The organism is Citrobacter sp. S39 (genome assembly GCF_009495675.1).
In the GTDB taxonomy this organism is placed as follows: domain Bacteria; phylum Pseudomonadota; class Gammaproteobacteria; order Enterobacterales; family Enterobacteriaceae; genus Citrobacter; species Citrobacter freundii.
The window spans coordinates 4,419,270-4,534,612 of the sequence record NZ_CP045555.1 but is presented as its reverse complement, the minus strand read 5'-3'; the positions used below and the strand labels follow the sequence as shown (position 1 = coordinate 4,534,612).

At 52.1% G+C, this 115,343-nt stretch carries 96 protein-coding genes, 1 tRNA gene and 1 other annotated feature (2 of these 98 cut by a window edge); of the genes, 48 read left to right on the top strand and 49 right to left on the bottom strand.

What is annotated here, in order from left to right; genetic code table 11:
- Together acrB and acrA are read right to left on the bottom strand one after the other, a co-directional pair.
- Positions 1–898 carry the 5' portion of an efflux RND transporter permease AcrB gene (gene acrB, locus GFB57_RS21665; protein ID WP_003021736.1) on the bottom strand. It extends 2,252 nt beyond the left edge of the window, so only the first 898 of its 3,150 coding nucleotides appear in the window; its start codon is at positions 896–898; its stop codon lies off the left edge, out of view.
- Positions 899–920: 22 nt separating this feature from the next.
- Positions 921–2,114, bottom strand: coding sequence for a multidrug efflux RND transporter periplasmic adaptor subunit AcrA (gene acrA, locus GFB57_RS21660; RefSeq protein WP_003835922.1), 1,194 nt, complete (start codon positions 2,112–2,114; stop codon positions 921–923).
- Positions 2,115–2,255: 141 nt separating this feature from the next.
- On the opposite strand from acrA, the gene acrR reads away from it, so the two are divergent.
- Both acrR and mscK read left to right on the top strand, forming a co-directional pair.
- A complete protein-coding gene (gene acrR / locus GFB57_RS21655) occupies positions 2,256–2,906 on the top strand; it encodes a multidrug efflux transporter transcriptional repressor AcrR (RefSeq protein WP_003021744.1) in 651 nt (216 codons plus the stop codon).
- 126 nt (positions 2,907–3,032) lie between these two features.
- Positions 3,033–6,398 (top strand): mechanosensitive channel MscK, encoded by a 3,366-nt coding sequence (mscK, locus tag GFB57_RS21650; RefSeq protein ID WP_048219469.1) that lies wholly within the window; start codon positions 3,033–3,035, stop codon positions 6,396–6,398.
- Between the two features lie 75 nt (positions 6,399–6,473).
- On the opposite strand, the gene rsmS is transcribed toward mscK, so the two are convergent.
- Positions 6,474–6,635, bottom strand: coding sequence for a pleiotropic regulatory protein RsmS (rsmS, locus tag GFB57_RS21645; RefSeq protein ID WP_003021750.1), 162 nt, complete (start codon positions 6,633–6,635; stop codon positions 6,474–6,476).
- A 14-nt stretch (positions 6,636–6,649) separates the two neighbouring features.
- A complete protein-coding gene (gene priC / locus GFB57_RS21640) occupies positions 6,650–7,177 on the bottom strand; it encodes a primosomal replication protein N'' (RefSeq protein WP_003021753.1) in 528 nt (175 codons plus the stop codon).
- Positions 7,178–7,246: 69 nt separating this feature from the next.
- Here priC and GFB57_RS21635 point away from each other — a divergent pair, with 69 nt between their 5' ends.
- From GFB57_RS21635 to hemH, 8 genes are all read left to right on the top strand, one after another.
- Positions 7,247–7,624 carry a DUF454 family protein gene (locus GFB57_RS21635; protein ID WP_003021756.1) on the top strand — a complete coding sequence of 126 codons (378 nt, stop codon included), beginning with the start codon at positions 7,247–7,249 and terminating at the stop codon, positions 7,622–7,624.
- A 193-nt stretch (positions 7,625–7,817) separates the two neighbouring features.
- A complete protein-coding gene (gene apt / locus GFB57_RS21630; protein WP_003021759.1) occupies positions 7,818–8,369 on the top strand; it encodes an adenine phosphoribosyltransferase in 552 nt (183 codons plus the stop codon).
- A gap of 118 nt (positions 8,370–8,487) precedes the next feature.
- Complete coding sequence (gene dnaX / locus GFB57_RS21625) at positions 8,488–10,419, top strand: DNA polymerase III subunit gamma/tau (RefSeq protein WP_003021761.1); 1,932 nt, start codon at positions 8,488–8,490, stop codon at positions 10,417–10,419.
- Positions 9,752–9,816, top strand: a sequence feature (DnaX frameshifting element). Its footprint overlaps the gene before it by 65 nt.
- 57 nt (positions 10,420–10,476) lie before the next feature.
- Positions 10,477–10,806, top strand: a complete 330-nt coding sequence (locus GFB57_RS21620; protein ID WP_003021764.1) for a YbaB/EbfC family nucleoid-associated protein — start codon at positions 10,477–10,479, stop codon at positions 10,804–10,806.
- A complete protein-coding gene (gene recR / locus GFB57_RS21615; protein WP_003021767.1) occupies positions 10,806–11,411 on the top strand; it encodes a recombination mediator RecR in 606 nt (201 codons plus the stop codon). The genes GFB57_RS21620 and recR overlap by 1 nt, the downstream gene beginning before the upstream one ends.
- A gap of 110 nt (positions 11,412–11,521) precedes the next feature.
- Positions 11,522–13,396 (top strand): molecular chaperone HtpG, encoded by a 1,875-nt coding sequence (htpG, locus tag GFB57_RS21610; RefSeq protein ID WP_003021770.1) that lies wholly within the window; start codon positions 11,522–11,524, stop codon positions 13,394–13,396.
- 232 nt (positions 13,397–13,628) lie between these two features.
- A complete protein-coding gene (gene adk, locus GFB57_RS21605; protein ID WP_003021773.1) occupies positions 13,629–14,273 on the top strand; it encodes an adenylate kinase in 645 nt (214 codons plus the stop codon).
- 163 nt (positions 14,274–14,436) lie between these two features.
- On the top strand, positions 14,437–15,399 hold the full coding sequence (gene hemH / locus GFB57_RS21600) for a ferrochelatase (RefSeq protein ID WP_003021775.1): 963 nt from the start codon (positions 14,437–14,439) through the stop codon (positions 15,397–15,399).
- Here hemH and aes read toward each other — a convergent pair.
- Positions 15,396–16,355 carry an acetyl esterase gene (gene aes / locus GFB57_RS21595; protein ID WP_290366905.1) on the bottom strand — a complete coding sequence of 320 codons (960 nt, stop codon included), beginning with the start codon at positions 16,353–16,355 and terminating at the stop codon, positions 15,396–15,398. The two genes, hemH and aes, sit on opposite strands and share 4 nt — an antisense overlap.
- A 152-nt stretch (positions 16,356–16,507) precedes the next feature.
- Here aes and gsk point away from each other — a divergent pair, with 152 nt between their 5' ends.
- On the top strand, positions 16,508–17,812 hold the full coding sequence (gsk, locus tag GFB57_RS21590) for an inosine/guanosine kinase (RefSeq protein ID WP_003021781.1): 1,305 nt from the start codon (positions 16,508–16,510) through the stop codon (positions 17,810–17,812).
- Positions 17,813–17,904: 92 nt separating this feature from the next.
- On the opposite strand, the gene ybaL is transcribed toward gsk, so the two are convergent.
- Together ybaL and fsr are read right to left on the bottom strand one after the other, a co-directional pair.
- Positions 17,905–19,584: a YbaL family putative K(+) efflux transporter gene (gene ybaL, locus GFB57_RS21585; RefSeq protein ID WP_003021783.1), complete on the bottom strand. Its 1,680-nt coding sequence runs from the start codon at positions 19,582–19,584 to the stop codon at positions 17,905–17,907.
- Positions 19,585–19,809: 225 nt separating this feature from the next.
- Positions 19,810–21,030 (bottom strand): fosmidomycin MFS transporter, encoded by a 1,221-nt coding sequence (gene fsr, locus GFB57_RS21580; protein WP_003021788.1) that lies wholly within the window; start codon positions 21,028–21,030, stop codon positions 19,810–19,812.
- Positions 21,031–21,204: 174 nt separating this feature from the next.
- Between fsr and ushA the strand changes: the two genes are divergently transcribed.
- Complete coding sequence (gene ushA, locus GFB57_RS21575; protein ID WP_003021791.1) at positions 21,205–22,857, top strand: bifunctional UDP-sugar hydrolase/5'-nucleotidase UshA; 1,653 nt, start codon at positions 21,205–21,207, stop codon at positions 22,855–22,857.
- A gap of 107 nt (positions 22,858–22,964) precedes the next feature.
- Here ushA and ybaK read toward each other — a convergent pair whose 3' ends face one another.
- The 10 genes from ybaK to GFB57_RS21525 form a co-directional block, all read right to left on the bottom strand.
- Positions 22,965–23,444, bottom strand: coding sequence for a Cys-tRNA(Pro)/Cys-tRNA(Cys) deacylase YbaK (ybaK, locus tag GFB57_RS21570; RefSeq protein WP_003021794.1), 480 nt, complete (start codon positions 23,442–23,444; stop codon positions 22,965–22,967).
- Between the two features lie 201 nt (positions 23,445–23,645).
- Positions 23,646–24,440, bottom strand: coding sequence for a TraB/GumN family protein (locus GFB57_RS21565; protein ID WP_003021795.1), 795 nt, complete (start codon positions 24,438–24,440; stop codon positions 23,646–23,648).
- A 100-nt stretch (positions 24,441–24,540) separates the two neighbouring features.
- Positions 24,541–27,042, bottom strand: coding sequence for a copper-exporting P-type ATPase CopA (gene copA, locus GFB57_RS21560; RefSeq protein ID WP_003021797.1), 2,502 nt, complete (start codon positions 27,040–27,042; stop codon positions 24,541–24,543).
- Between the two features lie 147 nt (positions 27,043–27,189).
- Positions 27,190–27,960: a heme ABC transporter ATP-binding protein gene (locus GFB57_RS21555; protein WP_003021801.1), complete on the bottom strand. Its 771-nt coding sequence runs from the start codon at positions 27,958–27,960 to the stop codon at positions 27,190–27,192.
- Positions 27,957–28,949, bottom strand: a complete 993-nt coding sequence (locus tag GFB57_RS21550; protein WP_003021806.1) for an iron ABC transporter permease — start codon at positions 28,947–28,949, stop codon at positions 27,957–27,959. Before GFB57_RS21550 ends, GFB57_RS21555 begins: the two co-directional genes overlap by 4 nt.
- 51 nt (positions 28,950–29,000) lie before the next feature.
- A complete protein-coding gene (chuY, locus tag GFB57_RS21545) occupies positions 29,001–29,624 on the bottom strand; it encodes an anaerobilin reductase (protein WP_003021809.1) in 624 nt (207 codons plus the stop codon).
- Positions 29,624–30,118, bottom strand: a complete 495-nt coding sequence (gene hutX, locus GFB57_RS21540) for a heme utilization cystosolic carrier protein HutX (protein ID WP_003021812.1) — start codon at positions 30,116–30,118, stop codon at positions 29,624–29,626. The genes chuY and hutX overlap by 1 nt, the downstream gene beginning before the upstream one ends.
- 12 nt (positions 30,119–30,130) lie before the next feature.
- Positions 30,131–31,468: a heme anaerobic degradation radical SAM methyltransferase ChuW/HutW gene (hutW, locus tag GFB57_RS21535; protein WP_003021814.1), complete on the bottom strand. Its 1,338-nt coding sequence runs from the start codon at positions 31,466–31,468 to the stop codon at positions 30,131–30,133.
- An 18-nt stretch (positions 31,469–31,486) separates the two neighbouring features.
- Complete coding sequence (locus GFB57_RS21530; RefSeq protein WP_290366904.1) at positions 31,487–32,311, bottom strand: hemin ABC transporter substrate-binding protein; 825 nt, start codon at positions 32,309–32,311, stop codon at positions 31,487–31,489.
- Positions 32,312–32,313: 2 nt separating this feature from the next.
- Positions 32,314–34,458 (bottom strand): TonB-dependent receptor, encoded by a 2,145-nt coding sequence (locus GFB57_RS21525; protein ID WP_003021819.1) that lies wholly within the window; start codon positions 34,456–34,458, stop codon positions 32,314–32,316.
- Positions 34,459–34,747: 289 nt separating this feature from the next.
- Here GFB57_RS21525 and cueR point away from each other — a divergent pair, with 289 nt between their 5' ends.
- Positions 34,748–35,158: a Cu(I)-responsive transcriptional regulator gene (gene cueR, locus GFB57_RS21520; protein ID WP_003021822.1), complete on the top strand. Its 411-nt coding sequence runs from the start codon at positions 34,748–34,750 to the stop codon at positions 35,156–35,158.
- On the opposite strand, the gene GFB57_RS21515 is transcribed toward cueR, so the two are convergent.
- The 4 genes from GFB57_RS21515 to GFB57_RS21500 are packed head-to-tail and all read right to left on the bottom strand — an operon-like array spanning position 35,155 to position 39,377.
- The gene (locus GFB57_RS21515; protein WP_003021825.1) at positions 35,155–35,871 is read right to left on the bottom strand and encodes a DUF3142 domain-containing protein; all 717 of its coding nucleotides are present in this window, start codon (positions 35,869–35,871) and stop codon (positions 35,155–35,157) included. The two genes, cueR and GFB57_RS21515, sit on opposite strands and share 4 nt — an antisense overlap.
- Positions 35,841–37,985: a hypothetical protein gene (locus GFB57_RS21510; protein ID WP_003021828.1), complete on the bottom strand. Its 2,145-nt coding sequence runs from the start codon at positions 37,983–37,985 to the stop codon at positions 35,841–35,843. Before GFB57_RS21510 ends, GFB57_RS21515 begins: the two co-directional genes overlap by 31 nt.
- Before the next feature lie 19 nt (positions 37,986–38,004).
- On the bottom strand, positions 38,005–38,463 hold the full coding sequence (locus GFB57_RS21505; protein ID WP_003021832.1) for an NfeD family protein: 459 nt from the start codon (positions 38,461–38,463) through the stop codon (positions 38,005–38,007).
- Positions 38,460–39,377, bottom strand: coding sequence for an SPFH domain-containing protein (locus tag GFB57_RS21500; protein WP_003021835.1), 918 nt, complete (start codon positions 39,375–39,377; stop codon positions 38,460–38,462). The genes GFB57_RS21505 and GFB57_RS21500 overlap by 4 nt, the downstream gene beginning before the upstream one ends.
- A 134-nt stretch (positions 39,378–39,511) precedes the next feature.
- Here GFB57_RS21500 and fetA point away from each other — a divergent pair, with 134 nt between their 5' ends.
- Together fetA and fetB are read left to right on the top strand one after the other, a co-directional pair.
- Positions 39,512–40,189: an iron ABC transporter ATP-binding protein FetA gene (gene fetA / locus GFB57_RS21495; RefSeq protein WP_003021838.1), complete on the top strand. Its 678-nt coding sequence runs from the start codon at positions 39,512–39,514 to the stop codon at positions 40,187–40,189.
- Complete coding sequence (gene fetB, locus GFB57_RS21490) at positions 40,176–40,955, top strand: iron export ABC transporter permease subunit FetB (RefSeq protein ID WP_003021842.1); 780 nt, start codon at positions 40,176–40,178, stop codon at positions 40,953–40,955. The genes fetA and fetB overlap by 14 nt, the downstream gene beginning before the upstream one ends.
- 78 nt (positions 40,956–41,033) lie before the next feature.
- Here the strand turns inward: fetB and GFB57_RS21485 are convergent, their stop codons facing one another.
- Genes GFB57_RS21485 through tesA form a run of 3 tightly spaced genes read right to left on the bottom strand, consistent with a single transcriptional unit; the run spans position 41,034 to position 43,372 of the window.
- Positions 41,034–41,888, bottom strand: coding sequence for a co-chaperone YbbN (locus tag GFB57_RS21485; protein ID WP_003021844.1), 855 nt, complete (start codon positions 41,886–41,888; stop codon positions 41,034–41,036).
- Between the two features lie 58 nt (positions 41,889–41,946).
- Entirely contained in the window at positions 41,947–42,717 is a 771-nt protein-coding gene (locus tag GFB57_RS21480) for an SDR family oxidoreductase (RefSeq protein WP_003021847.1), read from the bottom strand.
- 28 nt (positions 42,718–42,745) lie between these two features.
- Positions 42,746–43,372 carry a multifunctional acyl-CoA thioesterase I/protease I/lysophospholipase L1 gene (gene tesA, locus GFB57_RS21475; protein WP_003021850.1) on the bottom strand — a complete coding sequence of 209 codons (627 nt, stop codon included), beginning with the start codon at positions 43,370–43,372 and terminating at the stop codon, positions 42,746–42,748.
- Here tesA and ybbA point away from each other — a divergent pair.
- The 6 genes from ybbA (at position 43,340) to GFB57_RS21445 (ending at position 50,597) form a co-directional block, all read left to right on the top strand.
- Complete coding sequence (gene ybbA, locus GFB57_RS21470) at positions 43,340–44,026, top strand: putative ABC transporter ATP-binding protein YbbA (protein WP_003021853.1); 687 nt, start codon at positions 43,340–43,342, stop codon at positions 44,024–44,026. The genes tesA and ybbA overlap by 33 nt on opposite strands.
- Positions 44,023–46,437, top strand: coding sequence for a putative ABC transporter permease subunit YbbP (gene ybbP, locus GFB57_RS21465; RefSeq protein ID WP_003021858.1), 2,415 nt, complete (start codon positions 44,023–44,025; stop codon positions 46,435–46,437). The genes ybbA and ybbP overlap by 4 nt, the downstream gene beginning before the upstream one ends.
- 188 nt (positions 46,438–46,625) lie before the next feature.
- Positions 46,626–47,759, top strand: a complete 1,134-nt coding sequence (locus tag GFB57_RS21460; protein WP_003021860.1) for a porin — start codon at positions 46,626–46,628, stop codon at positions 47,757–47,759.
- A gap of 275 nt (positions 47,760–48,034) precedes the next feature.
- Positions 48,035–48,865 carry a MetQ/NlpA family ABC transporter substrate-binding protein gene (locus GFB57_RS21455; RefSeq protein WP_003021862.1) on the top strand — a complete coding sequence of 277 codons (831 nt, stop codon included), beginning with the start codon at positions 48,035–48,037 and terminating at the stop codon, positions 48,863–48,865.
- 63 nt (positions 48,866–48,928) lie between these two features.
- Positions 48,929–49,945 (top strand): virulence-associated ABC transporter ATP-binding protein SfbB, encoded by a 1,017-nt coding sequence (sfbB, locus tag GFB57_RS21450; protein ID WP_003021864.1) that lies wholly within the window; start codon positions 48,929–48,931, stop codon positions 49,943–49,945.
- Entirely contained in the window at positions 49,938–50,597 is a 660-nt protein-coding gene (locus GFB57_RS21445; protein WP_003021866.1) for a methionine ABC transporter permease, read from the top strand. Before sfbB ends, GFB57_RS21445 begins: the two co-directional genes overlap by 8 nt.
- Here GFB57_RS21445 and mnmH read toward each other — a convergent pair whose 3' ends face one another.
- The 7 genes from mnmH to GFB57_RS21410 form a co-directional block, all read right to left on the bottom strand.
- Positions 50,598–51,683 (bottom strand): tRNA 2-selenouridine(34) synthase MnmH, encoded by a 1,086-nt coding sequence (mnmH, locus tag GFB57_RS21440; protein WP_003021868.1) that lies wholly within the window; start codon positions 51,681–51,683, stop codon positions 50,598–50,600. It abuts the gene before it with no gap.
- Between the two features lie 96 nt (positions 51,684–51,779).
- A complete protein-coding gene (gene purK / locus GFB57_RS21435) occupies positions 51,780–52,847 on the bottom strand; it encodes a 5-(carboxyamino)imidazole ribonucleotide synthase (RefSeq protein WP_003021869.1) in 1,068 nt (355 codons plus the stop codon).
- Positions 52,844–53,353: a 5-(carboxyamino)imidazole ribonucleotide mutase gene (purE, locus tag GFB57_RS21430; RefSeq protein WP_003021871.1), complete on the bottom strand. Its 510-nt coding sequence runs from the start codon at positions 53,351–53,353 to the stop codon at positions 52,844–52,846. The genes purK and purE overlap by 4 nt, the downstream gene beginning before the upstream one ends.
- A gap of 238 nt (positions 53,354–53,591) precedes the next feature.
- A complete protein-coding gene (gene lpxH / locus GFB57_RS21425) occupies positions 53,592–54,314 on the bottom strand; it encodes a UDP-2,3-diacylglucosamine diphosphatase (protein WP_003021873.1) in 723 nt (240 codons plus the stop codon).
- Positions 54,315–54,316: 2 nt separating this feature from the next.
- Positions 54,317–54,811 (bottom strand): peptidylprolyl isomerase B, encoded by a 495-nt coding sequence (ppiB, locus tag GFB57_RS21420; RefSeq protein WP_003021875.1) that lies wholly within the window; start codon positions 54,809–54,811, stop codon positions 54,317–54,319.
- A 264-nt stretch (positions 54,812–55,075) separates the two neighbouring features.
- Positions 55,076–56,419 carry a hypothetical protein gene (locus GFB57_RS21415; protein ID WP_003021877.1) on the bottom strand — a complete coding sequence of 448 codons (1,344 nt, stop codon included), beginning with the start codon at positions 56,417–56,419 and terminating at the stop codon, positions 55,076–55,078.
- A gap of 297 nt (positions 56,420–56,716) precedes the next feature.
- On the bottom strand, positions 56,717–56,992 hold the full coding sequence (locus GFB57_RS21410; protein WP_003021879.1) for a carboxypeptidase-like regulatory domain-containing protein: 276 nt from the start codon (positions 56,990–56,992) through the stop codon (positions 56,717–56,719).
- Between the two features lie 209 nt (positions 56,993–57,201).
- Here GFB57_RS21410 and cysS point away from each other — a divergent pair, with 209 nt between their 5' ends.
- Positions 57,202–58,587: a cysteine--tRNA ligase gene (gene cysS, locus GFB57_RS21405; RefSeq protein ID WP_003831109.1), complete on the top strand. Its 1,386-nt coding sequence runs from the start codon at positions 57,202–57,204 to the stop codon at positions 58,585–58,587.
- A 91-nt stretch (positions 58,588–58,678) separates the two neighbouring features.
- Here cysS and GFB57_RS21400 read toward each other — a convergent pair whose 3' ends face one another.
- The 3 genes from GFB57_RS21400 to folD form a co-directional block, all read right to left on the bottom strand.
- A complete protein-coding gene (locus tag GFB57_RS21400) occupies positions 58,679–59,203 on the bottom strand; it encodes a metal-dependent hydrolase (RefSeq protein ID WP_003021883.1) in 525 nt (174 codons plus the stop codon).
- Positions 59,204–59,328: 125 nt separating this feature from the next.
- Positions 59,329–59,541, bottom strand: coding sequence for a ribosome-associated protein YbcJ (gene ybcJ / locus GFB57_RS21395; protein WP_003021885.1), 213 nt, complete (start codon positions 59,539–59,541; stop codon positions 59,329–59,331).
- Between the two features lies 1 nt (position 59,542).
- Entirely contained in the window at positions 59,543–60,409 is an 867-nt protein-coding gene (gene folD / locus GFB57_RS21390) for a bifunctional methylenetetrahydrofolate dehydrogenase/methenyltetrahydrofolate cyclohydrolase FolD (RefSeq protein ID WP_003021887.1), read from the bottom strand.
- 571 nt (positions 60,410–60,980) lie between these two features.
- Here folD and fimA point away from each other — a divergent pair.
- The 6 genes from fimA (at position 60,981) to sfmF (ending at position 67,050) form a co-directional block, all read left to right on the top strand.
- Positions 60,981–61,535, top strand: a complete 555-nt coding sequence (gene fimA, locus GFB57_RS21385; RefSeq protein ID WP_003021890.1) for a type 1 fimbrial major subunit FimA — start codon at positions 60,981–60,983, stop codon at positions 61,533–61,535.
- Positions 61,536–61,612: 77 nt separating this feature from the next.
- Positions 61,613–62,146, top strand: a complete 534-nt coding sequence (gene fimI / locus GFB57_RS21380) for a type 1 fimbrial protein subunit FimI (RefSeq protein WP_003021892.1) — start codon at positions 61,613–61,615, stop codon at positions 62,144–62,146.
- A 41-nt stretch (positions 62,147–62,187) separates the two neighbouring features.
- Positions 62,188–62,880: a type 1 fimbria chaperone FimC gene (gene fimC, locus GFB57_RS21375; RefSeq protein ID WP_003021894.1), complete on the top strand. Its 693-nt coding sequence runs from the start codon at positions 62,188–62,190 to the stop codon at positions 62,878–62,880.
- Between the two features lie 7 nt (positions 62,881–62,887).
- The gene (locus GFB57_RS21370) at positions 62,888–65,509 is read left to right on the top strand and encodes a fimbrial biogenesis usher protein (RefSeq protein ID WP_003021895.1); all 2,622 of its coding nucleotides are present in this window, start codon (positions 62,888–62,890) and stop codon (positions 65,507–65,509) included.
- Positions 65,510–65,558: 49 nt separating this feature from the next.
- Positions 65,559–66,521 (top strand): type 1 fimbria D-mannose specific adhesin FimH, encoded by a 963-nt coding sequence (gene fimH, locus GFB57_RS21365; protein WP_230472375.1) that lies wholly within the window; start codon positions 65,559–65,561, stop codon positions 66,519–66,521.
- Positions 66,522–66,555: 34 nt separating this feature from the next.
- Positions 66,556–67,050: a fimbria assembly protein gene (sfmF, locus tag GFB57_RS21360; protein ID WP_086503791.1), complete on the top strand. Its 495-nt coding sequence runs from the start codon at positions 66,556–66,558 to the stop codon at positions 67,048–67,050.
- Positions 67,051–67,099: 49 nt separating this feature from the next.
- Here sfmF and fimZ read toward each other — a convergent pair whose 3' ends face one another.
- From fimZ to fimW, 3 genes are all read right to left on the bottom strand, one after another.
- Positions 67,100–67,732 (bottom strand): fimbria biosynthesis transcriptional regulator FimZ, encoded by a 633-nt coding sequence (gene fimZ, locus GFB57_RS21355; protein ID WP_290366903.1) that lies wholly within the window; start codon positions 67,730–67,732, stop codon positions 67,100–67,102.
- A gap of 587 nt (positions 67,733–68,319) precedes the next feature.
- Entirely contained in the window at positions 68,320–69,042 is a 723-nt protein-coding gene (locus tag GFB57_RS21350; protein ID WP_003021904.1) for a hypothetical protein, read from the bottom strand.
- A gap of 385 nt (positions 69,043–69,427) precedes the next feature.
- The gene (fimW, locus tag GFB57_RS21345) at positions 69,428–70,021 is read right to left on the bottom strand and encodes a fimbria biosynthesis transcriptional regulator FimW (RefSeq protein ID WP_003021906.1); all 594 of its coding nucleotides are present in this window, start codon (positions 70,019–70,021) and stop codon (positions 69,428–69,430) included.
- 34 nt (positions 70,022–70,055) lie between these two features.
- Between fimW and GFB57_RS21340 the strand changes: the two genes are divergently transcribed.
- Both GFB57_RS21340 and GFB57_RS21335 read left to right on the top strand, forming a co-directional pair.
- Complete coding sequence (locus tag GFB57_RS21340; RefSeq protein WP_008319911.1) at positions 70,056–70,202, top strand: hypothetical protein; 147 nt, start codon at positions 70,056–70,058, stop codon at positions 70,200–70,202.
- 72 nt (positions 70,203–70,274) lie between these two features.
- Positions 70,275–70,351: transfer RNA gene (locus tag GFB57_RS21335), tRNA-Arg, on the top strand.
- A gap of 37 nt (positions 70,352–70,388) precedes the next feature.
- Here the strand turns inward: GFB57_RS21335 and torS are convergent.
- Positions 70,389–73,154, bottom strand: coding sequence for a TMAO reductase system sensor histidine kinase/response regulator TorS (gene torS, locus GFB57_RS21330; protein WP_071524444.1), 2,766 nt, complete (start codon positions 73,152–73,154; stop codon positions 70,389–70,391).
- Positions 73,155–73,236: 82 nt separating this feature from the next.
- On the opposite strand from torS, the gene torT reads away from it, so the two are divergent.
- Positions 73,237–74,268 carry a TMAO reductase system periplasmic protein TorT gene (gene torT / locus GFB57_RS21325; RefSeq protein ID WP_290366902.1) on the top strand — a complete coding sequence of 344 codons (1,032 nt, stop codon included), beginning with the start codon at positions 73,237–73,239 and terminating at the stop codon, positions 74,266–74,268.
- Here the strand turns inward: torT and torR are convergent.
- Entirely contained in the window at positions 74,241–74,933 is a 693-nt protein-coding gene (torR, locus tag GFB57_RS21320; RefSeq protein ID WP_003021912.1) for a two-component system response regulator TorR, read from the bottom strand. The two genes, torT and torR, sit on opposite strands and share 28 nt — an antisense overlap.
- A gap of 131 nt (positions 74,934–75,064) precedes the next feature.
- On the opposite strand from torR, the gene torC reads away from it, so the two are divergent.
- From torC to torD, 3 genes are read left to right on the top strand one after another with little or no spacing between them, the layout of a single operon-like run.
- Positions 75,065–76,243, top strand: a complete 1,179-nt coding sequence (torC, locus tag GFB57_RS21315) for a pentaheme c-type cytochrome TorC (protein WP_003021915.1) — start codon at positions 75,065–75,067, stop codon at positions 76,241–76,243.
- On the top strand, positions 76,233–78,773 hold the full coding sequence (gene torA, locus GFB57_RS21310; RefSeq protein WP_003021919.1) for a trimethylamine-N-oxide reductase TorA: 2,541 nt from the start codon (positions 76,233–76,235) through the stop codon (positions 78,771–78,773). Before torC ends, torA begins: the two co-directional genes overlap by 11 nt.
- A complete protein-coding gene (gene torD, locus GFB57_RS21305) occupies positions 78,770–79,384 on the top strand; it encodes a molecular chaperone TorD (RefSeq protein ID WP_003021920.1) in 615 nt (204 codons plus the stop codon). Before torA ends, torD begins: the two co-directional genes overlap by 4 nt.
- Positions 79,385–79,862: 478 nt before the next feature.
- On the opposite strand, the gene uspF is transcribed toward torD, so the two are convergent.
- Positions 79,863–80,291: a universal stress protein UspF gene (gene uspF, locus GFB57_RS21300; protein WP_003021923.1), complete on the bottom strand. Its 429-nt coding sequence runs from the start codon at positions 80,289–80,291 to the stop codon at positions 79,863–79,865.
- A gap of 528 nt (positions 80,292–80,819) precedes the next feature.
- On the opposite strand from uspF, the gene GFB57_RS21295 reads away from it, so the two are divergent.
- Together GFB57_RS21295 and GFB57_RS21290 are read left to right on the top strand one after the other, a co-directional pair.
- A complete protein-coding gene (locus GFB57_RS21295) occupies positions 80,820–81,914 on the top strand; it encodes a NapC/NirT family cytochrome c (RefSeq protein ID WP_003021925.1) in 1,095 nt (364 codons plus the stop codon).
- Between the two features lie 20 nt (positions 81,915–81,934).
- The gene (locus tag GFB57_RS21290) at positions 81,935–84,379 is read left to right on the top strand and encodes a trimethylamine-N-oxide reductase 2 (RefSeq protein ID WP_003021928.1); all 2,445 of its coding nucleotides are present in this window, start codon (positions 81,935–81,937) and stop codon (positions 84,377–84,379) included.
- A 72-nt stretch (positions 84,380–84,451) separates the two neighbouring features.
- Here the strand turns inward: GFB57_RS21290 and GFB57_RS21285 are convergent, their stop codons facing one another.
- From GFB57_RS21285 to cusR, 5 genes are all read right to left on the bottom strand, one after another.
- Complete coding sequence (locus tag GFB57_RS21285) at positions 84,452–85,255, bottom strand: MBL fold metallo-hydrolase (protein ID WP_003021931.1); 804 nt, start codon at positions 85,253–85,255, stop codon at positions 84,452–84,454.
- 83 nt (positions 85,256–85,338) lie between these two features.
- Entirely contained in the window at positions 85,339–85,845 is a 507-nt protein-coding gene (locus GFB57_RS21280; RefSeq protein ID WP_008319921.1) for a hypothetical protein, read from the bottom strand.
- Positions 85,846–86,217: 372 nt separating this feature from the next.
- Positions 86,218–86,544, bottom strand: coding sequence for a hypothetical protein (locus GFB57_RS21275; protein ID WP_003021934.1), 327 nt, complete (start codon positions 86,542–86,544; stop codon positions 86,218–86,220).
- Positions 86,545–86,669: 125 nt separating this feature from the next.
- Positions 86,670–88,121 carry a Cu(+)/Ag(+) sensor histidine kinase gene (locus GFB57_RS21270; RefSeq protein ID WP_003021937.1) on the bottom strand — a complete coding sequence of 484 codons (1,452 nt, stop codon included), beginning with the start codon at positions 88,119–88,121 and terminating at the stop codon, positions 86,670–86,672.
- Complete coding sequence (gene cusR, locus GFB57_RS21265; protein WP_003021940.1) at positions 88,111–88,794, bottom strand: copper response regulator transcription factor CusR; 684 nt, start codon at positions 88,792–88,794, stop codon at positions 88,111–88,113. The genes GFB57_RS21270 and cusR overlap by 11 nt, the downstream gene beginning before the upstream one ends.
- A 194-nt stretch (positions 88,795–88,988) precedes the next feature.
- On the opposite strand from cusR, the gene GFB57_RS21260 reads away from it, so the two are divergent.
- The 4 genes from GFB57_RS21260 (at position 88,989) to GFB57_RS21245 (ending at position 95,271) form a co-directional block, all read left to right on the top strand.
- Complete coding sequence (locus GFB57_RS21260) at positions 88,989–90,368, top strand: efflux transporter outer membrane subunit (RefSeq protein ID WP_003021942.1); 1,380 nt, start codon at positions 88,989–88,991, stop codon at positions 90,366–90,368.
- Positions 90,369–90,400: 32 nt separating this feature from the next.
- Positions 90,401–90,748 (top strand): cation efflux system protein CusF, encoded by a 348-nt coding sequence (cusF, locus tag GFB57_RS21255; RefSeq protein WP_003021945.1) that lies wholly within the window; start codon positions 90,401–90,403, stop codon positions 90,746–90,748.
- A 75-nt stretch (positions 90,749–90,823) separates the two neighbouring features.
- Positions 90,824–92,116, top strand: a complete 1,293-nt coding sequence (locus GFB57_RS21250) for an efflux RND transporter periplasmic adaptor subunit (protein ID WP_003021947.1) — start codon at positions 90,824–90,826, stop codon at positions 92,114–92,116.
- An 11-nt stretch (positions 92,117–92,127) separates the two neighbouring features.
- Positions 92,128–95,271, top strand: coding sequence for a CusA/CzcA family heavy metal efflux RND transporter (locus tag GFB57_RS21245; RefSeq protein WP_290366901.1), 3,144 nt, complete (start codon positions 92,128–92,130; stop codon positions 95,269–95,271).
- A 51-nt stretch (positions 95,272–95,322) separates the two neighbouring features.
- Here the strand turns inward: GFB57_RS21245 and rclR are convergent, their stop codons facing one another.
- Positions 95,323–96,177, bottom strand: coding sequence for a reactive chlorine-specific transcriptional regulator RclR (gene rclR, locus GFB57_RS21240; protein WP_003021953.1), 855 nt, complete (start codon positions 96,175–96,177; stop codon positions 95,323–95,325).
- Between the two features lie 236 nt (positions 96,178–96,413).
- Between rclR and rclA the strand changes: the two genes are divergently transcribed.
- The 6 genes from rclA to GFB57_RS21210 all read left to right on the top strand — a co-directional run bounded on the left by rclA (position 96,414) and on the right by GFB57_RS21210 (position 101,456).
- The gene (gene rclA / locus GFB57_RS21235) at positions 96,414–97,739 is read left to right on the top strand and encodes a reactive chlorine resistance oxidoreductase RclA (RefSeq protein WP_003021955.1); all 1,326 of its coding nucleotides are present in this window, start codon (positions 96,414–96,416) and stop codon (positions 97,737–97,739) included.
- Between the two features lie 170 nt (positions 97,740–97,909).
- On the top strand, positions 97,910–98,140 hold the full coding sequence (rclB, locus tag GFB57_RS21230; protein WP_003021959.1) for a reactive chlorine resistance periplasmic protein RclB: 231 nt from the start codon (positions 97,910–97,912) through the stop codon (positions 98,138–98,140).
- Positions 98,141–98,151: 11 nt separating this feature from the next.
- Positions 98,152–98,712: a reactive chlorine resistance membrane protein RclC gene (rclC, locus tag GFB57_RS21225; protein WP_003021961.1), complete on the top strand. Its 561-nt coding sequence runs from the start codon at positions 98,152–98,154 to the stop codon at positions 98,710–98,712.
- Between the two features lie 577 nt (positions 98,713–99,289).
- Positions 99,290–99,985 carry a hypothetical protein gene (locus tag GFB57_RS21220; protein WP_003021965.1) on the top strand — a complete coding sequence of 232 codons (696 nt, stop codon included), beginning with the start codon at positions 99,290–99,292 and terminating at the stop codon, positions 99,983–99,985.
- Positions 99,986–100,006: 21 nt separating this feature from the next.
- Positions 100,007–100,588 (top strand): helix-turn-helix transcriptional regulator, encoded by a 582-nt coding sequence (locus GFB57_RS21215; RefSeq protein ID WP_008319941.1) that lies wholly within the window; start codon positions 100,007–100,009, stop codon positions 100,586–100,588.
- Positions 100,589–100,688: 100 nt separating this feature from the next.
- The gene (locus GFB57_RS21210; protein WP_003021969.1) at positions 100,689–101,456 is read left to right on the top strand and encodes an EAL domain-containing protein; all 768 of its coding nucleotides are present in this window, start codon (positions 100,689–100,691) and stop codon (positions 101,454–101,456) included.
- Between the two features lie 152 nt (positions 101,457–101,608).
- Here the strand turns inward: GFB57_RS21210 and GFB57_RS21205 are convergent, their stop codons facing one another.
- The 3 genes from GFB57_RS21205 to GFB57_RS21195 form a co-directional block, all read right to left on the bottom strand.
- Complete coding sequence (locus GFB57_RS21205; protein ID WP_008319945.1) at positions 101,609–110,947, bottom strand: autotransporter outer membrane beta-barrel domain-containing protein; 9,339 nt, start codon at positions 110,945–110,947, stop codon at positions 101,609–101,611.
- Between the two features lie 196 nt (positions 110,948–111,143).
- Positions 111,144–111,722: a LuxR C-terminal-related transcriptional regulator gene (locus GFB57_RS21200; RefSeq protein WP_003021971.1), complete on the bottom strand. Its 579-nt coding sequence runs from the start codon at positions 111,720–111,722 to the stop codon at positions 111,144–111,146.
- A gap of 616 nt (positions 111,723–112,338) precedes the next feature.
- On the bottom strand, positions 112,339–113,514 hold the full coding sequence (locus GFB57_RS21195; protein WP_003021972.1) for a DnaJ family molecular chaperone: 1,176 nt from the start codon (positions 113,512–113,514) through the stop codon (positions 112,339–112,341).
- 299 nt (positions 113,515–113,813) lie between these two features.
- Between GFB57_RS21195 and GFB57_RS21190 the strand changes: the two genes are divergently transcribed.
- Positions 113,814–114,899 (top strand): YncE family protein, encoded by a 1,086-nt coding sequence (locus tag GFB57_RS21190; RefSeq protein ID WP_003021976.1) that lies wholly within the window; start codon positions 113,814–113,816, stop codon positions 114,897–114,899.
- A 146-nt stretch (positions 114,900–115,045) separates the two neighbouring features.
- Positions 115,046–115,343 carry the 5' portion of a phenylalanine transporter gene (gene pheP / locus GFB57_RS21185; RefSeq protein WP_003021979.1) on the top strand. The gene runs 1,097 nt beyond the window's last position, so the window shows 298 of its 1,395 coding nt (coding positions 1–298); its start codon is at positions 115,046–115,048; its stop codon lies beyond the right edge, outside the window.

Below are 115,343 nucleotides of genomic sequence, written 5' to 3'. Positions count from 1 at the left end.
GGGCGTTAGCACCTGTTGCCAGCTTGATACCCAGACCGGATGCCGGTTTACCGTTGAACTTCGCAATGATGTCGTAGTTCTCACCGCCCAGTTCCACTTTCGCTACGTCACGCAGACGAACCTGGGAACCATCCTGATTCACTTTCAGCAGAATTTTGCCGAACTCATCAGCGGAGGTCAGACGGGTTTGCGCGATGATCGATGCGTTAAGCTGCTGACCTTTCACCGGCGGCGTACCACCTAACTGACCGGCTGCAACCTGGGCGTTCTGCGCTTTGATGGCGCTGATTACATCAACCGGTGTCAGCTGGAAGTTGTTCAGTTTGTTCGGATCCATCCAGATACGCATCGCGTACTGAGAACCAAACAGCTGAACGTCGCCCACGCCTGAAGTACGGCTAATGGCATCCTTCATGTTGGCGCCAACGTAGTCGGAAATATCCTCCTGCGTCATGGTACCGTTGGTGTTGATAACACCGACAACCATCAGGAAGCTGCTGGATGACTTCTCAACGCTAACCCCTTGCTGCTGTACTTCCTGAGGCAGCAACGGCATGGCCAGCTGCAGTTTGTTCTGCACCTGTACCTGTGCGATATCCGCATCAGTACCAGACTGGAAGGTCAGGGTGATCTGCACGGTACCCGTGGAGTCACTGTTAGAGGACATGTACATCAGGTTATCGATACCGTTCATATTCTGTTCGATAACCTGCGTAACAGTATCCTGTACTGTTTTGGCATCAGCGCCAGGGTAGGTCGCGGAGATCGTCACTGCTGGCGGTGCAATAGTCGGATATTGCGCTACCGGCAATTTGAGGATCGCGAGCCCCCCTGCCAACATGATGATAATGGCGATCACCCACGCAAATATTGGGCGATCGATAAAGAAATTAGGCATGTCTTAACGGCTCCTGTTTAAGTTAAGACTTGGACTGTTCAGGCTGGCTACCGCTTTGGCCTTGCTGGTTGTTATCAGCGGTGATTTCCTGCGCTTTTACCTGCGCGCCAGGACGTACTTTCTGCAGCCCAGTAACAATCACGCGGTCGCCCGGCTTAAGTCCATCAGTGACTAACCATTTGTCGCCAATCGCTTGTGCGGCGACAATTTGACGAGTTTCAACTTTGTTGTCTGCACCGATAACCAATGCACTGGCATCGCCACGCGGTGTGCGGGTAACGCCTTGCTGTGGAACCAGTAATGCAGTTGGGTTAATCCCTTCTTCCAGACGTGCGCGGACGAACATACCCGGCAGTAAGGTATGATCCGGGTTCGGGAAAATTGCGCGTAACGTAATCGACCCAGTGGTTTGATCTACCGTCACATCAGAAAATTCCAGCGTACCGGACTGCGGGTATTTAATGCCGTCATTGGTCACCAGTTCGACTTTCGCTTTACCGTTCTCTTGCTTCAGCGTGCCGTTGGCCAGCTCTTGTTTCAGGCGCAGGAAGTCGTTGCTTGACTGCGTCACGTCTACATAGATGGGATCCAACTGCTGAACGGTCGCCAGTGCGGTCGCCTGACCGTTTTGCACCAGAGCGCCTTCCGTAACGGATGATTTACCAATGCGACCGCTGATCGGTGACGTCACTTTGGTGTAAGCCAGATTGATGCGTGCAGTTTCTACCGCAGCTTTCGCGGCAACGACGGCGGCGTTTGCCTGCTGTGCGTCAGCCAACGCGCTATCGTAGTCCTGTTGGCTGATGTACTTAGTACCTAACAGTTTCTGATAACGTTTCACCGTCAGTTGAGCAATGTTTGCTGCGGCTTGTGCTTTAGCCAGATCGCCTTTTGCACTTTCATAAGCGGCCTGGTAAGTAGCAGGATCAATCTGATAGAGAGATACACCCGCTTCGATGTCACCACCTTCCGTGAAATTACGTTTCAGGATAATCCCGCTAACCTGAGGACGAACTTCAGCAATACGAAACGCACTGGTGCGACCCGGAAGTTCGGTTGTGATCTGTAGAGGTTCAGTTTTGAGCGTAACAACTCCAACCTCTGGCATTTGCTGGCCCCCTTGTTGGGCCTGTTTGTCGTCACATCCTGTTAGCGCTAAGCTGCCTGAGAGCATCAGAACGACTGCCAGAGGCGTTAACCCTCTGTTTTTGTTCATATGTAAACCTCGAGTGTCCGATTTCAAATTGATCAATGGCTTAAAGCCCATAAACCCATTGCTGCGTTTATATTATCGTCGTGCTATGGTACATACATTCACAAATGTATGTAAATCTAACGCCTGTAAATTCACTGACCTATGGCACGAAAAACCAAACAACAAGCACAGGAAACACGACAACACATTCTTGATGTCGCTCTGCGTATGTTTTCGCAACAAGGGGTCTCATCCACCTCGCTGGCTGAGATCGCAAAAGCCGCTGGTGTGACGCGCGGTGCAATCTATTGGCATTTCAAAAACAAATCGGATTTATTCAGTGAAATCTGGGAGCTAGCAAAACCTAACATTGATGAGTTAGAGACTGAGTATCAGGCAAAATTCCCTGACGATCCACTATCAGTATTAAGAGAAATTTTAATTTACGTTCTTGAAACTACCGTGACAGAAGAACGCCGACGTTTATTGATGGAGATTATATTCCACAAATGCGAATTTGTCGGGGAAATAGCATCAGTTCAGTTAGTCGAACGTAGCCTGTGTCTGGAAAACTATGACCGTATAGAAAAAACGTTACGCCACTGTATGGATGTCAACATGTTGCCGGAAAACCTGAACACACGTCGTGTAGCGGTGTTAATGCGTAGCTATATTTCCGGGATCATGGAGAACTGGTTATTTGCTCCCGAATCGTTTGATCTGAAGAATGAGGCTCGCCAGTACGTGGCGGTGCTGCTGGAGATGTGTCTGCTTTGTCCAAGCTTGCGCCTGCAGGCAGGAGAGACAAGCTAGTTTGCCATTCTGCACCAGGAATTCTCCTGGTCGTTTTGCCTGCTGCTATTCTGCTGGTCACAGCCGTGATATTCTTGCCGCTTGACTATTTCCGGTCACTTTCCCGGTTCAGAAACATTCATTCTCATGACTATGTTGCAGCTCTATAAACGTTCACAGCATGTAATTGCTATTAGCATACTTTTCTTCATTCTATTGTTATCCTGCCAGTCATCTGCATTTGCGCGGGCGCAACAGAGTGGTGAACTGCCGACGAAAGCAGATATTCAGAGCCAACTGGACGCACTGAGTAAACAAAAAGATCTCTCCGCGCAGGATAAGCTGGTCCAACAGGATCTCATCGATACTATCGCCACGCTGGATAAAATCGATCGCGTGAAAGATGAGACCGTACAGCTTCGCCAGAAAGTGGCCCAGGCGCCGGAGAAAATGCGTCAGGCGACGGATGCGCTAAATTCGCTCAGCGATGTCGACAATGACGACGAAACGCGAAAAACGCTGAGCACGCTTTCCTTACGACAGCTTGAGTCACGCGTCGCGCAGGTGCTTGATGACCTGCAAAGCTCGCAAAACGATCTTGCTGCCTACAACAGCCAACTGGTGTCGCTCCAGACCCAGCCAGAGCGCGTACAAAATGCGATGTACACTGCGTCGCAGCAGATGCAGCAAATCCGCAACCGACTTGATGGCACTAATGTAGGCGAAGGTGCTTTACGCCCCAGCCAGCAGGTACTGTTACAGGCGCAGCAGGCGCTGCTGAATGCGCAGATCGACCAACAGCGAAAGAGCCTCGAAGGTAATACGATTTTGCAGGATACCTTGCAAAAACAACGTGATTACGTGACGGCGAACAGTAACCGCCTTGAGCATCAGCTCCAGCTCCTGCAGGAAGCGGTGAACAGCAAGCGACTGACGTTAACCGAAAAAACGGCGCAGGAAGCAGTCACGCCGGATGAAGCCGAGCGTATTCAGTCCAATCCGTTAGTGAAGCAGGAGCTTGATGTTAACCATCAGCTCAGCCAGCGTCTGATTGCAGCTACCGAAAACGGCAACAGCCTGATGCAGCAAAATATCAAAGTCAAAAACTGGCTTGACCGCGCGCTGCAATCCGAACGCAACATTAAAGAACAGATCGCCGTTCTGAAAGGCAGTCTGCTGCTGTCGCGTATTCTGTATCAGCAACAACAAACGCTGCCGTCGGCGGATGAACTTGCCGATATGACCAACCGGATCGCCGACTTGCGTCTGGAGCAGTTCGAGGTCAACCAGCAGCGCGACGCGCTGTTCCAGAATGATGCGTTTGTCGCCAAACTGGAAGAAGGGCACAGCAACGAAGTTAACGGCGAAGTCCATGATGCCTTACTGCAGGTTGTGGATATGCGTCGTGAACTGTTGGATCAGCTCAATAAGCAACTGGGCAACCAGCTGATGATGGCGATTAATCTGCAAATTAACCAGCAGCAGTTAATGAGCGTGTCGAAAAACCTGAAAGGGATCCTCACGCAGCAGATTTTCTGGGTTAACAGTAACCGTCCGATGGACTGGGACTGGATCAAAGCTTTCCCGCAAACGCTTAAAGACCAGTTTAAGTCGATGAAAATCACGGTGAACTGGGAAAAAGCGTGGCCTGCAGTATTTATTGCGTTCCTGGCGGGATTGCCGCTGCTGCTCATTGCCGGGTTAATCCGCTGGCGTCTGAAATGGTTGAAAGAGTATCAGGCGAAATTAGCCGCTGCGGTGGGTAACCTGCGTAATGACAGTCAGCTCAACACGCCAAAAGCGATTCTGATCGATCTCATCAGAGCCTTGCCGGCGTGCCTGATTATCCTCGCGGTAGGTCTGATTCTGCTTACCATGCAGTTGAATATCAGCGACCTGCTGTGGGCGTTCAGTAAGAAGATGACAGTCTTCTGGCTGGTGTTTGGTCTGTGCTGGAAGGTGCTGGAAAAAGATGGCGTGGCAATTCGTCATTTTGGTATGCCAGCAAAACAAACTAGCCATTGGCGCCGCCAAATCGTGCGTATTAGCCTGGCGCTGTTGCCGCTTAATTTTTGGTCGGTCATTGCTGAACTGTCACCGCTCAATCTGATGGACGATGTGCTGGGTCAGGTGGTGATTTTCCTCAACCTGCTGCTGATCGCCTTCCTGGTATGGCCAATGTGCCGCGAAAGCTGGCGTGATAAAGAGTCGCATGGTCTGCGTCTGGTGACGATTACCGTGCTGTCTATTATCCCGATAGCATTAATGGTGCTGACGGCGACCGGCTATTTCTACACCACGCTGCGCCTGGCGGGACGCTGGATTGAAACGGTTTATCTGGTCATTCTCTGGAACCTGCTGTACCAGACCGTGCTGCGTGGGTTGAGCGTCGCGGCACGTCGTATCGCCTGGCGTCGCGCGCTGGCACGTCGTCAGAACTTGGTGAAAGAAGGAGCGGAAGGTGCCGAACCGCAGGAAGAACCGACCATCGCGCTTGAGCAGGTTAACCAGCAAACGCTGCGTATAACTATGCTGGTGATGGTTGCCCTGTTTGGTGTCTTGTTCTGGGCCATTTGGTCTGATTTGATCACCGTGTTCAGCTATCTCGACAGCATTACGCTCTGGCATTACAACGGTACCGAAGCGGGTGCGGCAGTGGTGAAAGACGTCACCATGGGTAGCCTGCTGTTTGCGATTATTGCCTCAATGGTCGCGTGGGCGCTGATCCGTAACTTACCCGGCCTGTTGGAAGTGCTGGTGCTCTCGCGACTGAAGATGCGTCAGGGCGCTTCGTATGCGATCACCACGATCCTTAACTACGCGATCATCGCCATCGGCGCGATGACGGTCTTCGGATCGCTCGGTGTTTCGTGGGATAAGCTACAGTGGCTGGCAGCAGCCCTGTCGGTTGGTCTTGGTTTTGGTTTGCAGGAAATCTTCGGTAACTTTGTTTCGGGCCTGATTATTCTGTTTGAACGCCCGGTCCGCATCGGCGATACCGTGACTATCGGTACGTTTTCAGGAACAGTCAGCAAGATCCGTATCCGTGCCACCACCATTACCGACTTCGATCGCAAAGAGGTGATCATCCCGAACAAAGCCTTTGTGACGGAGCGTTTGATCAACTGGTCGCTTTCCGATACCACCACGCGTCTGGTGATCCGCATCGGCGTGGCCTACGGTTCGGATCTGGACAAAGTGAAGAAAGTGCTGTTGCAGGCGGCGATGGAACACCCGAAAGTGATGCACGATCCGGAGCCTGCGGTGTTCTTTACCGCCTTCGGCGCCAGCACGCTGGATCATGAGCTGCGTTTATACGTGCGTGAACTGCGCGATCGTAGCCACACGGTTGATGAACTGAACCGTGCGGTCGATCGTTTGTGCCGTGAAAACGACATTGATATCGCCTTTAACCAGCTCGAAGTGCACCTGCACAACGCGAAGGGCGACACCGTGACCGAGGTTAAGCGTGACATCATTAAAGGTGATGATCCGACGCCTTCGGTAGGTTAATAGAAAAGCTCATCAGGCCTGCGAGCTTCGATTCATTCGTAGGCCTGATAAGTGCAACGCTATCAGGCATTTCAGCTATAGCGCGTTTTTTGAAGAAGAGAGCTGTTTCTTTTCGTAATCCCGTTTAACAATCTCCAGCGCCTTCAGTACGGTTTCAGGTGCAACCTGATTTTCCTCAAGTAAAACAATCAAATCGACGGCCAGTTTGACCTCGTCCGGGGCGTTCTCTAATGACATAAATTCTCCGGGGATTAACGGGTTAAACGCGCCAGCACGTTTTCTATTCTTGCCAGAGCATGACGGCAGCGCGCCAGTCGCGCCTCGAATGCTTCTACTTCACGATGCAGTTTTTGCTGTTCTGCAAAGCCGGTAGCCTGAGCCAGACGCTCTTTGCGTTCACGCGTCATTTCAACCAGACGGCGTTCAAACTCCTGATGTTGGACCCGCTTACGCTGCCAGCGCGCCAGACCTGGAGATGCACTGTCCCACTCGCGTAGCGACCAACTGGCAGTTTCACGTGAAATCGCCTCTAACTGTGAGGCAAGGTGTTCCGCAAGCCAGGTGATTTGTGGTAGTTGTTGCTGCTCAACGGCGCGACGTAGGGCAGTAAGATTATCGTCAGCTTCATCCAGGCAGGCCTGCAGCAATGTGCTGCGCGTGTGAAACAGATGCCTGTCAAAGCGGGCGCTAAGCGTTGTGTGGTGCGCCAGCGGAGCACAACGCTGTCGCAGGCGGTTAAGCTGGTTTTCGAGCGTCTGTAACAGCATGGCGGTTTTCACAACAACACTCCGATGAAAATGAGAACTGTTATGCTAAAGTAGCGATTCTCTGTGTTAAGTACTGATATTATGCAACGCATTATTCTAATCATCATTGGCTGGATAGCGGTAGTGCTAGGTACGCTGGGCGTAGTATTGCCTCTGTTGCCGACGACGCCGTTTATACTGCTGGCCGCCTGGTGTTTTGCCCGCTCATCGCCGCGTTTTTACGACTGGTTGCTTTACCGTTCGTGGTTCGGCGGGTATCTGCGTCACTGGCAAAAGCACCGCGCGATGCCGCCGGGAGCAAAACCGCGCGCTATTTTGTTGATCCTGGTGACGTTTGCTATTTCCCTCTGGCTGGTCAATATGATGTGGGTACGCGGCCTGCTGCTGGTTATTCTCGCCTGTTTACTGATTTTTATGTGGCGGATCCCGGTGATTGATGAAAAACAACAAAAGCAGTAAAGCGCAATAATCGCTGTTGCAATTGTCTCTCGCAGCCAGTAAATTCGACCGTTTTCGAGCACAGGCGCAGATGGTCAAAGGTTAACCAAGTGTAACCTTGGCCCTAATATAGACACAAAATCATTCAAGATACGTCGAGGATGAAGTGTATAGTGCGCCGTGAAGTAATACTGTATTAATCAGGCACAAACTTATGACCGCGACTGCACAGCAGCTTGAGTTTCTCAAAAATAGCATCAAAAGCATCCACGACTACCCAAAACCGGGCATTCTTTTCCGTGATGTCACCAGTTTACTGGAAGATCCGAAAGCCTACGCCCTCAGCATTGAATTGCTGGTTGAGCGCTACAAAAATGCGGGGATCACTAAAGTGGTTGGCACCGAAGCGCGTGGCTTCCTGTTTGGCGCGCCGGTAGCGTTGGGGCTGGGTGTCGGCTTTGTTCCGGTACGCAAACCGCGTAAGCTTCCGCGTGAAGTTATTGCTGAGACCTATGAGCTGGAGTACGGCACCGATCAGCTGGAAATCCACGTTGATGCCATCAAACCGGGTGATAAAGTCCTGGTTGTGGACGATCTTCTGGCAACTGGCGGCACGATTGAAGCGACCGTGAAGCTGATCCGCCGTCTGGGTGGCGAAGTGACCGATGCTGCCTTTATCATTAACTTGTTTGATCTGGGCGGCGAGCAGCGTCTGGAAAAGCAGGGGCTGACCTGTTATAGCCTGGTTCCATTCCCGGGCCACTAAGTCGGGCTATCTTATCCCGGTTGAAGTAATACCGAGACACACAACCTCGCCGTTGCTGCGAGGTTGTGTTAGCATTACCCTCCTGTGAATCCACCCTCCAGCCTTTCAGAGCCTGCCAATGAGTTATCAGGTCTTAGCCCGAAAATGGCGCCCACAAACCTTTGCTGACGTCGTCGGCCAGGAACATGTGCTGACGGCACTGGCGAACGGCTTGTCGTTAGGGCGTATTCATCATGCTTATTTGTTTTCCGGCACCCGTGGCGTCGGTAAAACCTCTATCGCCCGCTTGCTGGCGAAGGGATTAAACTGTGAAACTGGCATCACCGCTACGCCGTGCGGCGTGTGCGATAACTGCCGGGAAATTGAGCAGGGGCGTTTTGTCGATTTGATTGAAATCGATGCCGCCTCACGCACTAAAGTTGAAGATACTCGCGATCTGCTGGATAACGTTCAGTATGCGCCCGCGCGCGGGCGCTTTAAGGTCTATTTGATCGACGAAGTGCACATGCTGTCGCGCCACAGTTTTAACGCCTTGCTGAAAACGCTCGAAGAGCCGCCCGCGCACGTCAAATTCCTGCTGGCGACCACCGATCCGCAGAAGCTGCCGGTGACCATCCTGTCGCGCTGTCTGCAATTCCATCTTAAAGCGCTGGATGTCGAACAGATTCGCCATCAGCTTGAGCATATTCTCAAAGAAGAGCATATCGCCCATGAACCGCGTGCGCTGCAACTGCTGGCTCGTGCCGCGGACGGCAGCCTGCGCGATGCGCTAAGCCTGACCGATCAGGCGATTGCCAGCGGCGATGGTCAGGTCTCGACCGACGCGGTCAGCACCATGCTCGGCACGCTGGACGACGACCAGGCGCTCTCGCTTGTTGAAGCGGTTGTGGCTGCGGACGGCGAACGCGTGATGACGCTGGTGAACGACGCCGCCGCGCGTGGTATCGAATGGGAAGCGCTGCTGGTTGAGATGTCGGCTTTGCTGCATCGTATTGCCATGGTTCAGCTTTCACCTGCTGCGCTCGGTAGCGATATGGCCGCCATTGAACAGCGTATGCGTGAACTGGCGCGAATTGTACCGCCTACCGATGTGCAGCTTTACTACCAGACCCTGTTAATCGGGCGCAAAGAACTGCCGTATGCGCCGGACAGGCGAATGGGCGTCGAAATGACGCTGCTGCGTGCGCTGGCTTTTCATCCGCGCATGCCACTCCCGGAACCTGAAGTCCCGCGCCAGTCGTTTGCCCCGGTCGCACCCACAGCGGTGATGACCCCGACGCAGGTGCCACAGCAGCAACCTGCGCCAGCGCAACAGCAACAGAATGTGCCGCTTTCCGATGCCACCAGTCAGGTGCTGGCGGCGCGCAGTCAACTGCAACGTGCTCAGGGAGCAACCAAAGCAAAAAAGAGTGAACCGGCAGCCGCTTCCCGCGCGCGGCCGGTGAATAATGCTGCGCTGGAAAGACTGGCTTCGGTGTCGGAACGTGTTCAGGCGCGTCCGGCAGTCTCTGCGCTGGAAAAAGCACCGGCGAAGAAAGAAGCGTATCGCTGGAAAGCGACCAATCCTGTTGCAGAAGTCAAAGAAGTCGTCGCCACGCCGAAAGCGCTGAAAAAAGCGCTTGAGCATGAAAAAACGCCAGAACTGGCGGCAAAGCTTGCGGCTGAAGCCATTGAACGCGACCCGTGGGCCGCCCAGGTGAGCCAGCTCTCGCTGCCTAAACTGGTAGAGCAGGTGGCGCTTAATGCCTGGAAAGAAGAGAATGGCAACGTGGTTTGCCTGCACCTGCGTTCCACGCAGCGACACCTTAATTCCAGCGGCGCGCAGCAAAAACTGGCCGAAGCACTGAGTTCCTTAACGGGGTCAACGGTTGAATTGACCATCGTTGAAGATGATAATCCTGCGGTGCGTACGCCGCTGGAGTGGCGTCAGGCCATTTATGAAGAGAAGCTCGCGCAGGCGCGTGAGTCGATTATTGCGGATAATAACATCCAGACGCTGCGTCGTTTTTTCGATGCGGAGCTGGACGAAGAGAGTATTCGCCCCATTTGATCGTCAGCCTAATGGTTTGACGGTCGTCATCCCTTAACGTGATTGAGAGAGAAGCCTATGTTTGGTAAAGGCGGTCTGGGTAACCTGATGAAACAGGCCCAGCAGATGCAAGAAAAAATGCAGCAGATGCAGGAAGAAGTCGCCAAGCTGGAAGTGACCGGCGAATCTGGCGCGGGTCTGGTAAAAGTGACCATCAACGGCGCGCATAACTGCCGTCGCGTGGAGATCGATCCAAGCCTGCTGGAAGACGACAAAGAGATGCTGGAAGACCTGGTTGCTGCGGCATTCAACGACGCGGCGCGTCGCATTGAAGAGACGCAGAAAGAGAAGATGGCCTCTGTTTCTTCCGGAATGCAGCTGCCGCCTGGCTTTAAGATGCCGTTCTGATGCAAACCAGCCCGCTGTTAACTCAGCTTATGGAAGCACTGCGCTGTCTGCCGGGCGTTGGCCCGAAGTCGGCGCAGCGCATGGCGTTCACGCTGCTTCAGCGCGATCGCAGCGGCGGGATGCGTCTGGCGCAGGCGTTAACGAAGGCGATGTCGGAAATCGGCCACTGTGCCGATTGCCGCACCTTCACAGAGCAAGACGTCTGCAACATCTGTTCGAACCCGCGTCGCCAGGAAAACGGTCAGATTTGCGTGGTGGAGAGTCCGGCGGACATCTACGCCATTGAGCAAACCGGGCAATTTTCCGGACGTTACTTCGTGCTGATGGGACACCTGTCGCCGCTGGACGGTATTGGTCCTGATGATATCGGGCTGGATCGTCTTGAACAGCGACTGGCGTCTGAGCAAATCAACGAACTGATTCTGGCGACCAATCCCACGGTCGAAGGAGAGGCGACCGCCAACTATATTGCTGAGCTTTGCATGCAATATGGCGTTGAAGCCAGCCGTATCGCCCATGGCGTTCCGGTAGGCGGCGAGCTGGAAATGGTCGATGGCACCACGCTGTCGCACTCTCTGGCAGGACGACACAAGATTAAATTCTGAACAAACGGAGGCCGCGACGGCGGCTTCCGCTTGAAATCCTTCCCGCTTGTCCCCATTTCACCCTCAACGTGTTTTTACCATTGAATATGGCATTGTTGAGGTAGATCTACATGAAAGGACAAGAAACTCGTGGTTTTCAGTCAGAAGTAAAACAGCTTCTGCACCTGATGATCCATTCTCTGTATTCCAATAAAGAAATCTTCCTGCGTGAGCTTATCTCTAACGCCTCGGATGCGGCAGACAAGCTGCGTTTCCGCGCACTGTCTAACCCGGACCTGTATGAAGGTGACGGTGAGCTGCGTGTGCGTGTTTCCTTCGATAAAGATAAGCGTACGTTGACTATTGCCGATAACGGCGTGGGGATGAACCGTGATGACGTTATCGATCATCTGGGGACCATTGCGAAATCCGGCACCAAATCTTTCCTCGAATCCATGGGCTCCGATCAGGCGAAAGACAGCCAGTTGATCGGTCAGTTTGGGGTTGGTTTCTACTCTGCCTTCATCGTGGCGGACAAAGTCACCGTGCGTACCCGTGCTGCGGGTGATAAACCGGAAAACGGCGTGTTCTGGGAATCTGCGGGCGAAGGCGAGTACACCGTTGCTGATATTACCAAAGAAGACCGTGGTACCGAAATCACTCTGCATCTGCGTGAAGGCGAAGACGAGTTCCTCGATGACTGGCGCGTACGTTCCATCATCAGCAAATATTCCGACCATATCGCGCTGCCGGTAGAGATCGAAAAATCCGAAGAGAAAGACGGCGAGACCGTGGTTTCCTGGGAAAAAATCAACAAGGCGCAGGCGCTGTGGACCCGTAACAAGTCGGAAATCAAAGACGACGAGTACAACGAATTCTACAAGCACATCGCCCACGACTTCACTGACCCGCTGACCTGGAGCCACAACCGTGTGGAAGGTAAGCAGGAGTACACCAGCCTGCTGTATATCCCGTCGCAGGCGCCGTGGGATATGTGGAACCGCGATCACAAGCATGGTCTGAAACTGTACGTCCAGCGTGTCTTCATCATGGACGATGCCGAGCAGTTCATGCCGAACTACCTGCGCTTTGTCCGTGGTCTGATAGATTCTAACGATCTGCCGCTGAACGTTTCTCGCGAGATCCTGCAGGACAGCACCGTCACCCGTAACCTGCGCAGCGCGCTGACCAAACGCGTACTGCAGATGCTGGAAAAACTGGCGAAAGACGACGCGGAAAAATACCAGACCTTCTGGAAGCAGTTCGGCCTGGTGCTGAAAGAAGGCCCGGCGGAAGACCACGCCAACCAGGAAACGATCGCTAAACTGATGCGCTTCGCGTCTACGCACACTGACTCCTCCGCGCAAACCGTGTCGCTGGAAGATTACGTGTCGCGAATGAAAGAAGGGCAGGAGAAAATCTACTACATCACTGCAGACAGCTATGCGGCGGCGAAGAGCAGCCCGCACCTGGAACTGCTGCGTAAGAAAGGCATCGAAGTGCTGCTGCTTTCTGACCGCATCGATGAGTGGATGATGAACTACCTGACCGAGTTCGACGGTAAGGCATTCCAGTCCGTTGCTAAAGCTGACGAGTCCATCGACAAGCTGGCGGATGAAGTTGACGAATCGGCAAAAGAAGCGGAAAAAGCGCTGACGCCGTTCGTTGAGCGTGTGAAAACCCTGCTGGGTGACCGCGTGAAAGAAGTGCGTCTGACTCACCGTCTAACCGACACGCCAGCCATCGTTACCACCGATGCGGATGAAATGAGCACCCAGATGGCGAAACTGTTTGCCGCTGCGGGCCAGGCCGTACCGGAAGTGAAATATATCTTTGAACTGAACCCGGACCACGTGCTGGTAAAACGCACGGCGGATACTCAGGACGAAGCACAGTTCAAAGAGTGGGTTGAGCTGCTGCTGGATCAGGCGCTGTTTGCTGAGCGCGGCACGCTGGAAGACCCGAACCAGTTCATTCGTCGTATGAACCAGTTGCTGGTATCCTGATACCTGTAATGTAATGCCGGATGGCGCTAACGCTTATCCGGCCTACAACATCTTTTTGATCGTAGGCCGGATAAGGTGTTTACACCGCCATCCGGCAATTTCTTTCCTTATTTTCAATTTTCCCGCCATTAACCGTTTCAGCGTAGACTACCTTCCTTGAGCCAATTGCGTGATGGTGGTATCGTTTAGCGCTTTTTAAAAAATATCGACAACCTTTAAGGGGATTTTCGTAATGCGTATCATTCTGCTTGGCGCTCCGGGCGCGGGTAAAGGAACTCAGGCTCAGTTCATCATGGAGAAGTATGGTATTCCGCAAATCTCCACCGGTGATATGCTGCGTGCCGCCGTGAAATCTGGCTCCGAGCTGGGCAAACAAGCGAAAGACATCATGGACGCCGGTAAGCTGGTGACTGATGAGCTGGTGATCGCGCTGGTAAAAGAGCGTATTGCTCAGGAAGACTGCCGTAATGGTTTCCTGCTTGATGGCTTCCCGCGCACTATTCCGCAGGCAGACGCCATGAAAGAAGCGGGCATCAACGTGGACTACGTTCTGGAGTTTGACGTACCTGACGAACTGATCGTTGACCGTATCGTGGGTCGTCGCGTACACGCTGCTTCTGGCCGCGTTTACCACATCAAATTCAACCCGCCTAAGGTTGAAGGCAAAGACGACGTGACCGGCGAAGAGCTGACCACCCGTAAAGACGATCAGGAAGAGACCGTACGCAAGCGCCTGGTGGAATACCATCAGATGACCGCTCCGCTGATCGGCTACTACTCTAAAGAAGCGCAGGCGGGTAACACCAAATACGCGAAAGTTGACGGCACTCAGGCCGTGGCTGACGTGCGCGCAGCGCTGGAAAAAATCCTCGGCTAATTTTTTCGCGTAATAAACCTCTTATCAGGTCTACCAATATCTCGTAGGCCTGATAAGCGCAGCGCCATCAGGCAAATTCTCGTCTTACCTCTCACAGCAATTAGTTCTTCTTTATCGCTTTTCCGCTACAATTATCAACAATTTGAATCGATAAGAGGCGGTAATGCGTCAGACGAAAACCGGTATCCTGCTGGCAAACCTCGGCACTCCCGATGCCCCAACCCCCGAAGCCGTTAAGCGCTACCTGCGCCAGTTTTTAAGCGATCCACGCGTAGTCGATACGTCCCCTGCGCTGTGGTGGCCGCTGCTGCGTGGTGTGATTTTGCCGCTGCGAGCGCCGCGTGTGGCAAAGCTGTACCAGTCAATCTGGATGGAAGACGGTTCCCCACTGATGGTCTACAGCAAGGCGCAACAGCAGGCGCTGGCACAACGTCTGCCTGATACCCCTGTCGCGCTGGGGATGAGCTACGGTTCGCCATCGCTCGAAAGCGCGGTCGATGAACTGTTGGCAAGCGGAGTGGAACACATGGTGGTGTTACCGCTGTACCCGCAATATTCCTGTTCGACGGTTGCAGCAGTCTGGGACGAGCTGGCGCGCATCTTAGCGCGTAAACGCGGTATTCCCGGCGTCTCTTTTATTCGTGATTACGCCGATGACAGCAGCTACATTGATGCGCTGGCCAAGAGTGCCCGGGATTCATTCGCTCAACATGGCGAACCTGATTTACTGCTGCTCTCCTACCACGGTATTCCGCAGCGCTACGCCGATGAAGGCGATGACTACCCGCAGCGCTGTCGCGATACGACGCGTGAGCTGGTTTCAGCGCTTGGTCTGCCGCCGGAAAAAGTCATGATGACCTTCCAGTCTCGCTTTGGCCGCGAACCGTGGCTGACGCCGTATACCGATGAAACGCTAAAAATGCTGGCGGAGAAAGGAACTCGGCATATCCAGGTTATGTGTCCGGGCTTCGCGGCTGATTGTCTCGAAACGCTGGAAGAGATAGCGGTGCAAAACCGGGAAATTTTCCTTGAGGCTGGCGGTAAGCAATATGAGTATATTCCGGCGTTGAATGCCACACCGGAACATATCGAAATGATGGTTAAACTGACCGCCGCCTACCGCTAAAGCTGTTGCTTAAAGAAACGCGCGCCGTCCTGCAGAGCTTCATCGGCGGTTTTCATCACCCGCGAATAGTGCAGGAAGGCGTGCAGCGTACCGGGATACATTTTGTACTGGCAGGGCTGCTGATGCGCCTGTAACGTCTGGAATAATAAGCGGCTATCGTCAATCAGTGGATCGAACTCCGCACCGGCGATAAAACACGGCGGTACGTCGCGCGTCAGATCGTTATTAAACAGGCAATAGTACGGTGACTCGCGATCGTCAGCGCTACGTAGGTACGCGTTTTCATACATCTGCAAGTCCTCGCGGGTTAACCCATCCCACGCTCCGCCCATCAGCCGTCGGCTCAGTGAATCCTGCAGCCCGTAAAGCCCATACCACAACAGCACGCCAGCCACCTTGCCGCAGGCAATGCGTTTATCCCGCAGCCACAGCGCGCTGGCAAGCGCCAGCATGGCTCCGGCGGAATCGTCCGCAAAACCAATCGTATTGATATTGAGGGAATAGTCGCCAGCATGTTGATGATAGTACTGGCAAACGGCGACGATCTCTTCGATGGCTTGTGGGTAGCGCGCTTCCGGCGACAGCGAATAGTCGATGCCAATAACTGTGCACTGGGTGTAGTGCGCCAGTAAACGCATAATCCGGTCATGGGTATCCAGATTACCGAGAATAAAACCGCCGCCGTGCAGGTAATACAGCGTGGCCTGGCTTTGGGGCTGCGGAGCGTAGATGCGTGTGGCAACGGGGCCGCACGCGGTAGAAATCACGCATTCTCGGGTATGCATCTGCGGGGCATCAGCATTCCACAGTCGCCGCTCATGAATGTAGTGTTGGCGCTGGGCCACGAAGTCATCGGCAGCGGGCCACGGCGGCAAATCGTCGCGATGAAAATTCACCACGCTTTTCATTTCATCCGAAATTTTGTCGAGTACGGGGATTTTGTTTTCCGGCTTCATAAAACGCTCCTTGTGAAGGTGAGTTATTGTAGAAATTAATCCCGGATAAACTGCGATCTCACCGTCCGATATTGAAACTCAGCGTCGCATCGCATGCGCTGCAGGGAATGTGCTACCATGCATCGCTCAGTTAACCACCCGTAAAATCGACCATGAAATTTCCCGGTAAACGTAAATCCAAACACTATTTTCCCGTCAGCGCGCGCGATCCGTTGCTGCAACAAATTCAGCCAGAAAATGAAACCAGCGCAGCCTGGGTGGTGGGCATCGACCAGACGTTGGTGGATATTGAAGCCAAAGTGGATGATGACTTTGTAAAACGTTATGGATTAAGCGCCGGGCATTCTCTGGTGATTGCCGATGATGTCGCAGAAGCGCTCTATCAGGAACTGGTGCGTGAAAATTTGATCACCCATCAGTTTGCGGGCGGTACGATCGGTAACACGATGCACAACTACTCCGTGCTGGCGGATGACCGCTCGGTGCTGCTGGGCGTGATGTGCAGCAATATCGAGATTGGCAGCTATGCGTACCGTTATTTATGCAATACCTCCAGCCGTACCGATCTGAACTACCTGCAAGGCGTTAATGGACCGATTGGTCGTTGCTTTACGCTGATTGGTGAATCCGGAGAGCGTACCTTCGCCATTAGCCCTGGGCATATGAATAAGCTACGGGCGGATAGCATCCCTGAATCGGTAATTGCCGGAGCGTCCGCGTTGGTGCTGACGTCCTATCTGGTGCGCTGCGAGCCGGGCGAGCCGATGCCGGAAGCGACCATGAAGGCGATTGAATACGCTAAAAAACACAATGTGCCGGTGGTACTGACGCTGGGCACCAAATTCGTCATTGCCGATAACCCGCAGTGGTGGCAGGCATTCCTCAAAGAGCATGTCTCTATTCTGGCGATGAATGAAGAAGAGGCTGAAGCGCTGACCGGCGAGAACGATCCGCTGCTGGCGTCTGACAAGGCGCTGGATTGGGTGGATCTGGTGCTGTGCACTGCGGGTCCGGCAGGTCTGTATATGGCGGGCTTTACGGAAGAAGAAGTCAAACGTAAAACCCAGCATCCGCTGCTGCCTGGAGCGATTGCCGAATTCAATCAGTACGAATTCAGCCGCGCCATGCGCCATAAAGACTGTACCAATCCGCTGCGCGTGTATTCGCACATTGCACCGTATATGGGCGGGCCTGAAAAGATAATGAATACCAACGGTGCTGGCGACGGCGCGCTGGCGGCATTGCTGCATGATATTACCGCCAACAGCTATCACCGCAGTAACGTGCCTAACTCCAGCAAGCACAAGTTCACCTGGCTGACCTATTCGTCGCTAGCCCAGGTGTGTAAATATGCTAACCGCGTGAGTTACCAGGTGCTGAACCAGCATTCACCGCGCCTGACGCGCGGTTTGCCGGAACGTGAAGACAGTCTCGAAGAGTCGTACTGGGATCGCTGAGTTCTTGCCCGATGGCGCTACGCTTATCGGGCCTACGCGTAACAATATGCAGGCCGGATAAGGCGTTTTACGCCGCCATCCGGCACGTAACATTAACTGGCGGTAGCAACTTCACCGGCAGGCGGTGTTTCAATTAGCTCCAGCATGGTGCGGGCGATTTCACGCTCGCCCATGACGACCTGATTGGCGCCGCGCTCGGTAATATATTCCACCTCATCGTCATAATGTGCGCGGGCGATAATCTCAATCGACGGGCACTTCTCGCGAGCGGAAGCGACAATTTCACCCGCTTCATAGCCATTCGGAATGGTTAGCAACAGCCAGCGTGCGCAATCCAGATGCGCCAGATTCATAATCTCTTCGTTAGCGGCATTTCCTAGCACCGCGCGGATCCCACGCTCGCGCAGTTCATCCACCCGGGTACGTGAGGTTTCGATAACCACCAGCGGGATCCCCGCAGCCATCAATTTCTCACCCAGCAGGCTGCCGACGCGACCAAAGCCAACCAGCAGGGCGTGATTGCAGATATCCACCGGAATTTGCTTCTCTTCTTCGATAGCCTCTTCCAGAGTCTGCTCTTCCAGCGTTTCTGTTTTGGCGAGATATTTTTCTAACACCGCGAACAGCACCGGGTTGAGCATTATGGACAGGATTGCCCCTGCCAGCACCAGATTCTGTCCGGCCTGCGGCAGCAGGTTTAACGCCATTCCCAGACCCGCCAGGATAAAGGCAAATTCACCAATCTGCGCCAGACTGGTGGCAATGGTGAGCGCCGTGCGTTGAGAGTGACCAAACAGGCGCACCAGGAAATAGGCGGCAAGGGATTTACCAAAGATGATAATCGCCAGCGTGCCCAGTACTGCCAACGGCTGCTGGATCAGGACTAACGGATCGAACAGCATTCCGACGGAAACGAAGAACAGCACGGCGAACGCATCGCGCAGCGGCAGGGTGTCATGCGCCGCACGGTGGCTCAGCTCAGATTCATTCAGCACCATACCGGCGAAGAACGCGCCCAGCGCAAAGGAGACATCGAACAGCTCTACTGCGCCGAAGGCGATACCTAAGGCGAGGGCGAGGACTGAGAGGGTAAACAGTTCGCGTGAACCGGTTGCGGCGCTGCGGGCCATAATCCACGGTACCAGGCGACGACCCACCAGCATCATAATCGCGATAAACGCCACCACCTTACCGATGGTAATGCCCATATCGACGGCCAGCGAAGCGAAGCCGACATCTTCTTTTTCCAGCATTCCGGCGACGGCTGGCAGGAGAACCAGCGTCAGCACCATCATAAGATCTTCGACAATCAGCCAGCCAATGGCAATTTGCCCGCGCTGGCTGTCAATGAGCTGTCGTTCTTCAAGCGCACGCAGTAGCACCACGGTGCTGGCGGTTGAAAGACACAGACCAAACACGATCCCCACCATCAGCGACCAGCCTAATACAGCTGAAAGCGCCATACCCAGCAGCGTTGCCACTGCTATCTGGGCAATCGCGCCGGGAATGGCGATTGACTTTACCGCCATCAAATCCTTCAGGGAAAAGTGCAGCCCGACGCCGAACATCAGCAGAATAACGCCAAGCTCGGCCAGTTCAGGCGCGAGCTTAGTATCAGCAACAAAACCAGGTGTAAATGGACCGGCCAGAACGCCCGCTAACAGATATCCCACCAGAGGAGAAATACGTAGTTTATTGGCAATCATGCCTAATATAAAAGCGAGCACAAGGCCGCCGACAATGGTGGTGATAAGCGGGGTGGCGTGATGCATTCCGTCTCCTTTGGTTGCTGTGATGATCCTAAAAACCCAAACTACGAGTAATAGTTTATGACAATTTTAATGTTTATGTTTATGAATAATTATTGAATTTTGAAGAAAACGGGATTTTAAGCGTAAAAAAGCACGGATCGGAAAAGTACGGTGATATGTGAGAGGTAAAGGCTGATGGCTACTGTAAGTAATGATGGCCAAAATTTACTTTTGGCCATCAGAAAATCAGGCTTTGTGTCGGTTATCAGGTAAGAATATGGTCAGTATCCCCAGAAGTGGCAGGAAAGCACATATTTTGTAGACCAAATCGATGCTGGTATGGTCGGCTATCAGCCCTAGCACCGCGGCTCCCAAGCCGCCCATGCCGAAGGCAAAACCGAAAAATAACCCAGAAACCATGCCGATACGCCCAGGAAGCAGCTCCTGTGCGTAAACCAGAATGGCAGAAAACGCCGATGCGAGGATAAAACCAATGATCACGGTTAAAATCCCGGTCCATTCCAGCGTTGCGTAGGGTAAAACGAGGGTAAATGGCGCAACGCCGAGGATAGACCCCCAAATAACATATTTTCTGCCAATTTTATCGCCTAATGGTCCGCCAATCACCGTCCCGGCCGCGACGGCAAACAGGAAGGCAAACAGGTGAAACTGGGCGTTTTGTACCGATAATCCGAATTTTTGCATCAGATAAAAGGTGTAATAGCTGCTGATGCTCGCCATATAGAAGTATTTGGAGAAAATCAGTACCAGCAGGATGCTTACAGCCAGCACCACTTTATTACGTGGCAACGGATTAACGATAGCGACCTTCGGCTTTCCTTTACTCATCCGATGCTGCGCGGCATACCAACGGCTGATTTGCGCCAGGACGACAATCGCTAATAGCGCAGCCAGAACAAACCAGGCCACATTACCCTTACCATATGGCGCGATGATGACAGCCGCCAGCAACGGTCCCAGTGAGCTGCCGAAGTTGCCGCCAACCTGGAAAATCGACTGGGCAAGGCCGTGGCGACCGCCGGAGGCCATACGCGCCACGCGGGACGATTCTGGGTGAAATACCGAAGAGCCGGTGCCAACCAGCGCCGCGGCGAGCAGCACCATATGGAAGCTGCCGGCCATGGCCAGCAAAACAAGCCCGCTCAGCGTGAAGCACATTCCTATGGGCAGCGACCATGGCATCGGATATTTGTCCGTCCAGTAACCCACCACCGGTTGCAGCAGCGAAGAAGCTAGCTGGAAGGTTAGGGTGATCATCCCGATCTGCATAAACGTCAGCGAGAACTCTGACTGCAATAGCGGATAAATCGCCAGGATCAGCGACTGAATCATATCGTTTAGCAAATGGGAGAGGCTGATCGCTCCTAAAATGCCAAATGAGGTGCGTGCTTTAGCAACCGACGCTGACGCGCCAGCCACAGGCTGGGTTGGTTCACTTATTGCCATAGAAAGTCACTTCTGTTTGGGTTGCGATTATGAGGGTAATCTAATTTGTTATTATTACCTGACTAACATACCTGCGGAAGGTGTTTGAAGGAAGTCTCATTTCTGAAAACATTTTCGACTATTATTTCATATCATTGTAATTTCAGTCGTTGATTTTGGCTCAGGGAGAGAAATATGAAGTTTTTAAAACGGGGCGTGGCGCTGGCGTTATTAGCCGCATTTACGCTGGCAGGTCAGCCAGCGCAAGCGTACGAAAAAGATAAAACCTACAAAATTACCATTCTGCATACCAACGATCATCACGGTCACTTCTGGCGTAGCGAATATGGGGAATACGGACTGGCGGCGCAAAAAACGCTGGTGGACGGTATTCGTAAAGAGGTGGCTGAGGAAGGGGGCAGCGTACTGCTGCTTTCTGGTGGTGATATTAATACCGGCGTACCGGAGTCCGATCTGCAGGATGCGGAACCTGATTTTCGCGGGATGAACCTGATTGGCTATGATGCGATGGCGGTCGGAAACCACGAGTTTGATAATCCGCTTAGCGTATTGCGCCAGCAGGAAAAATGGTCCAAATTTCCGTTTCTCTCGGCCAACATTTATCAGAAAAGCACCGGCGAGCGTTTATTTAAGCCGTGGGCCATCTTTAAGCGCCAGGATTTAAAAATTGCCGTACTTGGTTTAACCACTGACGATACGGCAAAAATTGGCAACCCTGAGTTCTTTACCGATATCGAATTCCGTAAACCTGCTGATGAAGCCAAACTGGTTATTCAGGAACTGCATATGGGTGAAAAGCCAGACATCATTATCGCGACCACCCATATGGGACATTATGACAACGGCAACCACGGCTCGAACGCCCCTGGCGATGTCGAAATGGCGCGCAGCCTGCCAGCAGGTTCGCTGGCGATGATTGTCGGTGGCCACTCGCAGGATCCGGTGTGTATGGCTGCGGAAAATAAGAAGCAGGTTGATTACGTACCGGGTACGCCGTGTGCGCCAGATAAGCAAAATGGGATCTGGATTGTACAGGCCCACGAGTGGGGGAAATACGTGGGCCGGGCGGACTTTGAGTTCCGTAACGGCGAAATGAAAATGGTTAACTACCAGCTCATTCCCGTTAATCTGAAGAAAAAAGTGACCTGGGACAACGGTAAAAGTGAGCGCGTACTCTACACCCCGGAGATTGTTGAAAATCAGCAAATGCTTTCGCTGCTGACGCCGTTCCAGAATAAAGGTAAAGCGCAGCTCGACGTGAAAATCGGTAGCGTCAATGCGCGCCTCGAAGGCGACCGTAGCAAAGTCCGTTTCGTGCAAACCAATATGGGGCACTTGCTGCTGGCTGCGCAAATGGCGCGAACCAGCGCTGATTTTGGCGTGATGAGCGGCGGCGGTATCCGTGACTCCATCGAAGGCGGCGATATCACCTATAAGAGCGTGCTGAAGGTACAGCCGTTTGGCAACATCGTGGTGTACGCCGATATGAGCGGGAAAGAAGTGATTGATTATCTGACCGCGGTGGCGCAAATGAAGCCGGACTCCGGAGCCTACCCGCAGTTTGCCAACGTCAGCTTTGTAGCGAAAGACGGCAAACTTAACGATTTGAAAATCAAAGGCGAACCTGTTGACCCAGCCAAAACCTATCGTATGGCAACGCTGAGCTTCAACGCCACCGGCGGTGATGGCTATCCGCGCATTGATAACAAACCAGGCTATGTGAATACCGGGTTTATTGATGCGGAAGTGCTGAAAGAGTACGTACAGAAGAACTCACCGCTGGATGCCAGTGCGTATGAGCCGAAGGGTGAGGTGAGCTGGCAGTAACAGGGAGGAGTGCCGGATGGCGGTGCTGGCACCTTATCCGGCCTACAGGTCAGTGCGATTTGTAGGCCTTAAAGCTGCGCGCCATCAGGCATTCATTCTATAACCGCTTAATCCCGGCGGGCGATATCGGCGAATTTCGCATCCAGAATTTTCGCCAGATCGCTCGCTGCCAGTTCGATATCCAGCCCACGTTTGCCGCCGGAAACATAAATGGTGTCAAACGTTTGGGCTGGCGCGTCGATAAGCGTCGGCAATCTTTTTTTCTGCCCCAGCGGGCTGATACCGCCTACCAGATAGCCGGTAGTGCGTTGCGCGACCATGGGATCGGCCATATCGACCTTTTTGGCACCCAATGCTTTGGCAACCTTTTTGAGATCCAGTTGACCTGCTACCGGTGTGACGGCGACCGCCAGATGCTTCATGTCGCCATTCACGGCAACCAGCAGCGTTTTGTAAACCTGGTCCGCGTTCAGACCTAACTTTCGCACCACTTCATCACCAAAGTTCGTCTCGGACGGATCGTGATCGTAGGTGTGGATCTGGAAAGAAATTTTGTTTTTTTCGAGTAATTTAACGGCGGGTGTCATAGCAATTTTCCTGGCCCAGACAAAATACGACTCAAGCATACGCCTGATGTCTGTCTAAAAAATAGTACCATCTTGCGCAATAGTATTGGCAGGATGATGACTTTGAGCGACAATCGAACTACACCGACGCTTTAAGCGCCGGGATCATAATAATGATGAAATTCCTCTTTGACGGGCCAATAGAGATATTGGCCATTTTTTTTACCGTAACATCTCCGGCAAATTTCCTTCTCCGTATAAATGCAGCGCGCCAACGGCCACGACGTAGTGACCAGCAGGCATCGCTCTGAGCCGATCGCGCCAGGCTGTGTTGCGTTGATGCATCAATACGTCATACAACGACTGGCTAAAGGTATTGGGAAGCGTCAGTTCGCTATTGCGCGGCGGCGTTTCAAGCCACCAGCCCATCATCTGCTGTAGCAGTCTGGCATTGGTATGCCAATGCGTCAGAGTATCGTCCAACAGGGCCAGTCCGTTATCAGGCAACTGACATAACAGCTCGATTTGACTGGATGCGCCTTCCAGTTCAATTATCGGTTTATGCGCCTGCTTAGCCGCATTCAACAGTTGATAATCAATCCCGTATTCCGCCCGCAGCCCTAGCTGCTGTGCCTGCGTTGCCTGTAATACCATGGCAATTTGCCATAACGGCTGAGTGGAGAGCAGGGAAGGAGAAATGCCCAGTTCATCGGTGACCTTATGCAGATTATCTAACTGCTCCGGGCTGATGCGCTCTTCGAGTGCGGCAAAGGTCGGCAGGTCGGCAAACGGCGTGTCGTCACCGGAAACATCCGCTTCGACAATCAGCGCATCGGCATGCTTGAGTTTTTTGAGTAATTTGGCAGGCAGAGGCGCCATATCGCGGCTGCCCATGTGAATGCTGCCAATCAGATGAAAATGGCGGTTGCCGGGCAAAGAGATGTCGATGGCAGGCCAGGTATAGTGGTTGCCGCGCAGTGCAGACCATAATGTTTTTACCCGGTATAACAAATCCATACGACCTCCCTAAGTGGAGAACCATGCTAGCGCGTGGCCGGAAAAGTCGCAATGTGTGAATTGCCGGATGGCGCAGTTGATAGCGCCATCCGGCAAAGGGTTACTCTTTAGGTTTGAAGCGCAGCAGTCGGTTCGCGTTGCTCACCACGGTAATGGAAGAAAGCGCCATCGCCGCCCCGGCGACTACCGGGTTGAGCAGCGTGCCGGTGAACGGCCACAGGATCCCAGCGGCAACCGGGATGCCGATGCTGTTGTAGATAAACGCGCCGAGCAGGTTCTGTTTCATATTGCGTAGCGTTGCCCGGGAGATAGACAGCGCATCCGCAACGCCCATCAGGCTATGACGCATCAGCGTAATCGCGGCTGTTTCAATCGCCACATCGCTGCCGCCACCCATGGCGATCCCTACATCGGCCTGAGCCAGCGCAGGTGCATCGTTGATACCGTCACCGACCATGGCGACCTGACGCCCCTGGCTCTGCAGACGCTTGATCGCCTCGGCCTTACCGTCCGGCAGAACGCCCGCAATCACCTCGTCAATACCCGCCTCTTTGGCGATGGCGTTGGCGGTCGTTGGGTTGTCGCCGGTCAGCATCACCAGACGATACCCGGCGCGGTGCAGGCGCTGGAGCGCTGCCACGCTGTCGCTACGCAGTGGATCACGAACCGCTAACAGCGCCGCCGCTTTACCATCAATCGCCAACAGGACCGGAGTTGAACCCTGGGAAGCCTGAACGGTGATTTCAGCTTCCATTTCAGTGGTATCAACCTGCTGTTCATTGAGCAGAGCCTGATTTCCCAGCAGCAACGTATGACCTTCGGTCTCGCCGCTGACGCCTAACCCGCGCAGCGTACGGAAACCGTTGACCTGCGGCAGCGAGACATCGCCTGCTTTGTCCAGAATCGCCCTGGCCAGCGGGTGGCTGGAACCCTGTTCAAGGGCTGCAGCCAGACGAATTGCCCGCGCTTCATCGGTGTTGCCAAACGTTTTGATGGCGACAACCTGCGGTTTGCCTTCGGTCAGCGTCCCGGTCTTATCAAAGACGAGAGTATCGAGCGTGCTGGCGCGCTGCAGCGCATCGGCATCACGTACCAGTACCCCAAACTCAGCGGCACGCCCCACGCCGGAAATAATCGACATCGGCGTTGCCAGACCCAGCGCACAAGGGCAGGCGATAATCAGAACGGTGGTGGCAATGACCAGCGTATAGACAATCTGCGGTGCTGGTCCAAAGAAATACCAGATAGCCGCACTGACCAGCGCAATGGCGACCACGACCGGAACGAACACCGAGGAGATACGGTCGGCCAGTTTGCCAATTTCCGGTTTGCTGCTTTGCGCTTGACGCACCATACGAATAATGCGTGACAGCGTGGTGTGGCTGCCAACGGCGCTGGCGCGGAACAGCACGCTGCCGTCCTGTACGACCGTACCGGCGTGGACGCTATCGCCTTCACCTTTTTGCTGCGGAATCGGCTCACCGGTCAGCATCGCTTCATCTAGCCAGGCTTCGCCCTGCGTAATTTCTCCATCGACTGGCACGCGGTCGCCGGTGGTCAGGCGCAACAACATTCCCGCCTGAACGTCTGCCAGCGGCACGTTCTTTTCACCTTCGTCAGTAACGACGCGTGCGGTCGGTGGCGTCAAATCAAGCAGTTTTTCCAGCGCTTTGGACGAGCGCTGGCGAGCCCGCGCTTCTAGCATGTGTCCGAGGTTAATCAGACCAATAATCATGGCGCTGGCTTCATAATAGAGGTGTCGCGCTTCCATCGGGAACCATTGCGGCCAGAGGTTGACGCTCATGGAATAGAGCCATGCCACCCCTGTACCCAGCGCGACCAACGTATCCATAGTCGCGGTGCCGTTCATCAGGCTTTTCCACGCATTGCGGTAAAAGTGACCGCCCGCGAAAACCATCACCGCAAGCGTTGCCAGACCAATCGTCAGCCACAGGCTGCGGTTGTCATCGCTCACCATCATGTTGTCGCCAATCATTCCCCATACCATGACAGGGATACCCAGCAGCAGCGCGACGGCCGCCTGCCAGCGAAAACGTTTCATGGTTGCCACGGCGGTTTCTTGCTGACGCTCGCGGCGCTTAGCATCATCTTCAATGGCTTCTGCGCCGTAACCTGCTTTTTCTACCGCCTGCACTAAATCTGCGGCGGAGGCACTGCCCATTACCAGCGCAGTGCGTTCCGCCAGGTTTACCCGTGCCTGGGTGACACCCGGTACGCTTTGCAATGCATTTTGTACACGGGTCACACAACTGGCGCAGCTCATGCCGTTTAACAGCAACTGTTGGCTGTCATCATCAGCCGTAGCTGCCGGAAGCTCGGAAGGGACCGCTGCCAGTGCTTCCGACGGGATTGATGACTCCGTCAGCGGTTTAGCCTTTGGGTGGCTTAACTCCGCGCCGTAACCGGCTTGTTTGATGGTTTCAATCAGCGCTTCTGCGCTGGCGCTCCCGGTAACATGCGCCTCTGTCACGGAGACATCCGCTTGCTCAACATCCGGACGTTGTTCCAGACTTTCTTTAACGCGTTTTACGCAGTGACCACAGGACAAACCGTCCAGGGTTAGATCGATTGTTTGAGACATAACCAACTCCTTCATTGCAGGTTTAACTGACTGTGATAAAGGTTAAACCTTCCAGCAAGGGGAAGGTCAAGGGTGTTTTTAGAAAAGATGAAAAAAGGGGCGAAGGGGGAAAAAACGGGAACGTCACCTCAGAGCGTTCCCGGTCTGTTATTGATTGAGGACGATAAGCGGCGTTCGATGCTCCGGTTCATTTATGACTGTGAGATCGGCACCGTACAGCGCGTTCAGCGCCCGTTGCTTCAGGACATCCTGCGGATACCCGTTATCAACAATCCTGCCGCGTTCCATCAATACCACGCGGTCGGCATAACGCGCTGCGAGGTTGAGATCGTGCAGGACGCAGCAGACGCTAAACTGCCGTTCACGCACCAGGCGACGCAGCAGACGAAAAAGGTGCTGCTGGTGGTGAATATCCAGGGCGGAGGTAGGTTCATCGAGAAATAACCATTTGGGCCGAGGCACGGGCTCCCAAAGCTGAACCAGCAGGCGCGCCAGCTGTACCCGCTGTTGTTCTCCTCCCGACAGATGCCGGTAATCGCGCGCGGCCAGCGCCTGGCAGTCGCACAACGTCATGATGTGTTCCGTTTCATCGCCCGTATTGCGCGTGCGATACGGATGCCTGCCCATGCGAATAACCTCCTGCACGCTAAACGGGAAGGCCATATGACTGTTCTGGCGCATCACGGCACGGGTTTTTGCCAGCTCGGTGATTGACCATTCGTTCAGCGGCTTGCCGAATAAGCTACAGCGCCCACTGTGAGGTTGCAGATAACCCGTGAGCTGGCGTAGCAGCGTTGATTTCCCGGCGCCATTCGGGCCAAGAATCGCGATAATCTCTCCTTCAGGTAGCGTCAGGGAAACATCGTCGGTCAATCGTCTGCCCTGAATGTGGTAAACCAGATTTTCAGCAACGATCATGACACCCTCCGGCTACGCAGTATTAACCACAGAAAATACGGTCCTCCGATCAGGCTGGTTAACAGACCAACGGGCATTTCGGCAGGCTGCACCAGAGTGCGGGCCAGCGTATCGGCAATCAGGAGTAGACAGGCGCCCGCCAGCGTCGAGCAGGGAATCAACCAGCGATGATCGGCGCCGGTAGTCATTCTGATCAGATGTGGGATCACCAGGCCAATAAAACCAATTACGCCGCTGACGGAAACGGCAGCACCAACCAGTAGCGAGCTGAGCAACAGTAACTGCTGGCGCTTACGTTTGACGTTCACGCCGAGGTAATGCGCCTCTTCATCACCCAATTGCAGCAAATTAAGCGTGCCCGCCATACAGACGGTGACAGCAATGGCTGGAAGAACAAAGGTACTGGCAACCAGCAGCGTTGGCCACTGGGCCTGGCCGAGATTGCCCATCATCCACAGCGTAAGTTGACGTAGCTGTTGCTCATCGCCCACATAGCTCAGTACGCCAATAGCCGAACCGCACAAAGCATTGATAGCGATACCGGCTAACAGCAGTTGCATCATTCCGCCGTGGCTATGACGCTGGCTTATCAGGAAAATAATCGTGCAGACCACCATGCTGCCCGCGACGGCAAAAATCATCTGCTCATACAGCACCAGCACCACGGGAAACGAAAAGGGGATAACTATCGCGATACCGACCATCAGCGCGGAGCCGCTACTGACACCAAGCAGGCCAGGATCGGCCATCGGATTGCGAAAAAGCCCCTGCATTATAACCCCTGCCGTTGCCAGCGCTGCGCCTACCAGAACGGCCAGCAACACACGGGGCAAACGGATGTTCAACCAGATGTCACGGTATTCGTCGTTGAACAGCGCGCTGAAGCTAATGTTCAGCGCCCCCTGGCTGGCTCCGAAGAGCATCAGAGCGACCAACAACAGAGAAAGACCCGTCAGAATGCTGACGGAAGAAAGCGAGTCCTTAAGCACGCAACGCTCCATAACGTCTTTGCGGCGCGAAGTTCCCGCGCCGCGAGGGGTTTACGCGGGTTTCAGTCCTGGCTCAACCAAACTGTAAATCTGGTTATTGAGTGACGGGGCTGTAGCCAGTTCGTGAATGTGCCTTGCAACATCTGCACGCATCACAAAACCATGGCACTCCTCGGCCTGTATCCGTTGCGCCTGACCTGTGGCTGCACCGTTCAGCAAACCGCCGGGGCGGAGAATGGCGTAGTCCAGTTGACTGGTTTGTAGCCAGCTTTCAGCCAACGATTTTTCGCGTACCGCCTGACCAAATGCGGCCCTGGCGCGTGGGGACAAAAAGGGCCAACTGTCGCCACAGCCAAGCGAAGTCACCAGAATCATGCGTTTGATCTCCGCTTTTTCTGCTTCATCAATGACGGTTCTGTGCGCCAGATAATCCTGGGCACCGCCCATGGAGGAGATCACCGTGGCATGTTGACCCGCTGCGCGACAGGCACAGGCGGTGACCTGGCTGTCGCAGGCGTCGCCAATGAAGACCTGCACACCTTTTTCCTGCAACCCGGCAGCGACCTGCGCGTTGCGAACGACGGCAATCACCGGACGTTGTTCCGCCAGTGCGAGTGCCAGTGTTTTCGCGCCGACGCCGCTACCACCTGCACCAAAAATGAGCCATGGAGCCATCAGGCATGTTCCTTTAAGGATGAAGACAGCGCGTGAAAGGCGCTGACCTGGTCGGCCAGTAGCTGACGATGCTCATCCCGACCGAGGAAAATTTTGAACATAGCGCTACCCGCCTGGTTAAAGAAGAGAATGGACGCGGTGTCCATGCCCATAAATTTGCGTTCAATCAGGGCGATATGTGTGCAGTTTTCTGCCTTGATATGACCGGTCATGCCTTTTTTGCCGCGCAGGTTGAAGTAACCGTGGCGGTGGAATCCGGAAGGTAATTCACCGGTGAATTCCAGAATGACATCAGCAGTATGGACCAGGGTGGTGACTTTGCCCCATTCGCTGACGGTTTCCCAGACGGTATCAAATTGATCGCCGGAAACCAGCGTCGGGGAGGGGAGGTTTTTCACCACCTCCAGCAGCGTGGTGTTGTACTGGGCTGCGATAGCTTCCAGCGTACCGTCCGGCTCAGTTTTCAAAAAATCCTGTAAAGAGACATGGCTCATACTTCACTCCTTTTATGGTTGCTCTACCGCAATACGCGGCGTGTTAAGTGTTTGAATCAGTTCATCAAGAGACTGCAAAATATTGCTCGCCCAAAAACGCCCTTCATTAGTCAGGCGTACACAGGTGCTGGCATCTCGCGTCAGTCCTGCGTGATGCCACTGGGTCAGTAGCGGGGCCAGTTTTTGTGCATGAGGTGTCAGTTCATCCAGCGGGACGCGGGCCGTTTCAATACCGGCCTGGAGGGTGTGTCGCCACTGGAAACCACGCTCGGCGGTGCGCATCATCATCATGAGCGGTTTTTTTCCGGCGGCGATGGATTCATGCCATGTGGTCAGATTGCGCTCGACCATCCAGGAATAGCCATTGACTGACCCTCCTGCGCCAGAGCCGAATGCCAGACAGTCTGCGCCCTGTTTAATCAGCAGGTTGTACAGATTGCGTTCCCGTGTGGTGCGCGCCCAGTGGCTGTTGCTGATGCAGCGCCAGCCCGCGCTGTCCATAAAATCGCAGCCCTGAAGATAGAGGTCGCGACGTTCGGCAGGAGAGGGAACCGTTGTGCGCCCGGTTTCAACCGCTTTGCCAAGCGGTGTATTAGGGAGCAGGTTCAGCGCATAAAGATCTACGCCGTCGAGGCCGATGTCGCGGGCAATCGCCAGATCCTCGCTCCACACCTTTGCGTCCTGTCCTGGCAGACCAAACAGCAGATCGCAGACCACGGCGGCTCGATCCCGTTTTACCAACCCCTGCATAAAGGCCATCGCGGTCGGGCCGTCCGAAGTGCGCGCCATTTTCTTGCGGATCCGGCTGTTAAATGACTGAATGCCGATCGAAAATCGATTGGCGCCAGCGTCAAGGCAGGCATCTATTCGCGCATCGTCAAAATTGAGTACCCGCCCCTCAATGGTGATTTCGCAGTCCGGCGCCAGCGGTAGCTTGTCACGTAGTGCGGTGATGATTCTGGCCAGATCCCGTGCCGACAGCGCAGACGGTGTACCGCCGCCAAAATAGACGGCGTGAATCGGGGCCGACTGATGCAATGCGCTATCGGCTTCCATCTCTATTTCGCGTAATAGCGCGTTGGTGTAGCGGGCGCAGTGATCCTCTTCAAAGCGGTTTTGATAAAAACCGCAGAAAGTACAATGTGTTGCACAGAAAGGGATATGCAAGTACACCAACCGTTTCCGCGGTGGGGTTGGCTGGCTGATGACCTCCTGCCAGGTTTGTGACAATAGCTCTTTGGCAACCGGGATCGCCCCACGCCAGGGCATCGTGGCGCGGCGATCCTTAAATGGCTGACTTCCCTCGAGCGCAAAATGCGCGGTGAGATCCAGCGAGTGTTCAGTTTTCATTGTTCTTTATAAATCCAGTTAGTGAGGCCAGAATTGCTGGTGCAGGGCTTCAACCGCATCGGCGACGCGCGGCCCCATACCCAGAATTAGCGCCTGGTCAACCGCCACAATGCGCTGGTTTTTCCAGGCCGCAGTGTGGGTAATACCGGCAATCGCGCTCAGACGAGCCAGACCGCCATCCACCATTTGCGACGTCACCACGATCACCTCTGGGTTGGCGGCGATCAGCGATTCCGCGCTGTAGCTTTTATACTGCGCATGGGTGGCGACATTTTGTGCGCCTGCAAGGGTCATAATGGCATCGGCTACGCTGCCTTTTCCGGCGACCTGTGGCGCGCTTCCGCCAGCGGAGAGAATGAACATGGCTTTGACCGGCGCGTTTTTCGCTGCCACGTTGTGCTGAACGCGATCCAGACGTTGACGTATGCGATCGATCAACGTCTCACCTTGTTCGCGAATGCGCAGGGTTTGAGCCAGTTCCCGAATGTTGGCGTACATCTGTTCGACGGTGGCCGGTACGCGCGGCAACGTCACGACGTTAACTTTTTGCGCCCGCAACTGATCCAACACGATTTGAGGGCCAGCATCCTGCCAGGTGATAAAGCTGTCCGGATGCAGCGATAAAATGCCCTCGCTGTTTAACTGCTTCCAGTAGCCGATATGCGGGAGTGCGGCAGTTTCGGGTGGATACGAGGTGGTTTCATCAACGCCGACCACCCGGTTGCCGATGCCCATGGCGTATATCAGTTCGCTAAGAGAGCCGCCCGCCACCACCAGGCGGTCGGCGGACTGGGCACTGAAAACGCAGGCGAGGCTCAGTAAGCCAATCAAGAGTTTTTTCATCGTCAGAAATTCCACGCAAAGCCAACGGCGGCATTGAAACCAGCGTCTGGAATAGATTCATGCGCGGTTCTGTAACGCTTGTCGGTCAGGTTGTTGAGCGCGAGGTTGACCTGATACTGATCCTGCGGACCGAACTCGGTGTTGAATGCAAGGTTAAGCGTGGCCCAGCCTGGGTAGTTGATTTCCGTGGTGCCGGTATTATCTTTGGCGCTGGACGCCGCGCGGATAAAGACATCGGACGTCAGGTTAGCGGCGTTCATCAACCAGGTATGTTTCAGGCCGACGCGCCCGGTCAGAGTGGGTTCGCCGGTATCCCAGGTTTTAAGGGTATTGCCTTCGTACTGACGGCGAATGAGATTACCGCTCAGGTAAGGTGAAACTGCCCAGCCGTTGTATTCTGCGGTGAGTTCCATGCCCCAGGTTTTGGCCCGATCGATGTTGTCGTAGTAGTAATAGCCGCCCCGTGAAGAGGTGGTATTACCGCTGCATACGGGTTGACCTGAACAGGCCAGGCTGGCGATATAGTCTTTGGCTTCGGAGTAATAAATGGCGCCGTCAATCAGCCACATATTCCCTTTATACCGTGCACCCAGCTCATAGTTATTCGAGTGTTCCGCCTTCAGGTTTGGATTGCCGTAGGTTACGCTGCCGCCTGCGGACGTCTGCATAAACAGCTGAGTCAGCGTGGGGAAGACATAGCCCTGGGCATATGCAGCCCGAAGTTCAAGATCTTTAAAACCGGAATAGCGTAGGCTGGTTGAGGTCACCAGTTCATCATCGTGAACGGAATTTCCTCCGGTGGATTGCCAGGTGCTGCCGCTGCTTTGCAGGGTTTGCGTATCGTTGCGCTTGAGCTTCGAAGACAGCCAGTACTGGCGTGCGCCTACGGTCCACGTCCAGTCATCGGCAAAGCGCCAGTCGTTTTGCGCGAACAATGAGGTGTTGCTTTGCTCCGCTTCGTTGTATGACAGGGTACGTGTTTGCGTATCGAAGAAGCCGGTAGCTGCGGTCTGGCGCGTACTGCCGTCCGTGTCCTGTTTTATTTTGTCATGCTGATATTGAGTGCCAATCACCAGCTCGTTGTTAGCAGGCAGGGAGAAGTTGCTCTGTAGCGTTACCCCTTGGGTATACTGTTTGTCGTTGGTATTGGTCTGATTGCTGACCGTCAGCGCTTTAATCATCGGGCTGGGGATCACCTGGGTCGTTTTGACCCGGTTTTCAAATTTGCGCTCTATTGTCTGGCTGTATGCATCAACATGGATGTTCTTCAGGTAATCCCCATCGGCCGCGTAGTCGTAGAAAAGACCGATTTTCTCGCGTTCCAGCTTAGGTATTTTGACGCTAAAGTCGTCGAACTGGCCCTCTGGATCGTCAAACCAGGTTTGAGTAGACAGTTTGTAACGATCGAGGGAGAGCCCAATTTTGTGGCGATCGAAGTTGTAACCCAGCCATACGCCCTGGCCGTTATTACGGAAGTTGGTGTTGGGCAATCTTCCGTCAGGCGTATCGCGGTCCCCCTGGTCGGAATAGCTGCCATTGATGCGGTAGTCAAAGTTTCCGATGCTACCCCAGGCCGCTGCCGACTCTTCCCATCCTGCCGTTGCGGAGTTATAAACAGCCTTAACGCTGCCGCCGAGAGGCTTATCACCGCCTTTTTTGGTAATAAAGTTTACGACGCCGCCAATCGCCTGCGAACCGTAGAGGACAGAATAAGGGCCTTTGACCACTTCAATCCGTTCCAGCGCGGATTCGTCAATCAGCAAACCGGCTCCGTAGTTTTGTCCGGCACGTTGGTAACTGACGACCTGGCCGTCGATCAAAATCAGCACCCGCGAAGACGCTTCGCCACGGATACGAATTTGTTTCCGCCCTGCGAGGGCGTTATCGGTGACTTCGACGCCGGGAATATCTTGTAAATCATCAGCAATAGAAACGCTGGTGGAGTTTTGCAGCGTCTGGCGATCGATAACCTGTATGGTTGCTGGGCTATCCCAAAGGCTACTTTCTGTGCGGTTAGCCGTGACGATAACCGTGTCTTCGTCGGACGTAGAAGCGTGTGTTGGAGAGGTAGCTGCAAAAGCGGCGCCGGACATGCATAATGTCAGGGCTGAAAGAATAAATGGCCTTTGGTTATTCCGTGGCAACATAAGAGAACCTTTATTGAATGTAAATGATCATCATTATCATTCGCGTTTATATATAAAATTGTTTCCCTTTGTTCAAGATGAAAGATGTAGAACCAATATATCTTTTGATTTGAGTCAATTTCGTGCAGTCATTAAATGCATAAATGTGATCTAAATCGGATATAACAATGTGAATTAAAAGGATTTGTGCATCGCGGTGAGGGTGGGAAATGTGCAGGGTTCTCGGGTAAATCATCAGGACAATCTGGGCTATAATGGGCTCAGTACCAACAAGATCCGCGGGGGAAATGTGAATATTAGCGATGTTGCGAAAAGAACCGGTTTGACCAGCAAAGCGATACGCTTTTATGAAGAAAAAGGCTTAGTGACGCCGCCGCTGCGTAGCGAAAATGGCTATCGCACATACAACCAACAGCATCTGAATGAACTTACGCTGCTGCGCCAGGCACGCCAGGTGGGTTTTAATCTCGAAGAGTGCGGCGAACTGGTGAATCTGTTTAACGATCCGGCGCGTCATAGCGCAGATGTGAAAAAGCGTACCTTAGAAAAGGTCGCGGACATTGAGCGGCATATCAGCGAGCTGCAGGCCATGCGCTTGCATTTGCTGGCACTGGCGGAGAGTTGCCCTGGCGATGACAGCGCCGAATGCCCGATCATTGATAACCTCTCCGGCTGCTGCCACCATAAAGCGAAGGCTTAACGGCGAGGGGGATTAAGCATAAATACCACCGTGCCGCGGTACCACGGGGATTTCTCAAGCTGCGCTTCAGCCTGCGGGTCCCGGCTACCGTTTTGCACCAGCCCCAGCTTAAACGGAATGCGCAGACGACTGAGTGCGGGCAGATACGCCTGATAATTCGTTACCGTATGACGGCCCTGATAGCTCTGGACCACCAGTTCATCGACCGCCAGCGCATTCAGCGTGGCGACGTCGCCCGTTTTTGCCCAATCCAGCAGTCCAGTCACGCCAAGTGCAAACTCGGCCGGTAACTGTTGGCGTAATTGCTGCAGAAAGCGGGCGTAATCGGCAAGCTGATGGGTCGCCGCGTCAAAATCAACCTGCAGGCCGACTACATGATTCCCGGCGGCCTGCCAGCGTTGCATCAATCTTATGATTCGAGCCGGGATCGCCTCCGGTACGTCGAGCGTGGTAAAGCGCACGGTCAGCCAGATCGAGGGAAAAGACAGGCGGCTGACCGGCAGCCCGAGACGCTGGAAAACCACGTTACCCGAACGAACCAGCACCTCACCCTGATGCAGATAGACCGTTTGTGCGTCTTTCAGCTCATCACTGGCCTTCACGCCGGACCACAGCCAGAAGGCCGGATGCTCACGGGCGGCGACGATATCCGCCGCCTGCGGCTGGCCTGTCAGCAGCGCGGTTACCAGTAGTATTTGAGTTTTTGCGCCCACGGACTTCCCGGATACTGCGTTTTCAGTTGGGTGAACCAGCCTCTACGCTGCAGTTTATCCACTTCCTCACCGCCGCACTCGTTAGAGCCTGACGGCGCATAGCACATGATGGCGCGATACAGCGCGAAGCTCTTGTCTTCAACCTCTGCTTTCGGCGAAGTGATCACCTGCTGATAGTAGCGTTGCCTGTCGAACTGACCGAACGGCTCCTTGCGCGATATTGCTGATTCAAGAACGTCGTTGCCAGCACTGTTTTTCCACAAATCGACGTGGGTTTGCGTGGTGCGGAAGAATTCGCCTAAGCAGTTCAGCGCGTGGGCATCATCCGCTTTTTTGCTCAATACCGTTACCGTTTCATTGAGGCTGCGACAGGTGTAACCGCGCTCGGCAGCGTCGCCGTTCCAGTCGAAAATACTCAGATTAACGTCATCAAACGCGTCGCCAATAACCGGCGGAGTAATGGCGCTGGCCAGTTTTCTGTCATTCAACCAGTCGCCAAAGCGGTTTTCGGTAAGATCGCGTACCAGCAGCGTATGCAGGGCGATGGTACGCTCTTCATTGTTAGGTCCATGGATGGCCTGCTGGCGCAGCAGTTCAGGCGAGGCCTGTGTTTTCAGTATCTGCGAGCGAAAACGCAGGTTGGTTACTGCGCTTTCTGGGGCAAATACCGCCGCCACGTCGCCGCTATAAACCAGCGTTGCGGCGAGCTTAGCCTGTACATACTGCTGCTGTTCGTTGTCCTGGCTGAGTTTTAGCAACTGCAGCCAGAAATCACGCGCCGCGCTCCAGTTCTTCTGGCCCATCAGCGCTTCGCCGTACAGCACTTGTTCGCTGAAGGCGAGGGTATCGTGAACGGCAAGTTTCTGCGCTGGCGTAACTGCCTGAATAATCGCCGCGTAGTTCTCCGTCGCCAGCCACAGATTCAGTTGCAGATCGCGCCATAGCGGTAGTTTTTGGCTCTGCTCAAACACCGGTTTGCTGGCATCGAGCTGCGCCTGGGTCAGCGTGGGTTTACTGTTGTTATCCAGACGCAGCGCGCGCAGTAGTTCGATATAGCTGACAAGCGGCGCATCGGGGAATGCTTCCACCACGGACTGTTCGTAGAACGCCATACCGTAAACATTATCGTATTCGATGACTATTTCTCGCAGTTGCCGAGCGTCAGCCGACTGCTGGAGCGTCTGCTCATACAACCCGGCCAGCTGCGGCCACGCCTGTAAATACCAGTTGATGCGACGCAGCATACCGCGCGCGGAGTCGGCATACAGGCCTTGCGGGAAGCGTTGCAGGTAGGCTTGTGCCTGCGTCTGAGCCTGAGTCGCGTCCTCGCGGTTAATTTTTGCAATATCAAAATCGCCGTACTCGCCTACGCTGTTCTGGCTGCTCTTGTTCAAGGCCGCACGCATCAGCATGTATTGCGCGGTCTCTGCCAGCCACGGGCGCTCACTTTTGGCAAGCTGAGTGAAATCCCGTTCGGCGCTGGCATAATCACCGGCATAGAAACTGGCAGCTGCGGCCAGATAATTTTTATAGGACTGAGCCGGTGAATCAGCCGGGAGGGTGGCAAGTGAAGACTCAATTTGCTCGCGGGTTGCCCCGGATAGCAGCCCCGTACGCGCCTGGGCTAAGGCCTGGCGCTGTTCCGCCGTTAACGTCGAGTCGGCCAGCAGTGCGGCAAAAAATGCGCTGACGCTCTCGGTGTTATTCGAAACATGACGGTTCTCAAGCTCAGCGTCGTTGACGTTTATTTCGTCTGCGCTAATGTTCAGTTCGGCCATCTGTCGGGAGAGTGGGCTGTCTGCGGCGGATGCCGGAGCAGCGGCTGGCTGCGAGGTTGCCTCATCCCATTGCGGGTGATAGGCAAAATAGAAATCCCGGGAGCGGGTGATATCCGCTGGCATTGATTGCACCGGCAGAGCAAATGATTTTTCCTGGCTCAGCAGCCGCAGCAGGTTGTCGCGACTGTCGTTTTCAGGGTTGAAGGTCGGCGTGCCTTTCAGCAGGCAGCTGTCGTCGCTCCATTTGCAGTCTTCCATATCGAAAGAGGCGAATGCCTGCGGGGCGGCGGTCAGTAATGTGCAAAGGGCAAAGGCAAGGGGTGTCTTCCTGACCATAGTCTTATTTCCTGTCTTTTTAGTGTGATACCGCTTTAATAATCAGGGTTATCCCTTCAACGGCAATGACTTCAACCTGCGTTCCGGCGCTCAAATCGTCGCTGGCGCTAACGGGCCATGAGCTATCGCCGACGCGCATGTGTCCGCGACCATTGACTAGGGCGGTTTCCAGAATAAATCGTCGGCCAACCAGCTGCTGTCCGCGCTGGTTAAGATGGCTGTCGGCGGGTTTCTGCTCCTGAACGCGCCTTGCCAGCCATTTCCACCACAGCCACGCCGCCAGCAGGGTGAGGACGGCGAACATTGCCCCCTGCCACGCCCAGTCTAGCGGAACGAGCCAGACGACCAGACCGGTAATCACCGCTGCCACGCCGCTCCACAGCAGATAGCCGTTGCCGCCCAGCATCTCGGCGGCGAGTAGCAAACCGCCGAGGCTGAGCCAGAAGATGTGCGGGTGCACCAGAATCATCGCTATCATGATTTTTTCCGCTCGCTGGCGCTGTCCTTAACCAGTTCGGCGATCCCGGCAATAGAGCCCATCAGGCTGCTGGCATCCAGCGGCATCATCACCACTTTGCTGTTATTCGACGAGCCGATATGCTGCAGCGCTTCGGTGTATTTCTGTGCCACGAAGTAGTTCACTGCCTGAATATCCCCAGCAGCAATGGCTTCAGACACCATCTGCGTTGCGCGAGCTTCGGCTTCTGCTGAACGTTCACGCGCTTCAGCCTGTAAAAACGCGGACTGGCGTTCACCTTCCGCTTTAAGGATCTTCGACTGTTTCTCACCTTCGGCCTTGACGATTTCTGCCTGACGGATCCCTTCGGCCTCAAGAATGTAGGCGCGCTTGGTACGTTCGGCTTTCATCTGCGCGTTCATCGCGTCGATAAGTTCTGCCGGAGGACGCACGTCGCGGATCTCGATACGGGTGATTTTGATGCCCCAGGGATTCGTGGCTTCATCAACAATATGCAGCAGGCGCGTGTTGATGTTGTCGCGTTGGGAGAGCATTTCATCGAGTTCCATCGAACCGAGAACGGTACGAATGTTGGTCATGGTCAGGTTGATAATCGCCAGTTCCAGGTTGCTGACTTCATAGGCGGCTTTCGGCGCGTCGATCACCTGAATAAAGCACACGGCATCAATTGCGACGTTGGCGTTATCTTTGGAGATGACTTCCTGAGAAGGGATATCAAGCACCTGTTCCATCATGTTGATCTTACGACCAATGCGGTCCATGAACGGCACAACAAGGCTTAAACCCGGTTGCAGGGTTTTGGTGTAACGGCCAAAACGCTCTACCGTCCACTGATATCCCTGCGGGACGATTTTGACGCCAGCGCCGACGATCACCAGCGCGACAAAAATAAGAATAGGAATAAAAATGAGCATTGATGAAACCTCCTGTTGTGCTGTCCTTTACTGCCTCATTAATCAAATTATACCCGATTTATCAAGGTGGGCTCCCTTATAATAAATTACAGGCATAGACTGTCTGCACGAAAGATGTAAAAAAGGAATGGGTAATGGAAGAAAGCAGTATTTTGCTTCAGTTAAAAAATGTCGCATGGCAGGCAGGGGAGACGCAGGTTCTCAATAACATCAGTTTTGATCTCCGCGCCGGAGAATTTAAGCTGATAACCGGCCAGTCCGGCTGTGGGAAAAGTACGTTACTCAAGATTGTGGCGTCATTAATGAGTCCGACTGCCGGTGAAATTCTCTTTGAAGGCAAGGAGATAAATACCCTCAAGCCGGAAACGTATCGCCAGCAGGTCTCCTATTGTGCGCAAACGCCTGCTTTATTTGGTGACACCGTTTACGACAACCTCATTTTCCCCTGGCAAATCCGTAACAAACGTCCGGAGCCGGATGCGTTTCTGAGCGATCTGGCCCATTTTGATCTCCCCGAGACGATCCTCAAAAAAAGCATCAATGAGCTGTCCGGTGGCGAGAAGCAGCGCGTCTCGCTAATTCGTAATTTGCAGTTTCTGCCAAAAATTCTGCTGCTTGATGAAATCACCAGCGCGCTGGATGAGGCTAATAAACGTAATGTGAACGAATTAATTCACCACTATGTTCGCGATAAGAATATTGCGGTGCTGTGGGTGACGCACGACAAAGATGAAATTACGCATGCGGATAATGTCATAACCCTTCAACCGCACGCCGGAGAAATGCAGGAAGCACGCAATGAACGAGCATAATATTACCAATGAGTCCCTGGCATTAGCGATGATGCTGGTGGTGGTGGCGATCCTGATTAGCCACAAAGAAAAACTGGCGCTGGAGAAAGATATTCTCTGGAGCGTTTGTCGGGCAGTGGTTCAGCTGATTATCGTTGGTTATGTGCTGAAATATATTTTTGGCGTTAACCACAGTATTCTGACCTTACTGATGGTGCTGTTTATCTGCTTTAACGCGGCTTATAACGCACAAAAGCGCAGTAAATATATTGATAAAGCTTTCCTCTCGTCGTTTATCGCTATCACGGTGGGGGCGGGGCTAACGCTTTCGGTGCTGGTTTTGTCTGGCTCTATCGAGTTCACGCCGATGCAGGTCATCCCGATCTCCGGCATGATTGCAGGCAATGCGATGGTGGCAGTGGGGCTGTGTTACAACAATCTGGGACAGCGGTTTAACAGCGAACAGCAGCAAATTCAGGAAAAACTTAGCCTCGGCGCGACGCCGAAAGTGGCCTCTGCGCCGCTGATTCGCGACAGCATTCGCGCCTCGCTGATCCCAACGATCGACTCTGCAAAAACGGTAGGGCTGGTAAGTTTACCGGGGATGATGTCCGGGTTGATCTTCGCGGGTATTGATCCAGTAAAAGCGATTAAATATCAGATTATGGTGACGTTTATGCTGCTTTCTACCGCCAGCCTGTCGACCATTATTGCCTGCTACCTGACTTATCGGAAGTTCTATAATTCGCGCCACCAATTAGTCGTAACGCATTTGAAGAAGACGTGATGTGATGCCGGAGGGATCGGTATTGGTAGAATTTGTATGCCCGATAAGCGCAAGCGCCATCGGGCAAAATCAAACGGATTAGTACAACAGTGCGTACAGTTGGCGGCGGTATTTTGAGGCCAGCGCATCGCCGGTTCCGAGTGCGGCAAGGATCTCCTGGAAGGTCTTACGTGCCTGACCGTCGGCAGCAGTGAGATCTTTCTTCAGGTGGCTGAACAGCAGTTCCAGTGATTCCTCGTTACGTCCGACCTGATGTAACTGGATGGCTAGTTGAGTTGCCAGCACCGCATCCTGCGGATTGCTGGCGACTTGCTGCTGCAGCTGTTGGATTTCCGGCGTATCCGCCGCCTGCTTCAGCAGTTCTATCTGCGCCACCAGTCCCTGATAGCGGGTGTCCTGATCCTGCAACGGAATGGTTTTCAGCACCGCTTCGGCATCGTCAGAACGATTGAGGGCGATTTGCGTTTCCGCCAGCAGCAGGCCAATTTCGCTGCTTTGGTTGGAGATCTGCCAGGCTTCTTTCAGCAGCGGCAGTGCATCCGCGTGATTACCGGCTTCGATGAATTCGATAGCCTGACGCGCTTTCAGCTCTTCTTCGCTCGGCAACACTTTTTCCAGCAGTGCGCGGATAACCTCTTCCGGCTGCGGGCCCTGGAATCCGTCTACTGGCTGACCGTTCTGGAACAGATAAACCGTAGGGATGGCGCGCAGGCCAAACTGAGAAGCGATCATCTGCTCGGCGTCGCAGTCGAGCTTGGCGAGAATAAACTGACCGTTGTACTGGGCGGCAAGGCTCTCCAGTACCGGCGTCAATTGCAGGCAGTGCTGGCTGCGCTCAGACCAAAAATAGAACAGGACCGGCGTGGTCATCGACTGTTCAAGGGTCTGCTGCAGGTTCGATTCGTTAATGTTAACAATATTCTGTGTGGACATGGAGTTACTCTCTTTTGTCGATTTCTTGTTACATGGGGGCTGACGCGCGTGCTTCAACTCAACCCTGTAAAATTTTGTCCATTATGCGGCCTGGCAAGAGGCGTTTAAGTAGCATCACTGCCCAGGTCACCAGCGTAACCGGATAACGTAGCTTTGGTTTATCGCTCTCAAATGCATGACGTACTTTGGCGACAACCGCTTCTGGTCCCAGCGTAAAACGCGCGGCAATGCCGGGGTTCTCGACGGGCTTATCGCTCTGGGTCTGGTTGACGTTTTCGGTAAAGCGGGTACGGATGGGGCCGGGCTCAATCAGGCTGACCTTAATGCCGCTGTGGCGCAGTTCCATACGCAGCGCGTCGGACCAGGCTTCCAGCGCATATTTACTGGCGGCATAGGCGCCGCGTCCCGGCGTTGAGATCAATCCCATCACCGATGAAGTCATCACGATACGCCCTTCGCCGTGAGGGAGCATAGCGGGCAACAGGCGCATGGTAAGCTGATGTGCGCCAAAGAAGTTGGCGGAAAATTGCTGTTCCATCTGTTCACGGCTGATGGTGGGCAGGGGACCATAGACACCGTATCCGGCGTTGTTAAAGATCCCATATAAACGATTATCGGTCAGGGCGATCACTTCATCGGCGGCACGATCCACGCTTTCGGGTGAATCCAGATCCAGCAATACGCCAGTGAATCCCATACTGTTCATACGCGCGACATCGTCAGGTTTGCGACAGCCTGCCAGAATTTGAAAACCCTGGCGCTTTAGTTCAAGCGCGCTTTCCAGACCGATTCCGCTGGAACATCCTGTTATTAAGACCGATTTTTGCATAACTTTACCTGTCAGGATCTCCGTTGTTTTATGAGTCGTGATTTACTAGAGGAGTGAGATGTTGCGCCATCCAGTCGGCAATAAACGGCTGAGCGTCACGGTTAGGATGAATACCATCATCCTGCATCCACTGGGGTTTCAGATAAACCTCTTCCATAAAAAATGGCAGCAGAGGAATATCAAACTCTTTGGCGAGCTTTGGATAAATCGCGCTAAAGGTTTCATTATAACGGCGGCCATAGTTTGCCGGCAGACGAATTTGCATCAGCAGCGGTTCGGCATTTGCCGCTTTGACATCCTGCAGAATCGTGCGCAGGGTTTGTTCGGTTTGCGCAGGCGCAAAGCCGCGCAGGCCATCGTTACCGCCAAGTTCGACCAGCACCCAGCGCGGCTGGTGCTGCTTGAGTAATGCAGGTAGACGGGCCAGACCTTGCTGCGAGGTGTCGCCGCTAATGCTGGCATTCACCACTGGCGTTTTGGTTTGCCATTTATCATTAAGTAGCGCAGGCCACGCGGCGCTGGCGGACATACGGTATCCGGCGCTCAGGCTGTCACCCAGAATTAATAACGTGTCCGCAGCGGCGGCGCGGAAAGTTAACAGGACCAGGAACAGGAAAGGCCAATGCCAGCGGAAAACATTGTTGAAGTTCATCATCTTAAGAAATCCGTCGGTCAGGGTGATCAAGAGCTATCCATCCTTACCGGAGTTGAACTGGTTGTCAAACGCGCCGAGACCATTGCGTTGATTGGCGAGTCGGGATCGGGGAAATCCACGCTGCTGGCGATCCTCGCCGGGCTGGACGATGGCTCCAGCGGTGAAGTCAGCCTGGTGGGGCAGGCGCTGCACACTATGGACGAAGAAGCCCGGGCGCAGCTGCGGGCGCGGCACGTGGGTTTTGTCTTCCAGTCATTCATGTTAATTCCAACCCTCAACGCGCTGGAAAACGTCGAACTACCCGCGCTGCTACGCGGCGAAAATAGCGGAAAAAGTCGTGACGGGGCAAAAACGCTGCTGGAGCAACTGGGGTTGGGAAAACGTCTTGATCATCTTCCGGCCCAGCTTTCCGGCGGGGAGCAGCAACGCGTAGCGCTGGCACGGGCGTTTAACGGACGCCCTGACGTGCTGTTTGCCGATGAACCAACGGGCAATCTGGACCGCCAGACCGGAGACAAAATCGCCGACCTGCTGTTTTCTCTGAACCGGGAACACGGTACCACCCTGATTCTGGTGACCCATGACCCGCAGCTGGCGGCGCGTTGCGATAGGCGTTTACGCCTGGTGAACGGACAGTTGCAGGAGGAGGCATGATTGCACGCTGGTTCTGGCGCGAATGGCGCTCGCCTTCATTACTGATTGTCTGGCTGGCGTTAAGCCTGGCGGTGGCCTGTGTACTGGCGCTTGGCAATATCAGCGATCGCATGGAAAAAGGGTTGAGCCAGCAAAGTCGTGAGTTTATGGCGGGCGATCGGTCGCTGCAAAGTTCGCGCGCCGTACCGAAAGCGTGGATTGACGAGGCGCGACAGCGTGGTCTGAAGGTGGGTGAACAGCTCACCTTTGCCACCATGACCTTTGCCCGGGATACGCCGCAACTGGCGAACGTCAAAGCAGTGGATGATGTGTATCCGATGTACGGCACGCTGCAAACCAATCCGCCGGGGCTGAAACCGCAGCCGGGCTCAGTGCTGTTGGCCCCGCGTCTGATGGCGCTACTCAACTTAAAAATCGGTGATTCCATCGACGTTGGCGATGCCACCCTGCGCATCGCCGGAGAAGTGGTGCAGGAACCGGATTCCGGTTTTAATCCCTTCCAGATAGCGCCGCGCCTGATGATGAACATGGCGGATGTCGAAAAAACGGCGGCGGTCCAGCCGGGAAGCCGTGTGACCTGGCGCTATAAATTTGGTGGTACGCCACAGCAACTGGAAGCCTATGAAAAATGGCTGCTTCCGCGGTTAAAGCCAGAACAGCGTTGGTATGGGCTGGAGCAGGATGAAGGGGCGTTGGGGAAATCACTGGAGCGTTCGCAACAGTTCCTGCTGCTGTCGGCACTGTTAACGCTACTGCTGGCGGTTGCTGCCGTTGCCGTGGCGATGAATCATTACTGTCGCAGTCGTTACGATTTGGTGGCGATATTAAAAACGCTCGGTGCGGGCAGGGCGCAGCTGCGCAAGCTGATTATCGGCCAGTGGCTGATGGTGCTGGCGCTGTCTGGCGTGACCGGCGGGCTGTTCGGGCTGTTATTTGAGCGGGTGCTGGTGGTATTACTGAAGCCAGTTCTGCCCGGTGAGCTACCGCCCGCCAGCCTTTGGCCGTGGCTGTGGGCACTCGGTACGATGACCGTCATTTCTCTGCTGGTGGGGCTACGCCCTTATCGCTTGCTGCTGGCGACGCAGCCGCTGCGGGTACTACGTCGCGACGTGGTGGCAAACGTCTGGCCGCTTAAGGTCTATCTGCCCGTAGCAACGATAGTTGTGGTTGCGCTGCTGGCCGGATTGATGGGCGGAAGTATGCTGCTGTGGGCGGTACTGGCCGGAGCTGTGGTGCTGGCGCTGCTGTGCGGCGTGTTGGGCTGGATGTTGCTTAACCTGCTGCGTGGTCTGACGCTGACCACGCTGCCGCTGCGTTTGGCGGTCAGCCGGCTGTTGCGCCAGCCGTGGTCAACGCTGAGCCAACTGTCGGCATTTTCGCTGTCCTTTATGCTGCTGGCGCTGTTGCTGGTGCTGCGTGGCGATCTCCTCGACCGCTGGCAGCAGCAAATGCCGCCGGAAAGTCCAAACTATTTTCTGATCAACATTGCCACCGAGCAGGTGGCTCCGCTGAAGGTTTTCCTTGCTGAGCATCAGGTGATCCCGGAGTCGTTCTACCCGATAGTGCGGGCGCGTCTGACGGCGATCAATGAGAAATCGACCGAAGGCAATCAGGATGAAGCGCTGAACCGCGAGCTTAATCTGACCTGGCAGGATACCCGCCCGGATCATAACCCGATCGTTGCCGGGAGCTGGCCGCCAAAAGCGGGCGAAGTGTCGATGGAAGAGGGGCTGGCGAAACGGCTGAACGTTAAGCTTGGCGATCGGGTGACCTTTATGGGGGATACCCAGGATTTCAGCGCCACGGTCAGCAGTCTGCGCAAAGTGGACTGGGAAAGCCTGCGACCAAACTTTTTCTTTATCTTCCCTTCCGGCGCGCTGGATGCTCAGCCACAAAGCTGGTTAACCAGCTTTCGCTGGGAGAACGGCAACGGCATGCTGACGCAGCTTAACCGCGAATTCCCGACTATCAGCCTGCTGGATATTGGTGCCATCCTCAAACAGGTGAGTCAGGTGCTGGAGCAGGTGAGCCGCGCGCTGGAGGTGATGGTAGTGCTGGTCACCGCCTGCGGTATGTTGCTGCTATTGGCGCAGGTGCAGGTCGGGATGCGTCAGCGTCATCAGGAACTGGTGGTTTGGCGCACGCTGGGAGCGGGTAAGAAGCTGCTGCGTACCACGCTGTGGTGCGAGTTCGCCATGCTCGGGATGGTCGCCGGACTGGTGGCGGCCATCGGGGCGGAAACTGCGCTGGCGGTGCTGCAAACCCGCGTGTTTGATTTCCCCTGGGAGCCAGACTGGCGGCTGTGGGTTGTGTTGCCGCTTTGTGGGGCATTGCTGCTCTCTCTCTGCGGCGGATGGCTTGGTTCACGTCTTCTTAAAGGCAAAGCGCTGTTCCGTCAGTTCAGCAGTTAATTCATATTCGTGATGATTACGCACCGGTTTTTTTAAATCGGTGCGTTTTTTTATCTATGTAGCACAAATTGATAACTCATTGATATTTAACAGCACAGAACAATAAAAACCCGACAACACGAGTGTATTAATAAACGTTAATATTTGTATGCTGAATAATTGGCAGGCTATCTATCAAGGTACAAATAATGACTATAAAAAAAACGGCGCTGGCGGTATCGATCGGCGCAGCAGTGGCATTAACGACTTTCGCCTCCCAGGCGGAAATCACGGTCCTGAAACAAGATCCGCAGGCGGGCAACCCGCTGAGCCGTCTTAACTTCACCGTCGGCGGGAGTATTCGTCCGCAGTTCCAGAATATGGCCGGTGACGATGGTAAGAATGGCTACAAACGTAATGGTTTCGACGGCGGGACGCGTTTCCGCTTCGCTGCTGACTATTATCTGTTTGATGATATCAGTTGGGTGAGCTACTACGAGCTGGGCGTTAACTTCCCGGCGATGTTCAACTGGGACAATCACTATGCTAACGGCGCCAACGATACCACGCGTCGTATGCTGTACACCGGTCTGAAGAGCGCGACCTGGGGTACGCTGACCTTCGGTCAACAGAACAGCATTTACTATGATGTGGTGGGTGCGAAAACGGATATCTGGGACTACGACATGATCGGCCAGGCGCCAGGTAATGGTATCAATGGCGACTACGACGGTTCTTATCGTACACGTAAATCACTGAAGTATAAAAATACGGTAGGCGATGTTGATCTTTACGCGTCTTATCTGTTCAGCGATGACTACAACCCGAACAACGGTTTGCGCTACAAACGTAAAGGCGGCGGCTCGCTGGGTGTGGATTATCACATCACCGATGACCTGACCTGGGGTACGGCGTGGAACTACACCCGCGCGGAAATGCGTGGCAACACCAGCAAAACCTACGATCAAAACATCGTCGGTACTGCGCTGAGCTGGAAACCGGACAACTGGACCTTCTCGCTGGGCGGCGGTTGGTATCAAAACTTCATGACCACCAAAAAAGTCTCTGTTAATGACTATTTTGCAGGTGACGCCTGGGGTCTGGAATACTTTGCGGGATACACCTTCCCGGTTGGTCAGTATGCGCTGAAATCCGTGCAGCCATACTTTATGGGCGACCGTATTGAATACGTGAATGGGCGTAACTACTTGCGTACCGACAACGGTGTGGGTATCAGCTTCCAGCTGGATTACGGTTTCCGTGTGGATTACGAACACGTCTTCACCTCCAGCACCGACAATCTGGGCGACATGAACCTGGTGCGTCTGCGTTACGACTTCTAATCGAACGCCTGCCGCCCGATGCGCTTGCGCTTATCGGGCCTACGAGAGCAGGGGGATCGCGTTATTTGTAGGCCGGATAAGGCACTTGTGCCGACATCCGGCTTTTTCATGCCTTCTCACATTTAAAAACACACTCTGCAACATCATGAAATAATTTCAAGGACAGCAGGTTGTGATCTGTGTCATGTTAACAATCAGCCTGTTAACAGGCCAACAAGAACAACGCCGCAAGAACGGCGTGAGACATGACACCACAACGTTAAAATGGAGAGATTATGGGATTGCGTCAGAGTTTACGCGTCGCGACCGGGGCGCTGTTACTGGCCTGTGGATTACAATTTGCTCATGCGAACAGTGATCCGCACACCATCGTATTTGGCGTCGCACCTGGGCCGTACGGCGATATGGTAAAACAAGCCATTGCCCCTACGCTGAAAGAGAAAGGCTATAAGGTAGTAGTACGCGAATTCAGCGACTACGTGCAGCCTAACATGGCGCTCTCCAATGGCAGCATCGATGCTAACCTGTTCCAGCATTCACTCTACTTTGACAAATTCACCGCCGATAAAGGCCTGAAACTGAGCAAGCTGATTGTGGTCCCGACGGCCGGGATGGGTTTTTACTCACATAAAATCAAAAGCCTGGATGAATTGAAAAAAGGGGATGTGATCACGCTTTCCAACGATCCCACCAACCTGGCTCGCGGTCTGCGTTTCCTGCAGTCTATTGGCCTTATCACCATCAAAGATAACATCGATCCGACTAAAGCCTCCGAGCGCGATATCGCCAGCAACCCAAAAGGGCTGGTGTTTAAACCGCTGGAAGCGGCACAGCTGCCGCGTACGCTGGACGGTGTGACCGGTGCGCTGGTCAACGGCAACTTTGCCGTAGCGGCAAAACTGGATCTCGCCAGCGCCATCAAGCAGGAACACCTGGACGAAAATCTGAAAAATATTATCGCGGTACGCAGTGAAGATGCGGATAAACCATTCGCGAAAGATATTGTCGAGGCGGTGAAATCTCCGGCGTATCGTGCGGTGATCGACGATCCGCAAAATATCTACAGCGCCTTCCAGAAACCGGAATGGATGTCGGCAGCCCAATAATCGCTGCGCACAAGGGTTAACAGGGGCAGCGACGACTGCCCTTTTCGCATTTCTGAGGTAGCTATGATTGAGATTGAGAAAGTTTGCGTGGATTTTAGCGCAGGCCGTGGAGCATCAACCCGGGCGGTTGATGACGTTAGCTTGCGCATTGGCGCAGGTGAGATATTTGGCATTGTCGGGACCAGTGGCGCGGGGAAAAGTACGCTGCTGCGCACCCTGAACGCCTTAACGCGTCCGAGCCAGGGAAGCGTGAAGGTGAACGGCGTAGAAATTTCCGCACTGGAAGGCGTGCATCTACGTAAAGCCCGTCAGCGTATCGGGATGATTTTTCAACATTTTAATCTGATGCATACCCGTACCGTGGCGCAAAACGTCGCCTTTAGCCTGAAGGCTGCCGGATGGGAACGCAGTAAAATTGGCCCGCGCGTGAGCGAAATCCTGTCGCTGGTGGGGCTGTCAGACAAGGCGAACCGTTTTCCGGTTCAGCTCAGCGGTGGGCAAAAGCAGCGTGTGGGTATTGCCCGCGCAATTGCCAATCACCCGGATGTGCTGCTGTGTGATGAACCCACTTCCGCGTTAGATCTCGAAACCTCGGCCACGATTCTGGCGTTGCTTAAGCAGATCAACCAACAGTTGGGGATCACGATCGTGCTGATCACCCATGAGATGAACGTAATCAAATCGATTTGCGATCGCGTGGCGGTGATGTCCGGTGGCAAGGTGGTGGAGTCTGGTGAGGTGTTTGATGTTTTTGCTCACCCGCAGCACGCTTTCACTCAGCAACTGGTGTCGCATACCCTCAATCTGACGCTACCCGAGCGTCTGCGCCAGCATCTGCCCGGCCAGTTGCTGAAAATTCTTTTTATCGGCGATTCGGCAGAACAGCCGGTGTTGTCAGAAGTGGCGGTTAAATTTGGCGTGGCGGTGAACATTCTGCACGGCAAAATTGAATATATCGGCGAACGTGCGCTGGGGATTCTGGTGGTGCAACTGACCGCGCCGCATAACCCTTCTGCGGTGGATGTCGCCGTGGAACATATTCGTCAACGTACTGCACAGGTGGAGGTGATTCGTGGATGATTTATTGCCTGATTTGACGCTGGCGTTTAATGAAACCTTCCAGATGCTGAGCATCTCTACGCTGTTGGCGATTATTGGCGGTCTGCCGCTCGGTTTTCTTATTTTCGTTACCGACCGGCATTTATTCTGGCAGAACCGTTTTGTGTATCTGCTCAGCTCCGTGCTGGTGAATATTATCCGCTCGGTGCCGTTTGTGATCCTGCTGGTTCTGTTGTTGCCGCTAACCCAGTTTTTGCTCGGCAATACCATTGGACCCATCGCGGCATCGGTCCCACTTTCGGTAGCAGCAATTGCTTTCTATGCCCGTCTGGTTGATAGCGCGCTACGTGAAGTCGATAAAGGCATTATCGAGGCGGCGGAAGCGTTTGGCGCCAGCCCGATGCGCATCATCTGCACCGTTCTGTTACCGGAGGCGAGCGCGGGTCTGCTGCGTGGGCTGACGATAACGCTGGTGAGTCTGATCGGTTACTCCGCAATGGCCGGTATCGTTGGCGGCGGTGGAGTCGGCGACCTGGCGATTCGCTTTGGTTATTACCGCTACGAAACCCAGGTCATGATCGTCACCGTGGTGGCGCTGATTATTCTGGTGCAGGTCGTTCAGGTGCTGGGCGACTGGTTGGCGAAACGCGCAGACAAGCGCGACAGACATTGATTACTGTACGCTAAGCCAGTCAGCCACCTCCTGCCATGAGCCGCGAAAGACGATTTTCGCGGCTTTCTTTTCCAACTGATAGCGATACATCGGGTCGTAATACTCGTTGAGCAACGGCACCAGCCAGCCCATATGCGCGTCGGTGCTGCCCGTTGCCTGCTGTTCGTGCAGAGCCACGTCGAGCAGGGTGGTCAGCTCGGCAAAACGTTGCAAACCCAGACGACGGCGGATAGCAAACAGACCGTGGTGCAGATACTCGCTGTACTCCTGCCAGCCCTGACTCTCGCCATAAGCGTGAGTGAAATCGTGGTGCATGCGCACAAAATACTCTTCGCGCAGTCGCTCCAGCCGTAGCTCAAAAGGATCGTCCACCACCGCAATAGCAGCCTGGCTCATGCGTTCGCGCAAACATTCGGGCAGATGATTAGCGCCGATCATGCGGCCTTCGTCTTCAAGTACCCACAGACGCAGATCCTGACGGCTGTCGGTTTTCAGCATTTCGACCGCCAGCAGGTTTTCAAAGCTTGCCTGGCTCAGCTGCGGCTCAACGGTGCGACCAAACGAGGAACCGCGATGGTGCGCCAGACCTTCGAGATCCACACCGTTTGGCTGCTGTTGCACTAGCTGCGTTTTACCGTTCCCGGTACAGCCGCCTATTAAGACGATCGGTTTTTGTACCAGCTCTTCAGTCAGTTGAATCGCCGCCTGACGCAATGCTTTATAACCGCCTTGTATTAGCGGGTAGTCAGTACCGGACTCGTGCAGCCATTGCTGCACAATGTGCGAACGCTGGCCGCCGCGCGCGCAGCATAAGTAGCCCGCAGGATTTTGACGACAGGCATTCAGCCAGGCCTTCATGCGTTGCTGGCGAGTCTCGCCACAGACCAGTTGATGGCCGAGCGCGAGGGCGGCCTCAGGCCCCTGACGTTTGTAACAGGTACCCACGGCAGCACGTTCGTCATCGTTCATTAAGGGAAGGTTTATTGCGCCCGGCATGGCGCCCTGCTGAAATTCGACGGGGGCGCGTACATCGATTAAAGGCGTACCAGCGAGCAGAATTGCGCGATAGTCCGTTCCATCGTTCATGTTTGATCCTGAAAATACAAAACAGCAATGGAGGGGATTTTACGCGCCAGGGGAGGGGCCGGGGAAGGATAAAATCCATTCCCCGGCATTAATGGCTTATTTCAGCTTTGACTGCGCCCAGATAATACCGCTGGCATATTCCGGCGGCAGCAGGGGGATAAGCGCTTCCAGTGTCGCGCTAAGGCGCGCGGTATCGCTGTCGCTCAGGTTCAGGTGACCCACCTTACGCCCTTCACGCACTTCTTTGTCATACCAGTGCAGGTGTACCAGCGGCAGCTTCAGCCAGTCGTAGTTCAGGTCGCTACCAATCAGGTTTACCATCACCGAAGGATGGTTCACCACCGGCGTCGGTAACGGCAGGTTGGTAATGGCACGCAGGTGCAGCTCAAACTGGCTAATGCTGGCGCCGTTTTGCGTCCAGTGCCCGCTGTTGTGCACGCGCGGAGCCAGTTCGTTGATCAGCAGACCTTCCGGGGTGATGAAACACTCCATCGCCATCACGCCGACATAGCCCAGCTCCTGCATGATGGCGGAGAGCATCGCTTCAGCCTGTGCCTGCTGTCTGGCGTTAGCCTGCGGGAACACCACGCTGGTGCGCAGAATACCGTCCTGATGCAGGTTATGGGTCAGGGGATAGAAAACGGTGCTGCCGTCATGCGCCCGAGCGCCAACCAGTGAGACTTCGCCAGAGAAGTTGATTCCCCGCTCGACGATGCACTCGCCATAGCAATCATCCGGCAGTTGTGCGGTTTCATTTGCGCGCAAACGCCACTGTCCACGACCGTCATAGCCGCCGACGCGACGCTTGACGATCGCCAGCTCGCCGAGTTTGTCGAATACCGCAGACCATTCGCTTTTATCTGCCAGCAGTTGCCACGGCGCGGTCGCCAGACCGAGCTTGTCAAAAAGCTGCTTTTGCGTCAGACGGTCGGCAATAATCGGGAAGACGTCGCGGTTAACAAACGCCGGGTGGCGCGCCAGTTCGCGAGTGAGCGCCGTTTCCGGCCAGCGCTCAATCTCTGCGGTGATCACGCTTTGCTGAAAAGGGACAGCAGCCGGTTCAGCGTCCAGCCCGACGGGCCAGACCGCAATGCCCAGCGGCTCGCCGGCCTGGCGCAGCATGCGTCCTAGCTGACCGTTACCGAGTACGCAGACCTGCTTCATGCCGCACCTCGCGGGTCCGGATTCTCCAGTACCTCATCGGTTTGTGCTTTGCGCCAGTCGTCCAGACGCTGGTGTAATGCGTTGTCGTGTGTAGCCAGAATTTGCGCTGCCAGTAGGGCCGCATTGGCCGCACCCGCTTTGCCGATCGCCAGCGTGCCGACCGGAATACCGCGCGGCATTTGAACGATGGAGTAGAGGCTATCTACGCCGCTCAACGCTGCGCTTTGCACCGGAACGCCGAGAACTGGCACCAGCGTTTTCGCCGCAATCATGCCTGGCAAATGCGCTGCGCCACCGGCTCCGGCAATAATCACCTGAAAACCGTTCTCTTCAGCGCTTTCGGCGAAGCTGAACAATTTGTCTGGGGTGCGGTGGGCGGAGACGACTTCAACATGATGCGGAACGTCCAGGATTTCGAAGATTTCGGCGGCGAACTGCATGGTAGCCCAGTCGCTTTTGGACCCCATCACGATGGCGACACGCGCCGGATTATTGCGGGAAGACATGCGTCTGAAAACTCCTGTGGTGCACTACACTCGACTTTTGAGGCCACAGAGAATAGCATAATTAACCTTCAAGGAAAACGATTGCGCGCTTTACACTTCACTCTTCAAGCTGCCTCTTTGTTGGCTGCATCTGCTCACCCCAGTCACTTACTTTTGTAAGCTCCCGGGGACTCACAGATTTGCCGCCTCGATGCAACTCGAATAGTTTTGTGTAAAGAGGAACTGGATATCTGCAGAATTAAAACGGAAACGCGATTAGCTCAACGTCGCTGGGCGTGACTTTCACCATTGAGCCTTCGGTATGCCATGCGCCTAATACCACGCGGAAAGCGGGTTGCTCATTGGCCGTGAGTTCGTGGACAGCCGGACGGTGTGTATGTCCGTGAATTAACCACTGGACCTGATGTTTTTCCATCTCGTTAATCACGGCCTGCGGATTCACATCCATGATTTCCAGCGATTTACTGCTGTTGGCGGCTTTACTGTTGGCGCGCATTTTTGCGGCAATGCGCTGGCGAACTAACAGGGGCAGGGCGAGAAACAGCTTCTGTAGCCAGGGTTGATGCACTTTGGCGCGAAACGCCTGATAGCCTGCGTCGTCGGTGCATAAGGTGTCGCCATGCATGATCAGCACCTTGCGGCCATACAGATCGAGCACTTTTTCTTCGGGAAGCAAGGTCATGCCGCTCGCACGGGCAAAACGTTTGCCGAGCAGAAAATCACGGTTGCCGTGAATAAAAAAGCAGGGGACGCCGGAATCTGCCAGCGTTTTTATCGCTGCGGCCATTTCATGATGCAGCGGATTCGGGTCGTCATCGCCAATCCAGGCTTCAAACAGGTCGCCGAGAATGTATAGCGCATCGGCCTTGCGCGCATCGCCGGCTAAAAAACGCAGAAAACCGGCGGTGATCGCCGGTTCTTCTGTGCAGAGATGAAGATCTGCAATAAACAGTGTCGCCACGATTACTCGCTGACGGTCACGTTTTCGATGATAACGTCTTCTTTTGGCACATCCTGGTGCATACCGCTGCGACCGGTGGAAACGCCTTTGATTTTATCAACCACGTCCATGCCTTCAACAACTTCAGCGAACACGCAGTAACCCCAACCCTGCATGCTTTCACCGGAGAAGTTCAGGAAGTCGTTGTCAGCAACGTTGATGAAGAACTGTGCGGTTGCGGAGTGCGGAGCCTGAGTACGCGCCATTGCCAGCGTACCACGGGTGTTTTTCAGACCGTTGTTCGCTTCGTTTTTGATCGCTTCTTTCGTGGCTTTTTGCTTCATGCCTGGCTCGAAACCGCCGCCCTGGATCATGAAACCGTTAATAACACGGTGGAAAATGGTGTTGTTGTAAAAACCTTCGCGGCAGTAGTCCAGGAAGTTTTTAACTGTTTCAGGCGCTTTATCATCAAACGTTTTGATTACGATATCGCCGTGATTAGTGTGGAAAGTAACCATTTTTGCATCCTGTTCCGATAGATTGGTGCTTCGACCCCGTCAAGGGTCAGAGTTAGGGGTGTGTTATAGCATAACCGCAAGATTCGATCACCCTGCAAAGTGCGTGTTAATGCAAAGCAGAAGTGACACCTTCACTGCGAAACCGTGGTTCAGACAATACTCTTATTTGCTCTGGTTTAGACGCCTGAGCGCACGTTTTTCCAGCATAGTATGAGGGGGCATAAGCCCAGCGGGAAAATTCCTACGGGGTTAAAGCAAGTTCCTTTAACACGTGCCATCAAGATTATTTAGGTCGTATTTATACGTTGCTAACTGGAACGGGCAGTTACCACCACGAATATCGGCTTTGGGATGACAGTGCGGTGCAGTTAAGCAAATATGTCGATGTTCGGTTTTTTTCATGTCTTCGCAGTAAGAAAACACAGGACAGGAATAATCTATTTGCTGCTTAATTACCATACAGTCATTATAGTTTTTTAGTCCCAGGAATATTGAACACTGGAATGTCATAAACTCTTTGCTTTGATTAAAAATTGAGTTGTCACCAATGACTATTTTTTGGTAGTTACCAGAAGGTTCCATGCTCTGGTCATCAACGTAAATGACGCAACCGTCGAAATCGGCGATAAAGCAAGTGAGCTGTTCTTTATAGTTTTCTTCAGTAATACGGTCCAGAAAGTCGAGTTCAAGAAAAGGATTTTCACTTCGGATTGTAATATTTTTATCGATTGATGCACTTAATGATTTAAACACGTCACCCAAGAAAGGATCTTCACGAGGAAAACCTCTATCAATCATATCTCTGGTACCTGCAATCCACCCTCTATTAATGTTGATAAAATCACGAGCTTGTATTTCACATATTTCCCTTATTCTCTCATCTGAAGTATCTGGATTATGGAATATAGAGGCCAGCAGTATAAACGCTTGGTGTGGAGAACCATGCTGCATGGACGTGAGCAGGAGTATTAAAAGTCGATAGTCACTGCATTGTGGATTGAAAAATTTCGCAATGCTTTCACCTGTCTTGTAGGGGACTGAATCCGCATCAGAAAAAATATCATGGTGATTTATTTTTGCACAAAAATACTTTTCTAGCGCATCGGCGCAACTTTCATAAAACTCCCCAATGCCAAACCTTAACTCACATGCAGAACCATTGTGTATGTATGATATGACAACAGGTTCGCGAGTGTATTTTTGTTCTGTAATTGCTTCCATGTTATTGATCTTAGTGATGGTCAGCAGTTTACGTTTTTGTGAGGTTGGGTTTTTATTTAAAGGATAGGTGTTGAGTATGCTGGCTGCACTGAGATTTGAGTTATTGCTAACCTCATCGCTGGAGTCATAGATAAAACTTCGACCATTTTGCCAAATAGATGTGATTAAATCAAAAAACTGAAATCCAGCAATTGAAGATGTATTCTGCAGCTTATGACAAAATTCATGGAACAGCGTCGCGCAATCGCGTGGGTTGAAAGACTCTATGCCCGTTCCTGCTGTCGTCATATCGCTAAAAGTTTTATTGATTTTTATTGTCAAAGTAGAGGGGTGGTACGAGCCTAACGTTAAATTTAGATAATCTATTGGTAATATTTCATTTTCCATCGCGTAGCCATCCGTATTGATTATTTAAAGTTTTTTAAATTACTCGCTGCTTTGGGGTGAGTAACCGTGCTAACAACTGACTCCAATGAGAATTCAAAGTCGCCATCATGGGGTGTGAACGGGAATTGATTTGCAAACTTGATGGCTTTCCTGATTTTGGTTCTTCCCTCCTGCTGGTGATAGCTCGCAGATCAGTGTCAGCCGGTCTTTCCCCGAATAGCCCGAGAAAACCCCGCCAAAGCGTCCACCGGTGTAAATGTTAAGTTCTTGTCCCTGATGGTCGATTGTGGTTAGCGTCTATTGACTTAAGCGATCCTGTGGTCCAATGGGAATAAACACATGCCAATCCCCCTGTGGTACGAGTAAAAAATGCCCGTTGCTGTCGGTTTTCATCGTGGCGATTTGGCGATCGAATTGAGTTAACGAAACCGTTGTCCCGATTAACGGTTCTCCCGTGCTAGTTAGCGTGCCCTCAATTTGCGGGCTGGGATAATCGTGATAAATGCAACCGCTGAGCAGAAAGGGAAGCGTAAAGATAACATAGCGTGCAATGCGGGAGGGGGTAACTGACATAGGCGCGAATCCTTTTGCTTTCTGACATATTCCTGTTGTGCAGTAGCAGTATACGCGATAGGTAAATAATCGATAGTTGGGATTCTCTGGGACAGTAACAATTCGAACAATGTTTAGCGTTAACACGCCTTACAAAGTGTGCTGCTTCGAGGCCAATTTATAGGTATTATAGGGTTTTGTTATCCACACACGTCTACACGGAATCTTCGATGTTAAAAATCTTTAATACACTGACGCGCCAAAAAGAGGAATTCAAACCTATTCATGCCGGGGAAGTCGGCATGTACGTGTGTGGTATTACCGTTTACGATCTCTGTCATATTGGCCACGGACGTACCTTTGTTTCTTTCGACGTCGTCGCGCGCTACCTGCGCTTCCTCGGCTATAAGCTGAAGTATGTACGCAACATTACCGATATTGATGACAAAATCATCAAGCGCGCGAATGAAAACGGTGAAAGCTTTGTCGCATTGGTCGACAGAATGATCGCGGAAATGCATAGCGATTTCGATGCGCTGAATATTCTGCGCCCGGATCTGGAGCCGCGCGCTACGCACCATATCGCTGAAATTATCGAAATCACTGAGCAGCTGATTGCCAAAGGTCACGCTTACGTTGCTGATAACGGCGACGTGATGTTCGACGTGCCGACTGACCCGAACTACGGTCAGCTGTCACGCCAGGATCTGGATCAGCTGCAGGCGGGTGCTCGCGTTGACGTGGTTGATGTGAAGCGTAACCCGATGGACTTCGTGCTGTGGAAAATGTCCAAAGAAGGCGAGCCGAGCTGGCCGTCTCCATGGGGCGCTGGTCGTCCGGGCTGGCACATTGAATGTTCGGCGATGAACTGCAAACAACTGGGTAACCATTTCGATATTCACGGCGGCGGTTCGGACCTGATGTTCCCGCACCATGAAAACGAAATCGCGCAGTCCACCTGTGCGCATGACGGTGAGTACGTTAATTACTGGATGCACTCCGGGATGGTGATGGTTGACCGCGAGAAAATGTCTAAATCGCTGGGCAACTTCTTTACCGTGCGCGATGTGCTGAAATACTACGACGCCGAAACCATCCGCTACTTCCTAATGTCGGGTCACTATCGTAGCCAGCTCAACTACAGCGAAGAGAACCTGAAACAGGCGCGTTCTGCGCTGGAGCGTCTGTACACTGCACTGCGCGGTACCGACAAATCCGTTGCCCCTGCGGGTGGCGAGGCCTTTGAAGCACGTTTCATTGAAGCGATGGACGATGACTTCAACACGCCGGAAGCTTACTCCGTGCTGTTTGATATGGCGCGTGAAGTTAACCGCCTGAAGGGTGAAGATATGGCGGCGGCTAACGGTATGGCTGCGCATCTGCGCAAGCTCTCCAGCGTGCTGGGACTGCTGGAACAGGATCCGGAAGCGTTCCTGCAAAGCGGGGCGCAGGCGGATGACGGTGAAGTTGCTGAAATTGAAGCGTTAATCCAACAGCGCTTAGATGCGCGTAAAGCGAAAGACTGGGCGGCAGCTGATGCCGCGCGTGACCGTCTCAATGAGATGGGCATCGTGCTGGAAGACGGCCCGCAGGGCACCACCTGGCGTCGTAAGTAACGCTCTATATTGCCGGATGGCGGCTTACGTCTTATCCGGCCTACGATGGAATGATCGGTAGGCCTGATAAGCGTAGCGCCATCAGGCACTATTAATGACGTTTGTACCACCACAGCACACCCATCATCATAACGCCCGGCAGCCATACCCACATCAACTCCGAAGTTATTACCTGATGCCCATACGGTGTGGCGTAGCGTGATAGCGCAAACGGGGCGACTTTAATTACCTGCCACGGTGCAAAGAAGCGTTCATCCGACCACGGCCACAGCCAGCCGACGCCTTTGCCGCCTGTCGTAACGGAATCCAGCAGACTGTGTGACAGCAGTGAAACCGTCAGGAATAGCCAGCAGCGAATCAATCCCGCCTTAAACCATCGTCGGCCAATCAACACGCAGAGCAGCGGTACCACGAAAGCGAACAGCAGTGAGTGGGTAAATCCCCGGTGGCCAAACACATTGCCATAGGCGACACCGAACTTAAATGACAACACATCGGCATCTGGCAGCATAGCCAGAACGACGCCAGCAAACAGTAATCGTGGGGGGATGACTTTAAGTCCGAGACCTAACCCTAAACAGAGCGGAACGGCTGCGTGGGTAACAATAGTGGGCATGATGATCACTTCGTGTGGAAAAACAACATGCTAACAGTTCACTGTGAAGCGGGGATGAAGTCATTATCTGAAAACGAGAGGGAGAAGTGGCCGGATACGGTGTTTACCTCATCCGGCACTTAGGGTCACGCCACGACGCTAATGCTGTGACCTTCAAAGCTCACGGTCTGTCCGGCAACGATTTTGCATCGTTTACGCGTTTCAACAACGCCATCGACCTTCACCAACCCTTCGCCAATAGCAATTTTTGCCTGGGCGCCGCTTTCGCTCCAGCCTTCCAGCTTCAGCAGATCGCAGAGTTCAACATGCGGGTGTTTACCCAGTGAAAATGTGGCCATCTTAAACGTCCTTTACATCATGATATTCAACACACGCCTGCAGCGTGTTTTCGATAAGTGTGGCTACGGTCATGGGGCCAACGCCGCCCGGCACTGGCGTGATATATGACGCGCGTGCGGCAGCATCTTCAAAGACCACATCGCCAACAACCTTACCATTCTCCAGACGGTTGATGCCGACATCAATCACAATCGCACCTTCTTTAATCCACTCGCCAGGAATAAAGCCCGGTTTACCGACGGCAACAATTAGCAGGTCAGCATGCTCAACGTGGCGACGCAGATCTTTGGTGAAGCGATGGGTGACGGTGGTGGTGCAGCCAGCCAGCAGCAGTTCCATGCTCATTGGGCGACCGACGATGTTTGAAGCGCCAATGACGACCGCATTAAGGCCGTAGGTGTCGATGTTGTAACGCTCAAGCAGAGTCACAATACCGCGCGGGGTACAAGGACGCAGGCGCGGCGCACGCTGACACAGGCGACCGACGTTATACGGATGAAAACCGTCAACGTCTTTATCTGGTGCAATACGCTCCAGCACTTTAACGTTGTCGATACCGGCAGGTAACGGCAGTTGTACCAGAATACCGTCGATGGTGGTATCTGCATTGAGCGTATCGATCAGCTCAAGAAGCTCCGCCTCGCTGGTGGTTTCGGGCAGGTCATAGGAGCGGGAGACGAACCCCACTTCGTCGCAGGCTTTGCGTTTACTCGCGACGTAAATTTGCGAAGCCGGATTGCTGCCTACCAGCACAACAGCCAGGCCTGGGGCGCGTAATCCAGCCGCTAAACGCGCCTGAACTTTTTGAGCAACCTCAGAGCGCACCTGCTGCGCAATCGTTTTACCGTCAATAATCTTTGCTGCCATCAGAGAGAGGATTCCGTCTGTTACGTTAAATCGAAGGGGATGCCACTATTTTGTCAGAAGCGGGACGTGCTGTCAGTTTTCGTTTGCGTTTTTATGTGCGCCAGTGCCGTCACGGGCTGCAAATGGTGTCAGCACAAAGGCTGAAGCCTTACGAATAAATAATAAGCATGCTAATTAAAATTAACGTGAATGAAACATCTCATCACCCTGGGTTCTTTATGGGTAATGCTTCATAAACCAGACTGTTACGTACTATTACGGCGGCATTTAGGTAATATTAACCAAGACTTTTCTTAGATCCCATTAAGAATTAGCCAGGGCTATTAAAAGGATTTACAGGTATTTTTCATTAATTGAAATGTTTAATTTATCGCTGTGACGAATAGTCATATTCGCGAAGGATAATTAGTAAATCAAATACTCAGGAGAGTCGGGGTAAAAGGTTAGCTAATTCTCTTGCGATATATATCTTTACAGGATGCAGAGATAATTAGCCTGACATTTAATGTCGATAATGAAAACGGATCCCGCAGGATGCTGGAGCCGGATGTGTGTAATTCAAGGGAAATCCATGAAACGTATATTAATGACCTCTTCTGTTATTGCCAGCCTGATGTTAGTCGCAGGTGCTGCGGTTGCAGCCGATCCGGTAAGTGTGAGCGGCGGTACTGTGCATTTTGAAGGTGAACTGGTCAATGCAGCCTGTGCAGTCAGTACTCAGTCATCCGATCAGGTTGTCACCTTAGGCCAGTATCGTACTGCCAGTTTTGCCGCAGTAGGTGATACAACGGCACAAATTCCGTTCTCCATCGTGCTGAACGATTGTGATCCGAAAGTTGCTGCAACCGCAGCCGTTGCTTTCTCTGGTCAGGCAGATGCCACCAACTCGGCTCTGTTGGCTGTTTCTTCAGGGAATAACACCACTACTGCTGGCGGTGTAGGTATCGAAATTCTGGACAACACGTCCACCGCGCTGAAGCCGGATGGAGCCACCTTCTCTACCGCTCAGGCGCTGGTAGAAGGAACCAACACCCTGCGTTTCTCTGCGCGTTACAAAGCCACTGCCACCAGCGCTACGCCGGGTCAGGCAAATGCCGACGCGACGTTCATCATGAAGTACGAATAAGCCGTTTTGATTTGCGCAAGGATGACGTTCGCTTCACTGGATGAGGCAATTTCCGGGGATGATGAAGGATGCGGCAGATGATAGGGAAAGGCGTGGCGCTGGCGGGAATGCTGTGCGTACTGCCTGTGTTTGCACATACGGTAATACTGGAAAGTGGCCGCCTTCACTTACGGGGGCAGCTCGTCAATGGTGCCTGCACGGTCGCTACTGACAGCCAAAATTTGCGGGTGCAAATGGGGCAGTATCGCACCAATGCTTTCTCCGGGACGGGGAGCTTTGCCTCTACCAGCGTGCCGTTTTCACTGCGCTTAACGTCATGCAGCTCCGATGTTTATGACCACGTTGGGATTGCGTTTGCAGGCGTGACGCCAGCGGAAGATCCGCAGGTTTTCCTTGCCAGTGGAGATGCGTCTGCGGCTTCGGGGATCGGCCTGGCGTTATTTGACCAGCGCCAACGGCAAATTATTCCGAATGCGCTGCCGATTCATTATGCGCCGATTATAACGCAAGAGATGACGTTTCATTTCACTGCTCGTTATCGGGCTGTCTCGGAAAATATAACGCCGGGAACGCTTCGTTCAGACGTGTGGTTTACGTTGGTTTATCCCTGATTTATTTCCCAACGATAATCACACCAAAGGTATTTGTAGCTATGTTTAATTATCTAAAATCAGGTTTTATCCTTTTACTGCTCTTATTTCCTGTTGCCAGTGTTCAGGCTGCCGGAGGCATTGCATTAGGTGCTACCCGCGTTATTTATCCAGCCGATGCCAAACAAACGTCACTGTCTATTAGCAATAGTGATACCAAAGAACGTTACCTGGTCAATTCATGGATTGAGAATAGCGCAGGCGTTAAAGAAAAATCGTTTGTGGTTACGCCTCCGTTGTTTGTCAGCGAACCTAAAAGCGAAAACACGCTGCGTATCATCTATGCAGGTGTTCCGTTGCCCAAAGACCGTGAGTCGCTGTTCTGGATGAACGTAAAAGCCATTCCGTCAGTCAATAAAAACAGCCTTGAGGGCAAAAATGTTCTGCAGCTGGCGATTCTGTCCCGCATCAAGCTTTTTGTCCGTCCGAATAATTTGCCGCAAATCCCGGAAGATGCCCCGGGGATGCTGACGTTTTCCCGTTCCGGCAACCACCTGAAAATTAACAATCCGTCAGCGTATTACGTCACGTTGGTCAATCTCAACGTGGGGAAAACGAAGGTCGATAACGTGATGGTTGCACCGAAAAGCGATGCGCAGGTTCTGTTGCCAACAGGCGTGCAGGGTAACGTTACGTTCCAGACGGTCAATGATTATGGCGCTGTGACCGCGGCCCAAACGGTTAGCGTGCGTTGAGATAACGATGAATAAGACAACGTATTTTCCTGGCCTGTTTCCGGGGGTTACGCCACCGCTGGCGGGGGTGGCGTTGTCCACGCTGGCGGCGCTCTTTCCCTCTTTAAGCCATGGTGAAAGCTATTTTAATCCAGCCTTTTTATCTGCGGATACGGCAACCGTGGCGGATTTATCACGTTTTGAAAAAGGTAATCACCAGCCTGAAGGTGTTTATCGCGTGGATATCTGGCGCAACGATGAGTTTGTGGCTACTCAGGATATTCGCTTTACGACCAGCGCGGGAAAAGCCGGGGAGAAGTCCGGTGGGCTGATGCCGTGCTTTGGGCTCGACTGGGTGAAGCGCCTTGGTGTCAATATCGCCGCGTTTCCGGCACTCAATAAGGATGCGAACGATACCTGCATCAATCTACCTGAGGCGATTCCAGGCAGCGAGATTGCGTTTGATTTTTCTACCCTGCGACTAAACGTCAGCCTGCCGCAGGCGTCGATGTTAAACAGCGCGCGTGGCTATATTCCACCGGAAGAGTGGGATGAAGGCATCCCGGCTGCGCTGGTTAACTACAGTTTCACCGGCAGTCGCGGGAGTGATACGGACAGCTATTTCTTAAGTATGCTCAGTGGCCTGAACTATGGCCCCTGGCGCTTGAGAAATAACGGCGCATGGAGCTATTCCAAAGGTGACGGATATCACTCACAAAGCTGGAAAAACATCGGCACATGGCTTCAGCGCGCGATTATCCCGCTGAAGGGCGAGCTGGTGATGGGTGACAGCAACACCGGCAACGACGTTTTTGACAGCGTCGGATTCCGCGGGGCGCGGCTCTATTCCTCAGACAGTATGTATCCCGATAGCTTACAGGGTTACGCGCCTACCGTTCGCGGTATTGCGCGAACAGCGGCAAAGCTAACCATTCGTCAGAATGGCTATGTGATTTATCAAAGCTATGTTTCACCGGGCGCTTTCTCGATAACCGATCTCAACCCGACGTCATCCAGCGGTGACCTTGAGGTGACGGTGGACGAAAAGGACGGCAGCCAACAGCGCTATACGGTGCCGTACTCCACGGTTCCCTTGTTACAACGAGAAGGGCGTTTCAAATATGACGTGGTCGCAGGGGATTTTCGCAGCGGCAATAGCCAACAATCTTCTCCATTCTTTTTCCAGGGAACATTAATTGCTGGGTTACCAGAAGGCTACACCGCTTACGGCGGTACGCAGTTGGCCTCCCGCTACACGGCGGTGGTTTTAGGCACCGGCCGAAACCTGGGGGACTGGGGGGCGGTTTCTGTCGATCTGACCCATGCCCGCAGCCAACTGGCGGATGACAGTACGCATCAGGGGCAGTCATTGCGTTTTCTATATGCGAAATCGCTGAACAATTTTGGCACCAACTTTCAGTTGTTGGGATATCGCTACTCTACGCGTGGTTTCTATACCCTCGACGATGTGGCGTATCGCAGTATGGAAGGCTATGAGTACGAATACGACAGCGAGGGCAATCGCCACGATGTGCCCGATGTGAAGAGTTACCACAACCTGAGCTACAGCAAAAAGGGCCGTTTCCAGATAAACATTTCGCAGAATCTGGGGGATTACGGATCGCTGTATGTCTCGGGTAGTCAGCAAACGTACTGGAATACCTCAGACACCAATACCTGGTATCAACTGGGCTATGCCAGCGGCTGGCAAGGTATTAGCTATTCACTCTCCTGGTCGTGGAATGAATCGGTTGGCATCTCCGACACCGACCGTATTGTCGCGTTCAATATGTCAATACCGTTCAGCCTGCTGAGCGGACGGCGCTACTCGCGAGATAGCGCCTTCGATCGCACCTACGCCACCTTTAATGCTAACCGTAATAGCAATGGACAAAACAGCTGGCAGAGCGGGATCGGCGGTACGTTGCTGGATGGACGCAACCTGAGCTACAGCGTGAATCAGGGGCACAGCAGCACCAATGGCTACAGCGGAAACGCCAGTGCCAACTGGCAGGCGGCCTATGGCACGCTGGGCGTGGGATACAACTACGATCGCGATCAGCATGACTACAACTGGCAACTCTCTGGCGGCGTGGTGGGGCATGCGGATGGCATTACGCTCAGTCAGCCTCTGGGTGATACCAACGTGCTGATTAAAGCGCCTGGCGCACAGGGTGTGCGGATAGAAAACCAGACCGGCGTTCAAACCGACTGGCGCGGATACGCGGTGATGCCGTATGCCACCGTCTATCGCTATAACCGCGTCGCGTTAGACACCAATTCCATGAACAACAATACCGATGTGGAAAATAACGTCAGCAGCGTAGTACCAACGCAAGGGGCGCTGGTGCGAGCTGCGTTTGATACACGAATCGGTGTGCGGGCGCTGATTACCGCCAAACATGCCGGTAAACCCGTGCCGTTTGGCTCTATTGTGCGGGAAAACACCAGTGGCGTGACCAGTATGGTGGGCGAAGACGGGCAAATTTATCTCAGTGGTCTGCCGCTAAAAGGCGAGTTGCTGATCCAATGGGGGGAAGGCGCAAACGCTCGCTGCGTGGCGCGCTATGCCTTGCCTGAGGAGAGTCTGAAACAGGCTGTGACGCTCACGAACGTGACGTGCGAATCTCCAACGGCACGACAGGAATAATACGATGAAAAGACAAACGGGTTTGTTACTGGGAAGCGCTTTACTGCTGATGGCCCATTCGTCATGGGCGACGGTCTGCCATAACTCGAATGGCACGCCAACGGATGTTTTTTACGATTTGTCGAATGTCTTTAACAGCAGCAACAACCAGCCGGGACAGGTGGTAACGTTACCGGAAAAATCGGGCTGGATTGGCGTGAATGCCACCTGTCCGGCCGGAACGTCGGTGAATTACACCTATCGAAGCTATGTCACTGAACTTCCTGTTCAAAGTACCGAGGGTGGTTTTCAGTATCTGAAGCTCAATGACTACCTGCTGGGTGCCATGAGCATCACCGACAGCTACGCCGGGTTGTTTTATCCTCCAAGAAATTATATCCGTATGGGCGTTGACTCGAACGTTTCGAAGCAGAAGCCTTTTGGCGTACAGGATTCAAACCTGGTGTTTAAACTCAAAGTGATCCGCTCGTTTATTAACATGGTTCCGATTCCGCGTCAGACGATGTTCAGCGTCTATGTCACGACAAGTACCGGAGATGCGCTAAGCACGCCGGTGTACACCATCAGCTACAGCGGTAAGGTGGAGGTTCCACAAAACTGTGAAGTGAACGCCGGGCAGATTGTTGAGTTTGATTTTGGCGATATTGGCGCATCGTTGTTTAGCAAGGCGGGGGCAGGAAACCGGCCCGAAGGCATTAATCCGCAGACCAAAACCGTGGCGATAAAATGCACCAACGTCGCCGCACAGGCCTACTTGACCATGCGTGTAGAGGCTGAGAAAGCCACCGGACAAATGATGGTTTCTGACAACCCGGATTTAGGTTTTATCGTCGCTGATAGCAGTGGTAACCCGCTGACGCCTAACAATTTGTCCAGCAATATCCCATTTCAATTGGATGATAACGCCGCAGCCAGGGTCGGTATTCGGGCATGGCCGGTCAGCGTGACGGGGAATAAACCTACCGAAGGGCCTTTTACGGCTCGTGGCTATCTGCGAGTGGATTATGACTAACAAGCAAACGCCATTCGCAGGGGCGCTTCTGGCGATGGTGTCCCTGCTAACATTCAGTTCGTTGGGCCATGCCGCCTCGTCGCTGGGGGAAATCAATATTGAGCTGCGTGGCAACGTGGTGGACTTTACCTGTGCGGTGATTGCCAGTGACAGCAATAAGTCGGTGGAGTTGGGGACCTGGCCGACAAAGCAGCTTCAGACCAGCGGAGATACCACTCAACCGGTCGCGTTTACGTTGAAACTTGAAGGTTGCCCGCCGGGATCCGCGTCGATAACGTTTTCCGGTACTCCGGCTCCGGGCACGACGCTGTTGGCGCTTGATGATGCGGTCATGGCGCAAAAGGTGGCGATTGAACTGCACGACAGCGATCGTACGCGATTACCGCTCGAACAGGCGAGCCAGGCCGTGGGGATTGATGAGAACGGCAATGCCACGCTGACCTTTTTCGCCAACTATATCGCGTTAGCCGATGGAGTTCAGCCTGGCGTCGCCAGGGCTGATGCCACGTTTATGATTAACTATAACTAATCAATAAGCTGACAAAACGCTCCCGAACGACATCTCGCCGGGAGTGTTATTACATTAACTCATGCATTTTTGCATAATCGATCAGCTCAACGATGGTGTGCAACCCGAGCTTGGAGTAGATATTCGCCTTGTGAGCGCTAATCGTTTTATTGCTGAGTAACAACTGTTCAGCAATTTCCTTATTGGACAGACCGTTTGCCAGATAACGCAAAACCGTAACCTCGCGGTTAGAGAGCGGCATGTCATTCAGCACACCTTTATGTGCGTTTATATTGTTAATGAAATTAAGGGTATCCGACGGGAAAAAAGAATATCCCGATAAAATCATTTTTACCGCATTGTAGATATCATTGAGATCCTTTCGTTTACTGACAAAACCATTTGCACCGGCCCGGATAGCACGCCCGGCATAAAAAGACTCCGATTTAGAAGAGAGAAACAGCACCCGAGTTTTCTCCTGCAGAGACTTTATTCTCTTGAGTAATGTAAATCCATCCGAACCAGGTAGTTCAATATCCAGGATGACAAGATCGACCGGGTATGTGCGCAGGTGTTCTATTGCCGTACGGCTGTCGTCGGTTTTCAATACTACCTGAATATTACTGTTTTTCTCGAGTAGTACTTCTATCGACATTCTGACAATAGGGTGTTCGTCCATAATGATAACGGATGCTGGTTTCATTGTTGTATGCCTCAAACTGTTTGCGTATCTTGCGAATTTGATAAAACATCAGGCGTTATAATATTGTCAAATAGCCAAGAATTGTTCTGCGGGAAAACCGAATAAATATTATTTCATCCTTGTTTATTCGGTTGTTCTTCTGCAGAACAATGAATTTGTGGAAAATCCATTTCACACCGGGAAAACTAACAATTAATCAGGGAACTGTGGGGATTATACCTGCTCTGTTCTTTCGGAAAAGACTTACAACATCCCGGTTGTTAATGTCAGTTAGGATATTCTGAAAGATCCAGATGTGTTAATGACTATTGGTAGTATTTATCTACAGTTCGAATTATGGCAGATTGAAAATTTTTTTTAAATAGTAAAAACGATACAATAAACCAATTGTTTAGGTTTTGTTAAGACTGCAATTAGGCTTTTTTATATTGAAATGCACAGAATCAGTAAGGTTAAGTGTGACAGTGGCACCAGGCATAATACCAGGAATAGTTGTAAATATTAAATATTTGTAAAAATTAGATCTTTTTTCTTATTCAAGAATAAGTAATTTCCTAAAAAATCTTATCGCACATAGGGTTATGGTGTTAAATTAAATGAAGAGAGGTAACGTTGAGGCGGTGTATCAGATGCAAAAAGCGTTGTCTGCTGGGTAACCCCAGGCGCGTAATCAATTGGTTCAGTCGATAGATGATACGGTGGTAGGGTTGTGTTTGTAACAATGCAATCTTTTTTAAGGAGTTACCTTGTAAAAGTAAGGCAATCATCTCCCAATCGAGCTGATTTATGCGTCTGGAATGAATATAGTCAGGAACCGGCGATAATAAGGCGTGACGCACCTCCGGAAGGCGTAAATTGCGTGATAGGATATAAAATGGACCGGATAGTGAAATAAAGGTAGTCAGGTCTTCATCACGACTTGAAAGCATTATGAAGATCTGGATGTCATTACGCTGCTTAATTAGCTGGCGCAAACGTTCAAGTATATCGAAATAGGGGAGTGTTAAGCTTTCTATGTCAATCACTAACTGGCTAATTACTGGTTCTTGCATGCTGGGTAAGGCCGACTCAACGCTCTGGAAGACCGCCGTACGTGTGCCTGAGAATAAATGTCGACTTAACGCGTAGGCCAGGTAGTAGTCTGTTGTAATTATCGCCTGAGATATAGTGTCGTCCGGTAATGTGTATTCGAGTTTTTGCGCCAGATACTCGAGCCGGTCAAATACTTGTGAGGTACAGTGGGGATATTGCCAGGTACAGTTAGTGTTTCGTATGCGGCGATAGCGGTCCCGGCGTTTTGCGCTGTGCATCCTTTTCCATTCCATTTCTGTTGCGGCAGGTCTGGATAAATTGCTGACTATAAACATCCCTGACCCAAATTTTTGCCAGCGTAAAGGTCAATGTCCTTGTGCCGTTGGGTTTCAGTACTTCAACAATCATCAGACTGGCAATTGCGTATCCCATCAGAATAATCTGCCGGAAGTTTTCTGATGTCTTACTCAATGCCCAAAAGATCGTTTTATCCAGTTCAACCTCTCTCTGATATTAGATAAAATATTACCGGGTGTGTCTTTCTGTTACCCCGGAAATAGTATGGCTGGATTATTCTGGCAGTCTGCGGATAGGTACAGTAGGAGTCGATACTTAATCGAGGATGAGATATTTCTCAATAAAAATTAGGCAGAGATACCCCGTCTAATTTTGTAGAAAATTCAGATGGGCGCGGATGTATCTTAAGAATTGCTGATCGTTTTTCACATGCAGCTTTTTCATTATGCCGCGGCGGGTCGCTTTGGCCTGAAGATCGCTTATTGAGAGTAGGTGAGCCGTTTCGGCTAAGGTATATCCGCTGGCGAGAAACATTAAGAACTTGCGTTCGTCGACAGAAAAGTTGCGGGTAGTGCAGTAATGGCAGATAGTTGCAGGCACGTTGTTGCGCAGCGCACGTTTTTGCAGGATGGGGACTAATTTTTTAGTCATTTCCTCAACGTCATCTTCCCGATAGATCAGCGGCAACATGTACAGGCAGGGCCGGAACATCAGCTTATCTTTATCGTTTCTGTTGCAGATGACAACCCGGTGTTGGCGGCGGGTATGGATCGGAATCTGATAGCAATCGGCGCTGAGCCAATCTTCATCCAGGGAGATAAACGCGATGTCAGCGCGATCGATATTCTCGACAGGTAAAAAGCAGATCTCCTGATGCCACTGATTTGCCAGATGGGAGATGATGATTTTCAGTCCATGTTCGAAGTGACTGTTTTCTTCCTTGATGGCGATACTTAACATTAAAGAGTTCCTGAACCACTGGAGGGGTAAGGGAATGTTAAGCAAAATCATAAATATTCTAAATACATGTATCCTTAAATCTGGCGTTTCGTGGGCTGAGTTGTTACCAGGTGATTTCCTGGATACCCTTGAACAAGCAGAAAAAATCAACATTCGTACACTTCGCCAGCAACTGAAATAAAAGGCATTGACTCAGCAGGCGCTGACCGTATAATTCACGCGTTTCATCTGCATGAAGTAATCACTTCGCAATGCGCCCTTAGCTCAGTTGGATAGAGCAACGGCCTTCTAAGCCGTAGGTCGTAGGTTCGAATCCTACAGGGCGTACCATTCAAAGTTAGTCCCTATGCTCAGCTTCAACGCACCGTTACGCGCGGGACGGTTTTTCTGCTTCCAGCCAATGTTCTACCTCATAAAGACTTTGTTGGATCTCCTCTCTGAGTGAAAAATCACCCAACGGCTGCTGTTCAAGTGCTGCACACATCGTACTGGCTGAGTGCATTCCCATGCTGGCGCAGCTGCTTTTGAGCTGATGTGCCAGACGTTTTATCTGCTCGCGCTCATTTAAATCTCGCGCCGTGTCAATTTCATCTAATAAAGGAAGGGTGTGTTGCTTAAAGAGCGCTAACCATTCGTGCACCTTTTGCCATCCCATGACCTGGATATCCCCAGCCAATTGCTGAAAATCTAACCGTTTGTTGTCATTGTCTGATGCAAGCGGGAGAGACTCGTTGGCGTGCAGATAATGCGTAATAAGTCGACTGAGTTCATCCCGGGGAACCGGTTTTTGAATAATGCCGAGAAACAGGGTACTGGTTCTTTGGTTTAGCGTTTCGTCGATGACGTGTGCGCTAAAGCCGATCAGGTTAAGTGCCGGATAGTCGTGGGCTAACTGCTGTGCCAGCGTGATCCCGTCGATATCCGGAAGATCGAAATCAACCAGAGCAGCATTAAAGCTGGCATCTTCCCGCAACAGGCTTAACGCCTCCTCGGCACAGTCGACAGCGGTGACCTGTGCGCCATTGAGAGTGAGCATTTCTGTGCTGATGCGCTGCGTAAGAGGATTATCCTCGATAAGCAATAAGCGTAAGCCCTGTAACGATATGGAGCGTTGTGCGGGTTTAATGACGGGCATCGTGGTTGCCCGCAATGGCAAACGTAGCTGGAAACAACTCCCGACGCCGGGTGTGCTGGTAACGCTTAGCTCTCCCTGCATTGCCTTGGCGAGACTGGCGCTGATGGTGAGTCCGAGCCCGGTTCCTCCACGTTTACCGCTTACCTGAACGAACGGCTGAAAAATATCGTGCTGACGGGCAGGGTCAATTCCGCATCCCGTATCCTCAACCTCAACATACCAGTCCTGATCTTCACGCCGACTACGCAGGATAATGTGTCCCCGATCGGTAAAGCGTAGTGCGTTGTTTAATAAGTTAGTAATAATTTGCCGGATACGGCGCGGATCGCCACGCAGGGAATCGGGTACGTCGTCGGCAAAATCCGCAACCAATTTGACCGGGCGACCGGCAACGCGGCTGTTCATGAGTTGAAGCGTACTTTCCAGCAAGGGTTTGGGTTCAAAAGGCTCATCGCCTATCGCCACATTTTTTCCACCGGCTTCGATGGCGGAATAGTCGAGGATATCGTTGAGGATGGTCAGCAGAGACTCGCCCGAGTCGGTGATTGCGCGTAGATTTTCCCGATGCTGTGCCAGGGCGGGATTGTCTGAGAGCAACTGCGCAGTGCCGAGGATACCATACAACGGAGTGCGTATTTCATGACTCATAGCGGCAAGAAACGCCGATTTCGCCTGGTTAGCTTTTTCAGCTTCTGCACGGGCCTGCCGGTGTTCAGATACCATAGAATGTAGCTCGGCGGTGCGAGCTTTAACCTGTGCGGCCAGATGTTTGCGATGGTTATTGAGGGCGTGAACGCTACTGCGAAAGGCATCCATCAACCGCCCGATGGTATCCAGCTCGCGAACGCCTGCGGTTTCCGGAAAGGGGGAGTCAATATCCCCCTCAAGTAGACGCTGCAACGCCTGGGTTTGCTGTGCCAGTGGGCGTGTGACTGAACGATAAACCACACGCCAAAGTATAAGAATCAGCAAACATAATGACACGCCACCTAACAGCAGCAGCAAGTTTTGCCCGCGCTGGCTGGCCTGTTTGAGATGCGCCAGTCCGCTTTGATTGCGTTGGCCGATGATTTCCACCAACTGACTGACTTCGCTACTGAAACGGGTAAATTGTTCGATATTATTCTGCGATAAGATCTGCAATTGGGTCGTGATGTCATTATCCTGGCGATACAGGGACAGCAGCTCAATATAACGGCTAATCGTATTGATGGTGTCGGCCACCTGAGTGCGCACCACTGGATCTTCAATACGTATTTGTCGGCGGTGAAGCACTCTGACGGCGGCATTCAACTGGCTTTCCAGCGCAGCCAGGTTATTCTGCGCCTGGTTATTCCCCAGATTCATCACCATTTGCTGCACGCGTAGCGCGCTCAGGCGCAGCTCATTCATCTGGTTATAATATTCCAGATCGATATCGATGAGCCTGTCCAACGCGTGTTCAGCCGCTTGCCCCTGATGACTCTCAATTAAATCATAAATGCTTGCCTGCGTGGCGCCAGCCGAAGTAGCTGCATTGCTGGCCTGGCCGCGCGCCATTTCGGCAACGTCAGCGGTGGCCTCAATAATTTTCTGGCTAAGTTGTTGCTGTTGAGCGCGTAATTTCAGGCGTTCGCCAACCATCTCCCCCTGATGGCTTAACGACTGGGCGATCTCTTTTTCCTGTTGTTCAATGGCCGAGGTATCAAAGCCCTGTTCACGAAGAGTTTTGAGTAATGTGGTTATTTTCAGACTCTGGGCGGTTAGCATTCTCCCCTGAGCCAGCCACATATTTTCATTGTCTGCGGTGGTCAGATTTTGTGCGGAAAACAGTTCCCAGGCACTGGCCTCGCTGAGCTGGCGCGCCATATCCATGGTTGGAATTAGCGCCTGGGTATTGGCCTGCTCAACCTGGCTGACAAAACGCAGGTTATACCAGCCTGTCAGCGTACTGATAAGAGTCAGTGCCGCCATCAGCGCAAAGCCTATCCACAGTCGTTTGGTCAGAGATAAATTCACTGTCTGGTCGCCACAGATTAAAAAGGTTGAGTCCAAAAGAGGAAAGCAACTAGGATAAAGCCTTATCAATGTTGAGGCTATCATGCGCGTATTGGTTTTCCTGCTTATCACACTTTTTCCCGGCTTAAGTCACGCGGCCGGGTCTGCACTGCTGCTCTGGCAGGATACCCGGCAGTCAGTCTCGGTGCCGCAGACGGACGTTACTGCAAGCAAAGTCTGGAAACTGTGCGCGTTGTATCCCAGCCTGAAGGATTCCTATTGGCTCTCCGTGAATTACGGCATGCTTGAGGCGGCAAAAAAATATGGAGTAAGCCTGAAGGTGTTTGAGGCGGGAGGGTATCGTCAGTTCACCACGCAAAAAACACAAATCGCCCAGTGCCAGCAGTGGGGCGCGGATGCCATTTTATTGGGCAGCAGCACAACGACTTTTCCGGATTTGCAGGCGCAGGTTGGTACGTTGCCGGTCATTGAGGTAGTGAATGCGATACACGATCCGACGGTGAAAGCACGGGTTGGAGTTCCATGGTTCCAGATGGGTTACCAGCCAGGCCGCTATCTGGTTAAGTGGAGCGCGGGAAAACCGTTAAAGGTTTTATTATTGCCCGGACCTGATGACGCCGGAGGCAGCCGCGAAATGGTGGCAGGATTCCGTCAGGCGATTGCCGGTAGTCAGGTGCAGATCGTGGATGTGGCGTTGGGGGATAATGATATTGAAGTTCAGCGCAACCTGTTACAAGAGATGCTTGAACGTCACCCGGATGTCGATGTGGTTGCCGGTACAGCAATTGCTGCGGAGGCAGCGATGGGAGAGAAGCGGAATCAGGGGACGCCGCTAACCGTGGTCTCTTTTTACCTGTCGCATCAGGTGTATCGCGGACTTAAACGCGAAAGAATCATTATGGCTGCCAGCGATCAAATGGTCTGGCAAGGTGAACTGGCGATTCAACAGGCTATCAGAGTATTACAAGGGCAACCGGTGCCGGAAAATATCAGTCCGCCGATCCTGGTGCTCACCCCGAAAAATGCCGACAGCCAGCATGTTCAGCGCTCACTTTCTCCTGGCGGGTTCCGTCCGGTTTATCTGTATCAGTACACGTCGGCCGCTAAAAAATAACCTTCGCCGTGCTGCGTCACCAGTAAATCAGCCCGTAGCTTATGGCGCAAACGGCGGATCAATACATCCACGGTGCGTAAGTCTGGATTGTCTACCCGTCGTGCCGAAAGCATACGCAGTAAACGTTCGCGGCTGAGAATTTCCCCCGGATTGGTGACAAAGGCGACCAGCATTTCATACTCGGCGCGGGTGAGTTTGATCGTCTCATCGCCCAGCTCCAGAGTATGCCGGGAGACATTCAGACAGTATCCGGCAAACTGATAGCAGTTATCTTTGGTCTCCGGCTGTGCCTGGCGGGCAAGATCGATACGCCAGAGCAAATTTTTAACCCGAACCACCAGTTCACGTAGCTCCAGCGGCTTGGTGACATAATCATCAGCACCCATTTCCAGGCCAACGATCCGGTCAATTTGATCGCTACGACCCGTCACCAGAATGATCCCTACCGTTGAGCGTTCGCGCAGGGCACGGGTCAGCATTAAGCCATTTTCGTCCGGGAGGTTGATATCCAACAGAATAAGATCGACAGGATGTTGTGACATGATTTCACGTAGGCCTGTAGCGCTGGCGGTGACCGAGACGTGGTAACCCTCCTGTTCAAAGTATGCCTGTAACCTCGCCTGGGTGACGGGTTCATCTTCAACAATTACAATGTGATGCGACATCCTGATGGCGTGCTCTTTCTGTTCATATCTGTTCACATTGTGCCGTAAGTCATTCATCCTGACCAGTGTTGCTGTTCACATTTGAGAAATAAGATCCTCTGTAACTAAACCATAAGATTACAGGGGCTATTATGCGGAAACTATGGAGGGCGCTGCTCAGACCGAGCGCACGTTGGTCAGTGTTGGCGCTGGTCGTTATCGGGATTGTGGTCGGTATTGCGCTGATCGTCTTGCCGCACGTTGGTATTAAATTAACCAGTTCTACCGAGTTTTGCGTGAGCTGCCACAGTATGCAGCCGGTTTACGAAGAATATAAACAGTCTGCGCATTTTCAGAATGCCTCCGGGGTACGCGCAGAATGTCATGACTGCCACATTCCATCCGATATTCCAGGCATGGTGAAACGTAAGCTGGAGGCCAGCAACGATATTTACCAAACCTTTGTTGCCCACTCTATTGATACTCCAGAGAAATTCGAAGCCAAACGCGCTGAGCTGGCGGAGCGCGAATGGGCGCGAATGAAGGAGAACAACTCCGCGACCTGTCGTTCTTGTCATGACTATGATGCGATGGACCACGCTAAACAACATCCTGAAGCTGCGCGCCAGATGAAGATTGCGGCCAAGGACAACCAATCCTGTATCGACTGCCATAAAGGTATTGCGCATCAGCTTCCCGATATGAGTAGCGGTTTCCGTAAGCAGTTTGACCAGTTACGCGCCAATGCAAACGACGATGGCGAGACGCTCTACTCTCTGGACATCAAACCTATTTATGCCGCCAAAGGTGATAAAGAACCTGCAGGATCACTGCTACCCGCTTCTGAAGTGAAAGTGTTAAAGCGTGACGGTGACTGGCTGCAAATTGAAATTGTGGGCTGGACCGAGAGTAATGGGCGTCAGCGCGTGTTGGCGCAACTGCCGGGCAAGCGCATTTTTGTGGCTTCCATTCGTGGCGACATCCAGCAGCACGTGAAGACGCTGGAGCAAACCACCGTTGCGGAAACGAATACGCCATGGAGTAAATTGCAGGCCACCGCTTGGATGCAGAAGGGCGATATGGTCAACGACATCAAACCTATCTGGGCTTATGCCGACTCGCTCTATAACGGAACCTGTAACCAATGCCACGGCGCGCCAGAGAAAGAACACTTTGATGCTAACGGTTGGATTGGCACGTTGAACGGCATGATTGGCTTTACCAGTCTGGATAAACGTGAAGAACGTACCTTACTGAAATATTTGCAGATGAATGCCTCTGACACTACGGATAAGCCGCATGGCGATAAGGGAGAAAGCAATGAAAAATAACGATCTCTTTCAGGCATCTCGCCGACGTTTTCTAATGCAGTTGGGGGGCTTGACCGTAGCTGGTATGTTAGGGCCTTCGCTGCTCACGCCGCGTAGCGCCAACGCCGCAGAAGTCCAGGGCACTGGCGTCAAAGAGGGGATTCTGACCGGTTCTCACTGGGGGGCTATCCGTGCCACCGTGGTTGATGGTCGTTTTATTGAGGCCAAACCGTTTGAGCATGATAAATACCCGTCAAAAATGATCGCTGGACTCCCGGATCACGTACACGGTGGAGCGCGTATTCGCTACCCGATGGTCCGCGTGGACTGGTTGCGTAAGCGCCATCAGAGCGATACCAATCAGCGCGGAGATAACCGCTTTGTACGCGTTTCGTGGGATGAAGCGCTGGACTTCTTCTACCAGGAGCTGGAACGCATTCAGAAGACCTATGGTCCGAGCGCGCTGCTGACTGCCAGCGGCTGGCAATCGACCGGGATGTTCCACAATGCTTCCGGGATGCTGGCACGTGCCATTGCGCTGCATGGCAACAGCGTGAGTACCGGGGGAGACTATTCCACCGGCGCCGCTCAGGTCATTCTGCCGCGCGTGGTAGGGTCAATGGAGGTATATGAGCAGCAGACCTCCTGGCCGCTGGTACTAGAAAACAGCAAAACCATTGTGCTGTGGGGTTCCGATCTCATCAAAAACCAGCAGGCGAACTGGTGGTGTCCGGATCATGATGTCTACGAATACTACGAGCAACTGAAGGATAAAGTGGCGCGGGGTGAGATTTCGGTCATCAGCGTTGACCCGGTCGTCACCTCAACGCATGACTATCTGGGCCGCGACAAGGTTAAGCACATCGCCGTGAACCCGCAGGCTGATGTGCCGCTACAGCTGGCGTTGGCACACACGCTGTATACCGAGAAGCTCTACGATAAGCATTTCCTCGATAACTACTGCGTTGGGTTTGAGCAATTTCTGCCTTATCTGCTGGGCGAAAGTGACGGACAGCCTAAAGATGCCCAGTGGGCGGAAAAAATCTGCGGAATTGATGAAGATACGATTCGTGAACTGGCGCGGCAGATGGCGGGCGGCAGAACGCAAATTATTGCCGGCTGGTGCGTGCAGCGTATGCAGCATGGGGAACAGTGGGCGTGGATGATCGTGGTGCTAGCCTCGATGCTCGGACAAATCGGTTTACCCGGCGGCGGCTTTGGCTTTGGCTGGCATTACAACGGTGCGGGCACCCCGGGGCGTAAAGGGATTATCCTGAGCGGTTTTTCTGGCTCCACCACCGTGCCTCCTGTGCATGACAGCACCGATTATAAGGGCTACAGCAGTACTATTCCGATCGCGCGTTTTATCGATGCGATTCTGGAGCCGGGCAAAAACATTAACTGGAACGGCAAAACCGTTAAGTTACCGCCGCTGAAGATGTGCGTTTTTGCCGGGACCAACCCTTTCCATCGTCACCAGCAGATTAATCGCATTATTGAGGGGTGGCGTAAGCTGGAAACCGTCATCGCCATCGATAATCAGTGGACGTCGACCTGTCGATTCGCCGACATCGTATTGCCGGCGACGACCCAGTTTGAACGTAACGATCTTGACCAATATGGCAACCACTCCAACCGCGGAATTATCGCCATGAAGCAGTTGGTGCAGCCGCAGTTTGAAGCGCGTAATGATTTCGATATTTTCCGCGATCTTTGCCGCCGCTTTAACCGTGAAGAAGCGTTCACTGAAGGGCTGGATGAGATGGGCTGGTTGAAGCGCATCTGGCAGGAAGGAAGCCAGCAAGGGAAGGGACGCGGCGTTCATCTTCCGGCCTTCGACGTTTTCTGGAATCAGCAAGAGTACGTTGAATTCGAACATCCGCAGATGTTTGTTCGTCATCAGGCCTTCCGTGAAGATCCCGACCTTGAACCGCTGGGCACGCCGAGCGGTTTGATCGAGATATATTCGAAAACCATTGCCGATATGCAATATGACGATTGCCAGGGGCATCCGATGTGGTTTGAGAAAATCGAACGCTCACACGGAGGACCCGGATCGCAGCGTTGGCCGCTACATTTGCAATCAGTGCACCCGGATTTCCGTCTGCATTCACAGCTCTGCGAGTCCGAAGCGCTGCGTAAGCATTATGCGGTAAGTGGCAAAGAGCCGGTGTTTATCAACCCGCAGGATGCCAGCGTCAGGGGGATCCGCAACGGCGATATAGTTCGTGTATTTAACGCGCGTGGACAAGTGCTGGCCGGGGCGGTTGTCTCCGATCTCTACTCGCCGGGCGTGGCGCGCATCCATGAAGGTGCCTGGTACGATCCTGATAACGGTGGAGAAATCGGAGCGCTGTGTAAATACGGCAATCCGAACGTGTTAACGATAGATATCGGCACGTCTCAGCTGGCGCAGGCGACCAGCGCCCATACTACGCTGGTGGAAATTGAGAAGTATACCGGCAAGGTGGATAACGTGACGGCGTTCAGTGGCCCGATAAAAATGGTGGCGCAGTGTGAATATGTCCCGGCTGAGCAGGTGACGTCATGACGAAACACTTTTCCCTGACAACAGAACAAATGGCCTGCGTGTACGCCTGGTTGGCGCAGTTGTTTTCCCGGGAGCGGGACGATGAAAGCCTGGCGCTTTTACAGTCCAGCGAAATGGCTGAGTGGTTCGCGGTGCTCAAAGGTGAGCCGCTGCTTGAGGCGCAGGTCCTTTTGCTGGAGGAAAAAATTGCTGCGCTGAAGGCGCGTGAAGACGCTACTCTGGAACTGGCAGCTGATTTTTGCAGCCTGTTCCTGATGTCGGATAAACACGCGGCGTTACCCTATGCGTCGGCTCATCTTGAAGGAGGGCCAAACTATGGGGTCATTAAACAACTATTATCTGATGCGGGCATGCAGGTAAGCGATACGTTTAGCGAGTCAGCCGATCATCTGGCGATTTTTATCGAACTGCTGAGCCATCTGCATTTTTCCCTGGCAGAGGCAGGACCGCGTCATCAGCAGGTTGATGCGTTGCGCAGAGAAACGCTGGCAGGGCTGTTACGCTGGTTACCGGAGTTCACCACTAAATGCCGTCGGTATGATGACTTTGGTTTCTATGGTGCACTGAGCCAGCTGTTGCTGGCATTGGTCAGGCTGGATAATCAGCGCTGAGAGCAGCACATCCGGAGGTAATGAATCTGTTGCCTCCGTCGTATTGCTACGTTCACCTTATGTTTTTCACCTCTCTGAAACGATACTGCCTGTGAACGTGTTAAGGGTACTATCGCCGTACCCTTAACAATCCCGGCTCCCGGCGGGAAAATTGTTGCTGCGCAATACCCTCCGCTTATTCCTTCAGGCTACCGGGCCGGGCGCGAGGCAACATCCCTGTAAAACGCGCCCTGAACCCGCATCCCTGCGGGTTCTCCCGGCCTTACGGAAACACGTCGGCAATTTTCAGCCGGACCAGTCCACACTTGACCTCTTGCGCTTTTATTTGAAAATCGCTGAACAGCAAAACAGATTTAACTGGAAATCAGGGCGTTGAAGCGATGACCTCGTTATGGCTGTTCCACTCTCAGTTATTTCCATGGTCATTCATCTTCGTGAACTGAATGGCATTAGCACATTCGCTCCCGTTTTAATCCTCTCACCGTACAACCAGCACCGGACATTTCGCGTGGCGTACCACGGCTGCTGCCGTTGAACCCAGCAGATAAGTGCTAAAACCGGGTTTATGTGAGGCGATGACGATAAGCTCGGCGTCCACCGCCTCTGCCAACTTGAGGATCTGATCCTTCGGCGGGCCGTAAACGACATGAGTTTGACTCCTGCCTGCAGGAATATTGAACTGCTTAATAATCTCTTCGAGTTTTTCGCTGGCCTTGGCCTGCAGACCACTTCTGTCCGGAAATTCGGTAGAGTAGGCTAGCCCTAGCGAGGCATAGAACGGAACGGTAGGAATAACGGCTAAAAAGTGAACCTTCGCGGTTTTGGCATGCGCCTGAACCTGTGGAACAACATGGCGAGTTAAATCGGTTTCAGAGATATCGATGGGCACCAGAATTGAGCGATACATATTCACTACCTCCTGTTTGTTTACCTCTACTCTGAGTGTAGCGAAAGTCGTCTTTGTATAATAAGTGACCAGATCAAGGTTACGTGCATAAATGTGCGTCAATGAAATGTGTGTGTCGCATGTCTGGCCGTATATGTATATGTGAGCAAAACTGTAAGACAGGTATCTTCATTAATACGTGTAATCAAAAAACAGAAAAGGGTTCTTTTTTATGTGTTTTCATTATATATTTAATTATATAACGATTGCCACCAAGGGATTAATTTCAGCAGCTTTTAATCTTTATCAAACTTTTATTCTGATGTTTGTGTAATTAATAGTTAATCAAGCTTTATGTTTGGTTTAATATTCTAATTTTAAACGAAATTTGATATTTACATTTCGTTCTCATTAATTATGCGAGCCCCTTCAAACTTACCCGTTGGCTGATTCTTATTTCTCTCTTCGCTTGATGAATATCAATAAGTAGCTGCTTTAGTATATTTATTGTCTACCTCTAAAAGGGTATTCGTCTGATGGAAATAAAAGATGAGAAAAATAAATAAAACTATCATATGGACGATGCTGCTGTGCATTGTTCTTGGTGCAGTTATTGTTTTGGCAGGGCAATGGACATTGCACAAAACCTCAAGCACGGAATTTTGTTTGTCGTGCCATACGATGCAGGCACCCTACGAGGAATATACCGGCTCGGTTCACTTCCAGAATCAGAAAGGCATTCGCGCAGAGTGCGCGGACTGTCATATCCCGGAGGGCGGGCTGGATTATCTGGTGGCTAAGCTGCGGGCTTCAAAAGATGTTTATCACCAGTTCATAACCAAAAAAATCGATACCCCGGAAAAATTTGAAGAACATCGTCTGGAGATGGCGCAAACCGTCTGGGCACAGCTCAAGGCGAGTGATTCTGCGACCTGCCGTAGCTGCCATAGTATGGACGCCATGGATCTTGCTGCACAAAGCGCGGATGCCCAGAAGATGCACAAAATGGGCATCGCGGAAAAGCAAACCTGTATTGATTGCCATAAAGGCGTCGCCCATTTCCCACCTGAAATAAAAATGGATGACAGTGCGCTTAAAGGGCTTGAAACGCAGTCAGCCTCTACTCCAGCCTCGGCAACTGAGCTTTATGCCGTAAGCAATACCGCGCTTGGCGATCTGGGAACCGTTTACCCGGCAACAAAAATGCAGGTTCTGAAAACAACGGACAACGTGCGACTGGTCGAGATTCGCGGTAGCCAGATGCAGGGAAGTGAACAGGTTATTTACTACGCAGCAGGGCAGCGTTTGATTCTTGCCAGCCTGAGTGAAAAAGGTCAGCAGTCGCTGAAGATCCTCTCCGACTGGAAAAAAGATGACTACGGCAATGCGTGGCGAGATGTCGTGCTGCAGGGCGAATGGAGCGGTTCCGCTCTCGCCAGCCGCGAACCCATGTGGGATTACGCACGCAAACTCGACAATGTGTACTGCGCGGGTTGTCATGCGCCAATTCCGGCGAATCATTTCACGCTCAACGCCTGGCCTTCTGTGGCAAAAGGGATGGGTGCTCGTACCAATATCAGTGAAAACGAACTGGATATCCTGAGCCGTTACTTCCAGTACAACGCGAAAGACATGAACAAATAAGCGATAAATCAGGAGAAATCATGAAACTCACAAGACGTGACTTTATCAAGACGGCTGGCGCGGCAACCGGGACAATGGCGATTTCTTCGGTGATCCCAATGCCGGCCTGGGCCGAAGGCCAGAATGGTGGGGCAATCCTGACGGCAGCACGTTGGGGTGCGGTATACGTGGAAGTCAAAGACGGCAAAGTGGTTTCCTCAAAAGGTGCGTTGCCGAAAACGGTGCCGAACTCATTACAGCAAACCGCGCCGGATCAGGTTCATACCAATATCCGCGTTAAGTATCCGATGGTGCGTAAAAGCTATCTGGAAAACCCGGGTAAAGCGGATGGTAAACGTGGTAACGATCCTTTCGTGCGCGTGAGTTGGGAACAAGCGCTGAAGCTCATTCACGAGCAGCATAGCCGGATCCGTAGCAGCTATGGCCCGTCCTCAATATTTGCCGGTTCCTATGGCTGGCGCTCTAGCGGTGTTCTGCATAAGGCGCAAACCCTACTGCAACGCTATATGAGCATGGCCGGTGGCTACGCCGGTCATACCGGAGATTATTCAACCGGGGCAGCGCAGGTGATCATGCCTTACGTTGTGGGATCGGTCGAAGTCTATGAGCAGCAAACCACCTGGCCGATGGTGCTAGAGCACAGTCAGGTCGTGGTGCTGTGGGGGATGAACCCGCTCAATACCCTCAAAATTGCCTGGAGCAGCACGGATGAACAGGGGATTGAATACTTTAATCTGCTGAAAAAATCAGGGAAAAGCGTCATCGCCATCGACCCGATGCGTTCTGAAACCATCGAGTTCTTTGGTGATAATGCGACCTGGATTGCGCCACATATGGGGACCGATGTGGCGATGATGTTAGGGATCGCCCACACGCTGGTGAAGAAAAATCTTCACGACAAAGCCTTCCTGGAAAAATACACCACCGGATATCCGCAGTTTGAAGAGTACTTGCTCGGCAAGAGCGACAAAATTGAGAAAACCGCCGAGTGGGCATCTGGCGTGTGTGGCGTGCCTGCTGAGCAACTGGAAAAGCTGGCGGAAATTTTCTCCAGCAACAAAACCATGCTCATGGCAGGCTGGGGGATTCAGCGTCAGCAATACGGTGAGCAAAAACACTGGATGCTGGTGACTCTGGCGGCGATGCTGGGGCAAATTGGTACCGAAGGTGGTGGTTTCGGGTTCTCTTATCACTATTCTAACGGCGGTAACCCAACACGCACCGGTGGGGTATTGCCAGCAATATCCGCCAAAATTGAGGGGGGATCATCTGCTGGCAACGACTGGGCGGTTTCTGATGCGGTGACCAGCCTGCCGGTAGCGCGAATTGTCGAGGCGCTGGAAAACCCAGGCGGCAAATATCAGCATAACGGTAAAGAGCAAACCTTCCCGGATATCAAAATGATCTGGTGGGCGGGTGGCGCTAACTTTACCCATCATCAGGATACCAACCGCTTAATCAAAGCCTGGCAGAAGCCTGAACTGGTTGTCATCTCTGAGTGTTACTGGACCGCAGCGGCCAAACACGCCGATATTGTTCTGCCAATCACCACCTCGTTTGAGCGTAACGATCTGACCATGACCGGTGATTACAGTAACCAGCATCTGGTGCCTATGAAGCAGGTCATCGCGCCGCAGTTTGAAGCGCGTAGTGATTTTGACGTATTTGCCGATCTGGCTGAGATGCTCAAGCCGGGTGGTAAGGCGGTCTACACCGAAGGCAAAGACGAAATGGCGTGGCTGAAGCAGTTCTATGACGTTGCGCAAAAAGCCGCCCGCGCCCAGCGTGTCGCCATGCCTCAGTTCAACGCGTTCTGGCAGCAGAATAAACTGATCGAAATGCGTGAGAATGAAAAGAATAACAAATATGTGCGCTACGCGGATTTCCGCAGCGATCCGGTGATGAATGCGCTGGGAACGCCGAGCGGCAAGATAGAAATCTACTCGAAAACGATTGAAGGCTATCAGTATAAAGACTGTCCGCCGCATGCGTCCTGGATTGAACCGGATGAATGGAAAGGAACTGCGGATAAAGATCAGCTGCAGCTACTGACGGCGCATCCGGCACATCGTCTGCATAGCCAGCTGAACTACGCGTCGCTGCGTAAAGAATACGCGATTGCCAATCGTGAACCAGTGACGATTCATCCGGATGACGCGAAAGCCAGAGGGATTGTCGAGGGCGATCTGGTTCGTGTATGGAATGCTCGCGGACAGGTTCTGGTGGGGGCGCACGTCAGCGACGGTATCAAACCGGGAATTATCTGTATCCATGAAGGCGCATGGCCGGATATTGAAAACGGTATCTGTAAAAATGGCGGCGCGAACGTGCTGACGGCGGATATCCCAACCTCACGGCTGGCGAATGGCTGTGCGGGGAATACCAGCCTGGTATATGCAGAAAAATTCACCGGTGAAGCGCCAAAACTTACCGTCTTTGATGAGCCAGCAATTGTCACCATGTAATGATGATGGCTGATAAACGGGGGCCGTAAGGCTCCCGTTTTTTATTACTGTTTGGGCAGCGTTTTACTGTTGTTACTCAGCCAGTTCAATCACATCTCCCGTTGCCGGTGCGTCAGTTCCCGGTAGCCACAATCGACCCCATGAACCAGTGCAATGACAGCCGAGCAGTTTTTCGGGTTGTTGTTGCTTAATAAATTGTCGGGTCCGCCATAGCTTAGCAGGGGAGGCTGCACGTAAATGAAACCCACCGACCAGGGCATAAATTTGGTTAACCCCTGTGATTTTCTGGCAGTGGCGTACGATGTTCTCTATTCCCCGATGCCCGCAACCAGTAATGATGACTAACCCGCGTTCAGATTTATAGATCAACACGCCTTCGTCACTGATGTAATCTGGTTGGAGTGTTTTTTCGCTAATCACACCATAGGACTGTGGCGTGGGGACGCTAATTTCCCCGGACCACAAAAAGCGATCGCTGATAGCCAGCGGCTCGCGGGTGTATTCCATGATGAATCGAGAGTAGTTGTTATCACGCGAGAGTTTTTTAATTTTTCGTGGTGTTCCCGCAACAGTAACTGAGGCGTATCGTTCACAGGCTATTTGGGGATGGCAAATGATACGGCTGTTATCCGCAAGCCACGGCACGCCGCCGCAGTGATCGTAATGGCCGTGCGACAGCACCACGGCGGTTAAGTGCGTCAGGTCCACGCCCATTTGTGCAGCGTTATGCATGAAGCTGCCATCCGGCCCGGTATCAAACAATATTGTGGTCGTTTCATCCTGAACTAACAGACTTAATCCAGGCTTTGCCAGTAATGTTTTTCCAGCGCCAGCAGCACGTCGGTTTTCAAGCAGCACCGTGAGGGTCAAAGCCATGTCTGACTCCAGTATTAAAACGGCATACTGTAATGCATGGCTTTTGAGGGTGCTGTGATCGCAGCGCTCTTTAGCGATATCTGTTATTCACGCACAATTTTGCCAGCGTTTCCTGCATCGCTGTCATTCCAGCTACCGCGACCATTTGATTTAATGGTGTAAGTGGCATAACCGACGCGGAAGGTCATCGTATCCTTATAGGTATTTACGTCACGCACTTCCTTACCGTTGACGTAAACGCTGGAATCTTCGACGTGAATATCAACGCTGCGTTGACCATTGGCAAATTTGGCCACGTAATTTCCGCTGAATTTGCCATCAATACCCGCATTATCGTGGTTATCCCGGCCTGTGGTATTTTGCTGCTCTTCACCATGGCGATGATGACGATTTTGCTGGCTGTTATCGTTCTCGATAAAGCCATGATCGTGGTTCCATTGATAGGATTTGTTCACATCACAACCATTGAGTTCGCTCATTTGCGTACAACCTGAACGTTCATACTTTTTCTGCATTGCCGGGGTAATTGCACATGCCGTTGTGGCCGTTGTCAGGCCAAGGACCAGGAGGGTCAGCAGACGTTTATTCATTTTTCACTCACTATCATCATTAAGTTTATTTATAGGAATACGAACTTTTTGGCTGTCATTTTTACGACGACGGCAGTCTCCCATTAAATATTAACGACGCATACCAGGGAAAATCCTAATTTATAATTAGGGTGAGGTGATAAATGTTGTGATACGCAACATAATGAGTAGTTGATTTACGATTTTTATACAATCTGAATGGAGGGTTAAAAGGTTTTTACTTTTTAATAGAAGATTTAATGAATTATTAATATTGACATTAACGATGAACAAGGATGCAGGCCCGTATATAAACAGGCCTGCACGGGGAGAGTAGTCCACAATATTCAAACTTAGCGTATTTATGGATATTGTCGTCAATACAGTTCGTCTTTACCCTTGAGTGGAGATCTGTGCGCGGTGCTGCTCGGCCTGTATCTCATGGGCAAATGAATGGCCGTTATTTACTGATTGGTGAACAACCATTGCTTTTTCATGTTCATTCATTTGTGAAAATGATTGCGCATTGGTTGGTGTTGACGATGAATTATTTGCCTGCGAGGCATGTGCCTGCGCCATTTGTTGATGCGCAGAGGCATCACTGTTATTCATCATTTCATGAGCCATTGCGGCCTGTTGATGCACTTTAGGTGTTTCTGCCGCATTAACGCCAGCTGAAATAAAAAACGCGATAGCTAAAAAAGAGGACATCTTATTCATCATATTTCTCCTGTTTGGGTTTACGGAAGAAAGTATAATTAATAGGGGCTGTCAGTGGCGTGACAGGATTATGACGGTTGTGTCAGAGAATAGGTGATGACAGGTATAAGCGTCATCACCATAAATTACATCGCGTGCTTGGGAAGCGTCAGAATAAAGCGAGTGACATAAGGATTGGAAGTTACCGAGACTTTTCCGTGATGGGCAATCACAATCGATTTCACAATCGCCAGACCAATACCGCTGCCTTCGCCTTTACGCTGCCGTGAAGGGTCCACTCGATAAAAGCGGTCAAAGAGTCGCGGAAGATGTTGCGGGGGAATGGGGGTTCCGGGATTCTCAACGACTATCTGGACCAGGTCATCCGCCTCTTTCACCCGCACGGTTACCGACTCACCCTTTGGCGTATAGCGCATGGCATTTGACAGCAGGTTACTCATTGCCCGGCGTAACATTAATGGGTCGCCTGAAACCCAGCATGCGTGTCCTTCAAACCGTAAACCAACCTCACGCTCCTCCGCCCAGGCTTCGAAAAAGTCGAACACTTTACCGACCTCATCAGCCAGATTGAGCGCTTTTTTTTCTGGGATCAGCTGATTGTTATCTGCCTGCGCCAGAAACAGCATATCACTCACCATTTTCGACATACGGCCAAACTCTTCGAGATTGGAATACAGCACATCTTCCAGTTCTTTTTGGCTGCGGGTCTGGCTGAGCGCAATTTCCGTTTGGGTGACGAGGTTAGTTATTGGCGTGCGGATCTCATGGGCAATATCCGCCGAGAAGTTCGACTGACGTTTAAATACGTCCTCGATGCGTTCGAGCATGTGATTAAACGAACTAACCAGTTGTTCCAGTTCAATAGGCACAGCCTGCGGATCGAGACGGACATCGAGATCTTTCGAGGTGATATTTTGGATGCGACGACTAACATTACGGATCGGTTCATGGCCTTTGTATACGGCGAACAGCACGATAAAAACAATCATGATGCTAATCAGCGAAGCCGTCATAATTAACTTGTTTTTCAGATCGTTAATATAGTGCAGGTGAAAATCGATCGATAACGCCAGATACAGCGTATACGCTGGTTTTCCATCGGCAAGCTTTCCTACCGGCAGGCGAATCATTCGCCAGTTAGACGATGTTTTCTGTCCGTGGATATGTCTGGAGGTTTGCAGTGTAGGGCCTGAGATAATAAAAACGTCGCTGGCATGAGCATTTTTATCCGGCCTTGCGCTGGCGATAAATTGCCGAAGATCCGGCGCATTGGGCGAATGAAAAATGGCCTTCTGGTTGCTATCTACCAGAGAAATAATGACGTTCGAGTAACCCGCCACCACATTTTTTAGCGTTTCCAGTCGGCGTGATTCTGGCTCGTTAGGCTGGTTAATAATCCGCTCCAGCGTGGTGCTAATCTCTTGTAAATCATTGATGTCCTGCTCGGCGAAGTGGACTTTCACGGAGTGGATCATTATCCATGCAAAGGCGAAAAATGAAGCAATTGTCGCCAGGCTGATAAAAAAGGTTAGTCGTGTCGCCAGTGAAAAAGGGCGCCGCCATCGTTTACTGGCCATCAGGAACCTCAAGCATATATCCCACGCCGCGCACGGTCTGAATCAGTTTCGGCTCATAATCGTTATCAATTTTGGCGCGCAGACGCTTAACGGCGACGTCGATGGCATTAGTATCGCTGTCAAAATTCATATCCCAGACCTGGGAGGCGATCAGCGAGCGGGGTAAAACTTCCCCCTGATGGCGCAGGAAAAACTCAAGCAGCGTAAACTCTTTGCTGGTCAGAGTGATGCGCGTACCGCTGCGGGTAACTTTTCTGCTGACCAGATCGACCATTAAATCCGCGACCTGAAACTGGCTTTCGACAATCACCGCCGCGCCTCGACGCAACAGCGTTCTGACCCGTGCCAGCAGTTCGGCGAAGGCAAACGGTTTAACCAGGTAATCATCAGCACCCAATTCCAGACCTTTAACCCGATGTTCAATGGTACCCAGTGCGGTGAGGAGAAGAATGGGCATTCCTTTGTTGGCGGAACGCAGCATCCGCACGATATCCCAGCCGTTTACGTCCGGCAGCATGATGTCGAGTATGAGCAGGTCGTAATCGCCGGTCATCGCCAGGTGATACCCGTTCAGGCCGTTATCCGCTAAATCCACGACAAAACCCGCTTCCGTCAGGCCTTTTGTCAGGTATTCACCGGTTTTTTTCTCATCTTCGACTATCAAAACCTTCATCGCATTCTCCTTCTCGCACTGGTGTGCGGACTTTCAATTCTAGGGAAGCGAGATCGGATAGCAATCGGTTATTGGGAAAATGACAGTTTTGTCATTTTCCTGTCACCGGTTAAACAGAGTCACTTGGTTAAAGTACAGCACTATAAATTCCTACACATTTTAGAGACATCAGTCCGGTCAGGACGAGAAGAACTATGAGCAAATTTAAGCTTCTTACTCTCAGCGCTATATTCGTGCTCGCCGGTTGTTCATTGGCGCCGGACTATCAGCGCCCGGCTTTGCCGGTGCCGCAGCAATTTTCTTTAAGCCAGAATGCCCTGGTATCGGCTCCAGGTGAATATCAGGACACGGGCTGGCGGAGCTTCTTCGTTGACTCCCAGGTAAAGGCGCTGATTGGCGAGGCGTTGGTTAATAACCGCGATTTACGTATGGCTGTGCTAAAAGTTCAGGAAGCGAGAGCGCAATATGGCGTCACGGACGCTGACCGCTACCCGCAACTCACGGCTGGCTCCAGTGGTACTTACAGCGGTAAATTAAAAGGTGATAGCAGCACCGATCGTGAATTCGAAGCTGGACTCAATCTTAGTTTCGACCTGGATTTCTTTGGGCGGCTAAAAAATATGAGTGAAGCTGAGCGACAGAATTTCTTTGCCAGCGAAGAAGCGCGTCGGGCGGTGCATATCTCATTAATCTCCAACGTGTCGCAAAGTTATTTTAATCAGCGTCTGGCTTACGCGCAGTTGCAAGTTGCTGAAGAAACGCTGCAAAACTACCAGCGCTCTTACGCTTTTGTAGAGAAGCAACTGGTAACCGGTAGCACCAACGTACTGGCGTTGGAACAAGCGCGCGGTGTGATCGAAAGTACGCGTAGCGAAATTGCCAAGCGTAAAGGTGATCTGGTGCAGGCCAATAACGCGCTGCAGCTGTTGCTGGGTACATACGGGAAATTACCTGATGACCACGCGCGCAGCCGTGGGGATATTAAACCGGTAACGCTGCCGCCATCGCTCTCGTCGCAAATACTGTTGCAGCGCCCGGATATTATGGAAGCTGAGCACGGATTATTGGCGGCAAATGCCAATATCGGTGCTGCGCGAGCGGCATTTTTTCCGTCTATAACGTTGACCAGTTCCGTGTCCAGTAGCAGCGATCTTTCCAGTTTATTTAATGCCGCCAGCGGCATGTGGAATTTTGTCCCCAAAATAGATATTCCAATATTCAACGCTGGACGTAATCAGTCCAATCTCGACCTGGCAGAAATTCGCCAGCAACAGTCGGTAGTGAATTACGAACAAAAAATTCAGAACGCGTTTAAAGAAGTGGCGGATGCACTGGTGTTGCGCCAAAGCATTGCCGATCAAATTAGCGGGCAGCAGCGTTATCTGGATTCATTGCAAATCACACTACAACGCGCCAGAGCGCTTTATCAGAATGGTGCAGTTAGCTATATCGAAGTATTAGACGCAGAACGTTCTTTATTCGCTACGCGGCAATCGCTGCTCGATCTTAATTACGCCCAACAGGTTAATGAAATTAAGCTGTTTGCTGCCTTAGGCGGCGGTTGGGTGGAGTAATCCTTAATATTAACCTTTCAGGAGCATCAATTATGAATACTACCGCCAAAGCTGTGCTGTTTAGTCTTTTCTCTACGATCATGTTTAACGCTCAGGCCAATGAGCATCAGCATGGTGAGATGATGAATATGCAGCCAGCGGCTCAACAGGAACAACTCATTAGCGCTACCGGGGTGATTGAAGCTGTTGATATGGAAAGTAAAAAGATTACGATCAAGCATGATCCTATCCCTGCGGTGAACTGGCCAGCCATGACGATGCGTTTTACACTGGTTGCCGATACGAAGGCTGATGATATTAAGCCAGGCGATAAGGTCGCGTTTACGTTTGTTCAGCAGGGAAATCTCTCTGTGTTACGCGATATTCACATCAGTAAATAACGTTCTCGTTGGTCTCTTTTATTCTTGCCCGGGTTTTGCGAACGCGGGTGAGACTATCGCGCAATGGAAATCACTATGGCGTCTTTAAATATTAAAAATACCGCGCTTATTCTCGCTGGCATGATTGCCGGTGGGGTTATTTCTGTCGGTATTTATACTTATTATTCATCCGCAAAAGCAACGGCTGAAACCGGGCAGGCTTCGCCAAAAGAAGCCAGAAAAGTGTTGTTTTGGTACGACCCCATGTACCCAAACACGCGTTTTGATAAACCGGGTAAATCGCCATTTATGGATATGGATCTGATCCCGAAATATGCCGATGAAGAGACCGCGAACGCGTCATCACCAGGCGTGCGCATCGATCCTACACAGACCCAGAACCTGGGGCTGAAAACAGAGCCAGTGCGTCGTGGACCACTGCACTACGCGCAAACTTTTCCGGCCAACGTTAGTTATAACGAATACCAGTTTGTTATTGTCCAGGCACGCTCAGCGGGCTTTATCGAGAAGGTTTACCCACTGACCGTGGGGGACAAAATTAAACAAGGCGCGCCGCTGATCGACCTGACTATTCCTGATTGGGTTGAGGCGCAGAGCGAATATTTATTGCTGCGAGAAACTGGCGGCAGCGCGACGCAGGTGGAAGGAATTCTGGAAAGATTACGTCTGGCTGGAATGCCTGAAGCGGATATTCAGCGCTTAAAATCGACGCGTAAAATTCAGACCCGCTTTACCCTGAAAGCGCCTATTGATGGGGTGATCACCGCATTCGATTTGCGTACGGGTATGAACATTTCCAAAGACAATGTGGTCGCGAAAATTCAGGGTATGGACCCGGTATGGGTCAGCGCGTCGGTCCCGGAATCTATCGCCTGGCTGATTAAAGACGCCTCGCAATTTACCATCACCGTGCCTGCCTGGCCGGATAAGCCTTTCACCATCAGCAAGTGGAGTATCTTACCCAGCGTTGATGCTACCACGCGTACGCTCCAGCTCCGTTTACAGGTCGATAATCCTGACGAGGCGCTCAAGCCCGGGATGAATGCTTACCTGCAACTGAAAACACAAAGCGAGCCAATGCTGCTGATCCCGTCTAAAGCGCTAATTGATACGGGTACCGAGCAGCGGGTAATCACCGTTGATAACGAAGGCCGATTTGTGCCGAAACAGGTTGCGGTATTCCATGAATCTCAAGGGCTGACGGCTATCCGCTCCGGCCTGACCGAAGGCGAAAAAGTGGTTTCCAGCGGTCTGTTCCTGATTGATTCCGAAGCGAATATCTCTGGCGCACTGGACCGTATGCGCGCCCAGAACAGTAAGACGCAAGACGCAGCCGCCATGCCAGCCCAGGCTACCCATTCACACTGAGGATATGATAAATGATTGAATGGATTATCCGCCGCTCGGTGGCAAACCGTTTTCTGGTGATGATGGGGGCGCTGTTTCTCAGTATTTGGGGAACCTGGACCATCATCAATACCCCGGTTGATGCGCTGCCCGATCTCTCTGATGTTCAGGTGATCGTCAAAACCAGCTATCCGGGTCAGGCGCCGCAAATTGTTGAAAATCAGGTGACCTTTCCGCTGACCACCACCATGCTGTCGGTACCGGGCGCGAAAACTGTGCGCGGTTTCTCGCAGTTTGGCGATTCCTACGTGTACGTCATTTTCGAAGATGGTACCGATCCTTACTGGGCGCGCTCGCGCGTACTGGAGTACCTCAACCAGGTTCAGGGAAAATTGCCGGCTGGCGTTAGCGCGGAAATGGGACCGGACGCCACGGGTGTCGGCTGGATATTTGAGTACGCGCTGGTGGATCGCAGCGGGAAACACGATCTGGCGGAATTACGTTCTCTTCAGGACTGGTTTTTAAAGTATGAGTTAAAAACGATTCCCAACGTGGCGGAAGTCGCCTCGGTAGGCGGCGTGGTTAAACAGTATCAGGTCGTTATTGATCCAATGAAGCTGACGCAATATGGCATCAGTCTGGCGGACGTGAAATCGGCGCTGGATACGTCGAATCAGGAAGCGGGCGGCTCATCTGTTGAGATGGCTGAAGCGGAATATATGGTCCGCGCCAGTGGATATCTGCAAACGCTCGATGATTTCAATAATATAGTCCTGAAAACAGGGGCTGACGGTGTACCTGTTTACCTGCGCGATGTGGCGCGCGTACAGATTGGGCCGGAAATGCGCCGTGGGATCGCCGAACTGAATGGCGAAGGCGAAGTGGCGGGCGGGGTGGTTATTCTGCGGTCCGGTAAAAATGCGCGTGAGGTGATCTCCGCGGTTAAAGCCAAGCTCGATACGCTGAAAAGTAGCCTGCCGGAAGGCGTAGAAATAGTTACAACATACGATCGCAGTCAGCTCATTGACCGCGCCATTGATAACCTGAGCTACAAGCTGCTGGAAGAGTTTATCGTTGTTGCGCTGGTGTGTGCATTGTTCCTGTGGCATCTGCGTTCTGCGCTGGTGGCGATTATTTCCCTGCCGCTGGGGCTGTGTATCGCGTTCATCGTGATGCATTTCCAGGGGCTGAACGCCAATATCATGTCGCTGGGGGGCATTGCCATTGCTGTCGGGGCGATGGTCGATGCCGCCATCGTGATGATTGAAAACGCCCATAAGCGGCTGGAAGAGTGGGGGCATCAGCATCCGCATGAAAAGCTGGATAACGCAACGCGCTGGAAGGTCATTACTGACGCCTCGGTAGAAGTCGGCCCGGCATTGTTCATCAGCTTGCTGATTATCACATTGTCGTTTATCCCTATTTTCACGCTTGAGGGTCAAGAGGGGCGACTGTTCGGGCCGCTGGCGTTCACCAAAACGTATGCCATGGCAGGTGCGGCGTTTCTGGCCATCGTGGTTATTCCGATCCTGATGGGATTCTGGATCCGCGGAAAAATACCTGCAGAAAGCAGCAACCCGCTTAACCGTTTCCTGATCCGTATTTACCATCCGCTATTGCTGAAGGTATTGCACTGGCCCAAGACCACCATTCTGGTGGCGGTGCTTTCAATACTGACGGTTATCTACCCGCTGAATAAAGTCGGTGGCGAATTCCTGCCGCAGATTAACGAAGGCGACCTGCTGTATATGCCTTCGACATTGCCGGGGATCTCAGCGGCGCAGGCAGCGGACATGCTGCAAAAAACCGACAAGCTGATCATGACCGTTCCGGAAGTGGCGCGCGTGTTTGGTAAAACAGGTAAGGCAGAAACCGCAACAGACTCAGCACCGCTGGAAATGGTTGAAACGACGATCCAACTGAAGCCGCAGGACCAGTGGCGTCCGGGGATGACGATGGACAAAATCATTGCCGAGCTGGATAAAACCGTACGCTTGCCGGGACTGGCGAATCTGTGGGTTCCGCCGATTCGTAACCGTATCGACATGCTCTCTACGGGGATCAAAAGCCCAATTGGCATTAAGGTGTCAGGTAACGTTCTGGCAGATATCGACGCCACGGCGGAGCAAATTGAAGAGGTGGCCAGAAACGTGCCGGGCGTCTCTTCGGCGCTGGCTGAACGCCTGGTCGGGGGGCGCTATATCAATGTGGATATTAATCGGGAGAAAGCGGCCCGGTACGGAATGACCGTCGGCGCGGTGCAACTGTTTGTCACCTCTGCGGTCGGAGGCGCAATGGTCGGCGAAACTGTGGAAGGGATTGCACGTTATCCGATTAACCTTCGCTATGCGCAGAGCTATCGTGATAGCCCGGAAGCGCTGCGTAATCTGCCCATTCTGACGCCCATGAAACAGCAAATCACGCTGGCGGATGTCGCCGATGTGACGGTGGTTTCGGGGCCTTCGATGCTGAAAACCGAAGATGCGCGACCAACCAGCTGGATTTACATCGACGCCCGCGATCGTGACATGGTCTCAGTGGTGAACGATCTGAAAAAAGCGATCGCTGAAAACGTACAGTTAAAGCCGGGGACCAGCGTGGCGTTTTCCGGGCAGTTCGAGCTGCTTGAGCGCGCCAGTCATAAGCTCAAACTGATGGTGCCGATGACGCTGATGATAATCTTCGTTCTGCTTTATCTGGCCTTCCGTCGCTTTGGTGAAGCGCTGCTGATTATCACCAGTGTGCCTTTTGCGCTGGTGGGCGGCATCTGGTTCCTTTACTGGATGGGGTTCCATATGTCGGTTGCAACCGGAACCGGATTTATCGCCCTGGCCGGTGTTGCTGCGGAGTTTGGCGTGGTGATGCTGATGTACTTGCGCCACGCTATTGAAGCCGAACCCGCGCTGGAAAATCCGCAAACCTTTACGGCGGATAAGCTGGATGAAGCGTTATATCACGGTGCTGTGCTGCGCGTGCGCCCGAAAGCGATGACCGTGGCGGTGATTATTGCGGGTCTGTTACCTATCTTGTGGGGGACGGGAGCTGGCTCAGAAGTCATGAGCCGCATAGCCGCGCCGATGATTGGCGGCATGATCACCGCACCATTGCTCTCTCTGTTCATTATTCCGGCCGCTTATAAGCTGATGTGGCTGCACAGGCATCGCCACCAAAAGTAATGCCCTGAAGCGCTCGTCTGCCTCGGTTTTACTGCCGAAGCAGGCGTTGCGTTATACCGTCAACGCTTTCACGCGTTTGCGGTACTCGCCCGGCGTGCAGCCAAATTCCCGTAAAAAGACTTTATGAAACGACGATTCGCTGGCGTAACCCACCGACTCGGCAATAACGATTAACGGCTGTGTACCGCGCGACAGCATCTGGGCTGCGAACTGCAGGCGCAGCGCGGTTAACACCGCCAGCGGCGTGGAGTTTGATACTTCACGGAATAGCTGTGCGAAGCTGGCCCGTGACATATGTGCTCGTTTTGCCAGTTCTTCGACGGTCCAGGCAAAAGCCGGTGACTCCAGCATCATGAATACAACGGATCCAAGCCTGGGGTGCAGCAGTAAATTCAGCACATTTTTAGCGGGTGTCGACTGGGCGAGCCACTCGCGAACGGTTAACGCGAACAGCGTAGCGCATTGCTGGCTGCAAACGATACTGGAGCCAGGCAGGTCGTTGATGTATTCCTCCTGCATTAGCGCAATCATGGCCTTCAGCCAATGGCTGACGGGGCTGTTCTCCTCAGGCGCCAGTAATAATACTTCCGGAAGCGCGGTTAAAAAATAGCGTGAAGATGCCTGTAATCGCAGGCTCCCGCAGACAATATGCGTTTGTTCTTCCCCTGTCTGGCACAGACGATGCGCGGAGTTTTGCGGCAGAATGACTATTGTTCCAGGGCGTAATGTGGAAGATGTTCCGTCAGGCATATCCAGTTGAGCGAATCCCTGGGTTACCGTATGCCAGCGAATAACGGACAGTTCACCCGCCGCATGCGGCAGTTGCCAGTCCCTGCTCAACAGGCAGTTTTGATCAATCGAGCCCTGCGGGTCGTTAAGCATAAGTAATCGGCTAAGTGCATCCATGAAGACTCCTGGGCAGTTTTTGCTAATGCTAATTGAGATGAAAACAACGCTATAACACATAACTTTATTAATAATTTTATGGTGTTAGTTTAATTACTCAATAGGTTGAGTGGAAGGGAAAGAGTGGCTTTTTAGACGATCTAACAGTAATTGGCGCGTTATGGATACATTGTTCGTGCATCTCTAAACCTATAATTCAGTTCAACAAACGAACAGTGACATGGCGGAGAGACAGCATGAATCAGTATCAGGCGATTGTTATCGGATTTGGTAAAGCGGGTAAAACGCTGGCGGCAACACTGGCCAAAACGGGTTGGCGGGTAGCGATTATTGAACAGTCAAACACCATGTATGGTGGGACATGCATCAATATCGGCTGCATTCCCACCAAAACCCTGGTACACGATGCTGAACTTCAGCATGACTTTGCCGCAGCGATGCAGCGCAAGACCTCCGTTGTCAGTTTTCTGCGCGATAAAAACTTCCACAATCTTGCCGATCTGGAGAACGTGGATGTGATTGAAGGTCGTGCTGAATTCATTGATAACCATACAGTGCGGGTCGTGCAGCCAACAGGTGAGGTTGAACTGAGCGGCGAGAAAATCTTTATTAATACTGGCGCCCAGTCAACGATTCCGAACGTTGAGGGATTAACCACGACGCCTGGCGTATTTGACAGCACCGGGTTGTTGAATTTGACGCAACGTCCCGAGCGTCTGGGCATTTTGGGCGGTGGGTATATCGGCGTTGAATTCGCATCGATGTTTGCCAACTTTGGTAGCAAAGTCACTATTTATGAAGCAGCTCCGCAGTTTTTGCCTCGTGAAGACCGGGATATTGCTGACACTATCGCCAACATTTTACGCGACCAAGGCGTTGAGCTGATCCTCAATGCCAACGTGCAGTCGGTCTCCTCTCACGATGGTGCAGTACAGCTGCACATGCCGGAAGGTACCCAGACGGTGGATGTGCTGCTGGTGGCATCGGGTCGCAAACCGGCGACTGAAAATCTGCAGCTGCAGAATGCGGGTGTGGATGTAAACGACCGCGGTGCCATTATTGTAAATAAATATCTACGTACCTCGGCAGATAACATATGGGCAATGGGCGATGTCACTGGTGGATTGCAATTTACCTATATCTCGCTGGATGATTTCCGTATTGTACGCGACAACCTGCTAGGCGAGGGGTTACGTAACACGGGTGATCGTCAAAATGTACCATATTCCGTCTTTATGACGCCGCCGCTTTCCCGCGTCGGAATGACTGAAGAACAGGCTCGCGCCAGTGGTGCGGCGTTGCAGGTCGTGACGTTGCCGGTAGCGGCTATCCCGCGTGCGCGGGTGATGAATGATACCCGTGGCGTACTTAAAGCGGTGGTGGATAGCGAAACGAAACAAATATTAGGTGTGTCGCTGCTGTGCGTGGATTCTCATGAAATGATTAATATCATCAAGACGGTTATGGATGCGGGGTTACCTTATACCACATTGCGTGACCAAATATTTACCCATCCAAGCATGAGCGAATCACTAAACGATCTCTTTTCTCTCATTAAATAATAATAGCGTAGTCTACATATTTGCCCCACCCGCGTGGGGCTTTTTTATTTGTTTTTATACTTCCTGATACTAATTGACAGCTATTTTGGCGTTACGGATGAAATAAAATAAAGTGACATGTTTTATTATATTTCCACTGAAATAACTTGTTAATGGGAATAGAAATGAACATGTTTAAAACTACGTTACTAATGACTGCATTACTGACTGCTCCGGTGACATTTTCCGTGTTAGCGCAAACCGAGGTTGCCCACGTTAGCGTATCAGCTGTGTCTGGCACTCCTTCCGTGGTGGAAGATGCCATTGCGAAACTGGCACAGGAAAAGAAAGCGACTTCCTGGAAAATTACCTCAATGCGCATTGATAGCAGCACTCACGCAACGGCAATTTTGTACAAGTGAGGAGAGCCGGAATGGAAAAATATCTTCGTATATTGGGCAAAGGTGATAGGGTTGGATTAACCTTGATTCGCCTGAGTATCGCGATTGTTTTTATCTGGATTGGGTTATTAAAATTTGTACCTTACGAAGCCGACAGCATTACGCCGTTTGTCGCCAATAGTCCGGTAATGTCATTTTTTTATGAGCATCCAGAAGAATACAAACAACATTTAACCCACGAAGGTGAATTCAAACCGCAGGCTCGTGAATGGCAGACGGCGAATAACACGTATACGTTCTCAAATGGCCTGGGCGTAGTCGAAGTTCTTATCGCTTTGCTGGTGCTGGCTAATCCTGTTAGCCGTTGGCTGGGATTAATTGGCGGCGTTCTGGCATTTGCCACACCAATTGTAACTTTATCATTTTTAATAACTACACCAGAAGCATGGGTGATGCCGCTGGGTGATTTACACCACGGATTTCCGTACTTGTCAGGCGCTGGGCGGTTGGTGTTAAAAGATACGTTAATGTTGGCGGGAGCGGTGATGATCATCGCGGATTCTTCCCGATCAATTATTAAGCAAAAGTATTGATTTTTTAACGTTGTACCCTCTGCAAGACAGTAAGCCACTATAGTTCGATTCGGTAATTACCGGGCCAGCAGGACGCTGGCCTTTTTTCTGCCCTAAGGGAAATTTATGCTATACATGAAATACAATGATTCGCTTTGCCACAATAACCAGTCGGACTTATATTACTTATTAATAATATAGTGAAGTAAGCATCTTCTTTCTTCTTTCGATAGCGCACCAGTTCGCATATTGCGTAGTTCCTCCATCAAAACCCATTCATTTTTCTCTGTTTTTTTCTGTACAATTCTTGCTATTTGTTATCTCAAAATGACACTTTAAAAAAGATTGTTATTCACTTTTGTTATAATTAAACAACACGTTCGCATGGTTTTAGGCATGACTTCAGCTAGAATTAACTTTGATTAAATGTTTTTACGTATCAATAAATGGCTAAAGATAGTTAAAAACTTAATTTTTAATCAACTGTTCGACATGGAATCCACTATGGTAATTAAGCACCAGGGGTGGATGCTGATCTCGCGTTTTGTGAGTCACCAAACGCGGGACATATCTTAAATATGGAAATAAGGGTTTTAGAATGAGCTTTGGATTAGCAAAGGAAGATAAGTTTGAAATCATAGCTACCCTTCGTGAAGAGCTGCACAAGAAAACGAAACTGGAAGTGTTATGTGAAAACAGTAGCGTTATCACGCAGTTAGAGAAGGTTGATTTCGAGCGGTTTGTTATCTCCTGGCACGAAGACATTGTTCCTGAAAAGGTCCAATACTTTATCCTGCACAGCGAAAGCGGGATTGTGAAATTTAGTGCCAGATTCGAGCAAACCCCATCAGCAGGTGCAGAAGTAGGATTATCCTACCTCATACCGGATTTGATTTTCTTTGCCCAGCAGAGACAAAATCAGCGTTTTTCCTTCATGAAGGGGTATGACTTTTTCTGTTTTGGTCGTTACAAAAATGGAGAAAACTACTCTTTCAAGATCAAAAATATCTCGCAGGGTGGTTGTGCGTTAATCGTTAAAGATGTAAACGCCCGTTTTCTTTATAAAGATGCGGTGATTAAAAATGCATCTCTGGATTTCGATACATTTGGCAGTTTACAACTGGACTTAAAAGTGATCGATGTCGTCCTGATCAATGAGTTTGATGAGGATAACCAGTTGTATTCCTGTCATCAGATCTCGTGTGAGTTTGATTTTAAAAATCGTCGTGAAGAGACTGAAGTCGAGAAAATTATTATTAAATTTTTAATGAGTAACAAGATTAGAAGCTTATAAGGAACGGTGAACAGGATGTTGATGTGTGGCAGTGATAATTTTGTGGGCAATGGTATGTTTGCCTACCTCACCAGCAAACATGTACCGATACAAACATTCCAGTTTGAGGATATGTTGCATCAGTCATCATTATGCCAGCATCAAACCATGGTTTTTAATATCATCGATAATGAACATGCGTGTTCGGACATTGTTCAGTTTTTGAATAAAAACCGATTCAAATTTTATAATAACGTCGTGGTGATTGTTGCTGATAGTTTGGTGGCGAAATTATGCGTAGAGTTATTATATGTCGAAAAAATAATAGTTTTGACTGAAAAATCTTCATTGCGTGATTTTGGTCAATTGGCGACATTATCAGTCGGGAAATGGAACCCCCGACTGTATCGTTCGCAGAAAAGATTAACCGAAAGAGAGCAGCAGATCCTGAACTTACTGGTAAGTGGTTATACAGCCAAAGAAATTTCTGAGTTAGTTAGCCTGAACTATAAAACGATTCAGGCACATAAGATGAGAGTCGTCGCCAAGCTTGGCCTGACCAATACCTCTGATTTAAATAAGTTAATTGTCAGATTTACCCATCGTATGTCTTTTTTACCCTAACCTGACCATTCTTTTCTGATGTAATACACCTAATAGTAGATACAATTCGGGAGTGATTTTGACTGGTTTTTAATGTTATGATTTGTAGAGGGATAGGGGAATGTTTAATTCCAGTGAGGTGCTAACCGCGCTTGAAAAGGCTTTGAATACCAGTCAACTTTATATGGTTTATCAGCCTATTTTCAACTTACATGCCCAGTGTATAAGCGGATTTGAAGCATTAATGCGTTGGAATAGTCCTCAGATGGGTATGATCTCTCCCGATGTTTTTATTACGTTACTGGAAGATAGCGGCAATATTATTTCAATTGAAGATATGGTTACTCACTCTCCGTGGGATGTTGCAACTTCCTGGCCTGACCCCATTGTATTATCCGTCAATATTTCCGCGCTTGAATTCTGCGATCCTCTGTTACCCCAACGCGTCAGACAAAATCTTGCCACCTCCGGATTGCCGGTCCATCGATGCCAAATAGAGGTCACCGAAACGTCACCGCTGTACGACAGTCAGATTGCGGCTAAAAATATGACGGAATTAAAGGCGATAGGGGTCAAGCTTGCGCTTGATGATTTTGGAACCGGGCATGCTAATCTTAATTACCTGTTGAAATATCCTTTTGATACCTTAAAAATTGATAAAGAATTTGTCACTGGTATTGAACCCGACACCCGATCGACAAAGATTGTTGAGGGTATTATTTCACTGGCGCATAATTTTGGTATCGAAGTTCTTGCCGAAGGGGTGGAAACCCAGTCCCAACTGGACCGGTTGATGCAGATTGGTTGTGACAAAATTCAAGGCTTTTTCATTTCTCCCCCGGTGCAGGCACAAGAGATCCCTTCACTCTTAGCGCAATATAATCGTTAATCCTTCCGTATTTACGTTTCCCAATCCCTTGATTGTTCCACGTTGCTGGTAAGTCTGTAGGCCTGATACGCGTCGCGCATCAGCCACCCCTGTAATACTATAAGCAAAAAAAAGCCCCCTGCTGAACAGGAGGCTGGCGAGTTTATGTCAGCTTAGAACGATTTCTTAAAGCCGATAGAGGCATTGACCGGCGCTTCGACCTGCGACTTACTGCCGCCGTTGCTGAATTGCGTACCCAGCTCACCGTAGACCTGCAGGTTTCTGTCGATAGACCATGACAGGCCGGCTGCAACTTCAGTGCTGGAGTACTGCTGTGAAGATTCCAGCGTAGTGGTGGCTACCGCATTGCTAAAGTGCGTTTTGTCTTTTGAACCCAGACCCTGCCAGACGTTAACCCTGCCGTACGGCTGGAATTTGCCATGGTTGGTGTCATAGTCAGCGACCAGACGCACGCCCAGACGCGCGGTAAAGGAGTCTGCGGTATCCATTTTCACTTTCGTTGGGGTCACACCATCCAGCGTGCTGTTATCAAAGTCGCTGTACTGGTAGATCAACTGAGCCTGAGGCTCCAGACTCCATGCGCTGGCGCCTAAACGGAACGATTTACCCACCTCTGTCGACGCCGTCAGCGTGTTGCCTCTGACGGTATACGAGCCGTTGTTACCGGTCGCCGCCAGGCGGGATTTATGATTACCGTACTGCAGGACGTTATCAACATACATACCGTCACCCGAGAACCAGGTCGCATAGCCACCGACGTAAAATGCGTTGTCGTCGATGTTACCGCCTTTGCCATCGCTGCCTGTCTTCGTGCCTTTCACGTTGCTGTCGATATCAAGGATGCTGGTATACATCCCGGCTTTCCAGCTTTCGTTAGCATACATATCAACGCCGACCTGGATACCCATGGTATGGGAGCTGGTTTGCGTACCGGCCGCATCATCCAGTTTGGTTTTACCGGAGTAGCCAATCATTCTTGCCCAGGCGCGATTGTCTTCATCAATGCCCGGTTTAACCTCGTCCCCCATACGTTGGTGCATGTTACCTAACAGGCTAATATCACCCTGACGTACTACGCTGGCGAGGCCAGAATACAGCATGGTTTCTGGACGGTATTCACTTCTCAGATACCAGTTTTCACCCTGGCCCTGAGCATTACCCGCATGTAGTTGGTACTCAAACGCACCTGCAGCCATACGATCGGCGGCAAGATGGAAGGCATCCCGCGACGTTTGCGCGGTTGTGGTTGCGCCATTGAGCGCAGTCACCACTTCGATACCATCCCCAATGGTCGGCGCGCCAAGACCAGAACCATCGATATCCAGCAATGTGCTACCGCTGGCTTTACCGCCATCGATAATCAGACGGTCGGCAATGCCTGCTCCGCTACCATTCTGGATAGCTGCCATGTTGATAGTCCCTTTTTCGCCGGTGTAATCCCCTTTGACGGTTAAGGTTGTGCCAGTCTGCTGACCGATGAGCGAGACATCGCCACCGTTGCTCAGGCCCGCTACCGTCTGGTTATAGCCCTGCGTGTTCAACGTGGTGTCTGCGACTACATAGTGGTGTGATGCGCTACTCAGGGTGTTGGTATTACCCGCTTGCAGCACGCCGTTGGCGATCAACGTAGCGCCGCTGTAGCTGTTTTCACCTTGCAGCTCGGTAATGCCGCTACCGGTCTGATGCAACTGGCCTTTACCACTGATATTGCCGGTCAGCGCCAGGGTATCGCCACGATTGACGTTGAGTACGCCGTTATCAATGATATCCCCCTGAATGCTGCCAATATCACCGCCGTTACCCAGTTGTAAAACACCTTGTTCGATGGTGGTGCCACCGGTGTAGGTGTTATCCAGCGTCAGGGTGAGGGAGCCTTTACCGGTTTTGGTCAGTTGACCGTTACCTTCGACTTCCGTCAGCAGAGAAACGTCATGCCCGTTGGTGTCGAATGTCCCGCCGCCGGATTCCAGCGTCACCTGACGGGCAGTATCAAACGCTTCGCCATACTTCAGCGTACCGCCATTAAAGGTAATTCCCGTATCTGCCGCACCCAGGTTGGTATCACCCGCCACCTGCAGTGTCCCTGAGGTGATGGTGGTGCCACCGCTGTAAGTATTGTCGCCGGTGAGAATCAGCGTACCGAGATCGCCTTTATTCAGGCCGCCGGTACCGCGGATAACGCTGTCGATAGTGGCGGTATAACTGGCGCCGTCTACTGTGCCATCGCCGACACGAATCAGGGTGTTTGCCGTGTCGGTGGTAATGGCTTCGCCGCCCACACGATAACCATCGGTGGCGAACTGCGCGCCGCTGATGATGACATCGCCTTTGCTGTTATCGACGGTTACGTTGCCCGCTTCACCCTGGAAGACGGCGAATGCGGCATCGGTAAACGGTGCGTTCAACGCGCCTTCTGGCGTCGATTCATCGGTAGTCCAGTTGTCGTTACCCTGGCTGGATTGCCAGATACCGTCGCCGCCGTTGATGACGCCGTTATTTTTCAACTCGCCATTCTCACCGCCGGTGCCGTCCCAGAAGCGCAGCGTCAGTCCGGCGTGGTTGACCAGGTTGACCTGATTTTTCACCGATGTCTGCACGTACAGGCTGTCAGCTGCTTCCGGTGCGTTAGCAATATCCATCACATTGTTGGTCAATGTGCCGGTGTAGTTGATGACGCGGTAAACGCCCACATCAAAGCTTCCGCCTGGTGAGGTTTCAATGTTGAGCTTACCGTCGAGCGTCAGATCGCCATTTACGTCAATCAAGTCGTTGAAGGCACCGCCCGGGGTATAAGCCTGACCAAACTGATAATCCAGTTGGGCGTTATCACTGAGCGTCAGAGAACCGGTAGTCAGTTTACCCACACTGTTGATAGCTGCACCTGCGGTAATATGCGCGTCGTCCAGCACATCAACCGCGCCGCCGATAATACCGTTACCGCCGAGCGTTGCCCCGGATTTCACCGTCACCTGGCCGGTAGCCGCAGACTGATTACCGTTGACCAGCAGCACGCCTTCATTGACGTCCGTGGTGCCGGTGTAAGTGTTATCGCCGGTCAGCGTCAACGTACCGTCACCGATTTTCACCAGGCTGCCGTCGTTGCCGCTGATAATACCGCTGATGGTGTCATCAAGATGCAGATTACCCAGCGACAGTTCTTTATTGCCCAGTTCGACATTACCCGCGCCGGACAACGAGCCGATAGACGTTGCGCTGTCGACTGCGCTGATATCGACCTTACCGCCCACCAGGTTTTTAACGACGGTGTTCTCTGCCATCGCATAGTCAGCAAAGGTCATCAGTCCGCTGTTATTCACGGTGGCATTGCCCCCGCTGGCATTTTCTTCCAGCGCCAGGGTACTTTCTTTTGACACGTTAACCGTCGCGTTGCCCGCACTGGCGTTGTTGGTTAACACCGCTTTCGCCGTGCCCGTCAGGTTCAGCATTGCGCTTGCGGCGGTGACGTTATCCGCCAGCGTTAACAGGCTGTCGGCGATGTTCATAGTCAGGGATTTCAGGCTGGTATCTGTCCCGCTGACATTGAGCGTCGCACCCTTATTGACGTTCACGGTGCTGCTTTCATTACTGCCAAAGGCTCCGGTTTTGCTGACGTTGACCGTCACATTGTTGGCGTTTCCGGTACCGGCAATTTCGGTGTCGCCTTTGTAGCTGTTTGCGCGGTCGAGCGACAAGGTGCTGCCCGCATCACTAGAGCTGCTGGTAACTTTCAGTTTACCCTCGCCGGTAATCTCACCGGTTGGCGTGAAGTGGTGCGAATTAAGGTCAAACACCGCAGCATTCTCATTCGCTCCCAGCTCAATGGTGCGATTGCTGGTCAGGTTCGCGCCCAGTTGCAGCGTTGAACCGTTATTGATGGCCAGGTCAGTTCCGCTCTGGCCGAGATTGCTGTCGGAGGAGATCTGCAACGTGCCGCCATCAATGCGCGTGCCGCCGCGATATTCGTTGTCACCGCTGAGGATCAGACGGCCAAGGTCGGTTTTCACCAGCGTCAGCTTGTCAGCAGTACTGGCCTCGCGGATAACGGACTCAATGGTCGCGGTATAGTTTTGCCCCGCACCACCAGCGCCAACGCGCACCAGTAGTTCGCCAGTCCCCGGCGTCTGGCCTGCGTGGGTCGCGTTTTCCGTGGTGGCATACGCGTTAAGCGCATCGCCTTTAACGACATAGCCATCGGCATCAAACTGTGCTCCGGAGAAGTTAACTTCTCCCGCGGCGTTATCCACGGTAACGGTACCGCCTTTGGTGGTGAAGACGGCGAAGGACTTCTGTGCCCAAGGGGCGTTACCTTCACCGGTTGCGGTGGTCCAGTTGTTATCACCCTGACTGCCGATAGCCATCCATTTGCCATCGCCACCGTCAATTTTGCTGTCGCCTTCAATGCCCGACGCGCCGTGGCTCTGATTAACGGTTGCGCCGTCCCAGAACTGCAGGGTAACGCCGTTGGCATTCACCAGGTTGACCTGTTTGTCGATGGAGGTCTGAACAAAAATATTGCTCTTATCCTGGCTATTCGGTATCGCGCCTAATTCCAGCGTCTGGTTATCCAGCGTGCCACCGTAGTTATAGATACGGTACACGCCCGGCCCGAAGTTACCGCCCTGTGAAGTGGTGACGTCCAGAGTCCCGTCCAGTTGCAGATCGCCTGCGACGTTAATCAGATCGTTTAGCGCGCCGCCTGGCGTATAGGCTTGACCCAGTTCGAAAGCGGAGGTCGTTTTGCTGCCAAGCTGCAGATTACCGTTAATGGATAACGTACCCGCACCGCCGTCACCGGCGCTGAGGGTAGAGGCATCGTTCATCAGCACGTCGCCGCCGATCACCCCGTTACCCCCCAGCGTCGCCGTACCGCTTACTTTGGTCACACCCGTCGCAGCACTCTGATTACCTTTCACCAGTAGCGTACCGCTGGTGACGGTTGTGTCGCCGGTATAGGTGTTATTGCCCGTCAGGCGAGTAATACCGTTACCAATCTGCTGTAACGCACCGATCCCGGAGATTACGCCGCCAAGCAGCACATTATTGGCCCGATTAATCGCCAGTATGCCATTGTCGATGATGTCAGACACGGCGTTGACTCCGCCTGTATTTCCGCCGTCACCCAACTGCAGCGTACCAGATTGATCAATAGTGGTAGAGCCGGTATAGGTGTTGTTGGCGGTAAAGACAGTAGTGCCGCCCGCCGCGCGTTCAAACTTCCCATCACCGCTGATGACGCCGTTATAGATCTGCGCAGCCGCCGTATCGCCCTGCGTGTCAAAGATGACCCGGCTGCCTGCACCCTGAGTCGTCACATTGTAGTCAGCGATGGTCGCGGCAGTGCTGGTGGACTCGCCGTGATCGCCGGTACGCAGCGTTGCGCCATTGGTAACCGCAATGGTTTTACTTGCCAGTTGCAGACGATCGACGATGCGCATATCTGCAATTGAACCGCTAATGGTCAGTGAGTCCCAACCCGTGCCGATGTTGGTACCGGTGGTCAGGTTATCGCTGCTCAGGCTGCCAATTTTCGCACTGTTACCGTGTGTATTGGTGAAGGTGAGGGCGTTGCCACTGCCGGCTTCGGTAGTGATATGGCGCGTTTTATCCAGCGTCACATTGCCGATGTTGGCTTTATTGTTGCCGCCGGTTCCGGCGAAATTCACCTCGCCCGCAAAGGTTCCGCTTTGCCAGTTAAAGGTGTCCTTGCCTTCTCCGGTGTTGATGACGCCACTGGTGATACCCTGGCTGATATCAATGGTGTCATTGCCCTTGCCAGATTGAATCGCCACTGCTGTATCGTTGATAGCCTGAAGGGTACCGGTATTGGTGATTTTTTTATTGCTGTCACCGCTGGCATCAATAACGGGTGCGGTGGTGCTGGCAGAGATAATTTTTCCGCTATTGGCTATTGCGCTAACATTTTTAGCGATGATTGCAGAACCACCTGCGCTGTCGTAGACGTTGATATCGGCATTGGTGGTGACCTTACCGTCCGTATTGGCGCGGATACCGCTGCCTTCGCTGTTATGCACCTCAACGGTATAGCCTTTGCCGATGGTCAGATTGCCTGTCACTGCGTCACCATTGCGCTGCTCAAAGGCGAAGCCGGTACCTTTACCGTTAACGTTCAGAATGTTATTCAGGCCATCTTTCATGTTTAACGCGACGCTGGTACGGATCCCCGGACCGTCGTTGGCATTGATAGTGACATCGTTGAGTGTGATATCGGTATTGTTGGCGTCGTTTTGAATGCCAGCACCAGTACCTTCGGCGCTAATAATCACCCCTTTGGCAGCCAGCTTACCGGCTCCTGTATCAAGACGAATACCATCGGCCGAACCATTAGTCGTGATGGCATCACCGGCATTACCGGTAATACTCAGGCTGGCGCCGTTGGTCAGCAGAACCCCTGCGGTTCCATCATCAACTTGAATCTGACCCAATTTTTTAATCTGTGCGTTCGAACCCGAAGCTTGTACGCCAATGCCGTTACTCACATGTAAGGCAGCGGTCGCGTTATTGGTTAAACTCCCGCCTTGTTGCACGTTAACACCAATGCTGTCGGTGCTGGCAAGATCGATAATTGCCTGGGTATCGAGGATCAGGCTGCCCTGGTTCCTTGCCACATAGGCAATAACCTTGTTGCCGCTGGCTTCTGAAGTGATTTTTGCGTTTGAAGTGAGGATGGTCGGAGTGGCGCTACCTTCTGCGTTGCCATTCAACTGATGAGCCTGACCGTCCACTACCCCGGCAATGGTTCTTTCACCGGTTAAATTGATGGTGGTTTTATCGCTGATGTTACCTGTGGCACCGCCTTCAATCAGCAGCGCGGCGGAGTCGGTGCCCTGCACGGTGAACGTGGCTTCGCCGGTATCCACACTACTGCCTGTGCCCGTCGCTAATACGCCAACGGACTGTTCGCCGCTTAAGGTCAGGTCAAGGTTTGAGCTGGGCTGACCGTCAGGAGTGGTGGTGTTACCGGCCAGCATTGCGCCATTGGCAATACGGAAAATGGTGGTGCGATCTTGCCCGTTGTCATTCATTACCGCCTGACCAATATTCGCAGTTGCGCCTTTACCATACAGGTAATAGCCAATCTGATCGGTGCTGTTGAATGCCGGGCTACTCAGACTGTCGACGTTAGCGACGGCGTTATCACGCACGTGTACGCCGATGTTCCCGGCTTTGTTTAGCGTGATGTTGGAATAGACGTTGACCACTGCCTTTCCATCTTTGCCACCTTCAGCCCAGACGGCATAGTTACGGTTACCGACACTACCTTCACCATCAACTACGATAGAGCCTGAAGCGCTGGTCGTGGCTTCGGCATTTTTGTTAGTTGCGCTGACGTGGATGCCGACGTTGTTGGTGCCGTTGACGTTAATCTTGCCGTCGTTGCGAATTTCCTGATTATTTTCCGCGCCGCTGTCACGCACGGTGATACCGTAGTTCCTGCTACTCCCCGCGCTGGAATCGCCATTGATCACGATATTACCGGTATTGATGACGTTGCCGGTCGCGTTACCAATCAGCATACCCGCGGCGTTACGTACGCCGGTTCCCAGCGTGATAAGGCCGTTGTTAATCACCTCTTTGGCGCTCTTGGTCATGATCCCGGCGCTCAGGCTGGAACCACCTGCCATGGTGACATCTTTAGACGGATCACTTGCGTTGCGGCCAAGATAAATAGAGGCACCTGCGCTGTTGGTAAAGGTGGCGTTGTCGGCGACTTCTACGCCATAGGCGATGCCGCTGCCGTAGGATGCACCGTTTTTGCGCCCGTCCACGACGTTGATATCGCCGTTGTTGACCCCTTGCGCATTGTCAGACAGTTGCATACCAATGGCCAGCGTCAGCGAGTCAGTGGGTTTGTCCTTGCTCCAGGGATCGGCGGCAGAAGCGGTACCGAAGTTATCGGTGGTGATCGCCTGGTTGATGGTACCTTCGTTGGTGATTTGACTGGCGCCTTGCCCCTGCATACCAAATGCGCCATAGCTGTTGACGTTTTGGTTGCCGTCTTTATCAATAAACAGCCCGGAGTTGATGATCCCGTTGTTGGTTGCCGTCGCGTCTTTTGCCAGCATGCCAATCGCCAGGCTTTGCCCGGTAGACGTGCGTAATGCGTTCAGCTCGCCAAGGTTAGTGATAATCCCACCATTAATGGCTTTCATCACGCCATTAATACTGCCGTCAACGGCAATAATCGCGTCTTTGTTCAAGGTGCCGGAGGTGCCTGCGCCGTTGGCATAGATGGCATGTAACTCACCACGGCCAGCGGTCGCGTTGTTGGTATGTGACAAACCGTCGGTCCAGACGTCGTAATCCCAGCTGAGTATGTCAGCTGGCTTACCGGAGGTGAGCAGATTTTCAATCAGCTCGGCGTACTTTGTTTGTGCTGCGGTGACGGTTGTGACTTCCTCCGCATCTATCCACAGCTGGATTTGGCTGACTTTTTCACCATCAGGGTTTTGTGCCGCGTCGTCGCTTTTGCCCAACAGCCAGTCATTGAATTCGGCCAGTTCTTGTGTGTTGGTAATGGTAAATGTGCGCTCCCCGGTTTCGACGACCTTGCCATCCTCGTCATAGCCATAGGTCATCAGCGAAAATTCATCGCCAAACACGGAGGTTTGCGCTGAACCGGTGAACGTTTTTTCAGGGATCACCGGGGCTGCGTTAAATTTTATATAGTTATCTGACTGCCAGTTCACCTGGCTTGCAGTACCTTGCGCTTCCAGCAGCGAGGAATCTTTTGCCAGCAATTCGATGGTATTGGCTTTGTCACGCACATTGAGGGTGTCGTCGCCAATATTCAGATTCGCAATGGAGCCATTTGTCGCCAGGGCGATACCAAATTGCTTATAGATTTCTGATTTCTGAGCATCAAAGGTGTTTAATACCGCATCGCCGACTTGCGCTTCGGTAAGAAAACCATTTAACTCATTGGTATCAAAGACTTTGATAGTTGTTTTTTCGCCGGGAAACGCCGGATCGTTGATATCAAATTCTGTGCTCTGCGAAGGCGTTGACGACTGGTTGTAAGTCAAGTATTCCGCCAGTTCTTCAGAGTTGGTAATGGTTTTTACGCTCTGGTCAGGGCTGGTCGCCAGCAGGGTGATTTTGCCGCTTTCCAGCAGTTCCCGGATAGTGGTTGATTCAACAACGCCGCTTTGACCCGGGCTAAATGTTGGGATTGCACCACTGATATTCAGTGCCTGACCGGTGGTGTTATCTTCATATAAGAAGCCGTAGTCGTGGATACCCTCATAAACCCCAGCGGAAATACCTGTCTTGAAGTCTTCATGAATATCGTGTTCACCCGTTGCGGTAATCTGGGCTGCAGAAGCCAGCAATGAAGCACCGCTTAATGCGCCAGCTGCCAGTACGGCGACAGTTTTACGCGAGCTGCTTTTTTTCTTTCCTTTCGTTAATTCAGAAACGACCACCCAGATACCGAGCGCCGCGTTCCAAATAATGCTGTAAACTTTGTTCATATATAACCCTTGTCTACATTCCTGTTATGTATGTGTTAATACGTTGAGTTGTTGGCTATGGTTGGCACGCGGATGTGCTACCCGGTAATGGATTTTGGAAATAGGGTTCCCTTCCGTGCGATGCGGAATTAAAAAAGCGAGTCGAAAGAAAACCTCTTTAAATAATAACCGTGATAATTGTCCTTAAATAAGTCAGTTACGGCTGGCTATAGTGGGAAATGGTGTACTTGAGCCGGATGTTATTTTTGCCGAGTTTTCTGGCAATATTGCTTTTGTACGCCCCGATGGTTTTTTCACTTTTTTGTGATGCCCCGGCGATTTGTGTCAGTGACCATCCTCGGGCAAGCATCATCATTACGTTAAATTCGTTAGCTGTAATTTTTGTGTGTAGTTCTTTGATACTTTGTTGTTTTTTGTTTTGCGTGATACGTGTGACGGTCTGTAATAGCTGATCAAGGCTGGTGTCTTGATCGAGAAATTGCATGTTCTTCCCGCAAACGGTTTGAAAAATGGCAAAGGTAGCTTCATCTGCCAAAACAATAATTTTGGTGACAGGTCGTAAAGCCATGTTGCGGATAATCCTGGCATATTTTAAAAAATCTGATTTGTCAGGATTAATGATGATGCAATCCGTTTCATAAGGGAGCATTTTGACAGCAGAAAGTGTCTGGGAGGAGTAGTACGTGATATCAATAAATAATGATGAGCCACGTAGGATTTCTCGCATGCCTAGCCAAGGGTAAATTGAGTCACCCAAAAAAATAGCTTTTGACATAACGATCTCCTTGAAATTTTGGTGCAAGCAGTCGCCTCTTTTTTTAGGTTAAAAAAGAGTTTCTTGCGACGCGTGAAATGTTAATTAAATCTCGTATAACGTTCTGTGCTGTGAACGTATCCTTATTAATTCCAGATCAAACAGAAATTCTCTGTATTAATTAGAATCATTAACTATCCTTAAAGTGGATATTACACTTTGTTAAAATTTAAGATAAATCGTTTATTTCAGCTCTGAGTAAATGATTGATAGATTTCGCTTATGGATCGGGATAATAATAAGAAGGAGGTTTGTATAAAGGCAGGGTATTCCTAGGGTTAAAGAAAGGTATTTATATGTAATGGCTTTAATTTCAATAAGATACTCATTTTTCTTCATGGGATTAATTGAGGATAGGAGAATTCTTAATCCTGGCCAGGACGTAGGAGGTGGAAGGTTAGGAGAAGAGGGAAATATTGCCGAATTTACACCTATCGGCTAAAAATAGGATTATTCCAGATGATATTTCTACGTTAAAGCAAGTGATTAGTGTTTTATCCTTTTTTGGTCTTTTTGTGCCTAATGTTGAAATCTGGCTTGCAGGTGTCATTTTGTCTTAATGCGCTAGCGATAGCGCTTAGCCCGCCAACAGCTCCTGCTCAACCTGTTGCACCTGTTGTTCCAGCGTATTGCGGATTTCCGTAAGCGCCCGTTGTTGATCGGAGAAGTAGGCCTCTTTATCTGTCACGGAGGTGGCAAGCCGCCAGGCGTTCTCCGCTTCCAGTTCGGTAATCTCTTTCAGCAGCGCGTTAATGTGTTCTCTGAGCTGTTGTATTTTGCTGCGTAAATGCTGCAAATCGTTCAATCGGTCACTCGCCATCATCGGTTCGAGGCCGCTTTGCAATTGAGTCAGTAGCGCCCGGACGGCGGCAAGATCGGCATTTTGACGTGCCTGGTTAAGCTGCACCATCATCTGATGCGCTTTCTCTTTCAGATCATCGGCTACCACGTCCGGGTGGCAAAGACGGCTGGCCTGACGCCACAGGCGTTTTAGCTCATTACGTTCATCAGAGGAAAGCCGCTGGTCACGGCTAAAACGATGCTGCGCATCCTGCTGCTGCTCCTGATATTCATCATATTCATGGCTGGCCTCTTCCTGTGCCTGACGGGTTGCGCTGTCGTCCTGGCGAGAAAAGTCGTTTTCCAACTCACGAATCTCCGCCAGCAGGGCGGTAATCAGTTCCGTTTGTTGCTGAATACGTTGGCGTGTTTCCACCGATTCGCGCGAATCTGAATTCTGATTCATCCAGTGCTGCTTGAGCCTGGCCAGTTGATCAACAGCCTGGGAAATATAGTGCTGGCAGGATTGATAGTCTTTTTCCCGACGTTTTCGCTCCGCTTCCTGTTTGCGCTGGGCGCTGGCGGCGAGCTGTTTACGCAGTTCGAGAATACGGCTCATCAGCGGTCCAAGACGAAGGTGATACAGATCGTTGAAATCATCGAGGATTTGAATGCGCGTGTTGCGCTTATCGATCAGGTCACGCAGCTGTGTTTCGAGCGCTTTGAGTTCCAGCTTACTGGCGGCAATGGCTGGATCCTGCCACGTAGAGACTGCCCGTTGAGATTGCAGCCAGGCCGAGATTTCACGCAGGGCATCACTAAAACGTCGTTCTTCGATCGCCTGCACAATGGTGCCAGGTACGACTGACAAAGGTTCATTTTTAAGATGCGCCACCTGCTGGAAAATAATCTCCTCATCTTCCAGTTCAATAGCGCTTTTGACGATTTCCAGTCGTTTGATGATCTTATTCATGACAGTCGTTGCCTGGCCTGGCTAAAAAACGAGTGGCTGAAGTACAACAGGTTCACCCGTTTGAAAATGTTAGAAAAACAGTAAAGCGCATTCTGTGGCCTGCGATGCCTTTTCGTCCAGAATAATTCACTGTAATTATGAAAAACCGGAAGTCGCGCGCACCTGTCTGCATCTTCAAACCTCTGTTTCATGTTTTTTACTCTCGGGTAATTATTCTTGATTCAGTAAAGATAATGCGTATAGTTCTCATTCTCCTTTGTTATTAGCTCTCTGTATTACTTCTGGTAAGGATCCCTACAATGAAAAAAACAACATCCGCGCTGGCATTGCTGATTATTGCGGCGTTAAGCGGTTGTGCGCCGCATACCACGCCAGCCAGCAACGCCAGCGTTACGGAAAAAACAACGCAACCTGCCGTCACCGATGTACAGCAACGCGCGCTGGCGGCTGGGTTATATGAAATGGCGCTTAACCCTGCAGGGGATGCGTTGTACGTAGCCAGCGCCGAAGGATTTAAAGATGTGCAGGGCGGTGTGGTTTACAAGCTGGATCCGAAAACGCTTAAAACGCTCGGCTTGAGTCATACAGATATGAAAAACTTTGGTATGGCTATCTCGCCGGACGGTAAAGCGGTGTATGTCACCAACTCACTGGATGGCGGCCTGAGCGCGCTGAATACCGCTGACGGTAAAGTGAAAAATCGCGTATTGTTCCCGGAACGTAACCCAGAAGGGTTCCCGTACGGTGCACGTCAGGTTCTGTTGCATAACGGCTTGCTCTATATTGGCGCCGTGGCGGATCCGGCGGTGATTTGGGTGGTTGACGCTGAAACCCTGACACTGAAAACCCGCATTAAAAATACGGGTAAATGGATGACCGGACTGCATTATTCCGACGTGACGCAGCGAATTTATGCGGCTAACGGCGGCGGTGAAATTCTTGTCATCAACCCGCGTAATCAGCGTGTTGAGAAACGCTGGCAGCCGCTGGGGGAACAACCTGCGCTGCTGCTGAATATGGCAGAGGACGCGCAAACGGGTCGCTTGTTTGTTACCGACAACTCGAAAGCGAAGACCACCCTGGTGCTGGATATCCATACCGGTAAGCTGTTGAAAAAATTGGATGTGGGTGATTCGCTGGCGGTGAAATTCAACGCAAAACGCAACGAAATCTATATTACCCAGCGTGATTCAGGGAAATTACTCAGCCTGAATGCGACCGACTACAGTGTGAAGAAAAGCTGGGACTTACCGCCTAACCCCAACAGCCTGCTGCTCTCGGCAGATGGGCAAACCCTGTTTGTCACCGTGAAACAGAAATTTAATAAAGACCACTCCACCTCTGCGCCAGATAACGTGGTACGTATTGACCTGAATAAACAATAACAACTCGCCTTCTTTCTATTGTTTTTCTGCAGAGCCTCGGTGCGTTGGGCAAGGAAGCCCGGCGTATCCAATCGATTGCGCCTTGCGACAACCAGGTTGAAATGTTAAAAGAAGCCCCTTCAATAAAAACGACACAGGGGAAGGGCGTGAAAAACGCGTCAACTGCATCTGACACCAGCGTGTCTGATGCCGCGTCAACAAATGAGCCGACGCTTCAACGAGGGTTGCAAAACCGCCATATTCAGTTAATTGCACTGGGCGGTGCAATTGGTACGGGCCTGTTTTTAGGCATTGGCCCGGCTATTCAGATGGCGGGACCTGCGGTGTTACTGGGTTACGGTGTGGCCGGGATCATCGCTTTTTTGATTATGCGTCAACTGGGCGAAATGGTAGTGGAAGAACCCGTTTCCGGATCCTTTGCCCACTTTGCCTATAAATACTGGG

Coding starts and splice junctions, on each gene's coding strand:
- acrA (WP_003835922.1), bottom strand. CDS start 2,114: ATGAACAAAAACAGAGGGTTAACGCCTCTGGCAGTCGTTCTGATGCTC.
- acrR (WP_003021744.1), top strand. CDS start 2,256: ATGGCACGAAAAACCAAACAACAAGCACAGGAAACACGACAACACATT.
- mscK (WP_048219469.1), top strand. CDS start 3,033: ATGACTATGTTGCAGCTCTATAAACGTTCACAGCATGTAATTGCTATT.
- rsmS (WP_003021750.1), bottom strand. CDS start 6,635: ATGTCATTAGAGAACGCCCCGGACGAGGTCAAACTGGCCGTCGATTTG.
- GFB57_RS21635 (WP_003021756.1), top strand. CDS start 7,247: ATGCAACGCATTATTCTAATCATCATTGGCTGGATAGCGGTAGTGCTA.
- apt (WP_003021759.1), top strand. CDS start 7,818: ATGACCGCGACTGCACAGCAGCTTGAGTTTCTCAAAAATAGCATCAAA.
- dnaX (WP_003021761.1), top strand. CDS start 8,488: ATGAGTTATCAGGTCTTAGCCCGAAAATGGCGCCCACAAACCTTTGCT.
- GFB57_RS21620 (WP_003021764.1), top strand. CDS start 10,477: ATGTTTGGTAAAGGCGGTCTGGGTAACCTGATGAAACAGGCCCAGCAG.
- recR (WP_003021767.1), top strand. CDS start 10,806: ATGCAAACCAGCCCGCTGTTAACTCAGCTTATGGAAGCACTGCGCTGT.
- htpG (WP_003021770.1), top strand. CDS start 11,522: ATGAAAGGACAAGAAACTCGTGGTTTTCAGTCAGAAGTAAAACAGCTT.
- adk (WP_003021773.1), top strand. CDS start 13,629: ATGCGTATCATTCTGCTTGGCGCTCCGGGCGCGGGTAAAGGAACTCAG.
- hemH (WP_003021775.1), top strand. CDS start 14,437: ATGCGTCAGACGAAAACCGGTATCCTGCTGGCAAACCTCGGCACTCCC.
- aes (WP_290366905.1), bottom strand. CDS start 16,355: ATGAAGCCGGAAAACAAAATCCCCGTACTCGACAAAATTTCGGATGAA.
- gsk (WP_003021781.1), top strand. CDS start 16,508: ATGAAATTTCCCGGTAAACGTAAATCCAAACACTATTTTCCCGTCAGC.
- ybaL (WP_003021783.1), bottom strand. CDS start 19,584: ATGCATCACGCCACCCCGCTTATCACCACCATTGTCGGCGGCCTTGTG.
- fsr (WP_003021788.1), bottom strand. CDS start 21,030: ATGGCAATAAGTGAACCAACCCAGCCTGTGGCTGGCGCGTCAGCGTCG.
- ushA (WP_003021791.1), top strand. CDS start 21,205: ATGAAGTTTTTAAAACGGGGCGTGGCGCTGGCGTTATTAGCCGCATTT.
- ybaK (WP_003021794.1), bottom strand. CDS start 23,444: ATGACACCCGCCGTTAAATTACTCGAAAAAAACAAAATTTCTTTCCAG.
- GFB57_RS21565 (WP_003021795.1), bottom strand. CDS start 24,440: ATGGATTTGTTATACCGGGTAAAAACATTATGGTCTGCACTGCGCGGC.
- copA (WP_003021797.1), bottom strand. CDS start 27,042: ATGTCTCAAACAATCGATCTAACCCTGGACGGTTTGTCCTGTGGTCAC.
- GFB57_RS21555 (WP_003021801.1), bottom strand. CDS start 27,960: ATGATCGTTGCTGAAAATCTGGTTTACCACATTCAGGGCAGACGATTG.
- chuY (WP_003021809.1), bottom strand. CDS start 29,624: ATGGCTCCATGGCTCATTTTTGGTGCAGGTGGTAGCGGCGTCGGCGCG.
- hutX (WP_003021812.1), bottom strand. CDS start 30,118: ATGAGCCATGTCTCTTTACAGGATTTTTTGAAAACTGAGCCGGACGGT.
- hutW (WP_003021814.1), bottom strand. CDS start 31,468: ATGAAAACTGAACACTCGCTGGATCTCACCGCGCATTTTGCGCTCGAG.
- GFB57_RS21530 (WP_290366904.1), bottom strand. CDS start 32,311: ATGAAAAAACTCTTGATTGGCTTACTGAGCCTCGCCTGCGTTTTCAGT.
- GFB57_RS21525 (WP_003021819.1), bottom strand. CDS start 34,458: ATGTTGCCACGGAATAACCAAAGGCCATTTATTCTTTCAGCCCTGACA.
- GFB57_RS21510 (WP_003021828.1), bottom strand. CDS start 37,985: ATGGTCAGGAAGACACCCCTTGCCTTTGCCCTTTGCACATTACTGACC.
- GFB57_RS21505 (WP_003021832.1), bottom strand. CDS start 38,463: ATGATAGCGATGATTCTGGTGCACCCGCACATCTTCTGGCTCAGCCTC.
- GFB57_RS21500 (WP_003021835.1), bottom strand. CDS start 39,377: ATGCTCATTTTTATTCCTATTCTTATTTTTGTCGCGCTGGTGATCGTC.
- fetA (WP_003021838.1), top strand. CDS start 39,512: ATGGAAGAAAGCAGTATTTTGCTTCAGTTAAAAAATGTCGCATGGCAG.
- fetB (WP_003021842.1), top strand. CDS start 40,176: ATGAACGAGCATAATATTACCAATGAGTCCCTGGCATTAGCGATGATG.
- GFB57_RS21485 (WP_003021844.1), bottom strand. CDS start 41,888: ATGTCCACACAGAATATTGTTAACATTAACGAATCGAACCTGCAGCAG.
- GFB57_RS21480 (WP_003021847.1), bottom strand. CDS start 42,717: ATGCAAAAATCGGTCTTAATAACAGGATGTTCCAGCGGAATCGGTCTG.
- ybbA (WP_003021853.1), top strand. CDS start 43,340: ATGCCAGCGGAAAACATTGTTGAAGTTCATCATCTTAAGAAATCCGTC.
- tesA (WP_003021850.1), bottom strand. CDS start 43,372: ATGATGAACTTCAACAATGTTTTCCGCTGGCATTGGCCTTTCCTGTTC.
- ybbP (WP_003021858.1), top strand. CDS start 44,023: ATGATTGCACGCTGGTTCTGGCGCGAATGGCGCTCGCCTTCATTACTG.
- GFB57_RS21460 (WP_003021860.1), top strand. CDS start 46,626: ATGACTATAAAAAAAACGGCGCTGGCGGTATCGATCGGCGCAGCAGTG.
- GFB57_RS21455 (WP_003021862.1), top strand. CDS start 48,035: ATGGGATTGCGTCAGAGTTTACGCGTCGCGACCGGGGCGCTGTTACTG.
- sfbB (WP_003021864.1), top strand. CDS start 48,929: ATGATTGAGATTGAGAAAGTTTGCGTGGATTTTAGCGCAGGCCGTGGA.
- mnmH (WP_003021868.1), bottom strand. CDS start 51,683: ATGAACGATGGAACGGACTATCGCGCAATTCTGCTCGCTGGTACGCCT.
- purK (WP_003021869.1), bottom strand. CDS start 52,847: ATGAAGCAGGTCTGCGTACTCGGTAACGGTCAGCTAGGACGCATGCTG.
- purE (WP_003021871.1), bottom strand. CDS start 53,353: ATGTCTTCCCGCAATAATCCGGCGCGTGTCGCCATCGTGATGGGGTCC.
- ppiB (WP_003021875.1), bottom strand. CDS start 54,811: ATGGTTACTTTCCACACTAATCACGGCGATATCGTAATCAAAACGTTT.
- GFB57_RS21415 (WP_003021877.1), bottom strand. CDS start 56,419: ATGGAAAATGAAATATTACCAATAGATTATCTAAATTTAACGTTAGGC.
- GFB57_RS21410 (WP_003021879.1), bottom strand. CDS start 56,992: ATGTCAGTTACCCCCTCCCGCATTGCACGCTATGTTATCTTTACGCTT.
- cysS (WP_003831109.1), top strand. CDS start 57,202: ATGTTAAAAATCTTTAATACACTGACGCGCCAAAAAGAGGAATTCAAA.
- GFB57_RS21400 (WP_003021883.1), bottom strand. CDS start 59,203: ATGCCCACTATTGTTACCCACGCAGCCGTTCCGCTCTGTTTAGGGTTA.
- ybcJ (WP_003021885.1), bottom strand. CDS start 59,541: ATGGCCACATTTTCACTGGGTAAACACCCGCATGTTGAACTCTGCGAT.
- folD (WP_003021887.1), bottom strand. CDS start 60,409: ATGGCAGCAAAGATTATTGACGGTAAAACGATTGCGCAGCAGGTGCGC.
- fimA (WP_003021890.1), top strand. CDS start 60,981: ATGAAACGTATATTAATGACCTCTTCTGTTATTGCCAGCCTGATGTTA.
- fimI (WP_003021892.1), top strand. CDS start 61,613: ATGATAGGGAAAGGCGTGGCGCTGGCGGGAATGCTGTGCGTACTGCCT.
- fimC (WP_003021894.1), top strand. CDS start 62,188: ATGTTTAATTATCTAAAATCAGGTTTTATCCTTTTACTGCTCTTATTT.
- GFB57_RS21370 (WP_003021895.1), top strand. CDS start 62,888: ATGAATAAGACAACGTATTTTCCTGGCCTGTTTCCGGGGGTTACGCCA.
- fimH (WP_230472375.1), top strand. CDS start 65,559: ATGGCCCATTCGTCATGGGCGACGGTCTGCCATAACTCGAATGGCACG.
- sfmF (WP_086503791.1), top strand. CDS start 66,556: ATGGTGTCCCTGCTAACATTCAGTTCGTTGGGCCATGCCGCCTCGTCG.
- fimZ (WP_290366903.1), bottom strand. CDS start 67,732: ATGAAACCAGCATCCGTTATCATTATGGACGAACACCCTATTGTCAGA.
- GFB57_RS21350 (WP_003021904.1), bottom strand. CDS start 69,042: ATGCACAGCGCAAAACGCCGGGACCGCTATCGCCGCATACGAAACACT.
- fimW (WP_003021906.1), bottom strand. CDS start 70,021: ATGTTAAGTATCGCCATCAAGGAAGAAAACAGTCACTTCGAACATGGA.
- GFB57_RS21340 (WP_008319911.1), top strand. CDS start 70,056: ATGTTAAGCAAAATCATAAATATTCTAAATACATGTATCCTTAAATCT.
- torT (WP_290366902.1), top strand. CDS start 73,237: ATGCGCGTATTGGTTTTCCTGCTTATCACACTTTTTCCCGGCTTAAGT.
- torR (WP_003021912.1), bottom strand. CDS start 74,933: ATGTCGCATCACATTGTAATTGTTGAAGATGAACCCGTCACCCAGGCG.
- torC (WP_003021915.1), top strand. CDS start 75,065: ATGCGGAAACTATGGAGGGCGCTGCTCAGACCGAGCGCACGTTGGTCA.
- torA (WP_003021919.1), top strand. CDS start 76,233: ATGAAAAATAACGATCTCTTTCAGGCATCTCGCCGACGTTTTCTAATG.
- torD (WP_003021920.1), top strand. CDS start 78,770: ATGACGAAACACTTTTCCCTGACAACAGAACAAATGGCCTGCGTGTAC.
- uspF (WP_003021923.1), bottom strand. CDS start 80,291: ATGTATCGCTCAATTCTGGTGCCCATCGATATCTCTGAAACCGATTTA.
- GFB57_RS21295 (WP_003021925.1), top strand. CDS start 80,820: ATGAGAAAAATAAATAAAACTATCATATGGACGATGCTGCTGTGCATT.
- GFB57_RS21290 (WP_003021928.1), top strand. CDS start 81,935: ATGAAACTCACAAGACGTGACTTTATCAAGACGGCTGGCGCGGCAACC.
- GFB57_RS21285 (WP_003021931.1), bottom strand. CDS start 85,255: ATGGCTTTGACCCTCACGGTGCTGCTTGAAAACCGACGTGCTGCTGGC.
- GFB57_RS21280 (WP_008319921.1), bottom strand. CDS start 85,845: ATGAATAAACGTCTGCTGACCCTCCTGGTCCTTGGCCTGACAACGGCC.
- GFB57_RS21275 (WP_003021934.1), bottom strand. CDS start 86,544: ATGAATAAGATGTCCTCTTTTTTAGCTATCGCGTTTTTTATTTCAGCT.
- GFB57_RS21270 (WP_003021937.1), bottom strand. CDS start 88,121: ATGGCCAGTAAACGATGGCGGCGCCCTTTTTCACTGGCGACACGACTA.
- cusR (WP_003021940.1), bottom strand. CDS start 88,794: ATGAAGGTTTTGATAGTCGAAGATGAGAAAAAAACCGGTGAATACCTG.
- GFB57_RS21260 (WP_003021942.1), top strand. CDS start 88,989: ATGAGCAAATTTAAGCTTCTTACTCTCAGCGCTATATTCGTGCTCGCC.
- cusF (WP_003021945.1), top strand. CDS start 90,401: ATGAATACTACCGCCAAAGCTGTGCTGTTTAGTCTTTTCTCTACGATC.
- GFB57_RS21250 (WP_003021947.1), top strand. CDS start 90,824: ATGGCGTCTTTAAATATTAAAAATACCGCGCTTATTCTCGCTGGCATG.
- GFB57_RS21245 (WP_290366901.1), top strand. CDS start 92,128: ATGATTGAATGGATTATCCGCCGCTCGGTGGCAAACCGTTTTCTGGTG.
- rclR (WP_003021953.1), bottom strand. CDS start 96,177: ATGGATGCACTTAGCCGATTACTTATGCTTAACGACCCGCAGGGCTCG.
- rclA (WP_003021955.1), top strand. CDS start 96,414: ATGAATCAGTATCAGGCGATTGTTATCGGATTTGGTAAAGCGGGTAAA.
- rclB (WP_003021959.1), top strand. CDS start 97,910: ATGTTTAAAACTACGTTACTAATGACTGCATTACTGACTGCTCCGGTG.
- rclC (WP_003021961.1), top strand. CDS start 98,152: ATGGAAAAATATCTTCGTATATTGGGCAAAGGTGATAGGGTTGGATTA.
- GFB57_RS21220 (WP_003021965.1), top strand. CDS start 99,290: ATGAGCTTTGGATTAGCAAAGGAAGATAAGTTTGAAATCATAGCTACC.
- GFB57_RS21215 (WP_008319941.1), top strand. CDS start 100,007: ATGTGTGGCAGTGATAATTTTGTGGGCAATGGTATGTTTGCCTACCTC.
- GFB57_RS21210 (WP_003021969.1), top strand. CDS start 100,689: ATGTTTAATTCCAGTGAGGTGCTAACCGCGCTTGAAAAGGCTTTGAAT.
- GFB57_RS21205 (WP_008319945.1), bottom strand. CDS start 110,947: ATGAACAAAGTTTACAGCATTATTTGGAACGCGGCGCTCGGTATCTGG.
- GFB57_RS21200 (WP_003021971.1), bottom strand. CDS start 111,722: ATGTCAAAAGCTATTTTTTTGGGTGACTCAATTTACCCTTGGCTAGGC.
- GFB57_RS21195 (WP_003021972.1), bottom strand. CDS start 113,514: ATGAATAAGATCATCAAACGACTGGAAATCGTCAAAAGCGCTATTGAA.
- GFB57_RS21190 (WP_003021976.1), top strand. CDS start 113,814: ATGAAAAAAACAACATCCGCGCTGGCATTGCTGATTATTGCGGCGTTA.